The sequence below is a fragment of the Vibrio sinensis genome (assembly GCF_003605645.1).
GTDB classification, from domain to species: domain Bacteria; phylum Pseudomonadota; class Gammaproteobacteria; order Enterobacterales; family Vibrionaceae; genus Vibrio; species Vibrio sinensis.
The window spans coordinates 57,672-148,773 of record NZ_QVMU01000010.1 but is presented as its reverse complement, the minus strand read 5'-3'; the positions used below and the strand labels follow the sequence as shown (position 1 = coordinate 148,773).

Below are 91,102 nucleotides of genomic sequence, written 5' to 3'. Positions count from 1 at the left end.
GAGTTGAGGGACAATGGCAAACGGCTAATACTTCCTAAAAAGAGAAAAAGAAAGCCTTACCCCAGAGCTGTGCTAAAAAAAGCGCAAAAATACCCCTCACGCTCTAGAGATAAAAATGCCACTCGCTCTTAAGCGAGTGGCATTAGTCCAATGGACAACCTTTTTCGTTTTTACTCTCTAATCAACATTAAGAGCGCAAGCCAATCCCTTTAGTCACAAGATAATGCGCGACCGCATACAGCACGACAACAAAAATGATTAGGACACTAAATGAGGTAACAATGTTCACATCCGATACCCCTAAGAAGCCATAACGGAAAGCGTTCACCATATACACAATTGGGTTGATCTTAGAAACACCTTGCCAAAACTCGGGCAGTAAACTGATCGAATAGAACACCCCGCCAAGGTAGGTTAATGGCGTTAAAATGAACGTAGGTATAATTGAGATATCATCAAACGTTTTTGCGTATATCGCATTAATCAGCCCACCGAGAGAGAAAACTACGGAAGTTAAAAATACGGTCGCAATAATGACGCCCCAATGATCCACCTGTAGATCGACAAAAAATAGCGACACAAACGTAACAATAGTCCCGACTAACAAGCCTCGAACCACTCCGCCCATCACAAAGCCTGCAATAATGACGTAGTTTGGTACTGGCGCAACTAACAGCTCTTCAATGTTTTTTTGAAACTTTGCGCTGAAAAAAGAAGATGCCACATTGGAATATGAGTTTGTGATCACCGACATCATGATCAGACCCGGAACAATGTACTCCATATAACTGAAGCCATTCATCTCACCGATTCTAGAGCCGATTAAGCTGCCAAAAATAATGAAATACAACGTCATAGTGATTGCTGGCGGAACGAGCGTTTGCACCCATATACGAGTAAAACGATTAATCTCTTTAGTTAACAAGCTACAAAAAGCGGTCCAATAGAGCTGATACATTAGCTTTCACCTCGTGCTTGCTGTTGAACAATACTGACAAATAACTCTTCTAGTCGGTTCGCTTTATTACGCATCGACATAACTTGGATACCACTTTCACTCAATTGACTGAATACATGATTCAAGCCTTGAGTTTTCTCTATTTCGATTTCTAACGATCCATTATGGAGGTTTTGTGAAGTCACACCTTGCAGTTGTGGTACATCACCATCCCCCTCGATATCGAGAATAAAAGTTTCTACATCGAGCTTCGCCAATAGCGACTTCATTGACGTATTTTCAATGAGCTCCCCTCGGTTGATAATGCCGATATTGCGACACAGCATTTCCGCCTCTTCGAGATAGTGAGTCGTCAAAATGATCGTAATACCCTGCTCTGCATTAATTTCTTTTAGGAACTCCCACATAGAACGACGTAGTTCGATATCCACACCAGCGGTGGGTTCATCAAGGATCAATAACTGAGGTTCATGCATTAATGCCCGTGCAATCATTAAACGACGCTTCATGCCACCCGATAGGTTTCGTGCCCGTTCACTACGTTTTTCCCACAAATCCAGTTTGGTCAGGTATTTTTCAGCACGTTGTTTTGCCAGTGATTTTTTTACCCCATAATAGCCAGCTTGCTGTAATACGATCTGCTCAACTGTTTCAAACTGGTTAAAGTTAAACTCTTGAGGTACCAACCCCAGATTCTGCTTCGCTAGTTCTAAATCAATATCAATATCGAAGCCAAAGACTTTCACTTGCCCTGAGGTTTTGTTCACTAATGACGAAATGATTCCGATCGTCGTTGATTTCCCTGCGCCATTTGGGCCAAGTAAGGCATAAAAATCGCCCTTTTCAACATTAAGGCTCACGCCTTTCAGTGCTTCAAAACCACCAGCATAAGTTTTACGAAGTTGTTCAATTTCTAGTGCGTACATAGCGTTGCGTTGCCATTCAAATAGATTCATTACTGGGAGCTGTGAACTTTTAATCTAAGGTCTTCTCTAAAAGAATCGCCTTTTAACCAAGATCACACCACCATGATATTGCTCATATGGTGAACTAGATTATCGTCAAATGACGATAAATACAATATACCGCTCAGAATCATGTAAGAGCAAAACTCTGCCTCAGCGACTCACAACTCGATAGCGAACCATCGCGGCGTAAAAAAATATTGCGCCCTGCACAATTTTAACGGCATAGATATCGCTAGGACTGAAACATCATTTTGTCGGCTTCGACATAACTAACCGCCGCTTCTAACGCATCAATACGTAACTGATAGGTATTAGAATCAGGCACTAAATCGAGCACATGAAACTTTTCCAACTGCTCTTTGGTGCGCTCATTTGGGCAGAGTAAATAGACTTCACATTGAGCATCCAAAGCATCTTTAATCGCATTTTCTAATGCCAAACCAACCGTGACATCAATCATAGGTACATCGGTAAGATCTAAAATCATCGCTTCATAGTCAGAAATACTACTGTGCTGACGTGAAATCGCTTTAGACACACTAAAAATCATCGGGCCGGAAAGGTAAAAAAAGAGAACTTTATCATTCGCTTGATCCAACAAAGCTCGTTCAGTGTCGCTCAATGGAACATCGTCTTCATCGGCATCACTGATGGCTTTAACTTGCCTTGCTTGCTCGCGACTAAGGCGTTCAATAATGATGATATTGGAAATAAATACACCCAATCCGACAGCGGCAATCAAATCAACGAACACAGTCAAAAGCATCACGCCATACATGATGGCCATACCTTGAACACTGACTTTATGTGCGCGTTGAATAAAACTCCAATCCAAAATATTAAACCCAACATAAACCGCAATGCCTGCCAATACCGCCATAGGAATAGGCTCAGTAAGGCCACCAGCAACCAATACGACCAAAGCCAGCATCAATGCTCGAATCACACCAGATAAAGGCGATCGAGCGCCCACTTGAATATTGGTGACGGTTCCCATCGTCGCGCCCGCACCTGGCAGCGCGCCAAATAAGCCCGAGATCATATTGGCTAGCCCCTGACCACGTAACTCTTTATCTGAGTCGTGTTCTTTACGCGTAAGCGAATCGCCAATGACAGCGGTCAACAAGGTATCAATACAACCTAGAGTTCCAAGAACCAAAGCATCGATCACCATAGTCGTGAACATCTCCCCATTAATATGGGGGATAACCAAGGATGGCAGCCCTGCAGGTATTTCTCCAATTCGTCGAATTGAATCGGTATCAAATAAAATAACGGAAAGAAGTGTTACAGCTATCAAGGCGACCAACTGAGCCGGAATGTATTTTCGATACTGTTTAGGAAAAAAGAACAAAATCCCCAATGTGAGTAACCCTAAAAACAATTCACTAAATCGTACATTCGTGATGAGTTCAGGTAGTGAAGAAAGCGTTCCCATTACGCCACCAGAGGGCGCTGCATGCCCTAAAAGCGGTGACAGCTGTAAGATGATAAGAATAACGCCAATGCCGGACATAAAGCCGGAGATCACGCTATAGGGCATCAAAGTAACGTATTTCCCTAACTTTAATGTCCCCAATAAGACTTGGAACGCTCCCGCCATCATTACAACGGTAAATGTCATCGCCATACCCGTTTCAGGATACTTTGCCATCATGCTGGTTAAGACTGCCGTCATAATCACCGTCATTGGACCTGTCGGCTCTGAGATGAGTGTTGAGGAGCCTCCGAATAAGGCAGCAAACAAGCCGACCATAATCGCTCCCCAGAGCCCAGCTTCAGCTCCAGCTCCTGATGCGACCCCAAATGCCAAAGCGAGCGGCAAAGAGATGATCGCCGTGGTCACGCCACCAAACAAATCACCTTTAAAATTAATATCTTCGAAACGTCGTCCCAGCAACATAGCGCTCCCTGCAAGAATAAAAAGACAAACCGCATTATTCTAACCAAGGTCAATAGTGATACGAAAGTGTTAATTTAATCACAGTAATGCAACAAGATGGCTTAGGGTAATCAAAAAGACTAAGTTTATGATTTTTTATATAACAACACGTCAGATGAGTGCATTTTCATGCATTTTTTTAGAGAATGGCTTTGTAACATTGTGTATATTATCGCCGAGAAACTTTAGGGATATAAGTACGACGATGCCTCAAATCAAACAGTTATTCGACAACAACTCTAAGTGGTCTGATGAAATTAAATCTAAACGACCGGAATATTTCACTAAAATGGCCGAAGGCCAAAAGCCAGATTTTCTTTGGATCGGCTGCTCTGATAGTCGAGTTCCCGCCGAACGATTAACCGGACTATTTTCTGGTGAACTGTTTGTTCACCGTAACGTTGCTAACCTTGTCATTCATACCGACTTAAACTGCCTTTCTGTTGTTCAATACGCTGTTGATGTTCTAAAAATAAAGCACATTATTATTTGTGGCCACTATGGCTGTGGTGGTGTTAACGCTGCGATTGATAATCCTAAACTTGGCTTAATCAACAACTGGTTACTGCACATCCGAGATATCTATTTCAAACACCGCAACTATCTTGACCAAATGCCTGAACAAGATAAAGCCGACAAGCTCAGTGAGCTTAACGTGGCAGAACAGGTCTATAACTTAGGTAATTCAAGCATCATGCAAAATGCGTGGGAACGAGGCCAAGACGTAGAAATACATGGCGTTGTTTACGGAATTGAAGATGGACGTTTAGAGTATCTCGGTATTCGTTCTCATTCAGCAGAAACGGTAGAGGCTTCATACCAAACCGCGATGGATAAGATTCTAAATCCTGAATACAAACTTCTTTGTCGTTAAACTTTTTTACGTGTCGTTGCTTTAACAAGCCTAGTGCAAGAACGATTTGAGTTTTCCTTAATCTGAAATACGTAGCCGTTCGACAACTAAAAAGCCCATCATGTGAATGATGGGCTTTTGCTATCTTGTTGTCATCTCAAGCTAATACAGCTTACTCTTGAGGAACAACTTTACCAATGTATGGTAGATGACGGTATTTTTGTGCGTAATCGATACCAACACCAACAACAAATTCATCTGGGATTTCAAAGCCGATCCATTGCACTGGCACATCAACTTCACGACGAGATGGTTTATCAAGTAATGTACAGATTTCAATCGATTTTGGTTCGCGAAGAGACAAGATTTCACGAACTTTATTCAATGTATTACCTGTATCGATAATATCTTCAACTAAAAGGACATCTTTACCTTTAATGTCATCATCAAGGTCTTTTAGGATTCGTACATCACGTGAGCTTTCCATGGTATTGCCATAGCTAGAAGCGGTCATGAAATCAACTTGATGTGTGAGTTCGATAGCACGCGCTAGATCAGCCATAAAGACAAATGAGCCACGCAGTAAACCTACCAACACGAGATCTTCACTACCTTGATAATGAGCTGTGATCTGCTTACCTAATTCACGCACGCGTTCCTGAACTTCCTGCTCAGAAATCATTACTTCTATTGTATGTTTCATTCCAATCTCTTTATGGGTTTTCGTGTATCTAATCTGTTCAAGTGTAGCTCAGACAAAGGCCAACACTTTTGGTCCCCCATCTTAACACCCTCAATGTCAGAGTAGAAATGATAACCCAATGTAGATTTTTACTTTTACCGATAATCAGTATGACTTTCAGCACGATATTGATGCTGCTGTTTACAAAACGTACTGAAAATATTGACGTTCAAAATATGCACCATTACACTCATGAATGCTATATGCAATTAATAAAATACTAATTAGGGCAAAGCCCAAAAAACAACTCAATTGGCAAGGAAATCATAACTATGGACTCTATAGCAAAGCGCCCTCGTACGCGCCTGTCCCCCCAAAAAAGAAAACAACAACTCATGGATATTTCACTCGAAGTATTCGCTCGACGCGGCATTGGTCGAGGTGGTCACGCTGATATCGCGGAAATAGCACAGGTCTCTGTCGCTACAGTATTTAATTACTTTCCAACCCGTGAAGATTTAGTCGATGATGTACTCAATTATGTTGTCAGACAATTCTCAAACTTCCTCTCTGACAATATTGACCTCGATTTACACGCCAAAGAAAACCTTACGAACTTAACATCTGCAATGACCAACCTAGTGATCAATGATTGTCACTGGCTTAAGGTATGGTTTGAGTGGAGTGCATCGACTCGTGATGAAGTTTGGCCGCTATTTGTATCAACTAACCGCACCAATCAATTGTTAGTACAAAATATGTTTGCTAAAGCGATGGAGCGTGGTGAAGTGTGTCAAAAACATGAGCCCGCTGATCTCGCGACATTATTCCATGGTCTTTGCTACACATTGTTTATTCAAGCAAACCGTATAAACAATGAAGCTAAAATGGCTAAGCTCACTGAGACATATCTCGATATGCTGTGCATTTACCAACACTCAAATAAATAGAACTCATCACCTCTACATGATTGAGGTGTCGTGATTCAATATTTTATTTAGATGTAAAAAAACCGCTGATTACTCAGCGGTTTTTATCAATCAGATCGAAAAGAAATTATTTTTTCTTTTTGATTGCTTTTGCGTTTGGCAGGTCAGTGATAGTACCTTCAAACACTTCAGCCGCAAGACCAACAGATTCGTGCAATGTTGGGTGAGCGTGGATAGTTAGTGCGATATCTTCTGCATCACAACCCATCTCAATCGCTAAACCAATTTCACCAAGAAGTTCGCCGCCGTTAGTACCAACAATAGCACCACCAATCACGCGGTGAGTTTCTTTATCAAAGATAAGCTTTGTCATACCATCAGCACAATCTGATGCGATTGCACGACCAGATGCAGCCCATGGGAATGAAGCCACTTCGTAGTTGATACCCTCTGCTTTCGCTTCTTTTTCAGTTTTACCTACCCATGCAACTTCTGGCTCAGTGTAGGCAATTGAAGGGATCACTTTAGGATCGAAGTAGTGTTTCTTACCAGAGATAACTTCTGCAGCAACGTGACCTTCATGCACACCTTTGTGTGCAAGCATTGGTTGACCAACGATATCACCGATAGCGAAGATATGTGGTACGTTCGTACGCATTTGCTTGTCTACGTTGATGAAACCACGCTCATCAACTTCAAGACCTGCTTTTTCTGCATCAAGAAGTTTACCGTTAGGTACACGACCGATTGCAACAAGAACAGCATCATAACGTTCAGCTTCTGCTGGCGCTTTTTTGCCTTCCATTGAAACGTAGATACCATCTTCTTTCGCTTCAACTGCTGTTACTTTCGTCTCAAGCATCAAGTTAAACTTGTTCTTGATACGCTTGGTGTACACTTTCACCATGTCTTTGTCGGCAGCTGGAATTAGCTGATCAAACATTTCAACGACATCGATTTGAGAACCTAGAGAGTGGTATACCGTTGCCATTTCAAGACCGATGATACCACCGCCCATGATCAACAGTTTTCCTGGTACTTCTTTCAGTTCTAACGCGTCTGTCGAGTCCCAAATACGAGGGTCTTCATGTGGAATGAATGGCAGTTTAATTGGACGAGAGCCCGCAGCAACAATCGCGTTGTCAAAATTAACAACAGTTTTGCCATCTTCGCCAGTAACTTCAATAGAGTTAGGACCAGTAAACTGGCCTAGACCGTTCACAACTGTCACTTTACGCATCTTAGCCATACCGCCAAGACCGCCTGTTAGTTGGCTGATTACTTTCTCTTTCCACAAGCGAATTTTATTAATATCAGTTTGTGGTTCGCCGAATACGATACCGTGTTCAGCTAGTGCTTTTGCTTCTTCGATTACTTTAGATACGTGAAGCAGTGCTTTTGATGGGATACAACCAACATTCAGACACACACCACCAAGAGTGCTGTAACGTTCGATAAGAACAGTGTCCAGACCTAAGTCTGCACAACGGAATGCAGCGGAGTAACCAGCAGGACCTGCACCAAGTACTACTACTTGGGCTTTAATTTCTTTGCTCATGTTGACCTCTTGTAGTCATTATCCCTAACAGGCAGAGTGAGTATTAATTTCTTTAGCAGTCTTTTGTTTTGTACGGCTATTTTCAGACCGACATCAGTTTACAGAGATGTTAATGATGTGAAAAGTAAATCAATTTAGCCTGTGAGCTAGACAACAATTCGATAAAGAAGCCTCACATTAATTGTGGGCTTAAAATCCAATCATTCAGTAATTTAAGTTAATTAGAGGCGGCTAACTTGCCGCCTCTATCTCATCTAATTGCAGATTAAAGCACTAGACGACGAATGTCAGATAGACACTCATTTAGGTAAGTGATGAAACGCGCACCTTCAGCACCATCAATCACACGGTGATCGTATGACAGTGATAGCGGAAGCTGTAGGCGTGGTTCAAATTCTTTACCGTTCCAAACAGGTTTGATTTCAGACTTAGATACACCAAGGATGCCCACTTCTGGTGCATTTACGATTGGCGTAAATGCAGTACCACCGATACCACCAAGGCTCGAGATAGTGAAACAGCCACCTTGCATATCAGCTGCAGTTAGCTTACCAGAACGTGCTTTCTTAGAGACAACCATTAGCTCTTCAGAAAGCTCATAGATACCTTTTTTGTTCACGTCTTTAAATACAGGAACAACTAAGCCATTTGGTGTATCAACAGCAATACCTACGTTTACATACTTCTTAAGAATGATGCTTTCGCCATCTTCAGATAGTGATGAGTTAAACGCTGGGAACGCTTCTAGTGCTTTCGCAACGGCTTTCATGATGAACACAAGTGGTGTGATCTTCATGCCTGTATCTTTCTTCGCTTCAACTGCATTCTGCTCTTTACGGAATGCTTCTAGCTCAGTGATATCCGCATTATCCCACTGTGTAACATGCGGGATCATTACCCAGTTACGGTGCAGGTTAGCACCAGAAATTTTCTTAATCTTAGAAAGTTTCTGAACTTCTGTCTCACCAAACTTGCTGAAGTCCACTTTTGGCCATGGTAGTAGACCAAGTGCGCTACCGTCTCCGCCTTTACCTGCCGCAGCTGCGCCAGACTCTAGACGTTTCAGAGCATCTTTAACGTAAGACTGTACGTCTTCTTTAAGGATACGGCTCTTACGACCAGTACCTTTAACCTTAGATAGGTTTACGCCAAATTCACGAGCCAAACGGCGAACTACTGGAGATGCGTGCGCGTAGTCACCATTCTCTTGGAAATCACCCGCTGTTGCTGGAGCTGCTGCTTCCGCTTTAGGTGCCGCTGCAACCGGTGCTGCCGCTTGCGCTGGAGCTGCTTGAGCAACTGGAGCCGCGACTGGCGCTGCGCCTGCTACTTCAAAGACCATGATTAAAGAACCCGTGGTTACTTTGTCGCCAGCTGCGATTTTGATCTCTTTGATCGTACCCGCGAATGGTGCTGGTACTTCCATTGATGCTTTATCGCCCTCAACAGTGATTAGAGATTGCTCTTCTTCTACTGTATCGCCAACTGCTACCATGATTTCAGTGACTTCTACTTCATCACCACCGATGTCTGGTACGTGTACATCTTTAGCTGCAGACGCTGCTGGAGCCGCTGCAACTGGTGCTGCTGCTTGAGCTACAGGTGCTGAACCCGCTGCTGCGCCAACTTCAAAGATCATCACAAGTGAGCCAGTTGATACTGAATCACCAACAGCAATTTTGATTTCTTTTAGTGTACCGGCAAATGGTGCTGGTACTTCCATAGAAGCTTTGTCGCCTTCAACTGTAAGAAGAGATTGCTCTTCTTCAATTGAGTCGCCAACCGCTACCATGATTTCAGTGACTTCTACTTCATCGCCACCAATATCTGGTACGTGAACTTCTTTCAATTCACTTGCCGCTGCTGCCGCAGGAGCCGCTACTGGAGCTGCTTCAACCGCTGGAGCAGATGCAGCTTGCGCTGCACCCTCGGCTTCGAACGTCATGATTAGAGAACCAGTAGAAACCGAGTCGCCTACTGCGATCTTGATTTCTTTAACGATACCCGCTTGAGATGCAGGAACTTCCATAGAAGCTTTATCGCCTTCAACTGTGATTAGAGATTGCTCTTCTTCAACCTTGTCGCCAACGCTTACAAGAATCTCAGTAACTTCAACCTCATCGGCACCGATGTCTGGTACATTAATTTCGATTGCCATTGCTTACCTACCTTTTAATTAAGCGTTGTGTTATGCGTATTGTGGGTTTGTTTTTTCAGTGTCGATATTGAATTTCTTGATTGCTTCAACAACCACAGATTTATCCATATCGCCACGCTTCACAAGCTCAGTTAGAGCTGCAACAACCACGTAACCTGCGTTCACTTCGAAGTGACGACGTAGGTTCTCACGGCTATCTGAACGACCGAAGCCATCAGTACCCAACACTTTGTAAGACTCAGCCGGTACGAATGCACGAACTTGCTCAGCGTAGTTCTTCATGTAGTCAGTTGCTGCAATTGCAGGTTCGCTACCAAGAACGGTTGTGATGTACGGTACTTTCGCTTCCGCTTCAGGGTGTAGCATGTTGTCACGCTCTACCGCTTGACCATCACGAGTTAGTTCGTTAAACGACGTTACAGAGAATACATCAGATGCAACACCGTACTCTTCGCTAAGGATTTGAGCCGCTTTACGCACTTCGTTCATGATTGTACCTGAACTTAGTAGCTGTACTTTCGACTTATCACCAGCGTAAGACTCAAGCTTGTAGATACCCTTACGGATGCCTTCTTCAGCGCCTTCTGGCATTGCTGGCATTGCGTAGTTTTCGTTCATTACTGTTAGGTAGTAGTAAACGTTCTCTTGGTTCTCACCGTACATGCGACGGATACCGTCTTGCATGATAACCGCTAGCTCATAAGCAAACGTTGGATCGTAAGAGATACAGTTAGGTACTGTGTTCGCCATAATGTGCGAGTGACCGTCTTCGTGTTGTAGACCTTCACCGTTTAGCGTTGTACGACCCGCTGTAGCACCCAGTAGGAAGCCACGTGCTTGTTGGTCACCAGCTAACCATGCCATGTCACCAATACGTTGGAAACCGAACATTGAGTAGTAGATGTAGAATGGAATCATTGGTAGATCGTTGGTGCTGTATGAAGTCGCAGCAGCAACCCAAGACGCCATTGAACCTAGCTCGTTGATACCTTCTTGTAGAACCTGACCTGAAGTTGCTTCTTTGTAGTAAGAGACTACGCCGCGATCTTCTGGAGTGTATTCTTGACCGTGTGGGTTGTAGATACCAACCTGACGGAACAGACCTTCCATACCGAATGTACGCGCTTCATCACAGATGATAGGAACGATGTTCTTACCAATGTTCTTATCTTTAAGAAGAATATTTAGCGTACGTACATAAGCCATAGTGGTTGAGATTTCACGCTTTTGCTCACCAAGTAGCGGCGCGAATTCTTCTAGCTCAGGCACTTTAAATTCTTGAGTGAACTTCGGTAGACGCTTAGGCGTGTAACCGTGTAGCGCATTACGACGTGCGTGTAGATACTCGTACTCAGCAGAACCTTCTTCCAGTTTCAAGTATGGAAGCTCTTTGATCTTCTCATCTGAAAGAATATCTTGTAGACCTAGGCGATCACGAAGGTGTTGAACATGAGTCATGTCCATTTTCTTCACGCCATGCGCAATGTTCTTACCTTCTGCAGCATCACCCATACCGTAACCTTTTACTGTTTTCGCTAGGATTACAGTTGGTTTACCGTTGGTTTCTTTTGCATTATTGAACGCTGCAAACAGTTTAGATGAATCATGACCACCACGCTTAAGTGCGAAGATTTCGTCATCAGTCATATCAGCAACAAGAGCTGCTGTTTCTGGGTATTTACCGAAGAAGTGCTCACGTACATAAGCGCCATCTTTCGATTTAAATGTTTGGTAGTCACCGTCGATCGTTTCGTTCATTAACTGAAGAAGTTTACCTGTGGTGTCTTTAGCAAGTAGTGAATCCCAGTTGCTACCCCAAATTACTTTAACAACATTCCAACCAGCGCCTTTAAATAGACCCTCAAGTTCTTGGATGATGCTACCGTTACCCATAACAGGACCGTCTAGGCGCTGTAGGTTACAGTTAATTAGGAAACATAGGTTATCTAGTTTCTCACGCGCAGCGAAAGAAATAGCACCACGTGATTCTGGCTCATCCATCTCACCGTCACCTAGGAAAGCGTAAACACGTTGAGCTGAAGTTTGTTTCAGACCACGACCATCAAGATACTTCAAGAAACGAGCTTGATAGATAGCAGAGATTGGGCCAAGACCCATAGATACCGTTGGGAATTGCCAGAATTCAGGCATCAACTTAGGGTGTGGGTATGATGGAATACCTTTACCATCGACTTCTTGACGGAAGTTATCTAGCTGTTCTTCAGTTAGACGACCTTCAACGAAAGCACGAGAATAGATACCAGGAGAGATATGGCCTTGGTAATAAACTAAGTCACCACCGTCCGTCTCGTTTGGAGCGCGGAAGAAATGGTTGAAACATACTTCGTAGAATGCAGCTGCAGACTGGTAAGACGCCATATGACCACCAAGGTCTAGGTCTTTCTTAGATGCGCGCAATACAATCATGATCGCGTTCCAGCGAATGATTGAACGAATACGACGCTCAAGCGTTGTATCACCTGGGTAAGCTGGCTCTTGCGCCGCTGGAATCGTATTGATGTAATTAGTATTGATACCTGTAGCCATATCAACGCCATCAAGACGAGCTTTATCCAAAACTTGCTCAAGTAAATATTGAGCGCGTTCTACACCTTCTTCACGTACAACTGATTCAAGAGCTTGTAACCAATCTTGAGTTTCCAGTGCATCTACGTCATGCTTCATATCAGACATGCCGATCTATCCTTCTGTTGGTTGGATCTATTTATTCGTTACCCTGCTGAATTCGACGTAAAGAGCGCTCACGTCGAGACTCTTCACGAGTCAAATCCAACAATGTTTCTTCGATATAAGCTAAATGAGAATGTGACATTTCACGTGCCTTCTCAGGCTGGCCTGAAACAATCGCATCCACAATATTAGCTCGGTGTTTGCTGACTTTTTCCACCACATCATCGCGGCGGTGCAGTAACTTTAAATTCTGTAAAACATTTTGCTCAAGCAAAGGTGCAAGGCTACGAACAATATGTAGCAATACCACATTGTGTGCCGCTTCTGTTAAAGCGATCAGGAACTGCATAACAGCGGCTGATTCAGCTTCAATATTGTTATTACCTTGCTCTTGGCTAATACGCTCAAGACATGCTTGAATGCGCGCAAAATCTTCTTCGGTACCACGCAATGCAGCAAAATAAGCAGAGATACCTTCCATCGCATGACGCGACTCCAGTAAATCCAGTTGAGTTTCCGAATGACTAGACAATAAATTTAGCAGAGGATCAGAAAAGCCTTTCCAAATATTCTCGCAAACAAAGGTGCCTCCACCTTGGCGACGAGTAAGAAGACGCTTTGCTTCCAAACGCTGAATGGCTTCACGGACTGATGGACGAGATACATCGAACTGTTTCGCCAGTTCACGCTCTGGTGGCAATTGTTGCCCCGGAGATAATGTTCCTTCCACTATCAACCTTTCCAACTCTTGTTCTATAACATCTGAGAGTTTTGGCTGACGAATCCTTTGATAAGCCATAATTTAATGTATGTTCACTCTATGCTGGTAATTGGTAATACCAATTTTATGATGATGCAGAAATTAACATAATTAAAACGGCACTGTCCAGTCAAAAGTTGACCCAAGTCATGGAAATGCTGCCGTGAAAACAAGTTGATAACAATAGATATGTGAAATAGAAAAGCAAATGGTATGACCAATTACAATTAATAAACAGGCAAGAGCAAATTTACGCCAAAAATGACGAAAATTTGTAAATTCTAAAGAAAAATGACGAAATTAATCATTTTTGTGTAAATGCATTTCAAGTATTAAATTCGCTAAAAATATTCTCTCAATATACCGAATGCTTTGTCAGAAAAAGCAGACTTTGACATCCGCTTTTTCCTTATGGCTATCTGGCTTCGATGTAATCAATCAGCAATTGAAGCGATTGGTTACCTCTAAACTCGTTAATATCCAATTTATAAGCTAAGTGCACCGTCTTCACTGAAGCGTCAGGCCAACGTCGCAAGTCCACATTAAACGCAATACCATCAATCATGATATTTGTCGGTAACCCTTTAAACAAAGGCTCTAACATCAGTTTTAAGTGTTTTTCACCTACGAGCTTCTGGTGCAGTACTTTAAATTCGCCATCAAATAGCGGTTCAGGGAATGCTTGTCCCCATGGCCCACCAGAACGTAATAGTTCCGCGGTATGCATCGAGAACTCTTCTGGCTTCAATTCACCATCAGAAAGAATCACGCCTTTCAGTGCTGCATCATCAAGATCTTCTCTTACTGCCTCATCAAACAGGCGGGAGAATCGTTCAAAGTCACTCTCTTTGATCGTTAAGCCGGCGGCCATCGCGTGCCCACCAAACTTCTCAATCAAACCAGGATTCTGGGTATCAATACGATCTAATGTATCACGCATGTGCAGCCCTGGAATGGACCGGCATGAACCTTTGATCTTACCATCGCCACCATCAGCAAAAGCAATCACTGGACGATGGTATTTATCTTTAATTCGAGAGGCTAGAATACCAATAACACCTTGATGCCAATCTCTTTGAAACAGAACTACGCCATAAGGCAACGCACTATTTTCACCAAACTGAAGTCGCTCACAAAAAGCCATCGCTTCTTGTTTCATACCATCTTCAATTTCTTTGCGTGTTTGGTTTAGCCCATCAAGTTCACTCGCCATTCGACGTGCGGCATGAATGTTATTCGACATCAACAGCTCGACCCCGAATGACATATCGTCAAGCCGGCCAGCGGCGTTAATTCTAGGCCCAAGGGCAAAACCAAAGTCCGAGGCGACAAGACGTCGGGCGTCTCGTTTAGCGATTTCGATTAATGCTTGAATACCAGGACGCGCTTTACCAGCTCGAATACGCTGCAACCCTTGATGTACCAGTATTCGGTTATTTTCATCCAAAGGAACAACATCGGCGACAGTACCCAGTGCAACTAAGTCAATTAATTCCATCAGCTTAGGTTCAGAGATCCCGCACTGTTCAAACCAACCCACTTTTCGCATATGCACGCACAGCGCCATCATAAGATAGAAAGCAACACCAACACCAGCCAGTGCCTTGGATGGGAATCCACACTCATGTAAATTAGGGTTTACCATTGCGTCAACTTCCGGCAACGTATGACCTGGTAAATGGTGATCAGTCACCAGCACCTGCAACCCTTGCTGCTTAGCGTATCGAACCCCCTCAATTGAAGAGACGCCATTGTCGACTGTCATAATAACATCAGCGCCAATTTCGATAACTTGATCGACAACTTCTGGGCTTAAGCCATAACCATCTTCAAAGCGGTTGGGAACTAAGTAATCAACGTTATGACATCCCAACATACGCAGAGCTAAAACCGAAAGAGCTGAACTTGTTGCACCGTCAGCATCAAAGTCTCCCACGACAATGATTCGTTTTTGCGCCTGAATTGCGTTAAAAAGCAGCTCCACGGCTGCATCAATACCGAGTAATTTTTGATATGAATGCAAACCGCGCATGGTTGTTTCTAATTGCTCTGTACTCGTAACTCCGCGGTTGATGTAAATACGCTTCAATAACGGGGCAATGGTATCTGGCAATAAGGTTACATCGGCTTCTGGTCGACGTTGAATCTCTATCATAATAATAAAAATAGGCCCACGAGCTCTAAGCAATTACATAAACATGGTTTAAGTAATTAGCTTAGGCACTGAGCCTACTTCCTTTTAGTTAAAGTTGTTGTAAACGTTGCAGCAATTGAGCTGGCGGCAAGTAACCACCAACCATTTCACCGTTTGGTAAGAAAATCGCTGGCGTACCGCTAATACCTAACTGGCGACCTAGGGCAAAATGCTTCTGGATAGTTTTTTGACACTGTTCGAAATTCTCACCTTTCGCAGGGAATTTACGTTCTACCTTACCGTCATGCATTGCTGCCTGTTGATCATCAGCACACCAAATAGCGGCCATTTGATCAGCAACCATACCCGTTGCACCTTGGCGAGGGTAAGCAAGGTAGCGAACTGTAATACCTAAGTCGTTGTATCCCTGCATCTGGCTATGTAATCGAACACAGTAACCACAAGTGATATCAGTAAATACTGTCACAACGTATTTTTCATTCGCCGCTTTGTATTCAATCATGCTGTCTTTGAAAGACTCAATTTTCTCTGCGTTCATCGGAGCTTGACGCTTCGCGACAACATCTTCATAACGACCATCTTTATCCAATGAATATAAGGTTCCTGCAATGAAATGGTCACCTTGAGGAGAAGCATAAAGCACACCATCGGCTGTTTGAATCTCAACCAAACCATCAACGCCAGATGGCACAACATCAACAATATTTAGACCAATTTTAGCAAAACGTTCTTTCAGTTGATTCTTATCGATAGCAACTTCTGCTGATGTTGCTGTGACAGCAGAGGAAGTTTGCGTTGTGTCGTTGGCCTGAGCAAAACTTGCCGCAGCAAAGAATGGCAGTGTTAATAACGTCATTTGGCGTAATACGCGCATTTTTTTCACCTTAATCGTTAAGCCCTTGGATGGTGCTCACTATGTAATTGTTTTAGCCTTTCAGTGGCTACATGAGTATAGATTTGCGTGGTCGACAAGTCACTATGTCCTAATAACATCTGTACGACTCGTAAGTCCGCACCATAATTTAATAAATGCGTAGCAAATGCGTGTCTTAAGACATGGGGAGAGAGTAATTCTGTCTCAATTCCCGCTAGGACGGCATAGTACTTAATACGATGCCAAAATGTTTGTCGGGTCATTTGTCTCGCTCGTTTACTCGGAAAAACGACATCAGACGTGGTTTCACCTAATAACTCAGACCTACCTTGTTGAAGAAAAGTTTCAATCCATTCAACTGCATTTTCTCCCATAGGGACCAAACGCTCTTTTCCCCCTTTGCCCATAACACGGACAACACCTTGACGCAGACTAATGTTTTCCATTGTTAGGCTAACCAACTCAGTCACACGTAAGCCCGTTGCATACAACAACTCTAACATTGCTTTGTCGCGTAGTTCCATGGCGTTATTCGTGTCAGGAGCGCTCAATAACGCATCAACTTGAGCTTCGGTTAAATCTTTTGGTAAGCGCTTAGGAAGCTTAGGGCTCACCAACATTGCACTCGGATCATCGATACGAATTTTCTCTCGATGGAGGTATTGAAACAAACGACGAATCGCTGACAGCATTCGCGCTCGGGAAGTCTGTTTATAATCTTGATCGGTTAACCAAGCTTGGTAATCCAACAGTCCTGAAAAACTAATAAAGTCCAAACGATAGTTTTGTTTATCCATCCATTGCAGAAGCTTCATTAAATCATTGCGATAGGACGCTAACGTATTTTCTGATAACCCTCGTTCCATCCACATCGCATCTAAAAACTGCTCTACAATCCCATGGTCGGGAGACATCACATCTGACACAACAATCCTCAAATTAGTTCTTCGCCTAGAAATTTTTCTCTAACAATGCATTGAGTTAAGCACGCTCAATCATTCATCGGCGCAGAGAATAGCCCATAAATGTAAGTGGCAAAAAATAATAAAGCCATAAAAAATAACCATCACGAGGATATTCGCTGCAATGATCGCCGATTTATGGTTAAAATTCTGCATTGCCCAACTAAAATGAAAAGATAGCTATGAAGATCGGTCTGTTTTACGGCTCAACCACTTGTTATACAGAGATGGCGGCAGAGAAAATGCGCGCTATCATCGGCGAAAATCTTGTCGATATACATAATGTGAAAGAGTCCCCACTTTCTCTTATGACAGGCTACGACCTCTTGATCTTAGGCATATCCACCTGGGATTTCGGAGAGATTCAGGAAGACTGGAATGAACTATGGGATCAAATCGGTGGCGTGTCGCTCGAAGGCAAAACCGTCGCATTATTCGGCTTAGGCGATCAAGAAGGCTATGGCGAGTGGTATTTGGATGCGATGGGGATGTTGCACGACGAACTACTGAAAACCGGAGCTAACCTCATCGGCTACTGGCCAACTGATGGCTATGAATTTGATGCATCTAAAGCCGTTACCGAAGATGGTTCTCTCTTTGTTGGACTGGCTTTAGATGAAGATTCTCAATACGAGTTAAGTGATGAGCGCATCGCCACTTGGATTGAACAAATCTTACTTGAGTATCAAGAAACATTGTAAGAACAAAGGCTCAAAGGTTAGCGACAACGCGCCTTTGAGCTAAAGACACACTTTACTTTCAAGGTTCAAATATCAAGTTTTAGACGCTAATGCTGCTCGGTAGCGCGGCCAATCAAAACATAAACCAGGGTCAGTTTTTCTTAAAGGTGCTATGTATTGATGCCCGGTAATTCTTGGCTGGGTAATGGCGCTATAACGCAATTGGATCGCCTGTGTTATTTGCGTTAACGCTTGATACTGTTCATCGGTATAGGCTATAAAATCCGTTCCCTCCAGTTCAATGCCGATTGAGTAGTCGTTACACTTTTCTCGCCCAGCAAAGCTCGACACACCTGCATGCCAGGCCCTCGCTGAAAACGGGACAAACTGTACCACTTCCCCATCTCGTCGAATCAAACAATGAGCCGATACCGTCATCGAAGCTATCACATTGAAAAATGGATGGGCATTCGGATCCAACTTGCCGGTGAAAAACTGCTCAATATAAGGTCCCCCAAACTGGCCGGGTGGTAAACTGATGTTGTGAATCACAAGCAAGGAAATATCACTCGAATCCGTTCGCTGATCAAAAAAAGGAGATGGCACCTTGCGCGCCAACTGATACCAACCATCCTTATCTATCATCTTTTATTCTCATTTCATTGACTGATTTTCAATTTTATCTTTTTGCGACGGATTTGCGAGATTAATGGCTGAATTTCACTCTTACTCAGCGTATCATGCCTACTCTTGTTCAACTGCGTAATTTAGATTTGCGATGAAAAATACACACAATAGCCAAGAACGTCTCGAATATTTAAAACAGCAACTTCCTCTAGAAATCCGTCGATCTGTTGCCGATACACTCAAAGAAGATCTCGGTGGTACCCTTGATCCTGCTGCTGATATCACCGCAAGCCTAATACCTGCTGATGCGCACAATGTAGCGACTATCATTACTCGTGAGCATGGCGTTTTTTGCGGTTTAGCATGGGCAGACGAAGTCTTTAAACAACTTGCCGAACAAGACAATGGCGGCAAGGTTACTATCGATTGGCACGTCCAAGATGGTGATACTGTCGAACCGAACCAAGTATTATGTACCTTATCTGGTCCATCTCGTATGCTGCTTACTGGCGAGCGTAATGCGATGAACTTCATTCAAACGCTATCAGGCTGCGCTACGGCAACAGCACTTTACGCGAAACAGATTGAAGGAACTGGATGTCGCCTACTAGACACTCGTAAGACCGTTCCCGGCCTTCGCAGTGCATTAAAGTATGCTGTCGCTTGCGGTGGTGGTTTCAACCACCGAATTGGTGTATTTGATGCGTATTTGATTAAAGAAAACCACATCATTGCGTGTGGTGGTATTAGCCAAACCATCAAAACAGCTAAAGAGCTAAATCCAGGTAAACCGGTAGAGGTTGAAACTGAAAATCTAGATGAGTTGCGTGAAGCGATTGAAGCGGGTGCGGATATCATCATGCTAGATAACTTTACGACCGATATGATGCGTGAAGCCGTAGAGATTAACGCAGGCCGCGCTGCACTTGAAAACTCAGGCAATGTGACTCTAGAGACAATCCGAGAGTATGCTGAAACAGGGGTAGACTACATCTCTGTAGGCGCGCTAACTAAGCATGTTAAAGCGCTTGATCTATCGATGCGTTTTAAATAATACCTGTTTTTTGATTTAAAAAAGGCTGCCGATGGCAGCCTTTTTATTACGATTAATGCGACGGGTTTTATATCACATAAGCTAAAGTTTTCGTCTCAGTAACATGATTGCTATGGTTAAGAAAACAAGGCTCGGCATCACAGCCCCTATATACGCAGGAATGTTGTATACCAAGCTCAGTGGGCCGAAAAACTCACTCGAGATGTAAAACGAGAATCCCGCTACAACGCCGGAGAGAATACGTGCGCCCATGGTCACACTACGCAAAGGGCCAAAGATAAACGACAAGGCCATCAGCATCATTACACCAATTGAGAAAGGCTGAGTTAGCTTTCGCCACAGTGCCAATTCATATCGTGCTGGATCTTGTTCTGACGCTTTCAAATAAGAGACATAATCGTATAACCCACTTAAAGAAAGCTCTTCAGGTTTAACCGTCACTAACGCCAACTTATCAGGTGCCAATGATGTTACCCATCGGTACTCTGGAAGTGACTGCTTAGTAATTTCAATACCATTATTCATGTCCGTTAATTGCACGCCTTTCATTAGCCATTCATTGTCAGCCAAGTATTGCACGCTATCTGCGTAAATGACGGTATCCAACTGTTTGTCTTTATCGAAACGCCACATGTTCAGGCCATGAATTTTTTCATCTTCTACTTTTCCGATAAAGATAAAGTCATTCGCATCTCTCGCCCAAACACCGGTTCGCACCGACATAATGGCACCATTAGACGTTGAAAATGCACGTAAATCACGCGCCATTTTCTGTGCTTGAGGTGCACCCCATTGCCCAAGTAGTGTCACGATAATCATTAACGGCACTGCCGTTTTTAGCACTGACAAACCGATATCAAGCTTAGAAAATCCAGCCGCTTGCATAACCACTAATTCTGAACTTGAAGCCAACATACCCAAGCCAATCAGTGCCCCTAACAATGCTGCCATTGGAAAGAACATTTCAATGTCACGCGGAATACTTAACAAAACATAAAATAAGGCTTGCAGCAGATCGTAAGTTCCCTCACCGACTTTACGAAGCTGTTCTACGTACTTGATAATCGCGGATAAACCGACAAACGTAACCAGCACTAACGACGATGTCGCTATGATGGTTTTACCAATATATAGGTCTAATATCTTAAACACTGCTTACGCTGCCTTCTTTCTTTGTCTCAATTTGTCTTTGAATTTTCGAACAGGAATACTGTCCATTGAATTCACTACTAACGCGGTTATCAGCAACGCCACATTAATTGGCCACATCCCGATAAATGCTGGAATTGAACCATCCTCTAAGGCAGACTTAGTCGCACTTATCGCTAAGAAATACGCTAAGTAAATCAAGATTGCCGGGCCCATTTTCGCAAAACGCCCCTGACGAGGATTCACCGCTGACAATGGCACCACCAGCATGGTTAACAACGGAATACAAACCACCAGAGAAATTCGCCATTGAAGCTCTGCTTGAGCTTTAGGATCATCGCTACCAAAAAGCTTCATGGTCGGGATAGCTTCCCAATCACGTCCTTTTTGTTTGACTTCTCGTTGACCAATTAATCCCTCATATTGCTCAAATTCAGTCACCATATAATCCAAACGTGTAGGCACGCCTTCATAGCGAGTCCCATCAAACATACGGATAATCTGACGACCATCACTCAACTCTTTCACTTCACCAGAAAGTGAAAAAGAGACACTCGGCAAGATAGAATCCCTTGGACGCATTTGCGCCACGAAGACATTCTTAAGTTGGTCACCCTCAATATCATCAATAAAGACAACGGAAGAGCCATCTGGCGTTCCCTGAAAATGCCCTTTCTTTAGTAAGTCGACACTGTTCTCTGCTTGAACTTTTTCTTCCAATTGAATCAGTTTTTCCTGACTCAAAGGAGAAAGGACAAAAGAGTTTGCAGCTGCCGCAATACCTGTGATCACCGCTAAATACAAGGCAGCACGGATAAGGAACTTATTCCCTATTCCCGTGGCATTCATTACGGTAATTTCACTTTCCGCGTACAAACGACCGAATGTCAGCAAAATTCCTAAAAATAGACTCAATGGCAGCATTAATAGCCCCATCGATGGCATACTCAACGCAACATAGTGCATCACTAAGCCTGCCGGGATCTCTCCATCGGACGCTTCCGCTAAAACTCGGATCAACTTTTGACTAAGAAACACTAGGAACAGGATGAAAAAAATCGCAAACTGGCTCTTGAGTGTCTCGCGGATCAAATATCTAACAATAATCACGCTGAAATTACCTATACAAAACTTGTTTTTTTAATTGAATCACTATAATTTCCCGTTAAACCTTATATTTTTTAAAATTTTCAGCTAACTGTTAATACGCTTATTTAAAGGTAGTTCTGAATAGAGAATCAACAAGTAAGCGAGTATTATCTAACATTTAGTTCTATTTGTCTTCAGGATGTAGGAGTACGCATGGAGTTCAGTGTAAAAAGTGGTAGCCCTGAGAAACAACGCAGCGCTTGTATCGTTGTGGGCGTGTTCGAACCACGTCGCCTTTCTCCAGTGGCCGAGCAGCTAGATAAAATCAGCGATGGCTATATTAGTTCACTACTTCGTCGTGGTGATCTGGAAGGAAAACCTGGTCAGATGCTACTACTGCATCAAGTACCTGGTGTGCTATCTGAACGCGTTTTACTGGTTGGTTGTGGTAAAGAACGCGAATTGGGCGAACGCCAATACAAAGAAATTATTCAAAAAACCATCAACACGCTTAACGAAACAGGTTCTATGGAAGCAGTATGTTTCCTCACTGAACTGCATGTTAAAGGTCGTGATACTTACTGGAAAGTTCGTCAAGCGGTTGAAGCGACTAAAGATGGCCTATACACCTTTGATCAATTCAAGAGTGTAAAACCTGAAACTCGTCGCCCACTACGTAAGTTAGTGTTCAATGTGCCAACTCGCCGTGAACTTAACCTTGGTGAGCGAGCAATTTCTCATGGCTTAGCGATTGCGTCTGGTGTTAAAGCATCAAAAGACCTTGGCAATATGCCACCAAATATCGCGAATCCTGCCTACCTTGCTTCTCAAGCTCGACGTCTAGCTGACGATTATGAAACTGTAACAACCAAAATCATTGGTGAGCAAGAAATGGAAAAACTGGGTATGACTTCATACCTAGCTGTTGGTCGTGGCTCTAAAAATGAATCTATGATGTCTATCATGGAGTACAAAGGCCATACTGATCCAAATGCAAAACCGATTGTTCTTGTTGGTAAAGGTCTAACTTTCGATTCAGGCGGCATCTCTTTGAAGCCAGGCGAAGCAATGGATGAAATGAAGTACGACATGTGCGGCGCTGCATCGGTATTCGGTACCATGAAAGCACTGGCTAAGTTGAATCTTCCTATCAATGTTATCGGTGTACTAGCTGGTTGTGAAAACATGCCAGGTAGCAATGCTTACCGCCCAGGTGATATTTTAACAACGATGTCAGGCCAAACAGTTGAAGTTCTGAATACCGATGCTGAGGGTCGTTTGGTTCTTTGTGATGCACTCACTTACGTTGAGCGTTTTGAACCTGAGTGTGTGATTGATGTTGCAACACTGACCGGCGCGTGTGTTATCGCACTTGGCCATCATATCAGTGGGGTTCTATCGAACCACAACCCACTATCGCACGAACTTGTTAATGCTTCAGAGCAAGCAAGTGACCGCGCATGGCGTCTGCCGATGGCTGATGAATACCATGAACAGCTAAAGAGCCCGTTCGCAGATATGGCGAACATTGGTGGCCGTCCAGCAGGCACTATTACCGCTGGTTGTTTCCTATCTAAGTTTGCGAAGAAATATCACTGGGCACACCTTGATATCGCAGGTACAGCTTGGAAATCAGGTGCAGCAAAAGGTTCAACAGGTCGTCCGGTCTCTTTGCTCGTCCAGTTCTTATTGAACCGTAGCGGCCAAGATACCGAAGAGTAATATTACTCATATCAGTAAAAAGGGCCGATAGGCCCTTTTTTAATGGATCTCATTCGTCGCAAACGGTAGCCTCAGTGATGATGTGTAATATCGATTCTGTACCAGATCAATTACATGAAGACGACAGAGTGAAACGGTAAATCAACCCGACGGATAGATGGATCAAAGCAGCTATGGCAAATGCAACGTTCTACATTGTAAAACCAGACTCTATCCAAGCGAGTGAAACAGGATTTGAACAATACATTCTGTTTTTGGCTCAGCACTTTGCCAAACAAGGGGCTAAATTATATATACAGTGCCAAGATAAAGCGCATGCTGAACGCATTGCTGAGTGCTTTTGGCAAGTCGAACCTGAGCATTTCATGGCACACAATCTCGTAGGTGAAGGTCCTAAGTATGCGACCAACATTGAAATTGGTCACCAAGGCGTCAAACCAACGTGGAACCGACAACTGGTAATAAATTTGGCCGATAGCGAGACAACCTTTGCGAACAAGTTTAATGAGGTGGTAGACTTCGTTCCTTGCGAAGAAAAAGCTAAGCAGCTCGCCAGAGAAAGGTATAAAATTTACCGACAAGCAGGCTATCATCTGCAAACGTTCGAGATCGAACACAAATAGCGGTCAATCCTTATAGTTAAGCTCTCCACACAGAGAGTTCACTTATAAGAATTGACTATGATTAACCAGAACCAGTCCTCTAAATAGTTGAACTGAAACCTAGTTGGCAAATAAACATAATCCTCTGAACGTATATCTCTATGTGATTAGGGTTTATGAAAGCAGCCAACGACGTTATAAGTTCAAATATGAAGAAGAGCCCATGAAAGAGCGCTATGGAAAAGATATATAACCCAACTTCAATCGAACAAGCTTTATACCAAGCTTGGGAAGAGAAAGGCTACTTTAAGCCACACGGTGACACGACTAAAGAAGCTTACAGCATCATGATCCCGCCACCGAACGTCACTGGTAGCCTACACATGGGCCACGCGTTCCAAGATACCATTATGGATACTTTGATCCGTGCTGAGCGTATGAAGGGTAAAAACACCCTTTGGCAAGTAGGTACAGACCATGCTGGCATCGCGACTCAAATGGTTGTTGAGCGTAAAATTGCTGCTGAAGAAGGCAAAACAAAACACGACTACGGCCGTGACGCATTCATCGACAAAATCTGGGAATGGAAAGCTGAGTCTGGCGGCACCATCACTAAGCAACTTCGTCGCTTAGGCGCATCTGTTGACTGGGATCGTGAACGATTCACTATGGATGACGGCCTATCAAATGCCGTTCAAGAAGTATTCGTTCGTCTGTATGAAGATGACTTAATCTACCGTGGTAAACGTCTGGTTAACTGGGATCCAAAACTGCACACTGCAATTTCTGATCTTGAAGTTGAAAACAAAGACAAAAAAGGCCACATGTGGCATTTCCGCTACCCATTAGCAAATGGCGTGAAAACTTCAGACGGCAAAGACTACATTGTCGTTGCAACAACTCGTCCTGAAACCATGCTTGGCGATACTGGCGTTGCGGTAAACCCTGAAGATCCTCGTTACAAAGATCTGATTGGTAAAGAAATCCTACTTCCTATCGTAAACCGTCTCATCCCAATCGTTGGTGACGAGCACGCTGATATGGAAAAAGGTACTGGTTGTGTGAAAATCACACCGGCACACGATTTCAACGACTACGAAGTTGGTAAGCGCAATAAGCTACCAATGATCAACATCCTAACGTTCAACGCTGATATTCGTGATGCGGCTGAAGTCTTCACCACAAATGGCGAAGAAAGTGATGTATACAGCACTGAACTTCCAGCTAAATACCATGGCATGGAGCGTTTTGCTGCACGTAAAGCGATCGTTGATGAGTTTAAAGAGCTTGGCCTACTAGACGAAATCAAAGACCACGACCTAACCGTTCCTTACGGCGACCGTGGTGGTGTTGTTATCGAACCAATGCTTACAGACCAATGGTATGTGCGTGCTGCACCACTAGCAGAACCAGCTGTTAAAGCCGTTGAAGATGGCGAAATCCAATTCGTTCCTAAGCAATACGAAAACATGTATTTCTCTTGGATGCGTGACATTCAAGACTGGTGTATCTCTCGTCAGCTTTGGTGGGGTCACCGCATCCCTGCATGGTACGATAACGATGGCAACGTATACGTTGGCCGCAGTGAAGAAGAAGTTCGTGCAAACAACAATTTAGCGCCTGTTATTATTCTACGCCAAGACGACGATGTATTAGATACATGGTTCTCTTCTGCTCTATGGACATTTGGTACTCAAGGCTGGCCTGAGCAAACTGAAGATCTGAAAACATTCCACCCTTCTGATGTTCTTGTTACTGGTTTTGACATCATCTTCTTCTGGGTTGCGCGTATGATCATGATGACCATGCACTTCAACAAAGATGAAAACGGTAAATCACAAGTACCATTTAAAACAGTTTACGTGACTGGTCTTATCCGTGACGAAAACGGCGACAAAATGTCGAAGTCGAAAGGTAACGTGCTTGACCCTATCGATATGATTGATGGTATCGATCTAGAGTCTCTTGTTGAAAAACGTTGTGGCAACATGATGCAGCCTCAACTTGCAGCGAAGATTGAGAAAAACACACGTAAGACATTTGAAAACGGTATCGAACCATACGGTACTGATGCACTACGTTTCACTCTAGCAGCAATGGCTTCAACAGGTCGTGATATCAACTGGGATATGAAGCGCCTTGAGGGTTACCGTAACTTCTGTAACAAACTATGGAACGCTAGCCGTTACGTATTAATGAATACAGAAGAGCACGATTGTGGCATGACATTGTCAGCTGAAGATCGTGCAAATATGGAGTTCTCACTAGCAGACAAATGGATCGAATCTCAGTTTGAAATGGCTGCGAAAGAGTTTAATGCTCACCTAGACAACTTCCGTCTAGACATGGCAGCGAACACGCTTTACGAATTCATCTGGAACCAATTCTGTGACTGGTACTTAGAGCTAACTAAGCCTGTTCTATGGAAAGGTACTGAAGCACAACAACAAGCAACTCGTTACACGCTGATCACGGTTCTTGAGAAAACGCTACGTCTTGCTCACCCGGTACTTCCGTACATCACTGAATCTATCTGGCTAAGTATTAAGCCAATGATTGATGGTGTAGATGGTGAGACGATCATGACTCAAGCTCTGCCTCAATTTAACGCAGACAACTACGATGCAGATATTGTTGCAGATATCGAGTGGGTGAAATCATTCATCACTGCGATTCGTAACCTACGTGCAGAGTACGACATTGCGCCAAGCAAAGGCTTAGACGTAATGATCAAAGTTGCTGACGAAAAAGATGCAGCGCGTATTGAAGCGAACAAGATCGTTCTTAATTCTCTAGCGAAATTAGACAGCATGAAAGTGTTGCTTGATGGCGAAGAGACACCAGCATGTGCGACTAAGCTTGTGGGCAAATCAGAGTTGATGATCCCAATGGCTGGCCTAATCGACAAAGATGCAGAACTTGCACGTCTTGATAAAGAAGTGGCTAAAACACACGGTGAAATTAAGCGTATCGAAGGTAAGCTAGGTAACGAAGGTTTCGTAGCAAAAGCTCCTGAAGCGGTTATCGCGAAAGAACGTGAGAAGCTAGAAGGCTACCAAGAAACACTAGTGAAACTAGAAGAGCAAAAAGCGACTATCGCAGCTCTTTAAGTGACATAGCACCAGATTTCATCTCGAAATCTAGTTAAGCAAAAAGGCAGCGAATTCGCTGCCTTTTTTCATATTAATCTTCATACGCCGTACAAAAAATCATAGGTTCTAGTAAGAGCTATTAGACAATTCTATTTTGCTCTCGCCCCTCGACAAAAGCCGCAATATTTTCAATAAGAATCGTTGCCAAACGTTGAATCGCACTATCACTCCCCCAAGCGATATGAGGAGTAAGTAATAAATTGGGTAAGTGGATATTAGCCAGCAGTGGATTAGTTTCATCTGCAGGTTCTTGAGTAAATACATCCACGCCTGCTGCTGCGATAACGCCCTCTTTTAAGGCATGAACTAACGCTTGTTCATCCACTAATCCCCCTCGACCCGTATTAATCAAAATGGCGTTCGCTTTCATTTGTGACAACTCTTTTGCACCGATCAAATGATGAGTTTGCTTATCCAGCGGACAATGCAAAGAAAGTACATCAGAAACCATCAACACTTGTTCAAAGGGAACGTAACCCGAACGGCATTGTGAAGCTCCTTTTCGCTCAGCAAAAATAACTTTCATTCCGACCGCTTTCGCTAATGTCTCCATGGCGCGCCCGAGCTTGCCACTACCGATAATTCCCATGGTTGAGCCCGCGATATCACCAATTGGGTGAGTAAAAAAACAAAACTGCTTATTTCTCTGCCATTCCCCTGCTGCAATATCGCGATGATAGCCCATCAAATTACGCCTTAGAGCGAATATCATCGCAAGTACGTGCTCTGGCACTGACTGAGTGGCATAGCCTTGTACATTACTTACGGCAATCGCATGTTCTTGGCAAAAGGACGTATCAACGTTATTAAATCCCGTCGCGCAAAGCGCAATCAACTGCAACTTAGGTAACTGACACAATACCTCTGCATCTAGGACAACTTTATTGATGATAACAATATCAGCATCTTGAAGGCGCTCGACCACGAGTTCAGGAGGGGTAAAGTCATACTCTAACCATTGGTGATCAAAAGGGAGATGGGGAAGTTCAATGTGAGTAGGGATCGTGGCTCGATCTAAAAAGACAACGGTAGGCAGTGACATAGGTTTCTCCTTATTTCACTGCCTAATACGGATATTAAGGTCTTGGCAGCGTTTTATAATCTGGTAATTTTCGTGCGGGATCGAAGTAGTTAAAGATTAGCTCTTCTGCCTCAGGATAAAAATCACAAGGAACAAAAATACTGCGTAACCAATCACTTTTCGGATGATAAAAACTTAGCTCGGCAGCATGCAGTTCTAGACGTGGTGAAAAAGCATAGGCATCTTCATTTGCATAGAACTCGTCACCAACAATCGCGTGACCAAGCGCTTGCATATGTACTCGAAGTTGATGTGAGCGCCCTGTAATCGGCAGCAAACGTACAATAGTCGTTTTCACGCCACCAGCATGCTCTTCTCGTTTTGCCACCTGAAATAGTGTTTTCGATGATTTACCCTGTTCAAAGCAAACTTTCTGCAAAGGACGATTTGGCCAATCACAAATCAATGGCAAATCAATTTCACCTTCCTCTTGTTCAAGATGCCCCCACACGCGAGCATAATAAACTTTGTGAGTTAAGCGGTATTGGAACTGTTTTTTTAACGCACTTTCCGCATGTTTGTGTTTCGCTAACACCATCAAACCAGACGTACACATATCTAAACGGTGCACAACTTGAATATCAGGGTAACTCTCCTGCAAACGACTCCACATACTGTCACGGTGCTCAGGTAAACGCCCCGGAACCGACAATAAGCCAGACGGCTTATTAACCGCTAGAATGTGTTCATCTTCAAAAACGATATTAACCCAAGGATCTGTCGGTGGGTTATATTCCAGCATTGCCATATCAAAATCTCTAAAAAAAGCCCGGTACTACCGGGCCTTATACCAATCTAAATAAATACTTTAATAACCAACTAGTTATGGCTAACAACGATCATGCGCAATGAATCTAACTGGTATTGAGCTTGGCTAATGTAACCAGTAAGTTCTTTGATTTGAGCTTCGATAATCTCAAGCTCTTCATCACGAATGTTAGGGTTCACCGCTTTTAATGCTTGTAAGCGTTCAAGTTCCGAATTTAAGCTAGTTTGCATTTCTTGCTGAGCTTGCTCACGGATAGCTGTCACATGATCAACAACCAATGTTTCACCCACAGCGATCAATTGATGAACTTGAGCTTGTACCGATGACACAAGCTTAGTCGCAATATGTCGACCTACTGGACTTAATTGACGGTTAAAGCTTTCAAACTCAACCTGAGCAGAGAGATCGTTACCTTTTCCATCCAACATAATACGAATTGGTGTTTGAGGTAAGAAACGAGTAATACCACTACGTTTCGGCGCTTGTGCATCAACTTTATAAATCAGTTCAAGCAGCATAGTGCCCACTGGCAAGGCTTTATTTTTCAATAAAGAAACCGCTGAAGTTCCCACACCCTCACTCATTAGTAAGTCGATACCACCTTGGATCATTGGGTGTTCCCAACTAATGAAGTTCATATCTTCACGAGATAATGCGGTATCACGGTCAAACGTGATCGTCGCCCCTTCGTAAGGCAAACCTGGGTAACTTGGAACCATCATGTGCTCTGATGGCGTCACAACCAGTGCATTTTCACCTTTATCATCTTGGTTCAAACCAATAGTGTCAAACAGGCTTAGTGCGAACGTGACTAAGTTAGTATCACCGTCGGTTGCCGAAATTTTCTCAACTATCGCTTGCGCTTTCTCACCACCATTTGAGTGCATTTCAAGTAAGCGGTCACGACCTTGTTCGAGTTGTGCTTTCAGCTCTTTATTCATTTTTGCTGATTCAGCAATGACATCATCTAATTCTGAGATATCACCAGACGCCAGCATTTCAATCAAAGTATCTGAGTACTTATCATAAACGGCACGACCTGTCGGGCAAGTTTCCGCAAAGGCATTTAAGCCCTCATCAAACCAACGAGCCAAAATCGCTTGTGAAGTACCTTGTAGATAAGGAACGTGGATGTCGATATCACGGTTTTGACCAATTCGATCCAAACGACCAATACGTTGTTCCAGCAAATCAGGGTTGAACGGCAAGTCAAACATAACCAACTGATTAGCAAACTGGAAGTTACGACCTTCAGAGCCAATTTCACTACAAATTAGAACCTGAGCACCACCCTCTTCCTGAGCAAAATAAGCGGCAGCTTTATCTCGTTCAAGAATCGACATTCCCTCATGGAATACAGTTGCTCGAATACCTTCACGCTCGCGTAATGCCTGCTCTAGCTGAAGTGCAGTGCTTGCACGAGAAGCAATAACAAGAATTTTTTCACTGCGTTTATCTGTCACTTTTTCTAGCAACCAGTTTACACGTGAATCAAACTGCCACCATGTTGCGTCATCGCCTTCAAACTCTTGAAAAATCTCTTCTGGATAAAGGTTTTTCATCGCTCGAGCTTCTGGCGTCATCTTGCCGCCAATCATGCCCGATACACGCATTGATGTAGTGTATTGCTGCGGAATCGGCATTGGCAATAAATTCACATTACGCTTAGGAAAACCTTTAATCGCAGCGCGAGTATTACGGAATAACACACGTCCGGTACCATGACGATCCATTAAGTTATCAATCAACTCTTGGCGTGCTGCGGCTTTTTCTTCTTCATTGCTGCCACTTTCGATAATACGGAATAATGGCTCAACATCTTGTTCTGAAAGCAGTTCGGTAATTTGATTTTTTGCCGCGTCAGGTAGCGCTTCTCCAGAGAATAACGCACTCACAGAGTCCGCGACTGGAGCGTATTGTTCTTCTTCTTGGACAAACGCGTCATAATCATAGAAACGGTCAGGATCGAGCAAGCGTAGACGAGCAAAGTGACTCTCACGACCTAATTGCTCAGGGGTAGCTGTAAGCAATAAGACACCCGGTGTCTTTTCCGCTAAACCCTCAACAACTTGATACTCGCGGCTTGGCTTGTCTTGGCTCCATTCAAGGTGATGAGCTTCATCAACCACCAAAAGATCCCATTCCCCTTCCATCGCTTGTTCAAAACGCTTACGACTCTTGCGTAAAAAGTCGAGAGAGCATAATACATATTGCTGAGTATCAAATGGGTTCTCTGCATCTGCGTAAGATTCGATACAACGTTCTTCATCAAAAATAGAGAAATGCAGGTTAAAGCGACGCAACATTTCAACTAACCATTGATGCTGCAATGTTTCAGGTACCACAATCAAGATACGCTCAGCACGGCCAGCCAACACTTGTTGGTGAATGATCATGCCAGCTTCGATAGTTTTACCTAAACCCACTTCATCAGCCAATAAAACGCGAGGTGCGTGACGACGCCCAACTTCATGAGCAATATATAACTGGTGAGGAATTAACCCAGCGCGCATACCACAAAGTCCACGCATAGGACTTTTATGCTGAGCATATTGGTTTTGTAGCGCACGGTAACGAAGCACAAAATTGTCCATACGATCAATTTGACCAGCAAACAATTTATCTTGTGGTTTATTAAAACGAATTTGGTTGCTTAGCATGATCTCACGCATACGAATCTCTTCGCCCGTATCTTCACGCGTGCCTATATAAGTAAACAGACCTTGCTCTTCGATCACTTCTTCTACTTTTAGTGACCAGCCTTCTTGGCTTTCTACGGTGTCACCAGCATTAAATACAACTCGGGTCACTGGTGCATCGGTGCGAGCATAAACACGATTCTCTTCAGATGCAGCAAACATCAAGGTAACAGTTCGTACATCTAGAGCAATAACCGTACCTAAACCTAGGTCGCTCTCCGTTTCGCTAATCCAGCGTTGGCCCAAAGCAAATGTCATGAATCGACTACCTCAAAACTTGATTTATTAAAAATGGATCTATTTATAGTAGGCCACATATGAGACCACTGACGGGGAATAAATATGCGTCAGCCGTGGCTTAGAAAAGGTCGCTAATGTTACTTGAAGCTGTGATATAGGTCACGTACAAAGACCGCAAAATGAACATTTTTTTATCAACATTCTGGTTGGCATCAAACTGTAAAAAAACCGTGTCACAACAATTAATGTTGTGACTTATAATTTAAACAAGTATCAGTATTCGTTTATCCACCAATAACTCTGGTACTTAGGATGAAAAGCAACAGGATTTGCAGGCTACATCAGTAAATAGGCCTGTAAAAAACCGACAACACCGACGGTTTGTGACTGCTTCTAGCAATCTTAAATCTGAGGTAGGCAAGTCGCTATGCGGCAAGGAGACGCTTATGGGTGATACGGAGCGAAAAATATTCGTCCTCGATACCAACATTCTTCTTCATGAACCACTCGCTATTTATTCCTTTCAAGAACACGACGTCGTCATTCCGATGACTGTCCTCGAAGAACTAGACCGAATTAAAGACAGTAAACGAGATGTCGCCCGAGACGCGCGGGTCGCAATACGAGCACTGGAATCGCTATTCTCCGATGCTACACCCGACGATATTTCAACAGGCATTCCGATCAATAAAGAAAAAGAGGATGCTGGTCATGTCGCCATTTTGGCGGATTTTGAATTGCAAGAAACCGTCAAGGCATTCGCGGACAAAGCGGGAGATAACCGAATTCTCAATGCCGTACTTTTCTTGCAAAACAAACGCGCCCCTCGTGATGTCATTCTGGTCACGAAAGATATCAATATGCGTCTCAGAGCAAAAGGGGCTGGGGTTCGCTTTGTTGAAGACTATCGCACCGATCAATTGATTGATGATGTCCAATACCTCACCAAAGGATTTCAGCAAGTTGAGGGGCGATTCTGGGACAAGGTTGATCAAGTAAATAGTGTCAATATTGCTGGGAAGACCCTCCACACACTAAAGCGTGCCTCTTTCGAGCCGACTTACCTCAATCAGTACATGGTCGATGAAGAAAGCGACTTTGCTGGGCGTGTTGAATGCTTAAGCAACGAAACGCTCACCTTGCGAGATCTGAGTCGTGAACGTTTACTCAATCGACGAGCTTGGGATATTCGACCAAAGAATATTTATCAAGCAATGGCATTAGATGCCCTACTTGATCCTGACATTGATTTAGTCATTCTCACTGGTGCTGCTGGTAGTGGTAAAACCTTACTGGCTCTTGCTAGCGCATTAGAACAAACCATAGAAAAAGGGATGTTCGATAAGATCATTGTTACTCGTAATACCCCTGATATTGGTGAGTCGATTGGTTTTCTTCCCGGCAGTGAGGAAGAAAAAATGCTGCCATGGCTTGCAGCCGTCACTGATACCTTAGAAGCGTTACATAAACACGATCATTGCACAGAAGGGTCACTAAAATATATTTGTGATAAAGCCAATATTCAATTCAAGTCCATTAATTTCATGCGTGGTCGTTCGATACAAAATGCATTTGTTCTACTCGATGAATGCCAAAATCTAACGGCCTCCCAAATCAAAACCATCATCACCCGCTGCGGTGAGGGAACCAAAATTGTCTGCTCGGGGAATCTCGCGCAGATAGACTCCCACTACCTCACTCCTGTCACATCAGGATTAACCTATATGGTCGAACGTTTCCGACATTTTGAAGGCAGTGCGAACATTCATTTAAATGGCGTAGTAAGAAGTCGTTTAGCTGAGTTTGCGGAAGAGAATTTATAATCACAAAAACTGGGGTATATTGCATACCCCATCATTTAATTAAAATAATTATTCACAAACAGTGGTTTTTTATGTTTAACTAGAGCTCTTCGATAATGATTGTTCAAGGACTGAATAATGGCTTTTAACTTACGTAACCGCAATTTCCTCAAGCTATTGGATTTCACCCCGAAAGAGATTCAATTTTTGCTCGATCTTTCTGCTGATCTAAAAAAAGCAAAATACGCTGGCACTGAGCAACAATCCCTAAAAGGGAAAAACATTGCTTTGATCTTTGAAAAAGCATCCACACGAACTCGTTGCGCTTTTGAAGTCGCAGCGTTCGACCAAGGCGCTCAAGTTTCTTATCTCGGCCCATCAGGCTCTCAAATTGGTCACAAAGAGTCGATGAAAGACACCGCTCGTGTTTTAGGTGGGATGTATGACGGTATTGAATACCGAGGTTTTGGACAAGCCATTGTCGAAGAGTTAGGGGCTCATGCTGGTGTTCCTGTGTGGAATGGATTAACCGATGAATTTCATCCCACCCAAATTCTCGCTGATTTTCTCACCATGCTTGAGCATGGCCGTGGAAAACAACTGCACGAAATCACTTTCGCTTATTTAGGGGATGCCCGTAACAATATGGGTAATTCACTGATGGTGGGAGCTGCTAAAATGGGAATGGATATTCGTTTAGTTGCGCCAAAACAATTTTGGCCAGAACAAGAGTTGGTTGAACAATGCAATCAAATCGCGCAATCAACTGGTGCAAAAATCACACTGACTGAAAATGTTGAAGAGGGCGTTAAGGGCTGTGATTTTCTCTATACCGATGTCTGGGTTTCAATGGGAGAAGCCGCTGAAGCTTGGGATGAACGCGTCGCATTAATGACCCCCTATCAAATCAACATGAATGTGATCAAACTAACGGCAAATCCCCATGTGAAATTCATGCACTGCTTGCCCGCATTCCATAATGATGAAACCACTGTTGGTAAAGAAGTCTCTGAGAAATACGGTATGAAAGGTTTAGAAGTCACGGAAGAAGTTTTTGAATCTGAATACTCGATTGTATTTGATGAAGCAGAAAACCGTATGCACACAATCAAGGCGGTCATGGTGGCGACTCTTGGCTTGTAATCAGCACCCATATGTGACGTAACGCACAGTGTAATCGCTTGCGCTGAGGGATCTAGCGCGTATAATGCTCGGCAATTTGTCTGGGGATAGAGAAAAAATGCCACGGGATTGTTATTCTACGATGCACGTTACAACCAATAAGCTATGTTGCTTATTGGCCGGTTATTTTTCTATTTCTTCCAATTTTTAAAGCCTCCCAATTTGGGGGGCTTTTTTATTGCTTAAAATACACTCAGGTAGGGACGACGATTATGGTAAATACGCTTTATAAGAAGCACATCATCTCTATTCCAGAACTGTCTCGTGAAGAGCTGGAATTGATTGTCAAAACAGCGGGTCAACTCAAGGCTGAGCCAAACCCAAATTTGATTAAGAATAAGGTTGTTGCAAGTTGCTTCTTTGAACCGTCTACACGTACTCGTTTGTCGTTTGAAACGGCAATCCAGCGTATCGGTGGCGATGTTATTGGTTTTGATAACAGTGGTAACACTTCTCTCGCAAACAAAGGGGAGACACTGTCCGATTCTGTGCAAGTTATCTCTTCATATGTCGATGCATTCGTTATGCGCCACCCTCAAGAAGGCGCTGCTCGTCTCGCTTCTGAATTCTCTAATGGCGTACCAATTATTAACGCCGGTGACGGTGCCAACCAACATCCAACGCAAACCTTACTTGACCTATTCACGATTGCAGAAACCCAAGGTCGCCTAGATAATCTCAATGTAGCCTTTGTCGGTGATTTAAAATACGGACGCACCGTTCACTCATTGACTCAAGCACTCGCTAAATTTAACAACATCCGCTTTTTCTTTGTCGCTCCAGAAGCGTTAGCAATGCCAGACTATATCTGTGAAGAGCTTGATGAAGCAGGCATTGCTTATAGCTTACATACCGATATGGAAAGTGTGATTCCTGAATTGGACATTCTCTACATGACTCGCGTTCAAAAAGAGCGTTTTGATGAATCTGAATATGCCCACATCAAATCTGCTTACATTTTAACGGCGTCGATGTTAGAAAATGCCCGTGAGAATATGAAAGTACTGCACCCTCTTCCTCGTGTTGATGAAATCACAACCGATGTCGATGCCACACCACACGCTTACTTCTTCCAGCAAGCCGGTAATGGCGTTTATGCTCGTGAAGCACTGTTAGCACTTGTTCTTAATGAGACGTTGTAAGCGAGGGAGTACCTATCATGTCTAAAGAAACACAACTACAAGTTGAAGCAATAAAGAACGGCACAGTTATCGACCATATCCCAGCTCAAATCGGTATCAAGGTCTTAAAGCTGTTCAATATGCACAATTCAAATCAGCGCGTGACTATTGGTCTTAATTTGCCCTCTTCAGCATTAGGGCACAAAGATCTACTGAAAATAGAAAACGTGTTTATCAATGAAGAGCAAGCAAGCAAACTCGCGCTTTACGCACCTCATGCAACGGTTAACCAAATAGAAAATTATCAAGTGGTTAAGAAGTTGGCTCTTGAGCTTCCAGAACGTATCAATAACGTTTTTGAATGCCCAAACACCAACTGCATCACACATAATGAACCCGTTGAAAGTAGCTTCCGTATTTTTGAAAAAAATTCAGATATTCGCTTGAAGTGTAAATACTGTGAAAAAGTCTTTTCTCGTGAGATCGTAACTGAGCGTTAAACCATTTAGGTTATTGGTAACCTAATGCTCAATTGCTTTCAAAACACCTCGCTCTGCGGGGTGTTTTCTATTCAAGGTCAATTAACACATCACAATCAGGTTGAAGTTGAGTAATGATAAAGGCAAACTGAATTCCTTTATTTTGCTTAACCATTGGAAATATAAATGACTACAGTACTTCACACAGAATCAGCTCCTGCAGCGATCGGCCCATACGTTCAAGGCGTAGATTTAGGCAACATGGTACTAACATCTGGCCAAATCCCAGTAAACCCAGTGACGGGTGAAGTGTCAGCTGATATTGCCGTTCAAGCACGTCAATCTCTTGATAATGTAAAAGCGGTTGTAGAAGCATCAGGCTTAAGCGTAAAAGACATTGTGAAAATGACGGTATTCGTAAAAGACCTTAATGATTTCGGTACAGTCAACGAAGTGTACGGTAACTTCTTTGATGAGCATGAAGTCGCTAACTACCCTGCTCGTTCTTGCGTTGAAGTTGCGCGTCTACCAAAAGATGTTGGCATTGAAATCGAAGCGATTGCAGTTCGTAAGTAATCTTATTTACGACAAGAAAGTACAAAGGCGAGCATGAGCTCGCCTTTTCTTTATCCCCTATGCCGTAAAAAACTAAAAGCGACGATGGGGATATGATGATATTACGTTCTAAAACGTTACTTAAATCCTTTGGATTTTTTAATTAAATCATAAGCATTTTGAATTTCTTGTGATTTTTCTTTTGCCACGTTCATCATTTCAGGTGGTAAGCCTTTTGCCATCAATTTGTCTGGATGGTGTTCATTCATCAATTTACGGTGCGCTCGTTTGACTTCTTTCGCTTCTGCGTTTTCATCCACACCCAGTACTTTATAAGCATCGCTTAACTGGCTAGCAGAAGAAGCTTGTTGCCAATCGCCTTGGTAACCGCCCTGTTTGAAACCGCTCTGTTGGAAACGAAATGCCGCTTCTTGCATACGTAAACGCTGTTCTAATTGCTGGATAGAGAAACCAAGTCTAGTTGCAATACGGTGCAGCATTTCTCGTTCGCTCGAGTGCAAACTACCATCGGCGAAAGCCCCTGAAATTTGCAGTTCCAAGAAAAACTGCAGTAAATCAAAACGATCACCAGCAGAAATACGCACTCGTTCAAGCACTTCATCTAAAGGAAAATCTGCTTCTTTACCTACACGGAATGCGTCTTGTGCAGCGGCACGCTGCTCACCATGCAGGCCCATGCGATCCATCATATCGCTAGCCAGCAAAATCTCTTCTTTTGTGACCTGACCATTCACTTTTGCCAGGTGTCCCATTACCGAAAACGCTGCTTTAAAAAATTCAGCTTGTCGTTCACGTGGGTTCGGACCCGAGCCAAAAGCACTCGTTCTAAAGCCAGCCCGACTCAATCGACGAGCTCTATCAAACTGGTGGCCAAGAAATAGACCAAATACAGCACCAAAGGGCCCACCGAACAGGTAACCGAAAAATGTGCCTAGGATTTTGCCAAAAATACGCATTATGTGCTCTCAATCTCTGAATTTTTTCATCGTAAAGCGGTCTGATAGTGCCGGACGCTTTAATTTCCTTTATGATAAAGTCCGTTTTATTTTACATTCGGTTGTCTATTCACCGGATATATCAAGTTCAACAGGATAGTAAAACTCGATGTTACGTTTCCCCCGTACCTTGTTAGCCGTTTCCATTAGTGCTGTGTTCTTTGCGCCTCAGACTCTAGCTCAAGAAACAATGACCCACGATAGTGAGCCTAAGTTGCCACCTATCGACCAATGCTTGATCAATGAACCTGAATCAGAGAATCCAAATCAAGAGCCTATTAATATCGAAGCCGACAGCCTAGAAGCCGTCAATGGCGACAAAGCGAATTACAAAGGTAATGTCGTCGTTACGCAAGGCAAAAAACGCATGATTGCGGATAAGGTAACTCTGCACGAAAAAGAAAACATCGCAGTTGCCGAGGGTAATGTTACGTTCAGTGATGGTGAATTGAAAACCATTTCTGACAAAGCAACAAATAACTTAAACACCGATGAAGTCACGCTAGAAAATACCAAATACCAGTTCCTTTGTGAACCTGGTAGAGGCGAAGCTGTTTATATTTCTAAAACGGGCAAAGCAGTCTATGAAGTTGAAGACGGTACGATCACCTCATGTCCAGTGGGCGATAATGCATGGCGTATGAGAGCCTCTAGTATCGACATTGACCAAAACGATGATGAAGCCACCTTCTATAACCCACGTTTTGAAGTCCTAAATGTGCCTATTTTCTATTTGCCATTTTTGACGGTACCTATTGGTGATACGCGTAAAACAGGTTTCCTATACCCAACCGTATCTTATGGTTCGAGCGATGGTTTTGAGCTGGATGTGCCTATCTATTGGAACATCGCTCCTAACTATGATCTTGAAACCACATTCCGCTATATGGAAAAACGGGGAACTCAACTTGATAGTACATTCCGTTATTTAAGCGATTTTGGTCACGGTCAAATTAAGTCGGAATACCTGCCTGACGATAAAAAGAATCCAGAACTTGGTGACCGCTGGGGTTTCCAATACACGCACAGTGGTATTTTCAATCAAGTGTGGAAGTTTGATATTGATTACTCAAAAGTGAGTGATATTCGTTATTTCAACGATATGGACTCTGGTATTGGTAATCAAGAAGATGGACAGTTACTACAAGAGGGGCGCGCAACCTATCGTTCTGAAAACTGGGATACCTCGCTATTAGTGCGAGACTTCCAAGTATTAACGGCCACTAACAACTTACCATATCGCTTACTACCGCAAGTATCGTTTAACTACTATGCGCCAGAAGTGATGCGCTATCTTAACTTTGATGTCGTCAGCCATATCTCACACTTTGATACTGATGCACCGGGTAAACCATCAGCAACACGTTTACACGTAGAACCTGGCTTTACCGTACCGATTGGCACCACGTGGGGAACGTGGACGACAGAGGCACGTTTACTGGGTACCTACTACCAACAAGATTTATCGGGTGTTACGGACAGTAAATTAGAGGAAAGTGTTACGCGTGTTATTCCTGAATTTCGCAGCCATGCCGGGCTAGTTCTCGAACGTGACACCACAATTTTTGACAATTACACACAAACCCTTGAACCACAACTTCAGTATGTGTATGTGCCAAGTGAAAACCAAGACATGATTGGCGACTACGACACGACACTATTACAAACTGACTACTATGGTCTATTTCGTAGCAGAAAATACAGTGGTGTAGATAAAATCGCGGCGGCAAATCAATTTAGCTATGGGGCATCGACTCGTTTCTTTGATGATGACTTCAAAGAGCGACTCAATATTTCCTTCGGGCAGATTTTCTACCTCAACAAAGATCTAAAAAATAATGAACTGAGTAATGTCAATACTGGCTCACTTCAGTCAGATCAATCGAACTATTCCGCTTGGGCGGTAGAAATGGATTTCAACTTTAATGACTATCTTTTCTATCACGGTGGAGTTCAATACGATATCGACTCTAAGGAAATGCAGCTAGGTAACAGCACCTTGGAATACAGATTTAACGGCGGTTATGTTCAAGGTAACTATCGTTATGTGTCGAAAGAATACTTGGATGACACGGTAGACTTTAATACCGATTCAATTACCAAAGATGGTATTTCACAGGCCGGTATACTGGCAGGTTATCGCTTCAACCGTAATTGGGATGGCGGAGCGCAATACTTCTATGATCTAACGACCGATGAAGCATTGGAATGGCTAGCTCGCATCAATTACACCTCTGATTGTTGGTATATTGGTTTTACATTCAGTAACCAACTGAAAGGAAATGGCTTGCTAGAAACACCACCAAATCCTGAATACGAAAACAACTTTACGGTGAACTTTGGTATCGTTGGTTTTGGCACATCAATTGGTGCAGGCTCAGGTATGAGTGGCCTAGACGATGCTGGTAACTCTTTAGGCTACGGCCGACCATTTTTCTTAAATAACTAATTACTGGCCAGCTAAGGAATTAGCTGGCACTGATGTCAATAGGACTACAAATGAAACTGTGGAAACAAACATTACTCGCTCTTATTGCAGCATGTCATTTTAGTGCTGCGCAAGCCGCGCCAGTAGCAATGGATAATGTAGCAGTTATTGTTAATGAAGGTGTTGTGTTACAAAGCGACATTAATACCGCAATGAAAACGCTAAAAGCAAATGCGCAAAAAAACGGCCAAGCGTTACCTGATGACAAGATATTGAAAGATCAAGTCACAGAAAAGCTCATCTTAGATGCAATTCAACAGCAAGAAGCTCAACGTATTGGCGTTCGTATTGATGATGCTCGTCTTAATGCAGCAATCGAAGAGATTGCTAAGAATAACAACCAAACTGTTGAACAGTTGATCTCAGCATTATCTGCTCAAGGATTAAGCTACCCTGAATTCCGCGAGCAAATTCGTAAAGAGATTGCCGTTAGTGAGGCTCGCAATGCTTTGGTTCGTCGACGTATCAATATACTTCCATCAGAAGTTGATAACTTAGCGAACATTTTGGCACAAGAAAGTGGTGCTACAGTTCAATACCACATTGGTCATATTCAGCTGCGTTTAGATGATGGCGAAGATAAAAGTAAAGTTGAGGCGCAAGCTAATGAACTGGTTAAACGCTTAAAAGATGGTGAAGACTTCAGTGCTTTAGCCTATACCTACTCAAAAGGACCTAAAGCACTGCAAGGTGGTGATTGGGGCTGGATGCAAAAAGAAGAAATGCCAACTATTTTTGCGGACCAAATTGGTCTACAAAATAAAGGCAGCATCATTGGGCCATTCCGCAGTGGTGTTGGTTTCCATATTCTGAAAATTGAAGACGTAAAAGGCCTAGAAACCGTTGCTGTAACTGAAGTGAATGCTCGCCATATCCTGATTAAGCCGACCGTCATTTTAAGTGATGACGGTGTAAAGAAAGAGCTTCAAGAAATCACTCGTGAAATCAATGCTGGTGAAGCAACCTTTGGCGAATTGGCTCAAAAATACAGCCAAGATCCAGGCTCTGCTGCTCAAAATGGTGAGCTAGGTTTCCAAACATCTGATCTTTACGTTCCTGAATTTAAACATCAAATCGATACATTACCTGTCGGTAAAATCAGTGAGCCATTCAAAACCGTACATGGTTGGCACATTGTTGAAGTTCTTGATCGCCGCGAAGTGGATAGAACCGATGCAGCGCTGAAAAACAAAGCATACCGAATTATCTTCAACCGTAAATTCAATGAAGAAACCAGTGCTTGGCTACAAGAAATTAGAGCGGCAGCTTTCGTTGAAGTCATTAAGGACAATGATGATGCCAATTAAGAAAATCGTCATTACCGCTGGGGAACCAGCGGGAATTGGCCCAGATCTCGTACTTGCTCTATCTAAAGAAGATTGGAGCCATCAACTGGTTATCTGTGCTGATAAAATGATGCTTGAACAACGGGCACAACAATTGGGCATTAGCGTTCAATTGATTGATTATGAACCAAACGCTGCGCCTCGCTCTCAACAAGCAGGTTCTTTGGTCGTTGATCATATTGCAACAACGAGTCCAGTGGTTGCTGGCGTACTTGATGAAACGAATGGTCATTATGTATTAAAAACACTAGAAAGAGCCGCTTTAGGCTGTATGAATGGTGAATTTGATGCTATTGTCACCGGCCCTGTACACAAAGGGGTAATTAACCGCGCAGGTGTCGCTTTTAGCGGCCACACTGAGTTTTTTGCGGAAAAATCAAATACCCCTTTAGTTGTCATGATGCTTGCAACGACTGGCTTAAGAGTTGCCTTGGCCACGACACATATTCCATTGGCGTATGTATCTAAAGCCGTCACAGCAGAACGCTTAGAGAGTATCATCGACATATTACATGCCGATCTGGTTGAAAAATTTGCTATTCCAGAACCGGTTATCTATGTTTGTGGATTAAACCCTCATGCAGGTGAAGATGGCTGCTTAGGTAGAGAGGAAATCGAAACGATAACCCCGACTCTAAATAAGATCCGCCAAGAAAAAGGCATCAATCTTATCGGCCCATTACCCGCCGATACGATTTTTAACGAGAAGTATCTCCAGCAAGCTGATGCCGTTTTAGGGATGTACCACGATCAGGTACTTCCTGTATTGAAATATAAAGGTTTTGGACGTTCGGTTAATATTACCTTAGGTCTACCGTTTATTAGGACTTCCGTTGATCACGGCACCGCGCTCGATCTGGCAGGAACAGGCAGTGCGGATACAGGGAGCTTTAAAACGGCGCTTGCTCACGCGATTGAGCTTGTCGACAAGAAAACTAATACCACCCAGTAAGTTAAGGTATTGCGAAAGTAATCTCTCTTTTTGGAGATGAGCGCTTCTACTTTAACTTTGATGGTTGGGCTATTTAACTTTGAGAATATTATGAGAAATGATGTCCACTTAGGACACAAAGCGCGTAAGCGTTTTGGCCAAAACTTCTTACATGATCCCTATATTATTGATGGAATCGTCTCTGCAATTAACCCAAGACCAGGACAAAACCTCGTTGAGATTGGCCCGGGTTTGGGTGCGATCACTGAGCCTGTAGGCCGCGAAGTTGATAAGTTTACCGTTATTGAACTTGACCGAGATCTTGCAGAGCGTTTACGCAACCACCCTGAATTAGCAGACAAACTGACTATTCATGAGGGTGATGCTATGCGTTTCGATTTTTCTCAACTTGTAAAACCAAACAACAAGTTGCGAATCTTCGGTAATCTACCGTATAACATTTCAACGCCACTAATGTTCCACTTATTTGAGTTCCATAAAGACATCCAAGACATGCACTTTATGCTACAAAAAGAAGTGGTTAATCGTCTAGCGGCAGGCCCAGGCAGCAAAGCATATGGTCGTCTAACCGTTATGGCACAGTACTTTTGTAAAGTCGTACCGGTACTTGAAGTCCCACCAACTGCATTTATTCCGCCACCAAAAGTGGACTCTGCGGTTGTACGCCTAATGCCTTATGAAGAACTACCGTACCCTGCAACTGACATTAAATGGTTAGAGCGCGTGTGTCGTGAAGGCTTCAACCAGCGTCGTAAAACAGTAAGAAACTGTTTTAAAGCACTGATGAATGAAGAGACTTTAATCGAGCTTGGTATTAATCCAACGCTGCGTCCTGAAAACTTAACCTTGCAGCAATTTGTTGCTATGGCTAACTGGCTAGACGCTAACCACAAGTAACTCTTTCAACAATAGGTTTGCAGTTTCTTGGATTGCAAACCTATTATCATTGAATACCCCCTCTGACTTTACACAGGAGTTTACATGGATTCGAAGCCTTGTATCAAAGTTCAGGTCCACAGTAAGTACATCCCCGATCAATCCCAACCAAATGCAAACCGCTATGTGTTTGCTTATCTCGTGACAGTCAAAAATCTCAGTACTCAATCAGTACAGTTAATGAGTCGTAACTGGATCATCACAGATGCAAATGGCAAACAACTCACCATAGAAGGTGATGGTGTTGTTGGTCAACAACCTCTTATTCCTAGTCACGAAGAGTATACCTATAGCAGTGGTACTGCGATTGAAACTCCCGTTGGAGTCATGCAGGGGCATTACACACTTCTTGATGAACAAGGGAAAGAATTCACGGCAGAAATCGCTCCTTTTCGTTTAGCGATACCAAACATCTTAAACTGACCTTTATTTTATAGAGAGAAACCGTGTCTACTTACATTGTTGGTGATATTCAAGGCTGCTTAGATGAGCTTCTACAATTACTTGAGCGTGTCTCATTTTCCCCAGAAAATGATCAACTTTGGATTGCTGGAGATCTCGTTGCTCGCGGACCAAAATCATTGGAAACACTGCGTTATCTAAAGTCATTAGGTGACTGTGTTCAGGTTGTTTTAGGTAACCATGATCTCCACTTGTTAGCGGTTGGTCTTGGCTTTAAAAGTATTAAAGGTAAAGATAAAACCGCCCCGATTTTCGAAGCGATAGATCGTGACGAACTACTACAGTGGCTCCGCTCCCAACCTCTTCTTGCTGAACATCAAGAGTTCGTTATGTGCCATGCTGGTATTTCTCCTCAGTGGGATCTACTCACAGCAAGAGCGTGCGCCAAAGAAGTTGAGCTAGTGCTGCAAAGTGATCAATTTCCTTGGCTATTAGAAAATATGTACAGCAACACTCCGGACTACTGGAGCAATGATCTTTTAGGGATCGATCGACTTCGCTATATCATTAATGCCTACACCCGTATGCGATTTTGCTTTCTTGATGGCAGACTCGATATGGAGTGCAAACTGCCACCGGAAGAAGTGTCTGAACACGATCTCGTTCCATGGTTCAAGTTGGCGAATAGAGTCCAATTTGAAAAGCCGATTTTATTTGGTCACTGGGCTGCTTTACAGGGGCACATTGGAAATGAAATTATCGGCTTAGATACTGGCTGCGTCTGGGGTGGGCACTTAACCATGCTTCGTTGGGAAGATAAACAAGTCTTCACTCAATCCGCTTTAAAAGCGTAGATATTTACCTCGAGATTAAAACGAAAAAGCACTGCAATTGCAGTGCTTTTTTCGATTCAGCATTTATTTTTCTAAAATCGTGAATCGCATGTCGTATTGATTTTTATCATCAGCTTGATAAAACTCTGAGTAGGTTTCTTTGAAATCATCACTCCAAGCAGGAAATTGAGTATCACCATCAATATTCGCTTCAATATGCGTCACATAGAGTTTATTTGCGATTGGAAGACAAGCGGCGTAAATCGCGCCGCCGCCAATGATCATCACCTCATCTGCATCTCCGACTTCGAGTAACGCTTTATCGATAGAGGTGACTGTAACAACACCATCAATCAATAATGAAGCATCACGACTGATGACGATGTTTAAACGTCCAGGAAGAGGCCGACCAATAGATTCATAAGTTTTACGCCCCATCACAACAGGTTTTCCCATCGTGCAACGTTTAAACCATGCAAAGTCAGCAGGAAGATGCCAAGGCATTTGGTTATCTTTGCCAATGATTCGATTCGTTGCCATTGCGGCAATCATACTGATGATCATAGATTTCCTTTATTCATCTACACGTTAAACAATCGGTCTACGGCGATAGAATAACAGCCCCGGGACTGCTAATCCAACCGCCAATCCTGCAATAATAAACATTGCTTTAAGGAAGTTCTCCATGCAGGTGGCAATGAGTTCTGGTGAGTAACCGAGATGATTAATCTCTACCATGGCAATCATAGCTTTAAATGCGAAGACACCGGGCACCATCGGAATCAATGCAGCGACGGTAAATACTTTAGGGTGTGCCAATAGTTTATGTGACCAATGAACGCCGATCAATCCAACGATCGTCGCTGCAAAAAAAGAGGCCCATTCAATTGGAATACCAAAATGCAGCATCAAATAACGGCTCCCATGACCAATGGATCCTCCGAGAGCACAATAGATCAATGCGCGTTGTGGCACATTAAAAACCAGCGCGAAACCCACAGCTGGGATCGCAGCAAAAAGCATATCATTGAGTAATCCGAATAAAAGATCGATGCTATCCATTAGCTCATCCACCCCCAAATACCCGTCACCTGCATAGCCGCGACAATCCCAAGACAGGTCGCCAGCGTCAATAAGCTCGCCATCATGAAACGAGCAATACCCATATTGATATGCCCTTTCAACATATCTGCCACCGAGTTAATCAATGGAAAACCGGGAACTAACATTAATACGGACGATGCCATCACCACTGTTGGCAAGTTGCCAATCTCAAAAATCACAGCCTGAGCCGAAATTAATGTCGTCACAAACGCGGTCATCGCAAAGTTCAATAGCGGATTAAAATGCCGATGGCCAATTTCTTGCCTCACTATCATTCCAACTGCTGAAGCGATAAAGGTCATCCCAAAGACAGACCAATCACCACCGGCTAGATGGCTGAATGCCGCACAGGAAAGACCAATCATAAATACGACTAGCCAACGGTTATAGCGCTCAGGACTAATAGCATTTAGCTTTTTTTGTGCCATGACATGATCGAGCAAGCCTCGCTCCATCATGATACAGATACGTTGGATCTGAGTGATAGTCCGCATATTCAGCCCACGGTCAGCGCAACTTCGCGTCGTTGTAATGCAATGATCATCCATAACTGTTGTGATCACGAGGGCATTAGCTGACAGGGCGACTTCAACTTCTGAAACACCACATGCAATACCAATACGTCGCATAATATCGCATACCAATGTGCTTTCTGCTCCATGCGCTAATAACATCTGTCCAGCATGAGCGACCAACCTAGATATCGAGCGTTGTTTTAAAACAAGTTCCGATTCTGGAGGGACATATTCGAGTGTCATAGATACTTCCTAATTCCTTTTAACCCATATCTAATACCAATTCAGATAAGTAAATAGTCAGTGATTTTAATCAGAGAAACTAACCTGAGACTTATTTGGGTTGGTATAACTAATTGACTGATTGATCATCATATTGTGCCGCAATTTACCGCAGCAAAATATGATTTAGACACAAAAAAAGCCGCAATCGAAATTGCGGCTTCATAAACTTTTATCTCTGAGGATTACTCACGAACGTAAACAACGTGACCGTCATCTTCGTCGTCATCTTCATCATCCCAGTCGTCCCAGTCATCATCACCATCTTCAGTGATAACAGTTTTACCAGACATCGCATCTTTGTGGTAATCGTCCCACATAAAGTTAACTTTGTCTTCTTCTGCGACGACTTCTTCTTCACGAGGAAGCTGTTCCATAAACTCAGCAAGTTGGAAACAAAGTTCTTTAGTACCTTGTCGATTAATTGCTGAAATCTTGAAGAATTGCTCTTCCCAGCCAAGTGCGTCTAAGATGTCTTGAATAACAGCATCCGCATCTTCTTCTGGCATCAGGTCTACTTTGTTGAAGACCAACCAACGCGGTTTGTTTGCTAACTTCTCGCTGTATTGTTCAAGCTCATCAATGATCGTTAATGCATTTTGTACAGGATCAGATTGATCAACTGGCATAATGTCGATCATGTGAATAAGTACACGACAACGCTCAAGGTGCTTCAAGAAGCGAATACCTAGACCAGCACCATCAGCTGCGCCTTCGATAAGCCCTGGAATATCAGCAACAACAAAGCTTTTTCCTGGGACTACACTCACTACACCCAAGCTTGGGATTAAAGTAGTAAATGGGTAGTCAGCGACTTTTGGCTTCGCTGCAGAAACTGCACGAATGAATGTTGATTTACCAGCATTTGGTAAACCAAGCATGCCGACATCAGCCAACAACAAAAGCTCTAAACGCAATTCGCGAATTTCGCCTTTTGTACCTGGTGTCTTTTGACGTGGTGCACGGTTAACAGACGATTTAAAACGCGTGTTACCTAAACCATGCCAGCCACCTTTGGCCACCATCATTTTCTTGCCGTGTTCTGCAACTTCAGCAACAATTTCATTAGTGTGAATATCGACAGCACGAGTTCCCACAGGAACGCGCATAACCTTGTCTTTACCACGCTTACCAGTACAGTTACCACCGCGACCGTTTTCACCACGCTCCGCTTCGTAGAAGCGCTGAAAACGATAATCAATCAGTGTATTTAGGTTTTCATCAGCCTGAAGGTAAATGTCGCCGCCATCGCCGCCATCACCGCCATCAGGACCACCTTTAGTAATAAATTTCTCACGCCAGAAACTCACTACGCCGTTGCCGCCATCACCGGCTTGGACTTTAACTACCGCTTCATCAACGAATTTCATCTCTTACTCCGCATTTTTTGCGTTGCAATACCATGCTATAGCAATGATATAAATTCTAGCAGATCCCATTTGCAGATCGATCACCTTAGATCTTGGATCGCCCTACTTTGGTACAAATAACTAGTCACTTTCTTGTTAGAAAATATCTAATTATTTGCTCTAACCAACAATAAAAAACCCCGCCGAATCGGCAGGGCTTTTGAATTCAGCTAAAAGCGTAGATTATTCAGCAGCGATGCTTACAAATTTACGGTTTTTAGGACCTTTTACTTCAAACTTAACTTTACCGTCAGTTAGAGCAAATAGTGTGTGGTCTTTACCAAGGCCAACGTTGTTACCAGCGTGGAATTTAGTACCACGTTGACGAACGATGATGTTACCTGCAAGAACAGATTCACCACCGAAACGCTTAACACCTAGGCGTTTGCTTTCTGAATCGCGGCCGTTACGAGTAGAACCACCAGCTTTTTTGTGTGCCATTGTTAAACTCTCCTAATCGATTAAGCGTTGATACCAGTGATTTTCACTTCCGTGAACCACTGACGGTGACCTTGTTGTTTGCGAGAATGCTTACGACGACGGAACTTAACGATTTTAACTTTATCGCCACGACCGTGTTGTACAACTTCTGCTACAACTTTGCCGCCCTCAAGAAGAGGAGCGCCAACTTGAATGTCTTCGCCGTTGGCAATCATTAGAACTTTATCAAATTCTACAACTGCACCAGTTTCAACGTCTAATTTCTCTAAACGAAGAGTTTGACCTTCGCTTACACGGTGTTGTTTACCACCAGATTGGAAAACAGCGTACATATCTTACTCCGCTTTTTCCGCACAGCCTTATGCATATTTGAGCATCTCGGGTGTGCGCTAAACTAATCATCAATAGGGCGCAGATTCTACAGAAAGGGCGCGCCTATGACAAGCCATATTTTTAAAAAATTGGCGAAAAGGTAATCGCCAATCAAAAGTGCCGAGATCATGCCCGTTAACCATGTATTAATCAACGTTTTTTAGTGTATTATTCACCAATTAAAGTAGATGAAAATACCTTATAGGTACTAACCTCAGCCGGATTTACAATGGATTTTAAAGCTATCCAAGCGCTTACTGCCAATGACATGGCAAAAGTGAACGAAACAATTCAAGCTCAGCTTAACTCTGACGTGGCTCTAATTAACCAGCTCGGATTTTATATCGTTAGTAGCGGCGGTAAACGCCTGCGACCTTTATTGGCGATTTTATCTGCACGTGCGCTTGGTTATCAGGGAAATGAACACACGACAGCAGCAGCATTTATTGAGTTTATTCATACTGCCACTCTGCTACATGATGATGTGGTTGATGAGTCAGATATGCGTCGCGGAAAAGCAACCGCAAATGCCGCTTTTGGTAATGCTGCAAGCGTACTGGTCGGTGATTTTATCTACACTCGCTCATTTCAAATGATGACCGCGTTAGGTTCGATGAAAATCCTCGCTTTAATGAGTGATGCAGTTAACGTCATCGCTGAAGGTGAAGTGCAGCAATTAATGAATTGCAACGATGCCGATACGACCGAAGAAAGTTATATGGAAGTTATCTACTCTAAGACTGCACGACTATTTGAAGCTGCGACACAAGTCGGTGCTATTTTAAGCGATGCACCTCAAGAGATTGAAACTGCCCTTCAAAACTACGGTAAATATTTAGGTACGGCTTTTCAGTTAATTGATGATGTGATGGATTACACATCTGATGGTAAAGACATGGGTAAGAATGTTGGAGATGACCTTGCCGAGGGCAAACCAACCCTACCTCTGCTTTATGCGATGAAGCACGGTACAGAAGAGCAAGCTCTACTGATTCGCGAAGCTATCGAGAAATCTAATGGGATGGAACACCTAGACGAGATTCTCGAGATCATGAATCAAACTGGCTCACTTGAATATACACGCCAGAAAGCGCTTGAAGAAGCCGATAAAGCGATTGCTGAATTAGCTGTCTTACCTGAGTCTGAATACAAACAAGCACTTGAAGTCATCGCCCACTTATCTGTAAACCGCTCCAAGTAGCTTCAAGTAAAATCTCTTTAATTAAATCCGCATAAGGCAAATCATCGATTTGCCTTTATTTTTATCTATTGAAACACAAACTGATCTCTGAAGCCTCATCGATCATCATCTGGATCTTTAGCTCATCACCCGCCAAAACGATCCTCCTTAAAGATCCCGAAAAATATTTTTTGCTGTTTTCTTTATTAGTAAGATCAAAAAAGCCGACACTAGGCCGGCTTCTATTTATAACGTAGGGTAGATTACTTAACGAAATCAATACCTGTTTGAATGTCACCATTCAATGTTTCAAGCATGCCATCAAGAGCTGCTTTCTCGTAATCACTTAATGCACCATAGCTTAGGATCTCTTCGACACCCTCTTTACCCAGCTTCACTGGTTGAGCAAAGAATTGAGCGTGTTCACCTTCGCCTTCAACGTAAGCACATTCAACTACACCCTCACCACCTTGTAGCGCTTTCACTAAAGAAAGGCCAAAACGGCATGCAGCTTGACCCATTGATAGGGTTGCAGAACCGCCACCAGCTTTAGCTTCAACAACTTCTGTACCCGCATTTTGGATGCGTTTAGTAAGTGCTTCAACTTCTTCAGCACTGAACTCAACACCCTCAACTTGTGAAAGTAGCGGTAAAATTGTCACACCTGAGTGGCCACCGATAACAGGAACACGAACATCACCAGGATCTTTGTCTTTCAAAGCAGCAACGAATGTTTCAGAACGAATCACGTCAAGCGTCGTTACACCGAACAATTTACGCTTATCGTATACACCCGCTTTCTTCAATACTTCTGCTGCAATTGGCACAGTCGTATTTACTGGGTTAGTAATGATACCAACACAAGCTTTAGGACATACTACTGCGATTTTCTCTGCCAATGACTTAACAATACCAGCATTAACATTGAAAAGATCCGCACGATCCATTCCAGGTTTACGAGCGACACCTGCAGAAACCAAAACAACATCAGCGCCTTCTAGCGCTGGCGTCGGATCTTCACCGGCGTAACCTTTGATCGAAACTGGAGTTGGGATATGGCTAAGATCCGCAGCAACACCTGGAGTTACAGGTGCAATATCATAAAGGGCTAAATCAGAACCTGCAGGAAGACGGTTTTTTAGTAGTAAAGCTAAGGCTTGGCCGATGCCTCCAGCGGCACCAATAACAGCTACTTTCATCGAAATTCTCCTTGAGAGTAATTCTCTATTTATAAGTGTTTTGTAGGGTAATTTGTAATCAACGCTAGCTAAACGCTATAGGAATCACAAGCTGATTACAATAAATTAACGCCAGCTTTGCGAGGTCACGCAAAGCGAACTTTTCGTGCTACATGATTCGAGCGATTATGACGTTAATTATCATAAATGACAAAGAGTTAAGTTATTTTTATTCATGATATTTACAGTGATGAGGTAAACATTATTTCGTAATAGCATTGGCAGAAAGTGCATAGCTATGCGAGACTATGCATGATTTATTTAACCATCGGTCGAAAGAGAACCCATGCGCCACTCAGAAAAACAAGATAACCTAGTCCGTGCGTTTAAAGCGCTGCTTAAAGAAGAGCGATTTGGATCTCAAGGCGATATTGTGGACGCCTTGAGAAATGAAGGTTTCGAAAATATCAACCAATCGAAAGTTTCTCGCATGCTCACCAAATTTGGAGCCGTGAGAACTCGCAATGCGAAAATGGAGATGGTTTACTGTCTGCCAGCCGAGCTAGGTGTTCCAACCGTTTCGAGTTCACTAAGAGAATTAGTGCTCGATGTCGACTATAACAACGCACTTGTCGTTATTCATACTGGTCCAGGAGCAGCACAACTAATTGCTCGCTTACTCGATTCATTAGGTAAATCAGAAGGGATACTTGGTGTTGTTGCGGGTGACGATACTATCTTTATCACTCCTACACTTGTCATTTCTACAGAACAGTTATTCCAATCTGTTTGTGAACTATTCGACTATGCAGGCTAATCCTTAGCTTCTGCTGACCCTCTTTTAAAATCACACCTAAGGGTGTGATTTTCATCACATCTTAACAACAATTAGTCCAACTCAATATATTTCATAACTTACTGATTTTTAAAGCTTAAGCATATAGATAACTATGTGAACCATTGGTTCCAATATAGATTCTTTTGCTATTTTTTGTAACTAGAGTGTTATTATATATCGATTTTTTGGTATTATTCAGCCACTTTCTCAACATACGGATTGAGAAAGATGCCGTTTCCAATCAAAGGAAACTCCCAAGCAACTCTACTTGCTCTTGGGTAAATAATGAATATAAGGAAGGAACATTCATGGCATTAAACAAACTTATTAAGTTAGGTGCTATTGCAGCTACAGTAGTGGGTGCAGGTACAGTTAACGCACAAGAATTCGTTACAATTGGCACAGGTTCCGTCACTGGTGTTTATTACCCAACCGGCGGTGCTATTTGTAAATTGGTCAACAAAGGTCGAAAAGCTCACGACATTCGCTGTTCAGTAGAATCGACTGGTGGTTCTATTTATAACGTCAATACAATGAGAGCCGGCGAACTCGATTTCGGTATCGTGCAATCTGATTGGCAGTATCACGGCTACAACGGTACGAGTAAGTTTGCAGACCAAGGCCCTTATAAAAAGCTACGCGCGATGTTCTCTCTTCACACAGAACCGTTCAACATCATCGCTCGTGCTGATTCAGGTATTGAAAACGTAAGCGATCTTGCTGGTAAGCGCGTCAATATCGGTAACCCAGGTTCAGGTGACCGTGCAACGATGAGTGTTGTCATGGACAAGATGGGCTGGACCAACGACAGCTTTAAGCTTGCATCAGAGCTAAAAGGTTCAGAACGCTCTCAAGCACTTTGTGACAACAAAATCGATGCGTTCATCTATATGGTTGGTCATCCAAATGGTTCAATCAAAGAAGCTACAACGTCTTGTGATGCAAAACTTGTTTCTGCAACAGGCCCTCAGATTGATGAGATCGTATCAGCAAACCCATACTACGCATACTCAAGCGTACCTGCTGGTATGTATCGCGGTACAGACAAAGACGTCAATAGCTTTGGTGTAGCAGCAACAATGGTTACCACCACTGATGTTTCTGATGAAGTGGCTTACAACGTGGCTAAAGCCGTGTTCGAAAACTTTGACACATTCAAGCGTCTGCACCCTGCATTCGCTAACCTGAAAAAAGAAGATATGGTGAAAGCTGGCCTTTCTATCCCTCTTCACCCAGGTGCTGAAAAATACTACAAAGAAGTCGGTCTTCTTAAATAGTCTCTACATTAAAGGAGGCTTCGGCCTCCTTGTTCAATGAAGCAATTGTCCGGTGGAACTAATGTTCATTGAGAGTCATGTTCAGTGAAACTCATACTCAGTGAAATCATAATTCAAGCAATTTTCCTCCATTGAACACTCTTTTTGATGTTTCACATTGAAACTCACGCCCTCATTTCTATCTATTCAAATTCAAGCAACTGAGCATAATTTCGCCTATTCACTAAACTGAAAAGTGAAAATTATTGGTTCCAACGAAAATATTTAATGAACCCATTCTAATAAGGACACGTACATGACGCAGACCACTACACCGTCTAAAGATGTGCAAGATATGGTAGCCCAAGCCGACACAGGAGCCAGAGCGCCCCTAGGGATACCAGGACGAATTCTATGGTTTGTTCCTCTTTGTTGGTCACTATTCCAACTATGGTATGCCTCCCCTCTACCTTTTATCTTTGATTTTGGCGTACTTAACGATACTCAAGCTCGCTCTATCCACTTAACTTTTGCTGTCTTTCTTGCTTTCACTGCTTACCCAGCAATGAAAAACTCTCCACGAGATCGCATCCCTGTTATGGATTGGATTTTAGCGCTCGCAGGTAGCTTTGCCGCTGCGTATATTTTTCTCTTTTACTCTGAGTTAGCCTCGCGATCGGGTGCTCCAACCACAATGGACGTTGTCGTTTCCGTTGTCGGAATGGTTTTGCTGTTAGAAGCAACTCGTCGTGCTCTCGGTCCACCACTGATGGTGGTGGCAGGTGTATTCTTACTCTATACCTTTGCTGGCCCGCATATGCCGGATGTTATTGCGCACAAAGGCGCAAGTTTAAATAAAGCAATGTCGCACCTATGGTTGACAACGGAAGGGGTCTTTGGTGTCGCGCTCGGTGTTTCAACCTCATTTGTTTTTCTGTTTGTTCTATTTGGTGCCATGCTTGAACGTGCCGGCGCCGGCGCCTATTTCATTAAAGTCGCATTCTCGCTACTTGGTCACATGAAAGGTGGCCCAGCAAAAGCCGCGGTCGTTGCTTCGGGTCTTTCAGGACTAGTTTCTGGCTCTTCCATTGCCAATGTCGTCACCACGGGTACTTTTACTATCCCACTAATGAAACGAGTTGGTTTTCCCGGCACAAAAGCAGGTGCTGTGGAAGTTGCCGCATCAACCAACGGACAATTAACGCCTCCAATTATGGGTGCCGCTGCTTTCCTTATGGTTGAGTACGTGGGTATTTCTTATGTTGAAGTTATCAAAGCCGCATTATTACCCGCTTTAATTTCTTACATCGCTTTAATTTATATTGTTCACTTAGAAGCTTGTAAAGCCGGTATGACAGGGCTTCCTCGCCGCCATACTCCAACACTATTACATAGCCTACTCTCGTTTACTGGCACTATTTTAGGTATCTGCATCTTAAGTGCTGTCGTTTATTACGGCATAGGTTGGACTAAAGATGTCTTTGGTGCTGCGGCAACACCTATTGTCATGGTTGTTTTGCTAATGGCCTATATCGCTCTCATTCGAGTTTCGGCCAATCACACCAAAGATGGTTCAATAGAAATTGATGCTGAATTAACTGAAGTGCCAGATCCCGGCCCGACAATTAAATCAGGATTACACTTCCTTTTACCTATCGTTGTATTGGTTTGGTGTTTAACTGTCGAACGTTTCTCTCCAGGGCTGTCTGCATTTTGGGCCACTGTGTTTATGATTTTCATACTGTTAACACAACGCCCACTCATCGCCCTAATGTCAAGAAGTGGTGATATTGGCCAGCAGACAAAAAATGGTTTTGTCGATCTTGCAGAGAGTCTCGTTTCTGGTGCTCGTAACATGATCGGGATAGGTGTTGCTACGGCTGCTGCTGGTATTGTTGTCGGTGTGGTTACACTCACAGGGATTGGTCTCGTCATGACCGATTTCGTCGAGTTCATCTCAGGAGGCAACATCATCTTGATGCTGATCTTCACCGCTGTGATCAGCTTGATCTTAGGTATGGGCTTGCCGACAACAGCAAACTACATCGTTGTATCAACCTTGATGGCTCCCGTGATTGTGACTTTGGGTGCTCAACATGGTTTGATCATTCCACTGATTGCGGTCCACTTATTCGTCTTCTACTTTGGTATTCTTGCTGATGATACACCTCCAGTAGGTTTAGCCGCTTTTGCTGCTGCTGCGATCGCAAAATCCGATCCCATAAGGACTGGTATTCAAGGTTTTACCTACGATATTCGGACCGCTATTTTGCCATTCATGTTCATCTTCAATACTCAGTTATTATTAATGGGCATCGATACATGGTGGCACTTATTCCTAACTGTATTTTCTTCCATCGTTGCTATGTTGATATTTTCAGCGGCAACACAAGGGTGGTGGCTAACTCGCAATAAGTGGTGGGAAACCATACTACTGCTGGTTCTCACGTTCTCATTTTTCCGCCCAGGATTTTGGTGGGACATGATTTACCCAGCTAAAGTGTTGTCACCTGGCGTTGAAATAGCGCAAATCACTCAAACTCTTGATGTAGGCCAAGCTCTTGAACTTAGAGTGTCAGGAGAAAACCTTGAAGGTGATATTGTAGGAAAAACGGTTCGTCTACCGTTTGATGACGATGCAAAAACTGCTGATGAGCGTCTTTCATCTATGGGACTCATGCTGACTGAAAATGAAGGCACTATGATGGTCGATATGGTCGAATTTGGCAGCCCCGCAGAAGCGGCTGGGATTGATTTTGATTGGGAAATTAAATGGATTATCCAAGATGCTGAGCGCCCAATGAAAGAATGGGTATTTGTTCCATGCTTGATTATTTTAGCGGGCATGGCGATGAACCAAAAACGACGCGCTCGCAAAGAGCATTTGAGCGCCTAATTGATTTGGCCCTCAAACACGGGGGCCTATGTGAGTGAGATAATAATGTATAAACAAATTCTTGTTCCCGTCGATTTAAACGATCAGGGCTTTTCCGACAAAGCCGTTGAACTAGCGATATGGCAGGCAAAACATTCAAATGCTGAAATACACCTTTTGACGGTAGTACCAGGCATTCATATGTCTATGGTAGCCAGTTACTTCCCTAAAGACGCTGCAAAAAAAATGAAACTTGAGGTGGAGCAGCTACTTAAACAATTTGCCTCTCAACATATTGATGACCAAGTTGTTTACAAAGTGCATGTTGCTGAGGGTAAAACTTATTCAACGATACTTGAATATGCCGAAAAGCTCGGTGTAGACCTTATTGTGATACCAAGTCATAAACGTTCCAAACTCAACAAAGTCATGCTGGGGTCTGTCGCGAGTAAGGTTGTAGAAAATTCAACGATCAATGTCTTAGTGGTAAAACCTCAAGGTTAACGGGTCAGCGTTAGTAAAAAGGCACTCGATGAGTGCCTTTTTTACATCATTAAGGAAAATTTTAAGCTGGATAATGAGACACACATAAAGATTCGCTTAAACCAATATTAAATGCTCGATACTGACCATCTAACGAAATCTCTAAAGAATAGAGATCACTTTGTTTTGGATTGGCTGAGTCTGCATAAATCGGTGCTTCTATTTGAAATAGTGCACTAACAGATTGCGCTCTAACATCAATTGGAAGCTGATAAGTCATACCATTAAACTTCACCATTGCTGAGACTAAACCAGGAGCATAAGTCTTGTAGTAAAGCTCAACCAAAAACTCACAGCCACCTCCGTGATGCCATATCTGTTCCGTGGTGATGTGCTCTAAACGTGTATGTCGAATAAATTGCAGCAAAGGAACTTGCCACACCCCCATTCTCTTATCGTGAGATTGAATGTATGGCTCTCCTAATGGACAAATTACTGGCTCACTTTCTTCGACCAACCAGTCATCATCTTCATTGAGAAACAGGATCTCAAAACGGTTTCGGCCAAGTTGTAAATAGGGACGAATATCCTTACGGTAGGTTGTTTGTGTACCATCACAATCAAAAACAGCCACTCCGTTAACTCGTACCTCAGCGTAATAATGAATACCCGCCAAAATCAAATCAACACAAGGGTAACTTAGCATTGCTTCATCAACGTCAATGTCATGCATTAAATGCCATTCTTGCTCAATGACAGACGCTTCAGATAAGTGATCAGGTAGGACGCTACTTAGAGCGGCAGGAAAGGTAATATCGTCCTGAGGAACGGACAAATCGGTGAGTGGTGATAACTGCCAAAGACCTGCGAGAGATAATTCCATGTCTTATAAACTTGCGCTAGATCAAAAATTAGCTCAAGTATAAAGAATAGAAACGCATATAGAAACAAAAATACCAGCCGTATGGCTGGTATTTTTATCATGAGAAAACGGGTTAATTACTCGTCTTCGTCTTCATCGTCTTCTTCTGGGTAGAGAGCATCTTCACCTTCGTAGTAAGTGCCCCAACCATCATAAATAATGTCGAATTTTTCAGCTAGATTAACTAGCTTTTCAACTTGCACATCGATCGCTTCTGGATTCAGAGTCGATTGCATCGTTGCATCACAGCAAAGTAGCACTTTACCGTCTTCGTCTTCAGTCTCTTCAGCTTCTAAAACTTCAAAACCCATCTTAAATGCTTCAACAACCGCTTTTTCTAGCTTATTAAAATCTTCAGCAAATAAGTGATGCTCGATTTCATACAAAGCATCTGGATCACTGCCATCTTCTAATAGTGCTTGAATAATATCGCGAGTCTCTTCTTTTTGAATCTCAATAAACTCTTCAACAGACAAGTATTCATCTTCGTGAGACATAGTTGTGCTCCAGATAGTCATAAAATTGAACATAATTAATAGTGGCGAAATATCGCATGGATCAAGAAAAAATACTACCTAGAATCGCTTTTGATGCGGATCTTTATCCCGTGCGTTAAGATCAAAAAAACAAGTCGCATCGTGAGTACAATATTTTAACAAATTCACCAAATTATCTAACTTTAGCATTATATTCCGCTGCCATTATTGTCAGCGATACTACTATTATGCGTTTTTATCTCTGATTCACGCATATTTTTTGTTTTTAAAAAATGCATACAACTACGCTATTTATACTCATGATATCGATATATTGATTTTTTATGCTGAAAAAACACTCAAGATTACATTTGTAAGATTTCGCTTTTTCGCATAGTCACTCAAACAACTCACCACAATAGGAAAGTTCTAAAACATCGATTAGCCAGTGTTAAATTTAAAATATCAGCATATATCGCTAATAAGAACAGACAAAACAGACCATGAGGCTGTTTTAGCGGCTTGCATCTTAACCTGAAGATTGTCATAACTATGCTCAGGAAAAAATGTAAGGATACAAAATGAGTAAGTTGTACGTAGGCTCAGAAGTTGGCCAATTGAGACGTGTGTTATTAAATCGCCCAGAACGCGCACTCACCCACCTCACCCCTTCAAATTGCCACGAATTACTGTTTGATGATGTATTGGCAGTTGAAGCCGCGGGTGAAGAACACGATGTTTTTGCCAATACACTCAGATCGCAAGATGTTGAGGTATTGCTGTTGCACGATCTGTTAGTTGAAACACTTGCCGTTCCACCAGCTCGTGAGTGGCTACTCAATACGCAAATCTCAGACTTTCGTTACGGCCCCACATTTGCTCGAGATTTTCGTCACTACTTATCAGAAATGGATAATGAACACCTTGCGACCATTTTTCTTGGTGGCTTAGCCTATTCAGAGCTCCCTATAAAGACATCATCTATCTTACCGAAAATGCATAGTAGATTGGACTTTGTAATAGAGCCACTACCTAACCATCTATTTACTCGTGATACTTCATGTTGGGTTTACGGTGGTGTTTCTCTAAATCCGATGATGATGCCAGCACGCCAAAGAGAGACCAATCATTTACGTGCAATTTATCATTGGCATCCGGTATTTGCTGGACAAGATTTTATTAAATATTTCGGTGATGAAGATTTGCATTACGACAACGCTAACATTGAAGGCGGGGACGTATTGGTTATTGGCAACGGTGCCGTTTTAGTCGGTATGTCGGAACGTACGACAGTACAAGGCGTTGAAAACCTTGCGGCTCAATTATTCAAACACCAGCAAGCGACCGAAGTTATCGCAATTAACCTACCAAAACATCGTTCTTGCATGCATTTAGATACGGTCATGACTCATATGGATATTGATACTTTTTCTGTATATCCAGAAATTATGCGTGATGACTTAGAAACTTGGCGACTAACGCCAAATGGTCAAGGATGTATGAATGTTGATCAAGTACCTAGTTATAAACACGCGATTGAAGAAGCGTTAAATTTAGATGCACTAAAAATTATTACGACGGGTGGTGATAGCTACGAAGCCGAGCGGGAACAGTGGAATGACGCCAATAATGTATTAACCGTTAAACCCGGGGTAGTGATCAGTTATGAACGTAATGTCTATACCAATGAGAAATACGATAAAGCCGGAATAGAAGTTCTCACGATACCAGGTAATGAACTAGGTCGAGGTCGAGGGGGGGCACGCTGTATGAGTTGCCCAATCGAGCGAGATAGCATTTAGACTGACGATTCAGGTTACTCATTATTTAATAACCGTACATGCCGAATAGCCTATCTATGGCGGAAAATGACAAATAAAAAAGCGACGTTTTAGCGTCGCTTTTTATTTAATGCTACTGTATGTATTAGAAATACATAACTATTAAAACTATTCAGTACCACCAACGGTAATGGAATCAAGCTTCAACGTAGGCTGGCCAACACCAACAGGAACGCTTTGACCCGCTTTACCACAGACGCCAACACCACGGTCAATACTCAAATCATTACCAACCATAGAAACTTGTTGCATCGCTTCGATACCAGAGCCAACCAAGGTTGCCCCTTTCACTGGACGAGTGATTTTCCCATCTTCAATCAAGTAAGCTTCTGACGTTGAGAATACAAACTTGCCCGATGTAATATCCACTTGGCCACCACCAAAGTTTGGTGCATATAGCCCTTTCTTAACGGTTGAAATGATCTCTTCTGGTGTATGTTCACCCGGCAGCATATAAGTATTGGTCATACGTGGCATTGGCAAATGCGCATAAGACTCACGACGACCATTACCTGTAGGTGCAACGCCCATTAAACGAGCATTGAGTTTATCCTGCATGTAGCCTTTCAATACGCCATTTTCAATCAAGGTATTGTATTGACCAGCAACGCCTTCATCATCAATGTTTAATGAACCACGAAGATCTTTTAACGTACCATCATCCACAATCGTACAATGCTTAGAGGTGACTTGCTGGCCGATTTTGCCACTAAAGACCGAGGATTCTTTGCGGTTGAAATCCCCCTCTAGGCCATGCCCCACCGCCTCATGTAACAAGACACCAGGCCAACCAGAACCAAGAACAACTGGCATTGTACCTGCCGGTGCTGCATCGGCTTCTAGGTTCACAAGTGCCATTCGGATTGCTTCATCTGCGAATTGGTAAGCAATTTGGTTGCCATTGTCTTGCGATAAGAAGAAATCGTAGCTGAAACGGCCACCGCCGCCTGAACTACCACGCTCACGACGATCGCCACGTTGAGCAAGTACACTGATCGATAATCGAACTAATGGGCGAATATCACCGGCATACGTTCCGTCAGTTGCTGCTACAAGCATTTGCTCATGAACACCACTTAAACTAATCGAGACTTCTTTGATCAATGGCTCTTTGGTACGGATGTAAGCATCTAGCTCTTTAAGCAAAGTTGTTTTTTGTTCTTTTTCCCAACTTTCTAATGGGTTAACTGCTGCATAGTTATTTTGGTTGTCTGTTCGTTTAAACGCTTGAACTCGACCATTTTGTCCTTGCTGAGCAATACCTCGAGCGGCAATAGCACTTTGCTTAAGCCCCTCAAGCTGAATTTGGTCTGAATATGCAAAACCGGTTTTTTCACCAGTAACAGCGCGAACACCAACACCACAATCAATGTTAAATGAGCCATCTTTAATGATGCTATCTTCCAGAACTAGCGACTCGTGCCAGCTAGATTGAAAATAGATATCGGCATAATCAATCTGGCGCGTAGCGATACTTGCTAGAGTGTCAGCAATATCTTGCTCGGTCAGTCCAGCAGGCGTTAGCAATGCATCTTCTACATGGTTTATTGTCATACTTCGCTCTTAATTCTTTAATTGATTGTTGAATCGGCTATGTTGTAATACTGGCATTGCGACACGTAACTCATCGACTTGAGATACATTAATATCGACTAATAGATTCGCAGTTTGATCGGTTAAACTTGCCACCACTTTTCCCCATGGTGATACGACCATGGAATGACCCCAAGTTTGTCGTCCGCAAGGGTGTGTGCCAACTTGATTAACAGCGACGACCCAAGATTGCGTTTCTATAGCACGAGCTTTTAACAGAGTTTCCCAGTGGGCTCGCCCAGTCACCGCTGTAAATGCAGCTGGAACTAATAACACATTCGCTCCTAGCTGAGCCAATTCAGTATACAGCGACGGAAAGCGGACATCATAGCAGATACTTAATCCAAGGTGCGCAAACGGCGTCGAAACCGTGACGATTTGAGCCCCAGCGGTAAATGTTTCTGACTCACGATAACGTCGATGTCCATCGGCAACATCCACATCAAACATATGCAATTTAGCATAATGGCTTGCTAGCTTACCATTATGGTCAAAAACAATAGTGGTTGTCTCGACTCCTCGAGAGGTACGAATAGGCATACTGCCTATCACAACCCAAACGGAAAACTGCTTCGCCAATGACGCAACTTCGGCTTGCAGTGGGCCATCATCTAATGCCTCTGCATAATGATAATAGTCAGCGCGAGAGCCAAACACCAATGCATTCTCTGGTGAAATGATGAGTTGTGCTCCCTCACGCGCTAACTGGCCAATTTGCGTCGCCATATAACGGAGGTTTTCCTCAGCATTTGGCCCCGAAGTCATTTGAATCAGTCCCATTTGAGCCATATCAGTACTCCTTACTTCGCTAGCTCTCGTAATTTTTTCGGTAATTTAAACTCACCTTTACTCCGTGAAAGTTCTTTAACGACAGGGGCATCAATTGGCCCTTTCACTTCATAAGTTACTTGAGTGAATACTTCCACAACAGGGGCGATAACGGTCGTAATCGCAAGCACATACAAGGCGGTTTGAGGGGTCACAGCAAATGCTGTAAGCACTGGAATACCTGATGTAATATCTGGTACAAAATTAACTTCAGCATCAATAAGGCGAGAGTTTAAGTTAACCAACCCCTTTATGGTCATCTCCCCTGCCACTGCATCCATGGTGATATCATTAGTGAGGAATATGCCATTTTTAATCTCACCCGTACCCTCAATAGAGTTGAAAGCCATTCCTTTATCAAAAACATCACTAAAGTCGAGCTGCATTTTACGAATAATTGAATCAAGACTAAACAGACCAAGTAAGCGCGCTGCTCCACTTACATCCGAAATGACACCTTTACCAAATTTCGAATCAACATCGCCATGCAAGCTATCCACTTTCATCGACCAAGGAGCACCATCCCACTCAAGAGCGGATGTAATATCAAACGATGCTTTTTGGATCCCCGATGAAATACCAAACCTTTCCATCACTTCGCTATTGTCATCACCTTGTAAGGTAATATTCAGTTTAGTATGACTACTCTTTTCATCTAATGTCCAAGAACCATTCATATCGACATGACTGCTGCCACTTTTTACTGACAGTTTTTTCCACTCTAGCGTGTTACCTTTACGTTGAAGGTCAAGGTGGGTTTCTCCAACCTTGTAGCCTTGAATCCAAAAGTCATCGATGGTTAACGTTAGATTTGGAACATATTCATGAATAGAACGATCTAAATTAGAGATCAGCGGTAAACTTTGATCATCCGCTTTAAATAACGTCTTACTGCTATCACTGGTTACCTTATCCAGCGCAGGAACATAAACATGTAAACGATCCAACGCAACGGTAAGATCATATGGCTCAATATAACTCGCCTCTCCCTTAGCTTCCTGACTGTCCAGTGTCATGTACCAACCAAGATTTTTGCGCTTAGCGTCAAACACTACATCATTCCAATCAACACTTGCCACTGTCAGCTCTTTTACATCGAGATCAACACGTTGCGGCATAGGAATTGTCGGCATGTTAGAAGCGTAAATTGTTCCTTTCTCTGCGGGCTCGGTTTTAAAGAGCAATTCAAACCAGTCATCTAAGTTTAGTTTATCACTGCGAATTTGTGCGTAATGTCCAACGACTGGGCTAATTTTATAACTGCCTTTTCCTAGGACTAAGTTCGTAGCAGAAATTACCGGTGTCTTGGAAGCAATGTTAATCTCAGCTTGATATTTTAAGTTAGGCAACTGCAACCGAGCAGAGATAGTTTGCTGATTCCCAGAAGCCTGCAAACGAGCCTTTCCAGCCTCTTTAAGTTGTTTATTAAGAGGGTAAGGATATTGGCTGCTTACCATGGTTAGATCAGCACTACTATCAATTTGGTAAGTAAATCCGACATCATTAAGCTGGATATCGACATCCGTTCGCCAAGGTGCATGCCCTTTCAAAGGGTTAAGCCATTTTTTACCAACATAAGGTTCCAAGGGTTTTAAATCCCAATCACCGACAACATCAATGTTAACTGCATAGCCTTGACCCGCATTTTCACCATTAAAATCAACAGAAACCGACTGTTCAAGCAACTGCGCGGCTAAGCCAGCAGCACTAACGACGTCATTATCGAATTTAATTCGCCCCGAAACAGATTCCAATGTCATTGGTGGGGTATCAATCGTCACCAGACTATTATTGAGATCGGCGTAGCCCCATGCTCGAGTATCATAGTCACTAAAGGGAATATCTAACTGAAAGCTCGAGGTCACTTTTCCCGCAACTTGCACTGTGGTTAATGCAGCACCTACCGAGTCAACCAATGGCGATGCCATCATATAGTCTCGAACCGCATTCCCTTGTCCTGACACTTTCGCTTCAATTTCCAAGTGACCATTTTCTGCTAACTCTGGAATTCGACCGGTAATTCGCTGTGCTTGCATACCTTTCAACGTCGCATGACTGGAATCTAAATACATGGCGTCATTTTGAAATAACAAGTCTAACTGCAAATCTGTAATCGGTGGCCAAGCGGTATCAAAACTAAATTTGGCATCTTTTAGACCAACCCAAGCTTGGAACATTCCATCATTATTCTTATAAGGGAAATTACCCAACTCTCCATACCACAGTAGTTTCGCGGTATTCACTTTCCCGCCTTGAATGGCAGTAGAGAGGTAATCGGTTAAGTCCAAACCTAATGCTAACGTTGGCAAATAGCGCCACGTTTCACCAGCATTGTAGAGATCTGCTTCCGCGTAGAAAGAGAGGAATGGGCTTTTATCTTTGGGAAAATCTAAACGGAAAGCACCTAATACTTGAAGATCTGGAGTGGCCGCCGTTACTTTATCTGACCATAATGAAAAGCCTTGCTCACCATTATTTTGCCAAACAATGTCCACTTCGCTTTGGCGGATATTCAGCGGTGCTTGAAACACATCGCCATAAGGCAATTGGTCATCAATCAAGGTGACTTTGGCTTTCGCTTGATTCAAATCACCCGCAACTGAAGCACTTAATTTATGGACTTCGGGCAATAAGTCCCACTGGTTCACTCGACCATTAGTTAGTGACGCGGAATAACGCAATGAATCGAAACTGTCTCCCATAGAAACGCGAATATCTTCAACTAAGCCACCCATTTTTAGGTTTTCTAACGTCGATGACAATGATGAAGACTGAGGAGAAAGCTTCAACAGCGGCACAATGGTTTCGAGCTCTAGTTGTGACACATTCAAGCGCCACAACTTTGGCTGCCAATCTAGCGATATATCTAGCTCTGGCCATTCATCGCTGTCAGTTCGTAGCTTTAGGGAACGCCCGTTGATCTGCCACCCTTTCTCGGTCGGTTCTAAATCGAATACACCAGATTCAAGCATCAAACTGTGTTGGTGAGCATCTTGCCAAATCAATTCTGATGGTTCTAATTTTACATAGGCATTGATCGGCTTACTGTGCTCTAAAGTGACCCAGCTATTTAGGCTAATCTGTCCATGTTCAATACCCGTTTCGGCCTGCAAATAAGAGGTCAACCAAGGAGTAACACGAATATTTTCTGCTGAAAGGTAAAACTCACCAGAAACGTCCGTTAATGAACCATGATCAACAAAATCGGCGACGACCCCTAACGAACTTAGCGAGGTCCCCGCGAAACTCACATTCCCTTCGGCTTTATGACGATTACCCTGGTTCTTCCAACGCAATTTTTGAATATCGAGCTGACGCTCTACACCATCAAGAGCGATAAAACGAATATCTGAATCGAGAAGAGAGAATTCATCAAGTTGACGTAGGAGCAATTGATCTAATTGCTGAACGAGCTGCTTTTGCTCTCCTGCATGAGAAGATTCGCTGGGTGTTGATTCTATTGCTGCCCAATCAATCGCTCTAAGATCCAACTTCAAATCATGAATATTAAGATCAGTAATAACGGGCTGTAATTGAATTAAGGATTGAAACAGATCAAATTCAACTTCGACTTTCTGAGTCGAAAAATGAATATCACTGTCTTGAGGTGTTTTTGCTTGAACATCCAACAACTGAATCGATGGATGCGTGTTGCGCCAAAAACCACTAATTTGGCCAATTTCAAACTCTATACCTGTGCTCTTTGCCACCCATTGAGTTATTTCCGTTTGGAACTGATCAAGGCGAGGCAAAGTTGCACGAAGTACCGTCACTGTGATTGCCAAGATGACAATCACAGTTAACGTTAACCAAAGAAAAAATTTAACTAAGCGATTTACCGTAGAATTCACAAATGCCCTATTACATCATAACGACATCAAATTGCTCTTGAATATAAAGAGGTTCCGCTTGAATCTTCACTTGTTTACCAATGAATACTTCCAATTCCGCTAATGCATGTGATTCATCGCCATGTAGCGTATCTGCAACAGCTGGCGCTGCATAGACAACGAATTTATCCGCATCATAAGCACGATTTACACGGGTAACTTCACGCAGGATCTCATAACAAACACTTTCAACGGTCTTAACGCTGCCTCGACCTTCACAGGTTGGACATGAAGAGCAGAGAATATGTTCAATGCTTTCTCGCGTTCTTTTACGAGTCATTTCCACCAAACCAAGTTGGGTGAAACCGTTAATGTTGGTTTTTACGCGATCTTTCTCAAGTGCTACTTCTAATGATGCCAAAACGCGCTTGCGATGATCTTCAGATAACATATCAATAAAATCGATAATGATAATGCCACCTAGATTTCGCAAACGAAGTTGTCGAGCAATCGCTTGAGTCGCTTCAACATTAGTATTGAAGATGGTCTCTTCCAAATTACGACGACCAACGAAAGCGCCAGTATTGATATCAACCGTCGTCATTGCTTCAGTTTGATCAATAATCAGGTAACCACCTGACTTTAACTCTACTTTTCGTTCTAGCGAACGCTGAATTTCATTTTCAGTATCGTAGAGATCGAAAATAGGCTTATCACCTTCATAAAGCTGAAGTTTATCAGTCAATTCTGGAACATATTCAGAGGTAAACTCTTTTAAGTTCTCAAACTCTAAACGAGAATCGACTAAAATATTGGTCAATTCCGTACCAACGAAGTCACGTAAAATTCGCTGCGACAAACCCAATTCACCGTATAAGGTCGAACGAGTTTTGTATTTTGCACGGCGATCTTTTACTTTTGACCAAAGACGCTTCAAAAAAGCCGCATCTTGAGACAACTCTTTTTCATCCGCTCCCTCAGCAGCAGTTCGAATGATAAAGCCACCATCATCATCACAATAATGAGAGACCACTTTTTTTAATCTATCTCGTTCTTTTTCACTATCAATGCGTTGAGAAACACCAACATGGCTAGCTCCTGGCATAAAAACAAGATAGCGAGATGGTAAGGTGATATCTGTCGTTAGACGAGCCCCTTTGGTGCCTAATGGATCTTTCACCACTTGGACGACAATATCTTGTCCTTGGCGGACCAATTCTGAAATATCACGTACCTGAAATTGCTGCTTCTCATTTTCAGCAACACATTCAGTATGAGGAACGATATCTGAAGCGTGTAAGAAAGCGGCTTTTTCTAAGCCAATATCAACAAACGCAGCTTGCATTCCTGGCAATACTCGGCTCACTTTGCCTTTGTAAATATTACCAACAATACCTCTTTTAGATTCACGTTCCACATGGATTTCTTGTAGGGTCCCCCCTTCAATCATGGCCACACGAATTTCGCTCGGGGTCACGTTGATCAGCAACTCAGCATTCATGAGTGCACCTCAATATAAATTATAAAAATTTGTGCAAGAGCTGGTCAGTTTCAAATAATGGTAACCCGACAACAGCGTAATAACTGCCCTCGATGCGCGTAACAAATCGCCCACCAATGCCTTGAATTCCATAACTGCCTGCTTTATCGCACGGTTCACCCGTTTGCCAATATTGTTCGATTTCTTTTTCTGACAGGGTCTTGAACCATACGTCTGTAATAACGAGTACTGTTTCGTGACTATCTTGTGTCGCCACGGTTACGGCAGTCATCACTTGATGGCTACGTCCAGATAACATCTCCAGCATACGCTTTGCATGCTGAAAATCATCGGGTTTTTCTAAAACTGAGTGGTCACAGACGACAATTGTATCTGAACCTATGACCACTGCCTCTGGCGCTAACGTTACACCTGCCATTGCTTTGTCTAAAGATAGGCGGGAAACGTATTGTTCGGCGGTTTCATGAGGTTGGCGAGACTCCTCAACATCCGTTTTTATCACGGCGAACTGATATCCGAGTTGCTCAAGCAACTCTTTTCTTCTTGGTGAACCAGATGCAAGAAGCAGCGACTTACCCATTAATTACCTCACATGCCAGTGGCGACGTACTCTTCTCATGAGTAAGAACAACCAAGGCCAAAGAATACAGTTAATCATGCCACTCCACAGGGACATAGGATTAAAAGTGATATCTTGGATGAGGTATTCACCGAAGAAGATCATGACTTCTAAAACCATCGACAACAAACCGATAATGATCGCCTGTTGCCACAATGCCATATTTCGTAACACCAAAAAATTAAGCGCAACAAGGTAGATGACGATCGACATCATCATGCCTCGAATCCCCAATGTTGACCCCAGTAATAGGTCCCAAATCAAACCCAAGATCAGCGCTGTCCCCACGTTAATACGATGAGGCAAAGCAAGCACCCAATAACAGATGACCAAAAATAGCCATGATGGCCGCAGCAGATCAAAAACACCCGGCCATGGGATCGTTTGCAACACTAAAGCAATCAAAAATGAACAGGCGATAATAAATCGGCCTTTGAAAACTCTATTGGCCACTTTCAATTACCTCAGACATATTTTCAGGGCTTGCTAGCTGAATTTTCTCTTGTCGAGAGTCGCTCGGCCAGATTAATAGTAAGTAGCGCAAACGCTCAAAATCCACCACAGGATCAGCTTCGATCACAGCAAATTCTCGACGAGAATCTCGTTCAACTTTTGAGATATGAGCAACAGGATAACCTTCAGGATAAACACCACCTAAACCAGATGTCACCAACAAGTCCCCTTCCTGAATATCAGTACTAATCGGAATATGTTCTAGATGGATACGATCTACTTGTCCATTACCAGAAGCGATGACTCGAATGTCATTTCGGATAACCTGTACTGGGATCGCACTGATACTATCGGTCAGTAATAGTACCCGACTGTTATGCGCAGAAACGAATGTGACTTGACCAACGATCCCTTTTTCATTCGCGACCGGTTGCCCAACATACACACCATCGATCTGTCCTTTATCAATGACAACTTGATGACGATAAGGGGAGGTATCAACAGCCATTACTTCCGCGACAACTTTACGTTCATCACGAACAAATGAAGAGCCGAGCAATTTTCTTAGGCGTTGGTTTTCTTCTCGATATTGATCAAGAAGTAATAAATCATTTTTGAGGCGTAGTACTTCTCGTTTAAGCGTGTAGTTGCTTTCCATCGCGCTTTGGCGAGTATTAAAACGCTCATAGAAACCATCAAACATGGTTCGCGGCACATCAGCAGCATACTGAATGGGTGCCACCACGCTATTCAAAATATAGCGAACCTGAGCAAAAGCGCCTAAACGACTATCAGCCAGCATTAGGCTGGCTGATAGAATCACGGCGAAAAATAGACGTAATTGAAGTGAAGGTCCTCGGCCAAAAATAGGCTTCATCGATTATTGAGTTCCTTTTTCATTTTTTATGGCTCTATATAAAAGCAGAGCCACTACGATTATTCTTCGCTAAACAGATCGCCACCGTGCATGTCGATCATTTCTAATGCTTTACCGCCACCACGAGCCACACAAGTCAGTGGATCTTCAGCGATAACAACAGGGATACCTGTTTCTTCAGTTAATAGGCGATCAATATCTTTTAGTAACGCACCACCGCCAGTCAACACCATGCCATTTTCTGAAATATCAGAAGCTAGTTCAGGTGGACACTGCTCAAGCGCAACCATAACGGCTGATACAATACCAGTTAACGGTTCTTGTAGAGCTTCTAGAATTTCATTTGAATTCAAGCTAAAGCTACGAGGTACACCTTCTGCAAGGTTACGACCACGAACTTCAATCTCTTGAACTTCATCGCCAGGGTAAGCAGAACCGATTTCATGTTTGATTTTTTCAGCGGTTGCTTCACCAATTAAGCTGCCGTAGTTACGACGAACATAATTAATGATCGCTTCATCAAAGCGGTCACCACCGATACGAACAGATGAAGAGTAAACCACACCGTTTAGTGAGATAACTGCAACTTCTGTTGTACCACCACCGATATCAACCACCATTGAACCTGTTGGCTCAGAAACGCGAAGGCCCGCACCAATTGCAGCCGCCATTGGCTCATCAATTAGGTAAACTTCACGAGCGCCAGCGCCCAATGCTGATTCACGAATCGCACGACGTTCAACTTGTGTTGAACCACATGGCACACAAACCAGTACGCGTGGACTTGGTTTTAATACACTGTTGTCATGCACTTGCTTAATGAAATGCTGCAACATTTTTTCAGTGACGTAGAAGTCTGCAATTACACCGTCTTTCATTGGACGAATAGCAGAGATGTTACCCGGAGTACGACCTAACATCTGTTTTGCTGCATGGCCGACAGCTGCAACACTTTTGCCAGCGCGGTTGCGATCTTGTCGAATTGCAACAACTGAAGGTTCATCAAGAACGATGCCTTGGCCTTTAACGTAAATTAGAGTGTTGGCGGTACCTAAATCGATCGACAGATCATTAGAAAAAATGCCACGAAGTTTTTTGAACATATTCTTCGCTCGTCCTGAAAGAATTATAAGATAGAAAATTGCACTAAATGTACCAATGCCTCGCCATCACAGCAAGGCATTGTGGTACAAACATGGAGTGAAACACGCAATTTCTAACAGTTTCCTTACTTAGCGAGTTTTTTTGACAGTGTTACTGCCCCATCACTCCCGATTCACCACGGAAAATGATCTTGTCATTACCTCGGTAGATCCCAAATGTGACGGCCGTTGATGGATCTTCATCGCCCTGACCTCTCCAGTTGTACTGCAACCAGGGTTGCTCAAGGTAACTTGAGCCGCAATCAACAGAATCCAAACTTTGTTGCGGTGAACTCGCGGCCATACGCATCCAAAAGCGTACTTGTTCTCGAATGGCGCTGTTAGTGCTGTCCGCTTTGGCCTTCAATTTATCAAATTCGCCATCGACAACCTCTTCAACTGGATCAGAACCTATCAGTGAAGAATTGGTTGGCGCGCTCATACCATCATCGAGCCATAAGGTTTCTTTACACAAGTAATCATCATTAGAAATCACCTGACTCTGGTTATCATTATCTGCCAATGTGAAACGCTCACCATCCCAGTATTCCGTGCGTAAAGGCACACCAAACTCAGAACCCGCCGTTCCCCCAACACTACCAAGCGACATGCGCCCATAGTGTGCTTGTGGTTGAGTTGGCAAATCTTGTTGCAATACCGCTTCTCCCTCAACAATAAACGTCGCTGGATCCACGATGCCAGTTAGACCAAGTGCGTACTTTGTTTCTATCGCTTTATCATCTGAGGTATTTAAAGGGCCGTTTGGAATCGTCTTCAATGGTGTTAGCTTTTTCACTTCTCGAGTCACTGATGAGTCAGTATCCGTGACAACCCACGCAGAATTGCCACTATCTTCAACCCAGCGACCGCTCGAAGTATTGAGAATCAGTTGATTAGGCACTTTCGTATCTTGAATCAGCTCAAAATCAACCGTTAACTGAGGATCGAACCAATGATAGTTTTTCAAAGCTTGTGTGCTCACTTCTTTAGCAAAAGCCTCTACATATACTTTGGCAGATTGATACGGTTGCGCCATATATGCGGTGCTGCCTAACCCTGACTGAGGTAAAAATTCAGAAGTACGAATAGCAAAATGATCAGGGTAAAAGCGTCCAATATCGCGATAACCAAGATCGATATTCATACCAAAGTAAGGGGCTGAAGCCGCAGCGGTCAACTTGAGTACCCCCACCTCACTCCAATCTAAATCAGAAAATTGATAATAGTGATTATTTTTGCTCACCGAATCGGTATAAGCCTTTGACGTATTACCTGACAGCACGCCTTTTTCTTTACCTGCAGGTTCGGCGACATCATGGGTGAGTACAACATCAATAAGTTCTGCTCCAGCACTCTCACCCTGACCTAAGAAAAAGTTCTGAGTGACTAATCTTGAGTCGCAGTAATTATTGGCGGTTTCAATCGGCGAAGATTGGTTAGCCATCCATCTAATCGGCAAAACATTGGTTGCAAACTTCTCACCCGCTGCGACAAATCGAGCACTGTCCTTGTTGATAATATTGCCTTGCGGTAACGCTCCAGTGTTACTATCACAAATAGCAAACGTCCATGGACGAGCTTTAAAGCTAAAGTCACCCGCTATTTTTTTCTTATCCTCTATCGGACAACCGTCGATATCAGCACCAAAATCACTACACTGGATGGTATCGGTCAAGCTTCCAGTAAATTTCCCAGCATCATTAAACGTTAACGATGCTTCCGCGATACCTGATACAAATGGCGCATTAAACGATAATTTAGTGCGGTTGTCTGTCCAATTTCCCGGCGTAAACGAACTACTCGAAATATTGATTTCATTCAGTGTTTTTTCATAATTGGTCGTCACAGGCTTACCGGAACTGCACGCTAACGCTTTGATTGCAAAAGTAGCGGGTTTACCCGCAATAAGTTCGAGCTCTGCCCCCTCATTGATTTCAAATTTCAATGGGGTAAATAGCACATTACTACTATCACTAACGGAGGTGTTCGACTGAAGCGTGGCATTCACCACGACACTTTCGTATTTATTGTCTTTTTTATCGACACTAAATTCGTAACGTCCATCCGTCGTGTTAAAATCTAGTGAGCTAATCGCCATTTTTCCTGGAGTGGGTGTTGTTAATGAAACTACATCGTCACCAACGTCGTACAACTGCGCGCCACTTTGATCGTAAGCCACCACATAGACTTTCTCAGTGTCATCACAGGTCAAATGGTAATTGTTAGGAATGATATCAATTCGTGCGATTTTGCTTTCTACAGGTGGGGGACAATTGAATTCACCGGCAATAATTTTACTGTTACTTTTTAAAAAATTAATTTCTTTAGCAGTAATTCCGCCAGTAAATACATTATTATTGTTATTTTCTCCAACATAAAAACCTGATGAAAGGCTACTAATATGGATATATGCATTTATCTTTATATTATTATTTTTTTTATTATTAATATAAAAACCAGAGTAATACCCATGACCTAAAAAAAGCAACTTATGAATACTATTTTCATTAATTAAAATATTATTCCCATAAAAAAAGATTCTATTGTAGTTAATCTGAGTATCATTTTTTAGTAACAGTTGAGCATTTTGTTCAAAAACTAATTCATTAATTTCATAATAATCACCGGATAATGTCAGCTTTGCATCCTGACCTACTCGTACTTGATTATACTTTCCTGATGCTAAAGTACACTCTCCATTACAATGGAACTGAGAATTATCAAAATCAGTCAAAGTATTTAGTTGAAATGGGAAACCATCATACGTTTTATCCTTGGATATCACGCATTTTTCTTTTCCTTGCCCATAATCACAAGAATCACTACTCGAACTGCTGCCAAATGACAATATGTTACTCGTCTTTAACTCGATCGTGCTTTTATCCGAAACAGATAGAGCACCGTTCGGTTTGAGAACTCCAGTTGAATCTCTTACATAATCGTTGGTCTGCGCCACATCCGGCACATATTTACAAATATCAATATCTGATGGTGGAAGAGGTTTAGCGTTGCTTTCAAAGGCTAAATACCCTACATATTCATCCGCACCATGGGAACGATTCCTCACATTATCTTCATCAAAGGCAAAGCTAAATCCAGATTTAGTATCACTACTTCTTTGCTGGCAGTAGCGTAACCAGCCACCATCTGGGCCATTTCGGGTCTGCTTATTAGTAATCACACCAAATTCTGAGTACACATTTTTGGTCTTAATTCTATTTTCATAACACGAGTTTTCTATCGGAGTACGACCATCATCTGCTTCCTGATCGAAATCATCATGTGGACGATAAAACTCGACTTTTGTGTCTTTGCTATCATTGAAGCCATGAAATTGAGGTGCTGCAATATATGCAATTTTTTCTGTTACCCACGAAGGTAATGAGCCTTGGCGCCCGCGCTCTATGGCGATATTAAAACTCGAGGAGTTAACATTACTTAGTGCACTAGATACCCAGTAGTTATGGTTATTATTACGCTTTTGGATCTGAGCTAAAACGACTGGTTGACTATAGTGAGATATTCCATACCGAACATTTGACCAGCTGTATCGAGCATGATAACCACTTTGCCCCTTATACTGGTCTCTATTGGTTTCAACAACCCCAACCTCAACTATTTTTTTATTATTTTTGTGGTCAAAGAAAGTTAACTTCCCTGGGTCTGAAACCATATAATAGATTGACTGCATTTTATCAGCATAATAATGATTAGGCATTGCATCCGAATATATTGTTGCTCCATTTGTGGTTACATTATATATGGAAAGTTTTGTTGGATAGCTATACTCACTATTAGCCCCATCAACAGAAGCCATTAGAAACACCACAGGATTGTGGTAGGTTTTATTGAATTTTATTTCGCAACCATTATTACACTGTTTATTTTTAAGAACACCAAACTCATAATTAGAACCTGTTAACTTAGATCCTGAAGATTTAATCACAGAGGCCGAATTCGAGTTAGATAACTCATTGGCGAAACTAACGCTGCTCCACAACAAACAAACTAGAATACCAATCCATCGATTCATTGAATGCTCTCCATCAACCAAATGTCTTCTGCTCGCTCAGTCTGTAAAGTACCGCTACCGCAAGCGACACGACTACTGAGTTTAAAGTATTTTTTATTATCTAATTGCCCAACAGAGGCGCAGTTGAGCGAAACAAGCTCGCAATTCAAGGTAACAGGCTCAAACAGTGTTTGCGCCCCATTCACTATGCTTAACGATAAGGGTGTCTTACATTGTTCATCAATGGTAACTGGCGTGGCATCATTTAACGGGTAAAAACGCGTTAAGGTATATTCATTTACTGACTGGGCTAATAACCACGCTTGCGTCCCTAAAACATCACGAGAATGCGCTTCACTATTTGACCATTGGATACGGGTCAATGCTGTCGCTAGAAAGCCCATCACGACCAACACAAAAATAATCACCACGTAGATGCTGCCATTTTGCTTTTGTGAATTATGGTACATTTAACACCTGCACTTGCTGCTGATAGTGACTGGTTTCGCCACCTTGTGAAAAGCTCAAATCAATATGCACAATGCCACTATTTTGTACGGTGGCAGGTTGGTACTTCAAAGTCCCGATCACGCTAAAATCGCCATCTCCTCCATCCGTTAATGGTTGGTCATTTCGTTCCACTCTTTGGTTTTTGAGGCAATAAGTAATCGGCTGACCATCTGTAATATAAAGGCGGTGAGCGACTGAGTTACCAATAAGATCATGGGCAGCTCCCACTAAGCTAAACGTCGCGCCAGAAACGGCTGGAGAGGTAAATTCTTCGACGCTACTCAAGCTAAACACGTTATCAAGATCAGCTAAACTGTCCGATGAACCAATCAGTTCCGTCGGATTGATGACTAAGGTTAATGGCTTGAGCTTATTGGCATCAATACCCTCATCCCCAACAATAAAATTGAGATTTGCACCAGATACGGCGTAAAAACCTGACTCACGAATACTATAAAACGACAAACAGTTATCTTGCTGAATAAAAATATTCGGTACCGCATGGCGGATTTCTCGAGTCATTTTCTCTAAGACAAATTTGGCCTGAGTCTGGAGGCGCTGGCGCTCAACACTGTCGGCATAGCCCTTAGTCCCGAATTCAACAAACCCAGCAATACCCATCACTAATATCGCCCCAACCACCAAAGTTAGGACCATTTCAATCAAGGTAAATCCTTTAGTTTTCACTAGTAATTCCCTCGATATGCGGTGAGTTCAATCGGCGCTTGATTAGCGGCTTCAATGAGTAAATCAATCCGTTTTAATACATTAACCTGTTGATAGGTGACAGCAACATCAATTCTAAAATTAACGTAGCTCTCTTTATTTTGGTCTTCGAGCAATAAGCTTAAATCTTTACACGGAGAGCCCGTACCCCCAACGACCCAGCAGCCTTTGAAATCGTCGACATCGTTATATTTTGATGGCGTCGTTTCGCCAGCATCTGGACCAAATTTCGCTGTTTCGCCATCTTCAGGGGTACAAACACTAAGTGGAGCTTCGCTACAACGCTGATTACCACCAAAAGGGTCTTGGACTTGATCAAACCCTTTTGACAATATTTGTCCCATGATGCTTTGCCCCAAGGCGACAGCGCGGGTTTGATAATGAGGATCCGCAGAACGGGCAATTTGAGGCGCTAAGAATCGCATGATGGTGATCATCGCTAATCCCATCACCACAATAACAATGACACTCTCAATCAAGGTAAAGCCGCGCAGGCGTTTCATCAGCACCCTCCCTGCGAAATATAACCGTTGGGGTGAATGCAGATTGAAGCTTGGCTTTTCGTGCCGCGAATAGCGATTTCAACTCCGGCACTTGCCGTATTTAATGGGTTACCGAGTAGATCAAATTCGACCGTAGTTAGGTTTGGCGTAGCTTGGAATGTTACGTCATCAAAGCTAACCCAATCACTGCGACTCGCCGCTGCGTCAGTTGATAAGTTACAGGCAGCAACGGAGCCGATACAGTTATTTTTGATCGCTACGATAAAGTTGTTGTTAGCAGGCAAAGAGTTGGATTGCATGCGACTGACCTGTACTTGACGAAGTACTGCGATGGCATTGTCTTGAGCGACAAGTGCAGAAAAGCTGCCCAAACCACTATAACGGCTTGCAGCAAAAAGAGAGATGATGGCCAGTAGCAAGATAACAACGATAAGCTCGACCAAGGTAAATCCGAACGCTTTGGTTCTATGCATAACACCTTTGCCTGCAGATTCTAAATCGTTTGAATTATAACAAGTTAGCACTTAGGGTGCGAATGAAAGGAAATGGTGGATAAGAAAAAGGCCAGCGTAGCTGGCCTTTAAAACAAAACTATAGTGTTGCTTTTTTACAGTCGGTTGGAACTTCAGAAACGTTAACTGATGCCGCTGCTGCAGAAGTTGCTTCTGTGTATTTCACACATGCATCGGTATAATCTTTAATACCAAATGTTGCAGCTACAGGCGTTACATCATCAATTACCTGAATAAATTGAAAATCTTCATTAGTACCAATACCTTCAACAATCGCAGAGATATCAGCATCAGTTGCTTTAGGGTAACCATACACAATATTCACACTATCAGTACCAATACCGGTACTCACTGAACCCGTTGGAGAGCTCTCTTGTCCCGCGATCGCCGCTTTACCGTAAACCATTGAAGAGGCACCTTGTACTGCACCCGCTAGACCTTTCAAGGTTGCGTCTTTTGCATCATCTTGCAGGTTTAGGAAACGAGGCGCTGCCGTTACAGCCAGAATACCAAGAATTACAATTACCACCACTAGCTCAATCAGGGTGAAACCGCCTTGTCTTTTCATAGTTTGGATCTCTTTATAAGTTATGCAGAATTACTGCAGTGTTACGGTCACACGACCTGTTTTAATTTCATAAACAAACTGATGATCCGTTCCGCCCTCTTTTTGTACGTAAGTACAAGTGGCATTTGGCGCATCCGCTTGGGCTGAGTATTTAATATTTCTGTTATCTTTTGAATTAATTACAGTATCAACTTTTGGAGGGTTTTGGAGCAAGTTCTCCATTAAGTCAATACAGGCTTGATCTGTTAAGCTCGTCGGATAATTACCATTTTCTTCATACAAAGCAAATGGGTAACCATCTCTAAAATCTGTGTCGCTACCATTTGATTCTTTTGCTCGGGTCAACCAAAAGTCCACACCATCGTAATCAATCAAATTGTAGTTTTCTGTACCAATGGTTTTGGATGGGCGAGCTTCTGCTTCCCATTGCGCTCTAGCAGAAAGTACTCCGGTGGCATATCCACCAGCAACACCTTCAATACTGGCCTTTTTGGCTTCATCGGTAACATCTAAAAAACGAGGTAGTGCAGCAACAGCCAGTAGTCCAACTACAACAATGACAACCACAAGCTCAACCAGAGAAAACCCCGACTGTTTGTTATCCATAATTCTCTATCTCGCTATTCAGTACAACGTATTATACCATTAATTTACATTAGAGCTACGGCCTAGTGTCAAAAAAACTTACCCTGACGTAAATCCGACGCCAACTTCAAACTTTTTATCTTTTAACCCTATCGTTAAATGCATATTAGGTGAAAATAGATACTCACATTTAAACGTAGAACCGTATGAATTATCAACAATACGTGATGGTAAATCACCATAAACGTGCTGTTGTGGGTATAAAATAGTAAACCACCGCTGACAATCAACTTGATCGCCGCTCAAATTTGGCACCACCCATCCGTTTTTAGAATACTTAACACGATTGCCCTGCAACTTTAGTTCATCGGGATTGTTATGCAGTAACCACTGTTGTTTATAGTAATTCGCTCGTTCGACAATACTATTGCTCGCCAACAATAATGCCGTTTGATTTGCATCTTTCTCTATTCCTTTGGCTACAAGCAAACAACTTAAAACCAAGACCATAACGACAAGAAACCAAACCGCGACTCGTAAACGTCTTATATAAGCGGTCATATTACCCCTTAATTGCGTCCAACATGCCCCACATTGGCAGGAAGATACCCAATGCTAGGATTAATACCATGCCAGCAACCACAACTAATAAAAATGGCTCAATTCGTGCGGTAAGGGTTTTCAAATCATAATCAACTTCACGATCATAAAAATCGGCGACTTCGAGTAGTAGTTCATCAATTCGTCCCGTCTCTTCACCAACAGAAATCATTTGAATGACCAATGGGGTGAAAATTCCGCTATTAATCGCGGTAGAGGAGATCATGCCCCCCGCCTCAATTGCCCCTTTCATTTCCATCAAGCGAGCTTCAAGAAATTTGTTATCCAAAGATTCCGCCGATAAGGCAAGTGACTGATTCAACGGAACACCGGCTTGCAACATCAAGGCAAATGTTCGAGAAAAACGGGATAATTGAGCACGGTTAACAACCCCACCAATTATAGGCATTCGTAATCGAAACTTATCCCACCGTTCTCGCCCTTTAGCGGTATTTAACCACGCTTTAAACGCAAATAATGCCCCTAACATCACGGCAATGAGCGCGGCCCAATAGTTAACAAAGAACTCTGACATAGCGATCAATATTCGAGTCGGCAATGGCAAGTCCACTCCAAATCGAGCAAACATACCGGTGAACTGCGGAATCACTTTAATGTTTAAAATAAACATCGCAATTAAGATAAAGCTAATCACAAAGGTCGGATAACGCGTCGCGGTTTTAATTCTTTTGCGAGTTTCGAGTTCTTGTTCGTAATAGCCCGCCAATTGGTGTAACGCTTGATCTAGCCGACCGGTATTTTCACCCACGTTGATCATGGATACAAACAAGGGGCTAAATACACGTGGATACAACTGCATCGAACCAGATAGACTTCGACCATTAGTTAATTCTAAGGTGACCTCTTCTAAGGCTTCTTTAAGCTGCTTATTGGTACAGTTTTGAGACAAGCCTTTCATGGAGCGTAATAACGGTACACCCGCTTTGGTTAAGCTGTATAACTGACGGCAGAAAATAACCAGAACTTCCAACGGTACCGCTGGAATGAACCAAGATTTAATGTCTACATCAAAACCAGAGAAACTACTTTTTTCGCTAATCGATAAAGGAATAATGCCTTTGTTCATCAACGACTCAGCCGCAAGCTCCTGAGTCGCAGCTTCAACCTGACCAGAAACTTTACTTCCGTCTAAACTGCGACCTTGATAATGAAATACCGACATAATTGCCCTTATAGATAAATCGGTTGTGAAGCACCAGAGGAGTCCCCCTCACCGAGGTTCATCACTTCGCTAAAACTCACAACACCTTGCAATGCCAGCTCCATTGCCGATACAAGCAAAGGCTTATAACTCTGCGAGCTTCGCGCTATTTTCGCAAAACCAACCGCATCATTAGCACGTAGTGCATCCATCATATCGTGCTCTAATTCCAGCATTTCAAAAACACCGATTCGACCGCGATAACCGGTAAAGTTACAGTTTTGACAACCACGTCCGGTATAAAACGCCGCCCCAACCTGATTTGGGAACCGTTGCTGTAACCACAGCTGACAGCTCTCATCAATGTGCGCTTCTTTCTTACATTCTGGGCAAATTTTACGGACTAGACGCTGAGCAACAACCGCTCGAACGGCACTGGCAACTAAGTAACCCGGAGCGCCCATGTCCATCATACGCAAAGCACTATCGACTGCATCGTTAGTATGCAAAGTACTTAATACCAAGTGACCAGTTAATGCGGCACGAAGACCTATTTCAACGGTTTCTCGGTCACGCATTTCCCCGACCAAAATAATATCTGGGTCTTGGCGTAAGAATGTTCTCAGCACAGTAGAGAAATCGAGGTCGATTTTAGGATTGACCTGAACTTGGTTCACACGAGGCAGACGGTATTCCACCGGATCTTCTGCGGTAATGATCTTTTTACCTGGTACGTTCAATTCACTCAAAGCACCATACAAGGTGGTGGTTTTACCTGAACCCGTCGGCCCCGTAACCAAGATCATGCCGTGTGGACGTCGCAACTGACCACGTAAGCGTTCTAGTAACTCGTTAGGCAATCCCGATTGATCCAACGATCTTACGCCAGCCGATTGATTGAGCAGACGCATTACCACAGATTCACCATACTGAACCGGCATGGTCGACATACGAATATCAACCGATTGACCTTTCACTTTGATATTAAAACGACCATCTTGAGGTAAGCGTTTCTCTGAAATATCCAAATTGGCCATTAACTTCAAACGCAATACTAATGCTGGGGCGATATTGACTTCGTTCAACAAGGTTTCATGCAAAACGCCATCAATACGTTGACGCAGGCGCAATACGTTTGAATCGGGCTCAATATGAATATCCGAAGCACCAACTTGAATTGCATCTTCAAATAGAGAGTTAATCAGTTTAACAACCGTGACTTCATCGCTGTCATCATTATCAATACCAAAATCAAAGGCTTCGGTATCTTGATGCTCTGCTTGCAATTGCTCTGCAAACGAAGCGATATCTTTGGTTCGACGATAGTAACGATCAAACCCATCAACCAGTTGTTTCTCAGACGCAATAACAAACTCAATCCCATACTGTGGCAATTGAGTCAGTAGTGATTCTTGAGCAAAAAGATCCGCCGGATCGCACATCGCAATACGCAGGGTATCCTCATTTCGCCCGATGACTAAGGCACGTAGACGACGAGCATGCACCTCCGGCAATATTTGCACCGCATCAACATCAATAGTTGCTCGATTCAAATCAATGAGAGGTATCGCTAATTGTTGCGATAAAAACGTCAACATTTGATGTTCAGAAAGGAACCCCAATTCAATTAACATTGCACCGAGTTTTTGCCCAGTCGCCTTTTGAGCTTGCAGAGCTTGCTGAACTTGCTGATCGGTAATGATCCCTTCTTCAACTAATAAGTCACCGAGACGTTTACGTAATTTAATTTGCATAGGATGCTCCCTCCATATTCTCGATACTGACGAGGCGGTCTCGAATAAACTGCTGGGAGGCACTCGATAATCCGAGGTTGTTTAACGCGTTGGTATAACTTTCTTTGGCTAGCGAAAGAGATAAGTCTCGCTCTTGTTGAATAGCCAGCCCTAACCACCAGCGACCATTATCCGGTTCAATTGAAGTTAAACGCTGATAGCTTTCTAATGCCATTGCATCTTGATCTGCTTTTTGTGCCAAGGCGGCACGTAGCGATAGGTATTCAACCGATGGCTTAATTGGTAAATAAACCAGTGGCGTCAAGGCCGCTGTATTTTGTTTTTCTTTAAGCAATAGCTTAGTTAATGCTAAGCGTAACTCTTGATTGGATTTATCGAGCTCAATCCCTTTTTGCAGCAAATCAACGGCTTTACGCACATCACCTTTACCGTAGTAAAGAGCCGTCAGTTTTTGACGAATAAGGGCATCTTTAGGCGTATAGCGAAGCGCATCTTTGTATTGCGTTAACGCTTCTTTCAGGTTGTTGCTGTCTAACGCTTTCTCGGCTCTCAGTCGTGACTTTTCAGCTAACTGACTTGGAGTAAGCTCAATTTGTTCAATCACCATCTCACCCGAAACCTGTGCTTGTGGTGTCGTCGTTGGCGGTATGAGTGCCTTTTGCTTGGCACTTTCATGGCTATCGGTAGCAACACGAGCAATCAATACGGGTTCTTGAATCGTGATCGGTTTAGATGTTGCCTTTGTTGAAGCAGAAGAGCCCGACGCTGGTGATGTTTGTGGTTTTTGCGTCACACTCACAGACTGACTTGGAGTCATCTCTACCCAATCAGTGTTCTCTGCTTGGTAAATAGATTCACTGCCCAGTGTTACTTTTACTGTCGGGGAAGTAAGTGCTGTCGGAGAAGAGAACGCGGTCGGGTTACCGTTCAACTCAACAAGATCTGATGATGTCGCCATACTGATATCAGCGCGATGAGTGATGGTTTCAGCTTGCTTGGAAACCGCCCAACCACCAACAGCAAGGCTCAGGCTAAACCCACCGATGATCCATGGTAAGACAGAAGCAGACTTAATGGGTTTGATATGGGCTCTTTCAACACCTGATGAAACCTGACTTTGCTTGTCCGATAATGCTGACAATGCATTATTAATCGCACTCATTTTTTACTCCACCCCCATAATCGCGGGCTTTTAAATTTGGGTTTACAACTATCAAACGTGTCATGAATCGCATCATAAATTTGATGGTTGGAGACGACGATACTCTCTTGGCTATAAGCCAAGACTAAAGACTTATGACAAATTTGATTAATTAGCCTCGGAATACCATGACTGGCTTTCCAAATTGCTTTTTTTTGATTTAATGAAAACAGCATTACGTCACAACCCGCTTTATTTAGCCGGTTGTCAATATAGGCAACCACCTCACTTACATTCAGCGAGCGTAACTTGGCATTAAATGTAATTCGTTGGCGTAACTGCCTCAAATGATGCTGCTCTAAACGAACATCGAGCTCCGGCTGACCAAATAAAACGATCTGCAATAACTTCGCTTGTTCTGTTTCTAAATTACCAAACAAGCGTAAGACTTCGAGGGCATCATCACTGAGCGCCTGAGCTTCATCGACCAATACCACGACTTGTTTTCCATCACTAGCAAGCTGTATTAGACACTGCTGTATCGCATCAACAATCAAGGTGGGATTATCAACTTCAACACCAAGCTCTGATGCTATTGCTTGGCGAAGTTGCTCTCCCGACAGTGCTGGATTTGGCAAATAGACTAACTGAATTCGATCCAAAAAGTGCTTTACCATCATTCGGCACACCATGGTCTTTCCGGTTCCAACCTCACCGGTCACTTTAATCAAACCCTCACCCATCATTAGCGCTGAGTTGATGGTTTGAATCGCCTCATAATGCGGATCTAACCCCAAAAACAATTCTGTATTTGGGGTTAGATGAAAGGGCAATTGCTGAAGGTTAAAGTACTCTAAGTACATACTTAGTTCTGCTCTTGAGGGAACCAATCCTGTAATAAATCACGCGAACGCTCGAGCTCTTTTTGCCAAGTATTGACACCAACAACCGACGGTTTCAGCAAAATCACCAATTCGGTTTTTTGTGTAAGCTGAGACGTGTTTCTAAATAGATGACCTAATGCAGGCACATCGCCAAGGAATGGCACTTTAGACACTTGATCCACCGTATTGGACTTCATCAAACCACCAATAACGACCACGTCTCCATCTTGCGCGCGAATCACTGAATCAGACTCTCGAATAGAACTACGAGCCAATGGCAAGGTAACGCTCTCACTACCAAAGCCGATCTCTTTCACCTGTTCTTGAACATCAATAACAGCGGGATGTACATGGAGTAAAACATTGCCTTGATCATCAATTTGCGGCGTTACATCCAGTGAGATTCCAGAGAAAAATGGCGTAAGTTCAACTTCTGGTGCAGGCTCTGAATTATCACCCGATCCAACAACACTGGAGAAGTCTGTCACGTAATATTCATCGGTACCGACTTTGATCACCGCTTTTTGGTTATTTGATGCTGTTACTCTAGGACTAGACAGAACATTAAGATCGCCTTGAGTCGCCATAAAGCTTAATACCGCATCAAAACTTCCACTTGAGATAACTAAGTTAGTTTGCCCACCGAGCAAGTTACCTATAGCGTCTAAACCCGGTAAACCCACAGGTAAAATACTGCCAGTGCTATCTTTTACAATTGAACCTTGGCCTATGCTGTAATTGGTTCCATTAGAACTGAACGCTTTCGACCAATTGATCCCTTGTTGATAGCCATCACTTAAAGTGACTTCTAAAATTTTGGCTTCCAAAATAACCTGACGGTGCATACGTTGCTGCGCGATACCAAGAAACTCCCGCACTTGACGTAATTCATCTGGGTACGCACGAACCGTAATCACACTCGCCTGTGGGGTAACGACAACACTTTGGCCTTTACCAGAACCAATCAGTTGCTCCACCGCTTGTTCTAATTGCGGCCAAAAATCACTTTCACTGGTGGTTTCAATCTCAGTTCCACCTTTTGAAGTACTGGTCGAGCTAGAAGAACTTGATGAACTGGACGAAGAATCCGAAGATGAGTCACTGTCAGTATTAGTGATGGTACCGGTGGTAATTGAAGTAAGTGAGCGTCCACTACGCTTAAACTGTAAGTAATCGACAGGGATGGTCACAGTTCTTAAACCCGCAGGGTATACTTGAATAACCTTACCAATTTTCTTGATTTCATAGCCGTACATATCACGAACAACGGCAAGCACTTCATCTAACGTCACATCAGATAAGTTCACGGTAATTCGCCCAGTCACGTTAGGATGAATGGCTATACTGAATTCGGTACCTTTGACCAAGCTAGCGAAAAAAGCGGTCGCTTCAACACGATCTGCTTTGATTCGAAATCGTTTCATCGTCTCTGTATTAACTTGGTCAGAGGAATCTAAGCTCGGCATTAAGTCAGCTTCGACCGATGGTGGAAGTTCTTGAAGCTCACGACTATTGGACTCATTGATGGCTTGATTGAGGGCAGCTTTCGCTTCAACTGGGTCTCGATGTCCCATAGAACAACCAGCCAATGATATAATCGTGGTGGCTAAAATAAGGTTACGCATACGATTCAACTACCCTTTATTATTGTTGTTGTTTTATGTTTTGAGGAAACAGTTCAAGCTTCCAGTGCTTTTTGCCGCGGGTAAGCATGACATACTCACTATCAATGCGCTGAATATTGAAACCATTCAATTTTTCACCCTCTGATAAGGCTTTTCCATTTAGAATCGCAACACACTCAAGTTGCGAACCACAGACAATACTCTGTAAATTAGGGACATTCACGCGAGTCACTTTTGCTGTAGGGGCTTTTTGCGTACTCACTTGCCAATTCAACGGTGCGGTAGGATCTTGAGCTGCAAAACTCACCGACGTAACGCCTAATAAGCCAATCAACCATTTACTAACCACCGATAAACTCCTGTCTTGTTCCCAAGGTATAGACTTCCAACACCAACTTAGCATTAGGGTACTTTTCTACTTGATAATTAAAGCTTTTCCAATAGTAGTTTACAGGTAATGATTCTAAGGTTTCTAGATACTTCAATACTGAAAAGTAGCTTCCTGTTAGCTCAAGACGTACTGGATGGACAAAATATCCCGCATAAGTCTTGGTGGCTTTCTCGCCCGTGATAGGTTCCGCTTTTAAGGACTCCAACGAGATCAATTTTAGTCCTTTAGTTCCAGACAAAACTTGCTCTAGTAATTGGGACATTTCACTCGGTGAGATTAAATTTTCAATGATACTAGCTAGCTCTGTAGATAGCTCCTGGCTTTCTCTCACTAAGCTTTTGTATTCAATATTGATATCTTGGTCTGGATCTTTATTGAGCTTGGCCGTTGCAACCATCATTTGGCTTTCCAAGGTTTGATTAGCCAACTTCGCGGTAGATATTTTCGTTTCCATCACCTGATTGCTTTTAAATAACGGTTCAAGGGCAAAAACATGACCCACTAAAACGATAACGACCAGAATACAAAGAGTAATAAGCGACTTTTCACGAAGACTTAACTGCGAAAATTTTTGCTCTAATTGCTGCCAACGCGAATTCATTACTGCGTATCCTCTTTGGTTTGCAATTCAAAAGTAATAATATCTTGCTCATTTCGACCGATTTTGAGCTTATCAAAAGCCCGTCCAACCAAGTTCAATTCATTCTTAAATTGATTCACCCAACTCGGAACCGACTCGGCATTTTTGGCTAAACCTCTTAAATTAAGAGTATGCTCATCCATCATGATGTAATTAAGTGAGATATCTTTGCTGCCAAGCTTGGCTAAACCGCCCATAACGCCAGAATAACCGATTTGACGAGCTTGATCATAATGACCGACTGCATCCAAAGACTCTTTCTTTGATTCAATTTCTAACTTTAAGCGCTTCACCGCCGCTACTTTTTCCATCGATGGGCGATGGGTCGCTAAACGTTGGTTTAATTCATTTAACTGCTGCTTTAGCTCTATTTCTTCAGACTTATAAACATCTAGCTCTTGAGACAGCTGTGTTTTTTGATATTGGAGAAAACTGTAAGACAACACACCAAAGATGAGTAAACTTGAAGAAAACATCAAAACAGATGTCAACGTAAAATGCTCACGCTTAGGTTTTAGATGTGCAGGATAAAGATTAATAAAGTCCGGAGTTAAAGCATTCGCATGTTGTGTTAGTACAACCCCAGACTCCTGTGCAACATCAGTAAGGGTTGAAACTTTAACACTTAGTCTTTGGCCTAATTCTGAAACCAATTCATTATTATCTTCTTCATCACAGCACACTTTCATTTGGTGTAACGAAGCACCACGAAGCTGTGAGGATAGATAATCGACTGAACGTTGAAGTTCTAGAGCTAAACCATCTAATTGCAAACCACTTAGCGCTACGCCAGTAACTGGCGAACTAACACCACGAATGGTTCGTTGGAAGATGCATCGTTGCTCAACAAATGCACTCACTTTAAAGTGGCATTGTTTACTTTTTTGCAATAGGAAAAATTGTTGTGAGCCTGACGCTGTTTTTCCCCATAAATCATCTTCAACGCCGACGTGACCTAATTGAATCTTGCTCGATTCTAGCAAGTTAACGAGGTCTAAAATGAGTTTCTTAGCAACGACATAGACTTGCAGTTTATGCCCAGTTGGCATGGGTAAAGAATCAGCAACAATATCTGTCACTTTTTCCGCAATTAAATCTTTAAGTAGAAATGGTAACGCTTTGCTAAGTTCTTCTTGAGGGAGGTTCGGCTTATCTATTTGGTAAGTCTGATAAAAATTTGAACTTAAAACGACATCAATTGTGATATCTGAAATATTCGCTGCATCCAGCGCACGTTTCAATCCAGGAAGCCAATCAAGCCCATTGAGTGCAACTTGTTCTGGTAGATTAAATTTCTGGTTAGGTGAAAAATACAATGCCGCAGGCTGAACAATAACAATTAAGTCACTGCCCACTTTTGCCTTTTTCCCGAACTTTCCAATTAAAGATTGAATTTTCATTTACTACTTCAACTCTTCCGCCAACGGTTTCTTCGTCCGACCTGTATTTTGGGTGAGGAACCTAAGAGACGTGGACTTTGTTCACTAGGAAGAAAAGCTTCTTCCGCCTGAAAATAACGTCCTTGAACCCCTTTCACGCCAAGATCGAGCATAGTTTTGTATTCTTGTTTTTGATCCACACCAACGGCGACCAATTGAGTTTTCAATCCGTCACAAGCCCCTAAAAGGCTACGTATAAATAATTGATTCTCATGTTTCTTATCAACCTGCTTAACGAGACTACGATGCAGCTTCATATAATCAATAGGCAGGTCTTTCAAATAATGCGTACTAACGATTGAACGCCCAACTTGGCCAATTGTCACTTTACACCCTAAACCCACCAGTGTTTTAACCACAGGTCTCATATAATCTAGATGTTTGACAAAACGTCCCTCAGAGAATTCAAACATCAGTTGTGCTCTATTCTCTGCTGACAATTGGAGAAGTTCGTATCTAAACCATCTAAAGTATTTACGGTCTGAAAATGGATTAACACTTAAGTTTATAGAATAACATGAACCATTATTTGACGCTTTCAAAAAATTGACGACTCGTGTCATTACCGCACGGTCCAAGATCGCTTCATAACCCACAGATTCAAGCGCACCATAGAAACGCGAGGCCTTAATCAACCCTGCGTCAGGATCGTTAATTCGAGTAAATAGTTCATAATGATCAATATGTAACTCTAAGGCGGAATTGACTAAGTAACATGGCTGAGAAAATATCTGAATCTTATCTGCCTTAAGTTCTTGATCGAATATCGTACGCCAGCGAACGCTTCCTCGCTCTGCTTTGCTCTCTAGTTTCTTAAATCGGTTCCAAGTATTCACACCTTGGAGTTGCGCACTCTTTAACGCTGTCTCAGCTTCATCGATAACCCGTCCATGTCGCTCTCCCTCTTGGAACATGCTAATACCGATATGACACCAGTTATCTTTATCAAGGGAGCTTGGTGGATTTATTTTTGCCAATTGCTTTAGTGTATTAATAGCAATGCTTGCGACTTCTTTACTATTTAAGTGCGGCGCAAAAATCGCAAAATCAGAATGATAATATCGAGCTAAAATCACATCAGGATAGCGTTGGATAATATTGCTAATGCTTTCCCCGACCTCAACAATAAGATCGTTCGCCGCTTGACTGCCACTCTCTTGTTTTAATAGATCCCAATCATCAATTCGTAATAGTAAGATCCCGCCATGAGCCCCACTTTCAGACAAAGCGGACTCTAACTTACTATCAAACAAAACTCGGTTAGCGGTTCCCGTAAGTTGATCTAAAAATGTTTGAGTGCGAATAAAAGTATCAAAGCGACTGCGCTCTTGTCGGGCATCTTGCAGTTCTTCAATCAAAAGATCGAGAGCTTCACTCGCGGTATAAGGCCATTCTTTTACATCACCTTTTGCATACTCTTGCACTCGGCCAGCAAGAATCATACGACCGCGCTCTTCTAACAGTTCCGATCCTAAAAATTGCAGTTTTAACCATTTAACAGCTTGAGCTAAACAAAATACAATCAGCCCTACAGCCAGAGTAATAGACCAAAACGCTTGGATTGAATAACCATACCCTAAATAGGGTGGGACTGCCTGAAAATGGAGGCTATACCCTTTGTTTCTCTCTAATTTAAAGTCGGCTGAGTAAAGTAAATTACGATCAACTTTCGAGGAGGTGTCTTTAAATCGATAAATAACCCCTGCACTTGAAGAGAGTTGCATCTCAACAATATTGGAAGCTTGTAACATTTTAGGCATCCAACGCTGCAAAGAATAAGCAGCATCCGGATCTTCCATTTCTTTATCGACGACCTCAACAATCCCTTTCAAAGAATGGTCTAAATACTCTTGCCCTAAACTTCTGAATGACAAGGTCCCGCCTAAAAAAAGAATAAACATTGCACTGGTAACAATCACAGTAACAAATGCCACTAACCTTGTGCTGAGTTTTAAGGTTGGGGTATACCTCATTGGCATCGAAGTCCTTTTCTATCATGCTATAACACATTTACCGAATAACAACCCAAATAGTAGATTAACACTATGATTGTTGGATTAAGTACTTAAAACTCGGGAATGTTTGAATTTACTATATAAAAAAGCCGCGAAATTCGCGGCTTTTTTCACTAATGGATACCTTAAAACGGGATATCGTCATCAAAATCCATTGGTGGCTCGTTGTACTGAGGCTGATTCTGTTGAGCTGGTTGCTGGTGATGTGATGGCTGCTGTTGCTGTTGCTGCATCGCAGGTTGTTGAGGTTGACCCCATCCACCTTGTTGCTGCTGTTGAGGCTGACCACCCATTGGTGCGCCTTGACCGCCGCCTTGACGACTACCTAGCATTTGCATTACACCATTAAAACCTTGTACAACGATCTCTGTTGTATATTGGTCTTGGCCTTGCTGGTTTTGCCATTTACGAGTTTGCAATTGGCCTTCAATGTAGACTTGAGAACCTTTACGCAAGTACTCACCTGCAACTTCAGCTAGCTTGCCAAACAATGCTACACGGTGCCATTCAGTTTTTTCGCGCTGTTCACCAGTGCTTTTGTCACGCCATGTTTC

The 91,102-nt window shown here is 42.9% G+C and carries 77 protein-coding genes (1 of these 77 running past the window's edge); 24 read left to right on the top strand and 53 right to left on the bottom strand.

Features of this window, described 5'->3' with window-relative positions:
* Positions 1 to 187: 187 nt before the first annotated feature.
* The 3 genes from DZ860_RS12670 to DZ860_RS12660 form a co-directional block, all read right to left on the bottom strand.
* Positions 188 to 958, bottom strand: coding sequence for an ABC transporter permease (locus tag DZ860_RS12670; RefSeq protein WP_120031803.1), 771 nt, complete (start codon positions 956 to 958; stop codon positions 188 to 190).
* Positions 958 to 1,884, bottom strand: a complete 927-nt coding sequence (locus tag DZ860_RS12665) for an ABC transporter ATP-binding protein (RefSeq protein ID WP_120031817.1) — start codon at positions 1,882 to 1,884, stop codon at positions 958 to 960. Before DZ860_RS12665 ends, DZ860_RS12670 begins: the two co-directional genes overlap by 1 nt.
* A 274-nt stretch (positions 1,885 to 2,158) precedes the next feature.
* Positions 2,159 to 3,826, bottom strand: coding sequence for a SulP family inorganic anion transporter (locus tag DZ860_RS12660; protein WP_207890633.1), 1,668 nt, complete (start codon positions 3,824 to 3,826; stop codon positions 2,159 to 2,161).
* 247 nt (positions 3,827 to 4,073) lie between these two features.
* Between DZ860_RS12660 and can the strand changes: the two genes are divergently transcribed.
* Positions 4,074 to 4,742: a carbonate dehydratase gene (gene can / locus DZ860_RS12655; RefSeq protein ID WP_120031799.1), complete on the top strand. Its 669-nt coding sequence runs from the start codon at positions 4,074 to 4,076 to the stop codon at positions 4,740 to 4,742.
* Between the two features lie 151 nt (positions 4,743 to 4,893).
* Here the strand turns inward: can and hpt are convergent, their stop codons facing one another.
* Complete coding sequence (gene hpt / locus DZ860_RS12650) at positions 4,894 to 5,424, bottom strand: hypoxanthine phosphoribosyltransferase (protein WP_005593192.1); 531 nt, start codon at positions 5,422 to 5,424, stop codon at positions 4,894 to 4,896.
* Between the two features lie 311 nt (positions 5,425 to 5,735).
* Between hpt and DZ860_RS12645 the strand changes: the two genes are divergently transcribed.
* Positions 5,736 to 6,353, top strand: a complete 618-nt coding sequence (locus tag DZ860_RS12645) for a LuxR/HapR/OpaR family quorum-sensing transcriptional regulator (RefSeq protein WP_120031797.1) — start codon at positions 5,736 to 5,738, stop codon at positions 6,351 to 6,353.
* Between the two features lie 106 nt (positions 6,354 to 6,459).
* Here DZ860_RS12645 and lpdA read toward each other — a convergent pair whose 3' ends face one another.
* From lpdA to xerD, 7 genes are all read right to left on the bottom strand, one after another.
* A complete protein-coding gene (lpdA, locus tag DZ860_RS12640) occupies positions 6,460 to 7,890 on the bottom strand; it encodes a dihydrolipoyl dehydrogenase (protein ID WP_120031795.1) in 1,431 nt (476 codons plus the stop codon).
* A gap of 265 nt (positions 7,891 to 8,155) precedes the next feature.
* Positions 8,156 to 10,048: a pyruvate dehydrogenase complex dihydrolipoyllysine-residue acetyltransferase gene (aceF, locus tag DZ860_RS12635; protein WP_120031793.1), complete on the bottom strand. Its 1,893-nt coding sequence runs from the start codon at positions 10,046 to 10,048 to the stop codon at positions 8,156 to 8,158.
* Between the two features lie 30 nt (positions 10,049 to 10,078).
* A complete protein-coding gene (gene aceE / locus DZ860_RS12630; RefSeq protein WP_120031791.1) occupies positions 10,079 to 12,742 on the bottom strand; it encodes a pyruvate dehydrogenase (acetyl-transferring), homodimeric type in 2,664 nt (887 codons plus the stop codon).
* 31 nt (positions 12,743 to 12,773) lie between these two features.
* On the bottom strand, positions 12,774 to 13,538 hold the full coding sequence (gene pdhR / locus DZ860_RS12625) for a pyruvate dehydrogenase complex transcriptional repressor PdhR (protein WP_120031789.1): 765 nt from the start codon (positions 13,536 to 13,538) through the stop codon (positions 12,774 to 12,776).
* A gap of 376 nt (positions 13,539 to 13,914) precedes the next feature.
* On the bottom strand, positions 13,915 to 15,654 hold the full coding sequence (recJ, locus tag DZ860_RS12620; RefSeq protein ID WP_120031787.1) for a single-stranded-DNA-specific exonuclease RecJ: 1,740 nt from the start codon (positions 15,652 to 15,654) through the stop codon (positions 13,915 to 13,917).
* A gap of 88 nt (positions 15,655 to 15,742) precedes the next feature.
* Complete coding sequence (gene dsbC / locus DZ860_RS12615; protein WP_120031784.1) at positions 15,743 to 16,528, bottom strand: bifunctional protein-disulfide isomerase/oxidoreductase DsbC; 786 nt, start codon at positions 16,526 to 16,528, stop codon at positions 15,743 to 15,745.
* Between the two features lie 17 nt (positions 16,529 to 16,545).
* A complete protein-coding gene (xerD, locus tag DZ860_RS12610) occupies positions 16,546 to 17,442 on the bottom strand; it encodes a site-specific tyrosine recombinase XerD (protein ID WP_120031815.1) in 897 nt (298 codons plus the stop codon).
* Positions 17,443 to 17,672: 230 nt separating this feature from the next.
* On the opposite strand from xerD, the gene fldB reads away from it, so the two are divergent.
* On the top strand, positions 17,673 to 18,191 hold the full coding sequence (fldB, locus tag DZ860_RS12605; protein ID WP_120031782.1) for a flavodoxin FldB: 519 nt from the start codon (positions 17,673 to 17,675) through the stop codon (positions 18,189 to 18,191).
* A gap of 72 nt (positions 18,192 to 18,263) precedes the next feature.
* Here the strand turns inward: fldB and ampD are convergent, their stop codons facing one another.
* The gene (ampD, locus tag DZ860_RS12600) at positions 18,264 to 18,815 is read right to left on the bottom strand and encodes a 1,6-anhydro-N-acetylmuramyl-L-alanine amidase AmpD (protein WP_120031780.1); all 552 of its coding nucleotides are present in this window, start codon (positions 18,813 to 18,815) and stop codon (positions 18,264 to 18,266) included.
* Positions 18,816 to 18,948: 133 nt separating this feature from the next.
* Here ampD and nadC point away from each other — a divergent pair, with 133 nt between their 5' ends.
* Positions 18,949 to 19,851: a carboxylating nicotinate-nucleotide diphosphorylase gene (nadC, locus tag DZ860_RS12595; protein WP_120031778.1), complete on the top strand. Its 903-nt coding sequence runs from the start codon at positions 18,949 to 18,951 to the stop codon at positions 19,849 to 19,851.
* An 81-nt stretch (positions 19,852 to 19,932) separates the two neighbouring features.
* Here nadC and lptG read toward each other — a convergent pair whose 3' ends face one another.
* Together lptG and lptF are read right to left on the bottom strand one after the other, a co-directional pair.
* Positions 19,933 to 21,003, bottom strand: coding sequence for an LPS export ABC transporter permease LptG (lptG, locus tag DZ860_RS12590; protein ID WP_120031776.1), 1,071 nt, complete (start codon positions 21,001 to 21,003; stop codon positions 19,933 to 19,935).
* A gap of 3 nt (positions 21,004 to 21,006) precedes the next feature.
* Complete coding sequence (gene lptF / locus DZ860_RS12585) at positions 21,007 to 22,110, bottom strand: LPS export ABC transporter permease LptF (RefSeq protein WP_120031774.1); 1,104 nt, start codon at positions 22,108 to 22,110, stop codon at positions 21,007 to 21,009.
* 192 nt (positions 22,111 to 22,302) lie between these two features.
* Here lptF and pepA point away from each other — a divergent pair, with 192 nt between their 5' ends.
* The 3 genes from pepA (at position 22,303) to DZ860_RS12570 (ending at position 27,523) form a co-directional block, all read left to right on the top strand.
* A complete protein-coding gene (gene pepA, locus DZ860_RS12580; RefSeq protein ID WP_120031772.1) occupies positions 22,303 to 23,811 on the top strand; it encodes a leucyl aminopeptidase in 1,509 nt (502 codons plus the stop codon).
* Between the two features lie 173 nt (positions 23,812 to 23,984).
* Positions 23,985 to 24,434, top strand: a complete 450-nt coding sequence (locus DZ860_RS12575; protein ID WP_120031770.1) for a DNA polymerase III subunit chi — start codon at positions 23,985 to 23,987, stop codon at positions 24,432 to 24,434.
* Positions 24,435 to 24,649: 215 nt separating this feature from the next.
* The gene (locus DZ860_RS12570; RefSeq protein ID WP_120031768.1) at positions 24,650 to 27,523 is read left to right on the top strand and encodes a valine--tRNA ligase; all 2,874 of its coding nucleotides are present in this window, start codon (positions 24,650 to 24,652) and stop codon (positions 27,521 to 27,523) included.
* Positions 27,524 to 27,644: 121 nt separating this feature from the next.
* On the opposite strand, the gene DZ860_RS12565 is transcribed toward DZ860_RS12570, so the two are convergent.
* The 3 genes from DZ860_RS12565 to rapA form a co-directional block, all read right to left on the bottom strand.
* Entirely contained in the window at positions 27,645 to 28,607 is a 963-nt protein-coding gene (locus tag DZ860_RS12565) for a D-2-hydroxyacid dehydrogenase (RefSeq protein WP_120031766.1), read from the bottom strand.
* A gap of 34 nt (positions 28,608 to 28,641) precedes the next feature.
* The gene (gene rluA / locus DZ860_RS12560; RefSeq protein ID WP_120031764.1) at positions 28,642 to 29,394 is read right to left on the bottom strand and encodes a bifunctional tRNA pseudouridine(32) synthase/23S rRNA pseudouridine(746) synthase RluA; all 753 of its coding nucleotides are present in this window, start codon (positions 29,392 to 29,394) and stop codon (positions 28,642 to 28,644) included.
* Positions 29,395 to 29,465: 71 nt separating this feature from the next.
* A complete protein-coding gene (gene rapA / locus DZ860_RS12555; protein ID WP_120031762.1) occupies positions 29,466 to 32,372 on the bottom strand; it encodes an RNA polymerase-associated protein RapA in 2,907 nt (968 codons plus the stop codon).
* Between the two features lie 428 nt (positions 32,373 to 32,800).
* Here rapA and DZ860_RS12550 point away from each other — a divergent pair, with 428 nt between their 5' ends.
* From DZ860_RS12550 to DZ860_RS12530, 5 genes are all read left to right on the top strand, one after another.
* Complete coding sequence (locus tag DZ860_RS12550; RefSeq protein ID WP_120031760.1) at positions 32,801 to 34,177, top strand: PhoH family protein; 1,377 nt, start codon at positions 32,801 to 32,803, stop codon at positions 34,175 to 34,177.
* Between the two features lie 117 nt (positions 34,178 to 34,294).
* Entirely contained in the window at positions 34,295 to 35,299 is a 1,005-nt protein-coding gene (argF, locus tag DZ860_RS12545) for an ornithine carbamoyltransferase (protein ID WP_120031759.1), read from the top strand.
* Positions 35,300 to 35,550: 251 nt separating this feature from the next.
* Complete coding sequence (pyrB, locus tag DZ860_RS12540) at positions 35,551 to 36,480, top strand: aspartate carbamoyltransferase (protein WP_120031757.1); 930 nt, start codon at positions 35,551 to 35,553, stop codon at positions 36,478 to 36,480.
* Positions 36,481 to 36,497: 17 nt separating this feature from the next.
* Positions 36,498 to 36,959, top strand: a complete 462-nt coding sequence (pyrI, locus tag DZ860_RS12535; protein WP_120031755.1) for an aspartate carbamoyltransferase regulatory subunit — start codon at positions 36,498 to 36,500, stop codon at positions 36,957 to 36,959.
* 165 nt (positions 36,960 to 37,124) lie between these two features.
* Positions 37,125 to 37,514: a RidA family protein gene (locus DZ860_RS12530; protein ID WP_120031753.1), complete on the top strand. Its 390-nt coding sequence runs from the start codon at positions 37,125 to 37,127 to the stop codon at positions 37,512 to 37,514.
* Positions 37,515 to 37,630: 116 nt separating this feature from the next.
* Here DZ860_RS12530 and djlA read toward each other — a convergent pair whose 3' ends face one another.
* Positions 37,631 to 38,470 carry a co-chaperone DjlA gene (gene djlA, locus DZ860_RS12525; RefSeq protein ID WP_120031751.1) on the bottom strand — a complete coding sequence of 280 codons (840 nt, stop codon included), beginning with the start codon at positions 38,468 to 38,470 and terminating at the stop codon, positions 37,631 to 37,633.
* A 148-nt stretch (positions 38,471 to 38,618) separates the two neighbouring features.
* On the opposite strand from djlA, the gene lptD reads away from it, so the two are divergent.
* From lptD to apaH, 6 genes are all read left to right on the top strand, one after another.
* Positions 38,619 to 40,958, top strand: a complete 2,340-nt coding sequence (gene lptD, locus DZ860_RS12520) for an LPS assembly protein LptD (protein ID WP_120031749.1) — start codon at positions 38,619 to 38,621, stop codon at positions 40,956 to 40,958.
* Positions 40,959 to 41,008: 50 nt separating this feature from the next.
* On the top strand, positions 41,009 to 42,304 hold the full coding sequence (gene surA, locus DZ860_RS12515) for a peptidylprolyl isomerase SurA (protein ID WP_120031747.1): 1,296 nt from the start codon (positions 41,009 to 41,011) through the stop codon (positions 42,302 to 42,304).
* The gene (gene pdxA / locus DZ860_RS12510; RefSeq protein WP_120031745.1) at positions 42,294 to 43,295 is read left to right on the top strand and encodes a 4-hydroxythreonine-4-phosphate dehydrogenase PdxA; all 1,002 of its coding nucleotides are present in this window, start codon (positions 42,294 to 42,296) and stop codon (positions 43,293 to 43,295) included. Before surA ends, pdxA begins: the two co-directional genes overlap by 11 nt.
* 90 nt (positions 43,296 to 43,385) lie before the next feature.
* A complete protein-coding gene (gene rsmA, locus DZ860_RS12505; RefSeq protein WP_120031813.1) occupies positions 43,386 to 44,192 on the top strand; it encodes a 16S rRNA (adenine(1518)-N(6)/adenine(1519)-N(6))-dimethyltransferase RsmA in 807 nt (268 codons plus the stop codon).
* An 84-nt stretch (positions 44,193 to 44,276) separates the two neighbouring features.
* Positions 44,277 to 44,654, top strand: a complete 378-nt coding sequence (apaG, locus tag DZ860_RS12500; protein ID WP_120031743.1) for a Co2+/Mg2+ efflux facilitator ApaG/CorD — start codon at positions 44,277 to 44,279, stop codon at positions 44,652 to 44,654.
* Positions 44,655 to 44,677: 23 nt separating this feature from the next.
* Complete coding sequence (gene apaH / locus DZ860_RS12495; RefSeq protein ID WP_120031741.1) at positions 44,678 to 45,487, top strand: bis(5'-nucleosyl)-tetraphosphatase (symmetrical) ApaH; 810 nt, start codon at positions 44,678 to 44,680, stop codon at positions 45,485 to 45,487.
* A 63-nt stretch (positions 45,488 to 45,550) separates the two neighbouring features.
* On the opposite strand, the gene folA is transcribed toward apaH, so the two are convergent.
* From folA to rplU, 6 genes are all read right to left on the bottom strand, one after another.
* On the bottom strand, positions 45,551 to 46,030 hold the full coding sequence (gene folA, locus DZ860_RS12490; protein ID WP_120031740.1) for a type 3 dihydrofolate reductase: 480 nt from the start codon (positions 46,028 to 46,030) through the stop codon (positions 45,551 to 45,553).
* Between the two features lie 24 nt (positions 46,031 to 46,054).
* A complete protein-coding gene (locus DZ860_RS12485) occupies positions 46,055 to 46,528 on the bottom strand; it encodes a threonine/serine exporter family protein (RefSeq protein ID WP_165862896.1) in 474 nt (157 codons plus the stop codon).
* A complete protein-coding gene (locus DZ860_RS12480; RefSeq protein WP_120031736.1) occupies positions 46,528 to 47,328 on the bottom strand; it encodes a threonine/serine exporter family protein in 801 nt (266 codons plus the stop codon). The genes DZ860_RS12485 and DZ860_RS12480 overlap by 1 nt, the downstream gene beginning before the upstream one ends.
* 224 nt (positions 47,329 to 47,552) lie before the next feature.
* On the bottom strand, positions 47,553 to 48,737 hold the full coding sequence (cgtA, locus tag DZ860_RS12475; RefSeq protein WP_120031734.1) for an Obg family GTPase CgtA: 1,185 nt from the start codon (positions 48,735 to 48,737) through the stop codon (positions 47,553 to 47,555).
* 222 nt (positions 48,738 to 48,959) lie between these two features.
* Entirely contained in the window at positions 48,960 to 49,217 is a 258-nt protein-coding gene (gene rpmA, locus DZ860_RS12470) for a 50S ribosomal protein L27 (RefSeq protein WP_120031732.1), read from the bottom strand.
* Positions 49,218 to 49,237: 20 nt separating this feature from the next.
* On the bottom strand, positions 49,238 to 49,549 hold the full coding sequence (rplU, locus tag DZ860_RS12465) for a 50S ribosomal protein L21 (RefSeq protein ID WP_120031730.1): 312 nt from the start codon (positions 49,547 to 49,549) through the stop codon (positions 49,238 to 49,240).
* A gap of 269 nt (positions 49,550 to 49,818) precedes the next feature.
* On the opposite strand from rplU, the gene ispB reads away from it, so the two are divergent.
* Positions 49,819 to 50,790 carry an octaprenyl diphosphate synthase gene (gene ispB / locus DZ860_RS12460; protein WP_120031728.1) on the top strand — a complete coding sequence of 324 codons (972 nt, stop codon included), beginning with the start codon at positions 49,819 to 49,821 and terminating at the stop codon, positions 50,788 to 50,790.
* Positions 50,791 to 51,032: 242 nt separating this feature from the next.
* Here ispB and mdh read toward each other — a convergent pair whose 3' ends face one another.
* Positions 51,033 to 51,968 carry a malate dehydrogenase gene (mdh, locus tag DZ860_RS12455; RefSeq protein WP_120031726.1) on the bottom strand — a complete coding sequence of 312 codons (936 nt, stop codon included), beginning with the start codon at positions 51,966 to 51,968 and terminating at the stop codon, positions 51,033 to 51,035.
* Positions 51,969 to 52,293: 325 nt separating this feature from the next.
* Here mdh and argR point away from each other — a divergent pair, with 325 nt between their 5' ends.
* The 4 genes from argR (at position 52,294) to DZ860_RS12435 (ending at position 57,420) form a co-directional block, all read left to right on the top strand.
* Positions 52,294 to 52,764 carry a transcriptional regulator ArgR gene (gene argR, locus DZ860_RS12450; protein ID WP_120031724.1) on the top strand — a complete coding sequence of 157 codons (471 nt, stop codon included), beginning with the start codon at positions 52,294 to 52,296 and terminating at the stop codon, positions 52,762 to 52,764.
* Positions 52,765 to 53,093: 329 nt separating this feature from the next.
* Entirely contained in the window at positions 53,094 to 54,062 is a 969-nt protein-coding gene (locus DZ860_RS12445) for a TAXI family TRAP transporter solute-binding subunit (RefSeq protein ID WP_120031722.1), read from the top strand.
* A gap of 295 nt (positions 54,063 to 54,357) precedes the next feature.
* Positions 54,358 to 56,937 (top strand): TRAP transporter permease, encoded by a 2,580-nt coding sequence (locus DZ860_RS12440; protein WP_120031720.1) that lies wholly within the window; start codon positions 54,358 to 54,360, stop codon positions 56,935 to 56,937.
* 45 nt (positions 56,938 to 56,982) lie between these two features.
* Entirely contained in the window at positions 56,983 to 57,420 is a 438-nt protein-coding gene (locus DZ860_RS12435; RefSeq protein ID WP_120031718.1) for a universal stress protein, read from the top strand.
* Positions 57,421 to 57,481: 61 nt separating this feature from the next.
* On the opposite strand, the gene DZ860_RS12430 is transcribed toward DZ860_RS12435, so the two are convergent.
* Positions 57,482 to 58,282 (bottom strand): glycosyl hydrolase 2 galactose-binding domain-containing protein, encoded by an 801-nt coding sequence (locus DZ860_RS12430; protein ID WP_120031717.1) that lies wholly within the window; start codon positions 58,280 to 58,282, stop codon positions 57,482 to 57,484.
* Between the two features lie 116 nt (positions 58,283 to 58,398).
* Positions 58,399 to 58,818 (bottom strand): ribonuclease E inhibitor RraB, encoded by a 420-nt coding sequence (gene rraB / locus DZ860_RS12425; RefSeq protein ID WP_120031715.1) that lies wholly within the window; start codon positions 58,816 to 58,818, stop codon positions 58,399 to 58,401.
* A 560-nt stretch (positions 58,819 to 59,378) separates the two neighbouring features.
* Between rraB and arcA the strand changes: the two genes are divergently transcribed.
* Positions 59,379 to 60,599 (top strand): arginine deiminase, encoded by a 1,221-nt coding sequence (arcA, locus tag DZ860_RS12420; RefSeq protein ID WP_120031714.1) that lies wholly within the window; start codon positions 59,379 to 59,381, stop codon positions 60,597 to 60,599.
* Positions 60,600 to 60,746: 147 nt separating this feature from the next.
* On the opposite strand, the gene tldD is transcribed toward arcA, so the two are convergent.
* From tldD to DZ860_RS12290, 26 genes are all read right to left on the bottom strand, one after another.
* Positions 60,747 to 62,192 carry a metalloprotease TldD gene (gene tldD, locus DZ860_RS12415; RefSeq protein ID WP_120031713.1) on the bottom strand — a complete coding sequence of 482 codons (1,446 nt, stop codon included), beginning with the start codon at positions 62,190 to 62,192 and terminating at the stop codon, positions 60,747 to 60,749.
* 9 nt (positions 62,193 to 62,201) lie between these two features.
* Complete coding sequence (locus tag DZ860_RS12410; RefSeq protein ID WP_120031712.1) at positions 62,202 to 63,020, bottom strand: carbon-nitrogen hydrolase family protein; 819 nt, start codon at positions 63,018 to 63,020, stop codon at positions 62,202 to 62,204.
* Between the two features lie 11 nt (positions 63,021 to 63,031).
* Positions 63,032 to 66,910: a YhdP family protein gene (locus DZ860_RS12405; protein WP_120031711.1), complete on the bottom strand. Its 3,879-nt coding sequence runs from the start codon at positions 66,908 to 66,910 to the stop codon at positions 63,032 to 63,034.
* 10 nt (positions 66,911 to 66,920) lie between these two features.
* Positions 66,921 to 68,390 (bottom strand): ribonuclease G, encoded by a 1,470-nt coding sequence (gene rng / locus DZ860_RS12400; protein ID WP_120031709.1) that lies wholly within the window; start codon positions 68,388 to 68,390, stop codon positions 66,921 to 66,923.
* A 19-nt stretch (positions 68,391 to 68,409) separates the two neighbouring features.
* Positions 68,410 to 68,970: a Maf family protein gene (locus DZ860_RS12395; RefSeq protein WP_120031707.1), complete on the bottom strand. Its 561-nt coding sequence runs from the start codon at positions 68,968 to 68,970 to the stop codon at positions 68,410 to 68,412.
* A gap of 3 nt (positions 68,971 to 68,973) precedes the next feature.
* Positions 68,974 to 69,462 (bottom strand): rod shape-determining protein MreD, encoded by a 489-nt coding sequence (gene mreD / locus DZ860_RS12390; protein ID WP_120031705.1) that lies wholly within the window; start codon positions 69,460 to 69,462, stop codon positions 68,974 to 68,976.
* Entirely contained in the window at positions 69,452 to 70,339 is an 888-nt protein-coding gene (gene mreC / locus DZ860_RS12385; protein ID WP_120031703.1) for a rod shape-determining protein MreC, read from the bottom strand. Before mreC ends, mreD begins: the two co-directional genes overlap by 11 nt.
* 59 nt (positions 70,340 to 70,398) lie before the next feature.
* Positions 70,399 to 71,442, bottom strand: a complete 1,044-nt coding sequence (locus DZ860_RS12380; RefSeq protein WP_120031701.1) for a rod shape-determining protein — start codon at positions 71,440 to 71,442, stop codon at positions 70,399 to 70,401.
* Positions 71,443 to 71,593: 151 nt separating this feature from the next.
* On the bottom strand, positions 71,594 to 75,514 hold the full coding sequence (locus DZ860_RS12375; RefSeq protein WP_120031699.1) for a DUF6701 domain-containing protein: 3,921 nt from the start codon (positions 75,512 to 75,514) through the stop codon (positions 71,594 to 71,596).
* Positions 75,511 to 75,963: an MSHA biogenesis protein MshP gene (locus DZ860_RS12370; RefSeq protein ID WP_120031697.1), complete on the bottom strand. Its 453-nt coding sequence runs from the start codon at positions 75,961 to 75,963 to the stop codon at positions 75,511 to 75,513. Before DZ860_RS12370 ends, DZ860_RS12375 begins: the two co-directional genes overlap by 4 nt.
* Positions 75,953 to 76,690, bottom strand: coding sequence for a PilW family protein (locus DZ860_RS12365; RefSeq protein WP_120031696.1), 738 nt, complete (start codon positions 76,688 to 76,690; stop codon positions 75,953 to 75,955). Before DZ860_RS12365 ends, DZ860_RS12370 begins: the two co-directional genes overlap by 11 nt.
* Positions 76,690 to 77,232, bottom strand: a complete 543-nt coding sequence (locus DZ860_RS12360) for a type IV pilus modification PilV family protein (protein WP_120031695.1) — start codon at positions 77,230 to 77,232, stop codon at positions 76,690 to 76,692. Before DZ860_RS12360 ends, DZ860_RS12365 begins: the two co-directional genes overlap by 1 nt.
* Positions 77,232 to 77,705 (bottom strand): type II secretion system protein, encoded by a 474-nt coding sequence (locus DZ860_RS12355; RefSeq protein ID WP_120031693.1) that lies wholly within the window; start codon positions 77,703 to 77,705, stop codon positions 77,232 to 77,234. The genes DZ860_RS12360 and DZ860_RS12355 overlap by 1 nt, the downstream gene beginning before the upstream one ends.
* Positions 77,706 to 77,823: 118 nt before the next feature.
* Complete coding sequence (locus DZ860_RS12350; RefSeq protein ID WP_120031692.1) at positions 77,824 to 78,312, bottom strand: type II secretion system protein; 489 nt, start codon at positions 78,310 to 78,312, stop codon at positions 77,824 to 77,826.
* 30 nt (positions 78,313 to 78,342) lie between these two features.
* Positions 78,343 to 78,918 carry a prepilin-type N-terminal cleavage/methylation domain-containing protein gene (locus DZ860_RS12345; protein WP_120031690.1) on the bottom strand — a complete coding sequence of 192 codons (576 nt, stop codon included), beginning with the start codon at positions 78,916 to 78,918 and terminating at the stop codon, positions 78,343 to 78,345.
* Between the two features lie 78 nt (positions 78,919 to 78,996).
* Positions 78,997 to 79,458 (bottom strand): MSHA biogenesis protein MshF, encoded by a 462-nt coding sequence (locus DZ860_RS12340; protein WP_120031688.1) that lies wholly within the window; start codon positions 79,456 to 79,458, stop codon positions 78,997 to 78,999.
* Between the two features lies 1 nt (position 79,459).
* Positions 79,460 to 80,680: a type II secretion system F family protein gene (locus DZ860_RS12335; RefSeq protein WP_120031686.1), complete on the bottom strand. Its 1,221-nt coding sequence runs from the start codon at positions 80,678 to 80,680 to the stop codon at positions 79,460 to 79,462.
* Between the two features lie 8 nt (positions 80,681 to 80,688).
* The gene (locus DZ860_RS12330) at positions 80,689 to 82,413 is read right to left on the bottom strand and encodes a GspE/PulE family protein (protein ID WP_120031684.1); all 1,725 of its coding nucleotides are present in this window, start codon (positions 82,411 to 82,413) and stop codon (positions 80,689 to 80,691) included.
* Entirely contained in the window at positions 82,403 to 83,575 is a 1,173-nt protein-coding gene (locus tag DZ860_RS12325; RefSeq protein WP_120031682.1) for a tetratricopeptide repeat protein, read from the bottom strand. The genes DZ860_RS12330 and DZ860_RS12325 overlap by 11 nt, the downstream gene beginning before the upstream one ends.
* On the bottom strand, positions 83,572 to 84,417 hold the full coding sequence (locus tag DZ860_RS12320) for an ExeA family protein (RefSeq protein ID WP_120031680.1): 846 nt from the start codon (positions 84,415 to 84,417) through the stop codon (positions 83,572 to 83,574). Before DZ860_RS12320 ends, DZ860_RS12325 begins: the two co-directional genes overlap by 4 nt.
* 2 nt (positions 84,418 to 84,419) lie before the next feature.
* The gene (gene mshL, locus DZ860_RS12315) at positions 84,420 to 86,063 is read right to left on the bottom strand and encodes a pilus (MSHA type) biogenesis protein MshL (protein WP_120031678.1); all 1,644 of its coding nucleotides are present in this window, start codon (positions 86,061 to 86,063) and stop codon (positions 84,420 to 84,422) included.
* Positions 86,064 to 86,082: 19 nt separating this feature from the next.
* A complete protein-coding gene (locus tag DZ860_RS12310; protein ID WP_120031676.1) occupies positions 86,083 to 86,412 on the bottom strand; it encodes an MSHA biogenesis protein MshK in 330 nt (109 codons plus the stop codon).
* On the bottom strand, positions 86,405 to 87,055 hold the full coding sequence (locus DZ860_RS12305) for an MSHA biogenesis protein MshJ (protein WP_120031674.1): 651 nt from the start codon (positions 87,053 to 87,055) through the stop codon (positions 86,405 to 86,407). Before DZ860_RS12305 ends, DZ860_RS12310 begins: the two co-directional genes overlap by 8 nt.
* The gene (locus DZ860_RS12300) at positions 87,055 to 88,494 is read right to left on the bottom strand and encodes an MSHA biogenesis protein MshI (protein WP_120031672.1); all 1,440 of its coding nucleotides are present in this window, start codon (positions 88,492 to 88,494) and stop codon (positions 87,055 to 87,057) included. Before DZ860_RS12300 ends, DZ860_RS12305 begins: the two co-directional genes overlap by 1 nt.
* Before the next feature lie 8 nt (positions 88,495 to 88,502).
* The gene (gene csrD, locus DZ860_RS12295; protein WP_120031811.1) at positions 88,503 to 90,506 is read right to left on the bottom strand and encodes an RNase E specificity factor CsrD; all 2,004 of its coding nucleotides are present in this window, start codon (positions 90,504 to 90,506) and stop codon (positions 88,503 to 88,505) included.
* A 167-nt stretch (positions 90,507 to 90,673) separates the two neighbouring features.
* Positions 90,674 to 91,102 carry the 3' portion of a single-stranded DNA-binding protein gene (locus DZ860_RS12290; protein WP_120031670.1) on the bottom strand. It continues 114 nt past the right edge of the window, so 429 of the gene's 543 nt are visible here — the last part of the coding sequence; its start codon lies beyond the right edge, outside the window; its stop codon occupies positions 90,674 to 90,676.

Excerpts from the sequence above, each read along its gene's own strand:
- rplU (WP_120031730.1), bottom strand. The coding sequence starts at position 49,549 with ATGTACGCTGTTTTCCAATCTGGTGGTAAACAACACCGTGTAAGCGAA.
- nadC (WP_120031778.1), top strand. The coding sequence starts at position 18,949 with ATGAAAAATACACACAATAGCCAAGAACGTCTCGAATATTTAAAACAG.
- can (WP_120031799.1), top strand. The coding sequence starts at position 4,074 with ATGCCTCAAATCAAACAGTTATTCGACAACAACTCTAAGTGGTCTGAT.
- DZ860_RS12395 (WP_120031707.1), bottom strand. The coding sequence starts at position 68,970 with ATGGGTAAGTCGCTGCTTCTTGCATCTGGTTCACCAAGAAGAAAAGAG.
- DZ860_RS12435 (WP_120031718.1), top strand. The coding sequence starts at position 56,983 with ATGTATAAACAAATTCTTGTTCCCGTCGATTTAAACGATCAGGGCTTT.
- DZ860_RS12565 (WP_120031766.1), bottom strand. The coding sequence starts at position 28,607 with ATGTCACTGCCTACCGTTGTCTTTTTAGATCGAGCCACGATCCCTACT.
- DZ860_RS12350 (WP_120031692.1), bottom strand. The coding sequence starts at position 78,312 with ATGAAAAGACAAGGCGGTTTCACCCTGATTGAGCTAGTGGTGGTAATT.
- lpdA (WP_120031795.1), bottom strand. The coding sequence starts at position 7,890 with ATGAGCAAAGAAATTAAAGCCCAAGTAGTAGTACTTGGTGCAGGTCCT.
- DZ860_RS12330 (WP_120031684.1), bottom strand. The coding sequence starts at position 82,413 with ATGCAAATTAAATTACGTAAACGTCTCGGTGACTTATTAGTTGAAGAA.
- DZ860_RS12300 (WP_120031672.1), bottom strand. The coding sequence starts at position 88,494 with ATGAAAATTCAATCTTTAATTGGAAAGTTCGGGAAAAAGGCAAAAGTG.
- lptD (WP_120031749.1), top strand. The coding sequence starts at position 38,619 with ATGTTACGTTTCCCCCGTACCTTGTTAGCCGTTTCCATTAGTGCTGTG.
- pdxA (WP_120031745.1), top strand. The coding sequence starts at position 42,294 with ATGCCAATTAAGAAAATCGTCATTACCGCTGGGGAACCAGCGGGAATT.
- DZ860_RS12380 (WP_120031701.1), bottom strand. The coding sequence starts at position 71,442 with ATGTTCAAAAAACTTCGTGGCATTTTTTCTAATGATCTGTCGATCGAT.
- DZ860_RS12370 (WP_120031697.1), bottom strand. The coding sequence starts at position 75,963 with ATGTACCATAATTCACAAAAGCAAAATGGCAGCATCTACGTGGTGATT.
- DZ860_RS12530 (WP_120031753.1), top strand. The coding sequence starts at position 37,125 with ATGACTACAGTACTTCACACAGAATCAGCTCCTGCAGCGATCGGCCCA.
- surA (WP_120031747.1), top strand. The coding sequence starts at position 41,009 with ATGAAACTGTGGAAACAAACATTACTCGCTCTTATTGCAGCATGTCAT.
- ispB (WP_120031728.1), top strand. The coding sequence starts at position 49,819 with ATGGATTTTAAAGCTATCCAAGCGCTTACTGCCAATGACATGGCAAAA.
- rpmA (WP_120031732.1), bottom strand. The coding sequence starts at position 49,217 with ATGGCACACAAAAAAGCTGGTGGTTCTACTCGTAACGGCCGCGATTCA.
- pyrI (WP_120031755.1), top strand. The coding sequence starts at position 36,498 with ATGTCTAAAGAAACACAACTACAAGTTGAAGCAATAAAGAACGGCACA.
- DZ860_RS12445 (WP_120031722.1), top strand. The coding sequence starts at position 53,094 with ATGGCATTAAACAAACTTATTAAGTTAGGTGCTATTGCAGCTACAGTA.
- DZ860_RS12570 (WP_120031768.1), top strand. The coding sequence starts at position 24,650 with ATGGAAAAGATATATAACCCAACTTCAATCGAACAAGCTTTATACCAA.
- DZ860_RS12670 (WP_120031803.1), bottom strand. The coding sequence starts at position 958 with ATGTATCAGCTCTATTGGACCGCTTTTTGTAGCTTGTTAACTAAAGAG.
- apaG (WP_120031743.1), top strand. The coding sequence starts at position 44,277 with ATGGATTCGAAGCCTTGTATCAAAGTTCAGGTCCACAGTAAGTACATC.
- DZ860_RS12345 (WP_120031690.1), bottom strand. The coding sequence starts at position 78,918 with ATGGATAACAAACAGTCGGGGTTTTCTCTGGTTGAGCTTGTGGTTGTC.
- hpt (WP_005593192.1), bottom strand. The coding sequence starts at position 5,424 with ATGAAACATACAATAGAAGTAATGATTTCTGAGCAGGAAGTTCAGGAA.
- rluA (WP_120031764.1), bottom strand. The coding sequence starts at position 29,394 with ATGGCAATGCTGGAATATAACCCACCGACAGATCCTTGGGTTAATATC.
- rsmA (WP_120031813.1), top strand. The coding sequence starts at position 43,386 with ATGAGAAATGATGTCCACTTAGGACACAAAGCGCGTAAGCGTTTTGGC.
- DZ860_RS12340 (WP_120031688.1), bottom strand. The coding sequence starts at position 79,458 with ATGACCGCTTATATAAGACGTTTACGAGTCGCGGTTTGGTTTCTTGTC.
- DZ860_RS12430 (WP_120031717.1), bottom strand. The coding sequence starts at position 58,282 with ATGGAATTATCTCTCGCAGGTCTTTGGCAGTTATCACCACTCACCGAT.
- ampD (WP_120031780.1), bottom strand. The coding sequence starts at position 18,815 with ATGATAGATAAGGATGGTTGGTATCAGTTGGCGCGCAAGGTGCCATCT.
- djlA (WP_120031751.1), bottom strand. The coding sequence starts at position 38,470 with ATGCGTATTTTTGGCAAAATCCTAGGCACATTTTTCGGTTACCTGTTC.
- pdhR (WP_120031789.1), bottom strand. The coding sequence starts at position 13,538 with ATGGCTTATCAAAGGATTCGTCAGCCAAAACTCTCAGATGTTATAGAA.
- pepA (WP_120031772.1), top strand. The coding sequence starts at position 22,303 with ATGGAGTTCAGTGTAAAAAGTGGTAGCCCTGAGAAACAACGCAGCGCT.
- dsbC (WP_120031784.1), bottom strand. The coding sequence starts at position 16,528 with ATGCGCGTATTACGCCAAATGACGTTATTAACACTGCCATTCTTTGCT.
- DZ860_RS12550 (WP_120031760.1), top strand. The coding sequence starts at position 32,801 with ATGGGTGATACGGAGCGAAAAATATTCGTCCTCGATACCAACATTCTT.
- DZ860_RS12645 (WP_120031797.1), top strand. The coding sequence starts at position 5,736 with ATGGACTCTATAGCAAAGCGCCCTCGTACGCGCCTGTCCCCCCAAAAA.
- DZ860_RS12410 (WP_120031712.1), bottom strand. The coding sequence starts at position 63,020 with ATGGCTCAAATGGGACTGATTCAAATGACTTCGGGGCCAAATGCTGAG.
- DZ860_RS12480 (WP_120031736.1), bottom strand. The coding sequence starts at position 47,328 with ATGACACTCGAATATGTCCCTCCAGAATCGGAACTTGTTTTAAAACAA.
- DZ860_RS12665 (WP_120031817.1), bottom strand. The coding sequence starts at position 1,884 with ATGTACGCACTAGAAATTGAACAACTTCGTAAAACTTATGCTGGTGGT.
- DZ860_RS12305 (WP_120031674.1), bottom strand. The coding sequence starts at position 87,055 with ATGAATTCGCGTTGGCAGCAATTAGAGCAAAAATTTTCGCAGTTAAGT.
- csrD (WP_120031811.1), bottom strand. The coding sequence starts at position 90,506 with ATGAGGTATACCCCAACCTTAAAACTCAGCACAAGGTTAGTGGCATTT.
- aceE (WP_120031791.1), bottom strand. The coding sequence starts at position 12,742 with ATGTCTGATATGAAGCATGACGTAGATGCACTGGAAACTCAAGATTGG.
- DZ860_RS12575 (WP_120031770.1), top strand. The coding sequence starts at position 23,985 with ATGGCAAATGCAACGTTCTACATTGTAAAACCAGACTCTATCCAAGCG.
- rapA (WP_120031762.1), bottom strand. The coding sequence starts at position 32,372 with ATGACATTTGCTTTGGGCCAACGCTGGATTAGCGAAACGGAGAGCGAC.
- folA (WP_120031740.1), bottom strand. The coding sequence starts at position 46,030 with ATGATCATCAGTATGATTGCCGCAATGGCAACGAATCGAATCATTGGC.
- tldD (WP_120031713.1), bottom strand. The coding sequence starts at position 62,192 with ATGACAATAAACCATGTAGAAGATGCATTGCTAACGCCTGCTGGACTG.
- arcA (WP_120031714.1), top strand. The coding sequence starts at position 59,379 with ATGAGTAAGTTGTACGTAGGCTCAGAAGTTGGCCAATTGAGACGTGTG.
- DZ860_RS12320 (WP_120031680.1), bottom strand. The coding sequence starts at position 84,417 with ATGTACTTAGAGTACTTTAACCTTCAGCAATTGCCCTTTCATCTAACC.
- cgtA (WP_120031734.1), bottom strand. The coding sequence starts at position 48,737 with ATGAAATTCGTTGATGAAGCGGTAGTTAAAGTCCAAGCCGGTGATGGC.
- xerD (WP_120031815.1), bottom strand. The coding sequence starts at position 17,442 with ATGTCTCCCGACCATGGGATTGTAGAGCAGTTTTTAGATGCGATGTGG.
- DZ860_RS12355 (WP_120031693.1), bottom strand. The coding sequence starts at position 77,705 with ATGCATAGAACCAAAGCGTTCGGATTTACCTTGGTCGAGCTTATCGTT.
- DZ860_RS12325 (WP_120031682.1), bottom strand. The coding sequence starts at position 83,575 with ATGAGTGCGATTAATAATGCATTGTCAGCATTATCGGACAAGCAAAGT.
- rng (WP_120031709.1), bottom strand. The coding sequence starts at position 68,390 with ATGAATGCTGAGTTGCTGATCAACGTGACCCCGAGCGAAATTCGTGTG.
- DZ860_RS12440 (WP_120031720.1), top strand. The coding sequence starts at position 54,358 with ATGACGCAGACCACTACACCGTCTAAAGATGTGCAAGATATGGTAGCC.
- mdh (WP_120031726.1), bottom strand. The coding sequence starts at position 51,968 with ATGAAAGTAGCTGTTATTGGTGCCGCTGGAGGCATCGGCCAAGCCTTA.
- DZ860_RS12375 (WP_120031699.1), bottom strand. The coding sequence starts at position 75,514 with ATGAATCGATGGATTGGTATTCTAGTTTGTTTGTTGTGGAGCAGCGTT.
- aceF (WP_120031793.1), bottom strand. The coding sequence starts at position 10,048 with ATGGCAATCGAAATTAATGTACCAGACATCGGTGCCGATGAGGTTGAA.
- recJ (WP_120031787.1), bottom strand. The coding sequence starts at position 15,654 with ATGATAGAGATTCAACGTCGACCAGAAGCCGATGTAACCTTATTGCCA.
- mreC (WP_120031703.1), bottom strand. The coding sequence starts at position 70,339 with ATGAAGCCTATTTTTGGCCGAGGACCTTCACTTCAATTACGTCTATTT.
- argF (WP_120031759.1), top strand. The coding sequence starts at position 34,295 with ATGGCTTTTAACTTACGTAACCGCAATTTCCTCAAGCTATTGGATTTC.
- mshL (WP_120031678.1), bottom strand. The coding sequence starts at position 86,063 with ATGCGTAACCTTATTTTAGCCACCACGATTATATCATTGGCTGGTTGT.
- argR (WP_120031724.1), top strand. The coding sequence starts at position 52,294 with ATGCGCCACTCAGAAAAACAAGATAACCTAGTCCGTGCGTTTAAAGCG.
- DZ860_RS12485 (WP_165862896.1), bottom strand. The coding sequence starts at position 46,528 with ATGGATAGCATCGATCTTTTATTCGGATTACTCAATGATATGCTTTTT.
- rraB (WP_120031715.1), bottom strand. The coding sequence starts at position 58,818 with ATGTCTCACGAAGATGAATACTTGTCTGTTGAAGAGTTTATTGAGATT.
- DZ860_RS12360 (WP_120031695.1), bottom strand. The coding sequence starts at position 77,232 with ATGAAACGCCTGCGCGGCTTTACCTTGATTGAGAGTGTCATTGTTATT.
- pyrB (WP_120031757.1), top strand. The coding sequence starts at position 35,551 with ATGGTAAATACGCTTTATAAGAAGCACATCATCTCTATTCCAGAACTG.
- DZ860_RS12335 (WP_120031686.1), bottom strand. The coding sequence starts at position 80,680 with ATGTCGGTATTTCATTATCAAGGTCGCAGTTTAGACGGAAGTAAAGTT.
- fldB (WP_120031782.1), top strand. The coding sequence starts at position 17,673 with ATGAAGATCGGTCTGTTTTACGGCTCAACCACTTGTTATACAGAGATG.